The sequence below is a fragment of the Blautia coccoides genome (assembly GCF_034355335.1).
In the GTDB taxonomy this organism is placed as follows: Bacteria; Bacillota; Clostridia; order Lachnospirales; family Lachnospiraceae; genus Blautia; species Blautia producta.
This window is the reverse complement of the sequence record NZ_CP136422.1, coordinates 3,258,420-3,373,762: the sequence shown is the minus strand read 5'-3', so window position 1 is coordinate 3,373,762 and position 115,343 is coordinate 3,258,420. Positions and strand designations below refer to the sequence as shown.

General features: G+C 44.0%; 106 protein-coding genes, 1 tRNA gene and 5 pseudogenes (2 of these 112 cut by a window edge). 95 read left to right on the top strand and 17 right to left on the bottom strand.

The window, feature by feature from the left end:
- On the bottom strand, positions 1 to 1,354 hold the 5' end (the start) of the coding sequence (locus BLCOC_RS15070) for an SrtB-anchored collagen-binding adhesin (protein ID WP_115622639.1). Its footprint begins 1,691 nt before the window's first position; only the first 1,354 of its 3,045 coding nucleotides appear in the window; its start codon is at positions 1,352 to 1,354; the stop codon falls past the left edge of the window.
- A gap of 553 nt (positions 1,355 to 1,907) precedes the next feature.
- Here BLCOC_RS15070 and BLCOC_RS15065 point away from each other — a divergent pair.
- The 15 genes from BLCOC_RS15065 (at position 1,908) to BLCOC_RS14995 (ending at position 13,677) form a co-directional block, all read left to right on the top strand.
- Positions 1,908 to 2,330: a pyridoxamine 5'-phosphate oxidase family protein gene (locus BLCOC_RS15065; RefSeq protein WP_161626214.1), complete on the top strand. Its 423-nt coding sequence runs from the start codon at positions 1,908 to 1,910 to the stop codon at positions 2,328 to 2,330.
- A 17-nt stretch (positions 2,331 to 2,347) separates the two neighbouring features.
- On the top strand, positions 2,348 to 2,590 hold the full coding sequence (locus BLCOC_RS15060) for a glycine zipper domain-containing protein (RefSeq protein ID WP_115622637.1): 243 nt from the start codon (positions 2,348 to 2,350) through the stop codon (positions 2,588 to 2,590).
- A 261-nt stretch (positions 2,591 to 2,851) separates the two neighbouring features.
- Positions 2,852 to 3,607: a class I SAM-dependent methyltransferase gene (locus BLCOC_RS15055; RefSeq protein ID WP_115622636.1), complete on the top strand. Its 756-nt coding sequence runs from the start codon at positions 2,852 to 2,854 to the stop codon at positions 3,605 to 3,607.
- A gap of 137 nt (positions 3,608 to 3,744) precedes the next feature.
- On the top strand, positions 3,745 to 4,317 hold the full coding sequence (locus BLCOC_RS15050; RefSeq protein ID WP_018598129.1) for a DUF6434 domain-containing protein: 573 nt from the start codon (positions 3,745 to 3,747) through the stop codon (positions 4,315 to 4,317).
- A 97-nt stretch (positions 4,318 to 4,414) separates the two neighbouring features.
- A complete protein-coding gene (locus BLCOC_RS15045; RefSeq protein ID WP_115622635.1) occupies positions 4,415 to 5,233 on the top strand; it encodes a class I SAM-dependent methyltransferase in 819 nt (272 codons plus the stop codon).
- 196 nt (positions 5,234 to 5,429) lie between these two features.
- Positions 5,430 to 5,639: a hypothetical protein gene (locus tag BLCOC_RS15040; RefSeq protein WP_115622634.1), complete on the top strand. Its 210-nt coding sequence runs from the start codon at positions 5,430 to 5,432 to the stop codon at positions 5,637 to 5,639.
- Positions 5,640 to 5,667: 28 nt separating this feature from the next.
- Complete coding sequence (locus BLCOC_RS15035; protein ID WP_330412245.1) at positions 5,668 to 6,159, top strand: GNAT family N-acetyltransferase; 492 nt, start codon at positions 5,668 to 5,670, stop codon at positions 6,157 to 6,159.
- Between the two features lie 99 nt (positions 6,160 to 6,258).
- On the top strand, positions 6,259 to 6,888 hold the full coding sequence (locus tag BLCOC_RS15030; protein ID WP_115622632.1) for a CatA-like O-acetyltransferase: 630 nt from the start codon (positions 6,259 to 6,261) through the stop codon (positions 6,886 to 6,888).
- Between the two features lie 77 nt (positions 6,889 to 6,965).
- Positions 6,966 to 7,505 carry a DUF1697 domain-containing protein gene (locus tag BLCOC_RS15025; RefSeq protein WP_115622631.1) on the top strand — a complete coding sequence of 180 codons (540 nt, stop codon included), beginning with the start codon at positions 6,966 to 6,968 and terminating at the stop codon, positions 7,503 to 7,505.
- A 120-nt stretch (positions 7,506 to 7,625) separates the two neighbouring features.
- Positions 7,626 to 8,450: a pentapeptide repeat-containing protein gene (locus BLCOC_RS15020; RefSeq protein WP_242998958.1), complete on the top strand. Its 825-nt coding sequence runs from the start codon at positions 7,626 to 7,628 to the stop codon at positions 8,448 to 8,450.
- Between the two features lie 60 nt (positions 8,451 to 8,510).
- Complete coding sequence (locus BLCOC_RS15015) at positions 8,511 to 8,810, top strand: DUF1330 domain-containing protein (protein WP_029468903.1); 300 nt, start codon at positions 8,511 to 8,513, stop codon at positions 8,808 to 8,810.
- A gap of 51 nt (positions 8,811 to 8,861) precedes the next feature.
- Positions 8,862 to 9,515, top strand: a complete 654-nt coding sequence (locus BLCOC_RS15010) for a hypothetical protein (protein ID WP_115622629.1) — start codon at positions 8,862 to 8,864, stop codon at positions 9,513 to 9,515.
- Positions 9,516 to 9,998: 483 nt separating this feature from the next.
- Positions 9,999 to 11,375, top strand: coding sequence for an MATE family efflux transporter (locus tag BLCOC_RS15005; protein ID WP_115622628.1), 1,377 nt, complete (start codon positions 9,999 to 10,001; stop codon positions 11,373 to 11,375).
- Positions 11,376 to 11,420: 45 nt separating this feature from the next.
- A complete protein-coding gene (gene abc-f, locus BLCOC_RS15000) occupies positions 11,421 to 13,049 on the top strand; it encodes a ribosomal protection-like ABC-F family protein (RefSeq protein WP_115625409.1) in 1,629 nt (542 codons plus the stop codon).
- Between the two features lies 1 nt (position 13,050).
- Entirely contained in the window at positions 13,051 to 13,677 is a 627-nt protein-coding gene (locus tag BLCOC_RS14995; RefSeq protein WP_115622627.1) for a CatB-related O-acetyltransferase, read from the top strand.
- Between the two features lie 324 nt (positions 13,678 to 14,001).
- Here BLCOC_RS14995 and BLCOC_RS14990 read toward each other — a convergent pair whose 3' ends face one another.
- Together BLCOC_RS14990 and BLCOC_RS14985 are read right to left on the bottom strand one after the other, a co-directional pair.
- On the bottom strand, positions 14,002 to 15,450 hold the full coding sequence (locus BLCOC_RS14990) for a GntR family transcriptional regulator (RefSeq protein ID WP_115622626.1): 1,449 nt from the start codon (positions 15,448 to 15,450) through the stop codon (positions 14,002 to 14,004).
- Between the two features lie 147 nt (positions 15,451 to 15,597).
- The gene (locus BLCOC_RS14985; RefSeq protein ID WP_026255744.1) at positions 15,598 to 16,425 is read right to left on the bottom strand and encodes a sialate O-acetylesterase; all 828 of its coding nucleotides are present in this window, start codon (positions 16,423 to 16,425) and stop codon (positions 15,598 to 15,600) included.
- A 419-nt stretch (positions 16,426 to 16,844) separates the two neighbouring features.
- Here BLCOC_RS14985 and BLCOC_RS14980 point away from each other — a divergent pair, with 419 nt between their 5' ends.
- The 4 genes from BLCOC_RS14980 to BLCOC_RS14965 all read left to right on the top strand — a co-directional run bounded on the left by BLCOC_RS14980 (position 16,845) and on the right by BLCOC_RS14965 (position 26,449).
- On the top strand, positions 16,845 to 20,042 hold the full coding sequence (locus BLCOC_RS14980) for a PAS domain-containing hybrid sensor histidine kinase/response regulator (RefSeq protein ID WP_115625408.1): 3,198 nt from the start codon (positions 16,845 to 16,847) through the stop codon (positions 20,040 to 20,042).
- Between the two features lie 30 nt (positions 20,043 to 20,072).
- The gene (locus BLCOC_RS14975) at positions 20,073 to 22,223 is read left to right on the top strand and encodes a sensor domain-containing phosphodiesterase (RefSeq protein ID WP_115622625.1); all 2,151 of its coding nucleotides are present in this window, start codon (positions 20,073 to 20,075) and stop codon (positions 22,221 to 22,223) included.
- Positions 22,224 to 22,615: 392 nt separating this feature from the next.
- On the top strand, positions 22,616 to 23,524 hold the full coding sequence (locus tag BLCOC_RS14970; protein WP_207660193.1) for a PAS domain-containing protein: 909 nt from the start codon (positions 22,616 to 22,618) through the stop codon (positions 23,522 to 23,524).
- 60 nt (positions 23,525 to 23,584) lie between these two features.
- Positions 23,585 to 26,449 carry a bifunctional diguanylate cyclase/phosphodiesterase gene (locus BLCOC_RS14965; protein WP_207660192.1) on the top strand — a complete coding sequence of 955 codons (2,865 nt, stop codon included), beginning with the start codon at positions 23,585 to 23,587 and terminating at the stop codon, positions 26,447 to 26,449.
- Between the two features lie 154 nt (positions 26,450 to 26,603).
- Here BLCOC_RS14965 and BLCOC_RS14960 read toward each other — a convergent pair whose 3' ends face one another.
- Positions 26,604 to 27,710 carry a DNA alkylation repair protein gene (locus tag BLCOC_RS14960; RefSeq protein ID WP_115622624.1) on the bottom strand — a complete coding sequence of 369 codons (1,107 nt, stop codon included), beginning with the start codon at positions 27,708 to 27,710 and terminating at the stop codon, positions 26,604 to 26,606.
- Positions 27,711 to 27,957: 247 nt separating this feature from the next.
- Here BLCOC_RS14960 and BLCOC_RS14955 point away from each other — a divergent pair, with 247 nt between their 5' ends.
- The 3 genes from BLCOC_RS14955 (at position 27,958) to BLCOC_RS14945 (ending at position 30,223) form a co-directional block, all read left to right on the top strand.
- Positions 27,958 to 28,575 carry a DJ-1/PfpI family protein gene (locus BLCOC_RS14955; protein ID WP_115622623.1) on the top strand — a complete coding sequence of 206 codons (618 nt, stop codon included), beginning with the start codon at positions 27,958 to 27,960 and terminating at the stop codon, positions 28,573 to 28,575.
- A gap of 27 nt (positions 28,576 to 28,602) precedes the next feature.
- Positions 28,603 to 29,424: a nitroreductase family protein gene (locus tag BLCOC_RS14950; RefSeq protein ID WP_115622622.1), complete on the top strand. Its 822-nt coding sequence runs from the start codon at positions 28,603 to 28,605 to the stop codon at positions 29,422 to 29,424.
- A 340-nt stretch (positions 29,425 to 29,764) separates the two neighbouring features.
- Positions 29,765 to 30,223 (top strand): hypothetical protein, encoded by a 459-nt coding sequence (locus tag BLCOC_RS14945; protein ID WP_029468914.1) that lies wholly within the window; start codon positions 29,765 to 29,767, stop codon positions 30,221 to 30,223.
- Positions 30,224 to 30,482: 259 nt separating this feature from the next.
- Here BLCOC_RS14945 and BLCOC_RS14940 read toward each other — a convergent pair whose 3' ends face one another.
- Positions 30,483 to 31,142 (bottom strand): HXXEE domain-containing protein, encoded by a 660-nt coding sequence (locus tag BLCOC_RS14940; RefSeq protein WP_029468915.1) that lies wholly within the window; start codon positions 31,140 to 31,142, stop codon positions 30,483 to 30,485.
- 112 nt (positions 31,143 to 31,254) lie between these two features.
- Here BLCOC_RS14940 and BLCOC_RS14935 point away from each other — a divergent pair, with 112 nt between their 5' ends.
- The gene (locus tag BLCOC_RS14935) at positions 31,255 to 31,827 is read left to right on the top strand and encodes a TetR/AcrR family transcriptional regulator (protein WP_115622621.1); all 573 of its coding nucleotides are present in this window, start codon (positions 31,255 to 31,257) and stop codon (positions 31,825 to 31,827) included.
- Positions 31,828 to 32,105: 278 nt separating this feature from the next.
- Here BLCOC_RS14935 and BLCOC_RS14930 read toward each other — a convergent pair whose 3' ends face one another.
- Positions 32,106 to 34,634, bottom strand: coding sequence for a winged helix-turn-helix domain-containing protein (locus tag BLCOC_RS14930; RefSeq protein WP_115622620.1), 2,529 nt, complete (start codon positions 34,632 to 34,634; stop codon positions 32,106 to 32,108).
- Positions 34,635 to 34,914: 280 nt separating this feature from the next.
- Here BLCOC_RS14930 and BLCOC_RS14925 point away from each other — a divergent pair, with 280 nt between their 5' ends.
- From BLCOC_RS14925 to BLCOC_RS27780, 14 genes and pseudogenes are all read left to right on the top strand, one after another.
- Positions 34,915 to 38,496, top strand: coding sequence for an MBG domain-containing protein (locus BLCOC_RS14925; RefSeq protein WP_115622619.1), 3,582 nt, complete (start codon positions 34,915 to 34,917; stop codon positions 38,494 to 38,496).
- A gap of 109 nt (positions 38,497 to 38,605) precedes the next feature.
- Positions 38,606 to 38,704: pseudogene (locus BLCOC_RS27790) on the top strand (amidohydrolase family protein); the annotation flags it as partial.
- Positions 38,705 to 39,233: 529 nt separating this feature from the next.
- Complete coding sequence (locus BLCOC_RS14915) at positions 39,234 to 40,433, top strand: PucR family transcriptional regulator (protein WP_029468920.1); 1,200 nt, start codon at positions 39,234 to 39,236, stop codon at positions 40,431 to 40,433.
- A 166-nt stretch (positions 40,434 to 40,599) separates the two neighbouring features.
- Positions 40,600 to 41,955, top strand: a complete 1,356-nt coding sequence (locus tag BLCOC_RS14910; protein ID WP_115622618.1) for an aspartate aminotransferase family protein — start codon at positions 40,600 to 40,602, stop codon at positions 41,953 to 41,955.
- Between the two features lie 94 nt (positions 41,956 to 42,049).
- The gene (locus BLCOC_RS14905; protein ID WP_115622617.1) at positions 42,050 to 43,264 is read left to right on the top strand and encodes an aspartate aminotransferase family protein; all 1,215 of its coding nucleotides are present in this window, start codon (positions 42,050 to 42,052) and stop codon (positions 43,262 to 43,264) included.
- A 20-nt stretch (positions 43,265 to 43,284) separates the two neighbouring features.
- Positions 43,285 to 43,881 (top strand): cytidylate kinase-like family protein, encoded by a 597-nt coding sequence (locus tag BLCOC_RS14900; RefSeq protein WP_029468922.1) that lies wholly within the window; start codon positions 43,285 to 43,287, stop codon positions 43,879 to 43,881.
- 33 nt (positions 43,882 to 43,914) lie between these two features.
- A pseudogene (locus BLCOC_RS27785) lies at positions 43,915 to 46,557 on the top strand (bifunctional amino acid transporter/iron-containing alcohol dehydrogenase).
- A 197-nt stretch (positions 46,558 to 46,754) separates the two neighbouring features.
- Positions 46,755 to 46,874: pseudogene (locus BLCOC_RS27610) on the top strand (guanosine polyphosphate pyrophosphohydrolase); the annotation flags it as partial.
- Between the two features lie 404 nt (positions 46,875 to 47,278).
- Positions 47,279 to 47,348: transfer RNA gene (locus tag BLCOC_RS14880), tRNA-Cys, on the top strand.
- A 35-nt stretch (positions 47,349 to 47,383) separates the two neighbouring features.
- Positions 47,384 to 49,399: an anaerobic carbon-monoxide dehydrogenase catalytic subunit gene (gene cooS / locus BLCOC_RS14875; protein WP_115622616.1), complete on the top strand. Its 2,016-nt coding sequence runs from the start codon at positions 47,384 to 47,386 to the stop codon at positions 49,397 to 49,399.
- A gap of 11 nt (positions 49,400 to 49,410) precedes the next feature.
- Positions 49,411 to 50,370, top strand: coding sequence for an ABC transporter substrate-binding protein (locus BLCOC_RS14870; protein WP_115622615.1), 960 nt, complete (start codon positions 49,411 to 49,413; stop codon positions 50,368 to 50,370).
- A 17-nt stretch (positions 50,371 to 50,387) separates the two neighbouring features.
- A complete protein-coding gene (locus tag BLCOC_RS14865) occupies positions 50,388 to 51,158 on the top strand; it encodes an ABC transporter permease (RefSeq protein ID WP_115622614.1) in 771 nt (256 codons plus the stop codon).
- A 1-nt stretch (position 51,159) separates the two neighbouring features.
- Positions 51,160 to 51,933, top strand: coding sequence for an ABC transporter ATP-binding protein (locus BLCOC_RS14860; protein WP_115622613.1), 774 nt, complete (start codon positions 51,160 to 51,162; stop codon positions 51,931 to 51,933).
- Positions 51,934 to 52,041: 108 nt separating this feature from the next.
- A pseudogene (locus tag BLCOC_RS27780) lies at positions 52,042 to 52,224 on the top strand (methyl-accepting chemotaxis protein); the annotation flags it as partial.
- Here BLCOC_RS27780 and BLCOC_RS14850 read toward each other — a convergent pair.
- Positions 52,214 to 53,554 (bottom strand): diguanylate cyclase domain-containing protein, encoded by a 1,341-nt coding sequence (locus BLCOC_RS14850; protein WP_029468929.1) that lies wholly within the window; start codon positions 53,552 to 53,554, stop codon positions 52,214 to 52,216. The pseudogene BLCOC_RS27780 and the gene BLCOC_RS14850 overlap by 11 nt on opposite strands.
- Positions 53,555 to 53,979: 425 nt before the next feature.
- Here BLCOC_RS14850 and BLCOC_RS14845 point away from each other — a divergent pair, with 425 nt between their 5' ends.
- From BLCOC_RS14845 to BLCOC_RS14805, 9 genes are all read left to right on the top strand, one after another.
- The gene (locus BLCOC_RS14845; protein WP_256162599.1) at positions 53,980 to 54,114 is read left to right on the top strand and encodes a hypothetical protein; all 135 of its coding nucleotides are present in this window, start codon (positions 53,980 to 53,982) and stop codon (positions 54,112 to 54,114) included.
- Between the two features lie 29 nt (positions 54,115 to 54,143).
- Positions 54,144 to 54,845 (top strand): 4Fe-4S binding protein, encoded by a 702-nt coding sequence (locus tag BLCOC_RS14840; protein ID WP_226827863.1) that lies wholly within the window; start codon positions 54,144 to 54,146, stop codon positions 54,843 to 54,845.
- A gap of 74 nt (positions 54,846 to 54,919) precedes the next feature.
- Positions 54,920 to 55,639, top strand: a complete 720-nt coding sequence (locus BLCOC_RS14835; protein ID WP_115622612.1) for an aspartate/glutamate racemase family protein — start codon at positions 54,920 to 54,922, stop codon at positions 55,637 to 55,639.
- 279 nt (positions 55,640 to 55,918) lie between these two features.
- On the top strand, positions 55,919 to 56,155 hold the full coding sequence (locus BLCOC_RS14830) for a hypothetical protein (protein ID WP_131918386.1): 237 nt from the start codon (positions 55,919 to 55,921) through the stop codon (positions 56,153 to 56,155).
- A 41-nt stretch (positions 56,156 to 56,196) separates the two neighbouring features.
- The gene (locus BLCOC_RS14825; protein WP_115622610.1) at positions 56,197 to 58,233 is read left to right on the top strand and encodes a methyl-accepting chemotaxis protein; all 2,037 of its coding nucleotides are present in this window, start codon (positions 56,197 to 56,199) and stop codon (positions 58,231 to 58,233) included.
- A gap of 1 nt (position 58,234) precedes the next feature.
- Positions 58,235 to 58,579, top strand: coding sequence for a hypothetical protein (locus tag BLCOC_RS14820; RefSeq protein ID WP_115622609.1), 345 nt, complete (start codon positions 58,235 to 58,237; stop codon positions 58,577 to 58,579).
- A 138-nt stretch (positions 58,580 to 58,717) separates the two neighbouring features.
- Entirely contained in the window at positions 58,718 to 58,990 is a 273-nt protein-coding gene (locus BLCOC_RS14815) for a hypothetical protein (protein WP_242998957.1), read from the top strand.
- On the top strand, positions 58,969 to 60,309 hold the full coding sequence (locus tag BLCOC_RS14810; protein ID WP_242998956.1) for a cache domain-containing sensor histidine kinase: 1,341 nt from the start codon (positions 58,969 to 58,971) through the stop codon (positions 60,307 to 60,309). The genes BLCOC_RS14815 and BLCOC_RS14810 overlap by 22 nt, the downstream gene beginning before the upstream one ends.
- A gap of 238 nt (positions 60,310 to 60,547) precedes the next feature.
- Complete coding sequence (locus BLCOC_RS14805) at positions 60,548 to 60,958, top strand: VOC family protein (RefSeq protein ID WP_115625406.1); 411 nt, start codon at positions 60,548 to 60,550, stop codon at positions 60,956 to 60,958.
- A 24-nt stretch (positions 60,959 to 60,982) separates the two neighbouring features.
- Here the strand turns inward: BLCOC_RS14805 and BLCOC_RS14800 are convergent.
- Positions 60,983 to 61,299: pseudogene (locus tag BLCOC_RS14800) on the bottom strand (aldo/keto reductase); the annotation flags it as partial.
- A gap of 84 nt (positions 61,300 to 61,383) precedes the next feature.
- On the opposite strand from BLCOC_RS14800, the gene BLCOC_RS14795 reads away from it, so the two are divergent.
- The 19 genes from BLCOC_RS14795 to yqeK all read left to right on the top strand — a co-directional run bounded on the left by BLCOC_RS14795 (position 61,384) and on the right by yqeK (position 75,229).
- Positions 61,384 to 61,920: an RIP metalloprotease gene (locus BLCOC_RS14795; RefSeq protein ID WP_115622608.1), complete on the top strand. Its 537-nt coding sequence runs from the start codon at positions 61,384 to 61,386 to the stop codon at positions 61,918 to 61,920.
- Between the two features lie 329 nt (positions 61,921 to 62,249).
- Positions 62,250 to 62,720 carry a helix-turn-helix domain-containing protein gene (locus tag BLCOC_RS14790; RefSeq protein WP_115622607.1) on the top strand — a complete coding sequence of 157 codons (471 nt, stop codon included), beginning with the start codon at positions 62,250 to 62,252 and terminating at the stop codon, positions 62,718 to 62,720.
- A 28-nt stretch (positions 62,721 to 62,748) separates the two neighbouring features.
- Positions 62,749 to 62,958: a hypothetical protein gene (locus tag BLCOC_RS14785; protein ID WP_029468947.1), complete on the top strand. Its 210-nt coding sequence runs from the start codon at positions 62,749 to 62,751 to the stop codon at positions 62,956 to 62,958.
- 49 nt (positions 62,959 to 63,007) lie between these two features.
- Positions 63,008 to 63,469 carry a YbhB/YbcL family Raf kinase inhibitor-like protein gene (locus BLCOC_RS14780; RefSeq protein WP_115622606.1) on the top strand — a complete coding sequence of 154 codons (462 nt, stop codon included), beginning with the start codon at positions 63,008 to 63,010 and terminating at the stop codon, positions 63,467 to 63,469.
- Positions 63,470 to 63,562: 93 nt separating this feature from the next.
- Positions 63,563 to 64,285: an MBL fold metallo-hydrolase gene (locus BLCOC_RS14775; protein ID WP_115622605.1), complete on the top strand. Its 723-nt coding sequence runs from the start codon at positions 63,563 to 63,565 to the stop codon at positions 64,283 to 64,285.
- Positions 64,286 to 64,377: 92 nt separating this feature from the next.
- Positions 64,378 to 64,752, top strand: coding sequence for a hypothetical protein (locus BLCOC_RS14770; protein WP_115622604.1), 375 nt, complete (start codon positions 64,378 to 64,380; stop codon positions 64,750 to 64,752).
- Positions 64,753 to 64,833: 81 nt separating this feature from the next.
- Positions 64,834 to 65,172: a DUF3795 domain-containing protein gene (locus tag BLCOC_RS14765; RefSeq protein ID WP_115622603.1), complete on the top strand. Its 339-nt coding sequence runs from the start codon at positions 64,834 to 64,836 to the stop codon at positions 65,170 to 65,172.
- A 723-nt stretch (positions 65,173 to 65,895) separates the two neighbouring features.
- A complete protein-coding gene (locus tag BLCOC_RS14760; RefSeq protein ID WP_115622602.1) occupies positions 65,896 to 67,755 on the top strand; it encodes a TIGR03960 family B12-binding radical SAM protein in 1,860 nt (619 codons plus the stop codon).
- Positions 67,745 to 68,452, top strand: a complete 708-nt coding sequence (locus BLCOC_RS14755) for a TIGR03936 family radical SAM-associated protein (RefSeq protein ID WP_115622601.1) — start codon at positions 67,745 to 67,747, stop codon at positions 68,450 to 68,452. The genes BLCOC_RS14760 and BLCOC_RS14755 overlap by 11 nt, the downstream gene beginning before the upstream one ends.
- Positions 68,436 to 69,653, top strand: a complete 1,218-nt coding sequence (locus BLCOC_RS14750) for a ribonuclease E/G (protein ID WP_115622600.1) — start codon at positions 68,436 to 68,438, stop codon at positions 69,651 to 69,653. Before BLCOC_RS14755 ends, BLCOC_RS14750 begins: the two co-directional genes overlap by 17 nt.
- An 8-nt stretch (positions 69,654 to 69,661) precedes the next feature.
- Positions 69,662 to 70,153, top strand: coding sequence for an NUDIX hydrolase (locus tag BLCOC_RS14745; protein ID WP_029468965.1), 492 nt, complete (start codon positions 69,662 to 69,664; stop codon positions 70,151 to 70,153).
- Positions 70,134 to 71,138, top strand: a complete 1,005-nt coding sequence (locus tag BLCOC_RS14740; RefSeq protein WP_115622599.1) for a CPBP family intramembrane glutamic endopeptidase — start codon at positions 70,134 to 70,136, stop codon at positions 71,136 to 71,138. The genes BLCOC_RS14745 and BLCOC_RS14740 overlap by 20 nt, the downstream gene beginning before the upstream one ends.
- A 183-nt stretch (positions 71,139 to 71,321) precedes the next feature.
- Positions 71,322 to 71,627: a 50S ribosomal protein L21 gene (gene rplU, locus BLCOC_RS14735; RefSeq protein ID WP_018598160.1), complete on the top strand. Its 306-nt coding sequence runs from the start codon at positions 71,322 to 71,324 to the stop codon at positions 71,625 to 71,627.
- Between the two features lie 2 nt (positions 71,628 to 71,629).
- Positions 71,630 to 71,962 (top strand): ribosomal-processing cysteine protease Prp, encoded by a 333-nt coding sequence (locus BLCOC_RS14730; RefSeq protein WP_018598161.1) that lies wholly within the window; start codon positions 71,630 to 71,632, stop codon positions 71,960 to 71,962.
- Between the two features lie 4 nt (positions 71,963 to 71,966).
- Positions 71,967 to 72,254: a 50S ribosomal protein L27 gene (rpmA, locus tag BLCOC_RS14725; RefSeq protein ID WP_018598162.1), complete on the top strand. Its 288-nt coding sequence runs from the start codon at positions 71,967 to 71,969 to the stop codon at positions 72,252 to 72,254.
- Between the two features lie 128 nt (positions 72,255 to 72,382).
- Positions 72,383 to 73,675 carry a GTPase ObgE gene (gene obgE / locus BLCOC_RS14720; protein WP_115622598.1) on the top strand — a complete coding sequence of 431 codons (1,293 nt, stop codon included), beginning with the start codon at positions 72,383 to 72,385 and terminating at the stop codon, positions 73,673 to 73,675.
- Positions 73,676 to 73,683: 8 nt separating this feature from the next.
- Positions 73,684 to 73,974: a ribosome assembly RNA-binding protein YhbY gene (gene yhbY, locus BLCOC_RS14715; RefSeq protein WP_018598164.1), complete on the top strand. Its 291-nt coding sequence runs from the start codon at positions 73,684 to 73,686 to the stop codon at positions 73,972 to 73,974.
- A gap of 27 nt (positions 73,975 to 74,001) precedes the next feature.
- Positions 74,002 to 74,640, top strand: coding sequence for a nicotinate-nucleotide adenylyltransferase (gene nadD, locus BLCOC_RS14710; protein WP_029468969.1), 639 nt, complete (start codon positions 74,002 to 74,004; stop codon positions 74,638 to 74,640).
- A complete protein-coding gene (gene yqeK / locus BLCOC_RS14705) occupies positions 74,630 to 75,229 on the top strand; it encodes a bis(5'-nucleosyl)-tetraphosphatase (symmetrical) YqeK (RefSeq protein ID WP_115625405.1) in 600 nt (199 codons plus the stop codon). The genes nadD and yqeK overlap by 11 nt, the downstream gene beginning before the upstream one ends.
- A gap of 145 nt (positions 75,230 to 75,374) precedes the next feature.
- On the opposite strand, the gene BLCOC_RS14700 is transcribed toward yqeK, so the two are convergent.
- Positions 75,375 to 76,550, bottom strand: a complete 1,176-nt coding sequence (locus BLCOC_RS14700) for an IS110 family RNA-guided transposase (protein WP_115622538.1) — start codon at positions 76,548 to 76,550, stop codon at positions 75,375 to 75,377.
- A 260-nt stretch (positions 76,551 to 76,810) separates the two neighbouring features.
- Between BLCOC_RS14700 and rsfS the strand changes: the two genes are divergently transcribed.
- The 4 genes from rsfS (at position 76,811) to tnpC (ending at position 79,802) form a co-directional block, all read left to right on the top strand.
- A complete protein-coding gene (rsfS, locus tag BLCOC_RS14695) occupies positions 76,811 to 77,164 on the top strand; it encodes a ribosome silencing factor (RefSeq protein ID WP_018598167.1) in 354 nt (117 codons plus the stop codon).
- A 133-nt stretch (positions 77,165 to 77,297) separates the two neighbouring features.
- Positions 77,298 to 77,708 carry an IS66 family insertion sequence element accessory protein TnpA gene (gene tnpA, locus BLCOC_RS14690; protein ID WP_227225493.1) on the top strand — a complete coding sequence of 137 codons (411 nt, stop codon included), beginning with the start codon at positions 77,298 to 77,300 and terminating at the stop codon, positions 77,706 to 77,708.
- Positions 77,702 to 78,043, top strand: a complete 342-nt coding sequence (gene tnpB, locus BLCOC_RS14685) for an IS66 family insertion sequence element accessory protein TnpB (RefSeq protein WP_115622597.1) — start codon at positions 77,702 to 77,704, stop codon at positions 78,041 to 78,043. Before tnpA ends, tnpB begins: the two co-directional genes overlap by 7 nt.
- Before the next feature lie 142 nt (positions 78,044 to 78,185).
- Complete coding sequence (tnpC, locus tag BLCOC_RS14680) at positions 78,186 to 79,802, top strand: IS66 family transposase (protein ID WP_115622596.1); 1,617 nt, start codon at positions 78,186 to 78,188, stop codon at positions 79,800 to 79,802.
- Between the two features lie 231 nt (positions 79,803 to 80,033).
- Here the strand turns inward: tnpC and lexA are convergent, their stop codons facing one another.
- Complete coding sequence (lexA, locus tag BLCOC_RS14675; RefSeq protein WP_029468971.1) at positions 80,034 to 80,660, bottom strand: transcriptional repressor LexA; 627 nt, start codon at positions 80,658 to 80,660, stop codon at positions 80,034 to 80,036.
- A gap of 230 nt (positions 80,661 to 80,890) precedes the next feature.
- Between lexA and yneA the strand changes: the two genes are divergently transcribed.
- From yneA to BLCOC_RS14615, 12 genes are all read left to right on the top strand, one after another.
- On the top strand, positions 80,891 to 81,229 hold the full coding sequence (yneA, locus tag BLCOC_RS14670; RefSeq protein WP_115622595.1) for a cell division suppressor protein YneA: 339 nt from the start codon (positions 80,891 to 80,893) through the stop codon (positions 81,227 to 81,229).
- A gap of 40 nt (positions 81,230 to 81,269) precedes the next feature.
- Positions 81,270 to 81,650, top strand: a complete 381-nt coding sequence (locus BLCOC_RS14665) for a DUF3795 domain-containing protein (RefSeq protein ID WP_029468973.1) — start codon at positions 81,270 to 81,272, stop codon at positions 81,648 to 81,650.
- 739 nt (positions 81,651 to 82,389) lie between these two features.
- On the top strand, positions 82,390 to 83,472 hold the full coding sequence (locus BLCOC_RS14660) for a LacI family DNA-binding transcriptional regulator (RefSeq protein WP_115622593.1): 1,083 nt from the start codon (positions 82,390 to 82,392) through the stop codon (positions 83,470 to 83,472).
- 1,084 nt (positions 83,473 to 84,556) lie between these two features.
- Positions 84,557 to 85,324, top strand: a complete 768-nt coding sequence (locus tag BLCOC_RS14655; protein WP_242998955.1) for a DeoR/GlpR family DNA-binding transcription regulator — start codon at positions 84,557 to 84,559, stop codon at positions 85,322 to 85,324.
- Between the two features lie 12 nt (positions 85,325 to 85,336).
- A complete protein-coding gene (locus BLCOC_RS14650; RefSeq protein ID WP_115622591.1) occupies positions 85,337 to 85,942 on the top strand; it encodes a P-loop nucleotide/nucleoside kinase family protein in 606 nt (201 codons plus the stop codon).
- Positions 85,943 to 86,435: 493 nt separating this feature from the next.
- Positions 86,436 to 87,779: a sn-glycerol-1-phosphate dehydrogenase gene (locus BLCOC_RS14645; RefSeq protein ID WP_115622590.1), complete on the top strand. Its 1,344-nt coding sequence runs from the start codon at positions 86,436 to 86,438 to the stop codon at positions 87,777 to 87,779.
- A 68-nt stretch (positions 87,780 to 87,847) separates the two neighbouring features.
- The gene (locus BLCOC_RS14640; RefSeq protein ID WP_115622589.1) at positions 87,848 to 88,741 is read left to right on the top strand and encodes an aldose 1-epimerase family protein; all 894 of its coding nucleotides are present in this window, start codon (positions 87,848 to 87,850) and stop codon (positions 88,739 to 88,741) included.
- A 229-nt stretch (positions 88,742 to 88,970) separates the two neighbouring features.
- Positions 88,971 to 89,645 (top strand): response regulator transcription factor, encoded by a 675-nt coding sequence (locus BLCOC_RS14635; protein WP_115622587.1) that lies wholly within the window; start codon positions 88,971 to 88,973, stop codon positions 89,643 to 89,645.
- Positions 89,633 to 90,850 (top strand): HAMP domain-containing sensor histidine kinase, encoded by a 1,218-nt coding sequence (locus tag BLCOC_RS14630; protein ID WP_115622586.1) that lies wholly within the window; start codon positions 89,633 to 89,635, stop codon positions 90,848 to 90,850. Before BLCOC_RS14635 ends, BLCOC_RS14630 begins: the two co-directional genes overlap by 13 nt.
- 67 nt (positions 90,851 to 90,917) lie before the next feature.
- Positions 90,918 to 91,796, top strand: coding sequence for an ABC transporter ATP-binding protein (locus BLCOC_RS14625; RefSeq protein ID WP_029468980.1), 879 nt, complete (start codon positions 90,918 to 90,920; stop codon positions 91,794 to 91,796).
- Entirely contained in the window at positions 91,796 to 93,049 is a 1,254-nt protein-coding gene (locus tag BLCOC_RS14620) for an ABC transporter permease (protein ID WP_115622585.1), read from the top strand. Before BLCOC_RS14625 ends, BLCOC_RS14620 begins: the two co-directional genes overlap by 1 nt.
- Positions 93,012 to 93,632 carry a hypothetical protein gene (locus BLCOC_RS14615; RefSeq protein WP_029468982.1) on the top strand — a complete coding sequence of 207 codons (621 nt, stop codon included), beginning with the start codon at positions 93,012 to 93,014 and terminating at the stop codon, positions 93,630 to 93,632. Before BLCOC_RS14620 ends, BLCOC_RS14615 begins: the two co-directional genes overlap by 38 nt.
- 23 nt (positions 93,633 to 93,655) lie before the next feature.
- Here BLCOC_RS14615 and BLCOC_RS14610 read toward each other — a convergent pair whose 3' ends face one another.
- On the bottom strand, positions 93,656 to 94,402 hold the full coding sequence (locus BLCOC_RS14610) for a helix-turn-helix domain-containing protein (RefSeq protein WP_115622584.1): 747 nt from the start codon (positions 94,400 to 94,402) through the stop codon (positions 93,656 to 93,658).
- 132 nt (positions 94,403 to 94,534) lie between these two features.
- Between BLCOC_RS14610 and BLCOC_RS14605 the strand changes: the two genes are divergently transcribed.
- The 5 genes from BLCOC_RS14605 (at position 94,535) to abc-f (BLCOC_RS14585) (ending at position 99,889) form a co-directional block, all read left to right on the top strand.
- Positions 94,535 to 95,029: a sporulation initiation factor Spo0A C-terminal domain-containing protein gene (locus BLCOC_RS14605; RefSeq protein WP_018598183.1), complete on the top strand. Its 495-nt coding sequence runs from the start codon at positions 94,535 to 94,537 to the stop codon at positions 95,027 to 95,029.
- 80 nt (positions 95,030 to 95,109) lie between these two features.
- Positions 95,110 to 95,805: a VanR-ABDEGLN family response regulator transcription factor gene (gene vanR / locus BLCOC_RS14600; protein WP_115622583.1), complete on the top strand. Its 696-nt coding sequence runs from the start codon at positions 95,110 to 95,112 to the stop codon at positions 95,803 to 95,805.
- Complete coding sequence (locus BLCOC_RS14595) at positions 95,783 to 96,937, top strand: sensor histidine kinase (RefSeq protein WP_115622582.1); 1,155 nt, start codon at positions 95,783 to 95,785, stop codon at positions 96,935 to 96,937. The genes vanR and BLCOC_RS14595 overlap by 23 nt, the downstream gene beginning before the upstream one ends.
- A gap of 138 nt (positions 96,938 to 97,075) precedes the next feature.
- The gene (locus tag BLCOC_RS14590) at positions 97,076 to 98,032 is read left to right on the top strand and encodes a D-alanyl-D-alanine carboxypeptidase family protein (protein WP_242998954.1); all 957 of its coding nucleotides are present in this window, start codon (positions 97,076 to 97,078) and stop codon (positions 98,030 to 98,032) included.
- A 327-nt stretch (positions 98,033 to 98,359) separates the two neighbouring features.
- Entirely contained in the window at positions 98,360 to 99,889 is a 1,530-nt protein-coding gene (gene abc-f, locus BLCOC_RS14585; RefSeq protein ID WP_115622580.1) for a ribosomal protection-like ABC-F family protein, read from the top strand.
- Here the strand turns inward: abc-f (BLCOC_RS14585) and BLCOC_RS14580 are convergent.
- Entirely contained in the window at positions 99,879 to 100,859 is a 981-nt protein-coding gene (locus tag BLCOC_RS14580) for an aminoglycoside phosphotransferase family protein (protein ID WP_115622579.1), read from the bottom strand. The two genes, abc-f (BLCOC_RS14585) and BLCOC_RS14580, sit on opposite strands and share 11 nt — an antisense overlap.
- A gap of 250 nt (positions 100,860 to 101,109) precedes the next feature.
- On the opposite strand from BLCOC_RS14580, the gene BLCOC_RS14575 reads away from it, so the two are divergent.
- The gene (locus BLCOC_RS14575; RefSeq protein ID WP_115622578.1) at positions 101,110 to 103,557 is read left to right on the top strand and encodes an ATP-binding cassette domain-containing protein; all 2,448 of its coding nucleotides are present in this window, start codon (positions 101,110 to 101,112) and stop codon (positions 103,555 to 103,557) included.
- A 53-nt stretch (positions 103,558 to 103,610) separates the two neighbouring features.
- Here BLCOC_RS14575 and BLCOC_RS14570 read toward each other — a convergent pair whose 3' ends face one another.
- From BLCOC_RS14570 to BLCOC_RS14555, 4 genes are all read right to left on the bottom strand, one after another.
- On the bottom strand, positions 103,611 to 104,261 hold the full coding sequence (locus tag BLCOC_RS14570) for an ABC-2 transporter permease (protein ID WP_018598192.1): 651 nt from the start codon (positions 104,259 to 104,261) through the stop codon (positions 103,611 to 103,613).
- Positions 104,258 to 105,121 (bottom strand): ABC transporter ATP-binding protein, encoded by an 864-nt coding sequence (locus BLCOC_RS14565; protein ID WP_115622577.1) that lies wholly within the window; start codon positions 105,119 to 105,121, stop codon positions 104,258 to 104,260. The genes BLCOC_RS14570 and BLCOC_RS14565 overlap by 4 nt, the downstream gene beginning before the upstream one ends.
- A 2-nt stretch (positions 105,122 to 105,123) precedes the next feature.
- Positions 105,124 to 105,501, bottom strand: coding sequence for a GntR family transcriptional regulator (locus tag BLCOC_RS14560; protein ID WP_029468991.1), 378 nt, complete (start codon positions 105,499 to 105,501; stop codon positions 105,124 to 105,126).
- 139 nt (positions 105,502 to 105,640) lie between these two features.
- Positions 105,641 to 106,513 (bottom strand): LysR family transcriptional regulator, encoded by an 873-nt coding sequence (locus BLCOC_RS14555; RefSeq protein WP_029468992.1) that lies wholly within the window; start codon positions 106,511 to 106,513, stop codon positions 105,641 to 105,643.
- Between the two features lie 112 nt (positions 106,514 to 106,625).
- On the opposite strand from BLCOC_RS14555, the gene BLCOC_RS14550 reads away from it, so the two are divergent.
- The 5 genes from BLCOC_RS14550 (at position 106,626) to BLCOC_RS14530 (ending at position 110,153) form a co-directional block, all read left to right on the top strand.
- Positions 106,626 to 107,195 carry a chromate transporter gene (locus BLCOC_RS14550; RefSeq protein WP_115622576.1) on the top strand — a complete coding sequence of 190 codons (570 nt, stop codon included), beginning with the start codon at positions 106,626 to 106,628 and terminating at the stop codon, positions 107,193 to 107,195.
- A complete protein-coding gene (locus BLCOC_RS14545) occupies positions 107,188 to 107,751 on the top strand; it encodes a chromate transporter (RefSeq protein ID WP_115622575.1) in 564 nt (187 codons plus the stop codon). The genes BLCOC_RS14550 and BLCOC_RS14545 overlap by 8 nt, the downstream gene beginning before the upstream one ends.
- A 107-nt stretch (positions 107,752 to 107,858) precedes the next feature.
- A complete protein-coding gene (locus BLCOC_RS14540; RefSeq protein WP_029468995.1) occupies positions 107,859 to 109,310 on the top strand; it encodes an NAD(P)/FAD-dependent oxidoreductase in 1,452 nt (483 codons plus the stop codon).
- On the top strand, positions 109,282 to 109,950 hold the full coding sequence (locus BLCOC_RS14535; RefSeq protein WP_115622574.1) for a response regulator transcription factor: 669 nt from the start codon (positions 109,282 to 109,284) through the stop codon (positions 109,948 to 109,950). Before BLCOC_RS14540 ends, BLCOC_RS14535 begins: the two co-directional genes overlap by 29 nt.
- Positions 109,947 to 110,153 carry a hypothetical protein gene (locus BLCOC_RS14530; RefSeq protein ID WP_115622573.1) on the top strand — a complete coding sequence of 69 codons (207 nt, stop codon included), beginning with the start codon at positions 109,947 to 109,949 and terminating at the stop codon, positions 110,151 to 110,153. The genes BLCOC_RS14535 and BLCOC_RS14530 overlap by 4 nt, the downstream gene beginning before the upstream one ends.
- A 132-nt stretch (positions 110,154 to 110,285) precedes the next feature.
- Here BLCOC_RS14530 and BLCOC_RS14525 read toward each other — a convergent pair whose 3' ends face one another.
- A complete protein-coding gene (locus BLCOC_RS14525) occupies positions 110,286 to 111,461 on the bottom strand; it encodes an IS110 family RNA-guided transposase (protein ID WP_115622538.1) in 1,176 nt (391 codons plus the stop codon).
- Positions 111,462 to 111,726: 265 nt separating this feature from the next.
- On the opposite strand from BLCOC_RS14525, the gene BLCOC_RS14520 reads away from it, so the two are divergent.
- The 3 genes from BLCOC_RS14520 to BLCOC_RS14510 form a co-directional block, all read left to right on the top strand.
- Positions 111,727 to 112,539 (top strand): sensor histidine kinase, encoded by an 813-nt coding sequence (locus BLCOC_RS14520; RefSeq protein WP_165907328.1) that lies wholly within the window; start codon positions 111,727 to 111,729, stop codon positions 112,537 to 112,539.
- A 68-nt stretch (positions 112,540 to 112,607) separates the two neighbouring features.
- Positions 112,608 to 113,375, top strand: a complete 768-nt coding sequence (locus BLCOC_RS14515) for an ABC transporter ATP-binding protein (RefSeq protein ID WP_029468998.1) — start codon at positions 112,608 to 112,610, stop codon at positions 113,373 to 113,375.
- Positions 113,365 to 115,343: the 5' portion of an FtsX-like permease family protein gene (locus BLCOC_RS14510; protein ID WP_165907327.1), read on the top strand. It continues 61 nt past the right edge of the window; only the first 1,979 of its 2,040 coding nucleotides appear in the window; its start codon is at positions 113,365 to 113,367; the stop codon falls past the right edge of the window. The genes BLCOC_RS14515 and BLCOC_RS14510 overlap by 11 nt, the downstream gene beginning before the upstream one ends.

Here is a 115,343-nt window from a genome sequence, read left to right as displayed (position 1 = left end):
TAACCTTGTCTGATACGGAAAACTGGTTACTTCCCGTCAATACAGCAAGGTCGCCGTCCTCTGTAATTTGTGTAAGGTATAAGCCTTTTATCTGTTCGGACTTATCGCCAGCCTGCATATATGCACCGTCCAGCAAGTAGCCGTTTGGAGCTTTTGTTTCCTCAACAGATAGTGTTCCTAAAGGAAGAACCGCTTTGCCGTCCTGCATATAGAAGCTGTCGCCAGATACCTTGTAAGCGTCCGCTAATTTTGTGATGTAGTGAGTTGTCCCGTCGCTGTCTGTTTCAGCGATTGTCTTCGTAACCCATGTACGAGTAGCTTCGGCAGGGAGATTGTCTTTGTTATAGAAGCCAGCATAATACTTCCATGTAAATTCTGCACCTGCTAGAGAAGCGTTTCCCTGCGGATTGTCTTTCTGTGTTTCCATATCAATCTTGAAAAGCTTAATCAAAGTGTCTGTTACTTTCGGTGTATCTGATACTTTCAAGGTTGCTGTTTCGCCAGCTTTGATTGTCAATGGATAAACTGTTTTATCCACTTTATATCCTGCTGGTGCGGATAATTCCTTGATATAGACTGTGCCTGCTTTTACCTCTGCAACATCTGTATTTCCGTTTTCATCAGTCGTAAGGGTGGCAAGCTGTTTTGTGCAGTACTTATCAGCAAATACACCGTAAGTTGCACCAGCGATTGAGTAATTCCAGTTACCGTCTGTAATGCTGGCATTACTGGAAGTCTTTTGCAGTTTTGCATTTCCGACATTCAGCTTCTCCCAGAATTGTCCCAATTCCTGCCCCTCGCCAGAGTAGATATAACCGCCACATTCATAGCGTCCTTTATTTTCTTTGACAAAGGCTTTCGCACCAGAGAAAACTTCGTCCTGCGTAGCCTTTGGAATTTCATCATAAGAAGCTCGCACGTTATCACATTGCCAGCCAAGATGTACGCTCAATCTCTGCCAGACAACGCATTGTTCCAACAGATAAACTTGCTTGTAGTTCAGTTCCTTGTGAGCTTCGCCATACTGTTTGATATATTCTAAGGATAACGCCACATCTGAAATCTGGTCGGCACTCATGCGTGAGCTTGCGTCAGCTCTGGTCTTGTAACCATTCTTGAAATCTGTATTGATGTCAATACAATAGGCAGTTTCGCCCTCGACTTTCATCATGCCCTCATTGAATGTAGAACCGATAGAACCGTCATTCATCACTTTTTCAATGATACCGACACGCTCTGCACTTTCCGTCCAGTATTGCTTGCTTTCAGCATGAACGGTTGTAGTTGGTAAAGCAGTAACGACAGTTGCAAGAGCTAAGAAGCCCGTACACAATCGTTTTAACATCTTTTTCATAAATCTAATGCTCCTTTCATTTTGAGTAATAAAATAGCCGTCCAATAAGAACGGCTAGAAATAGAAAAGGAACGTCATGTTATGCGTTCCATAGTCTATGAAATATTCAATTTTTTGTTGTTTTAATACTGATGTGCTGTACTATATCTTTGCATATCTAGGAAAACTTGCGTATCAAGGCTCATTCAATGGTAGTAAATAAGTAGTAAATTGATGTATTTGTTTCCTTGAAAATGCTGATAGATACTGTGTTTTAGTGGATAATCAGATTTTTATTGTGTTTTTATATAAAAAAACCAAACATTTACAAAATATCTCAGACTTTTTGTGTTATAATGAGTCTATGTTTTTCTGAATAATTCAAACCTCCATATCGAATGCTATTTCATTGTTTGTGTCATATTGTTCAAGAAAAATATGTGTAGGAATGATATTATGATCTCATAGCAGCTGCGGGGGAAAATCCTAACCAAGAATGGAGAGGCTGGCTATAGGCGGGCACAAGAAAAAGGAGGACTTCCCTGCAGGAAAATTTTACCGACGGAGGTTGTGTATGGAAGTTAATTTAAAAAAATTAGAACGTGTTTTGAGTACAGCAGAAGTGATCTATCTATCAACAAGTAAAAATGACATAGTTTCATCAAGGCCGGTAAGCCCTTTAAATATAGGGCTTCGTTTATATGTGAGGACATCAGGAACCGCCAGAAAAGCGGAGGAAATGCTTCATAATCCCAATATTGCAGTCTGTGTGGGAAATTTTTATTTTACAGGGAAAGCGAGGTCCTTAGGCTCTGTATCCGATGAGCGGAATGCGGAGATCAAAGCCTCTTATATATTGCGCTATCCGGATTCCTTTGGCAGTGAGGATGAATTTATAAAAAGTGATGAGGTATTCTTTGAATTATCTATCGAGAATGTATCTGAATGGATCTACGAAGATAATAACCCCATTGGTCTGGCAGAGCAGAAGCTCTAAAGAAGGGGAGTAAATGAATGAAAGACTTTTTATTTGCAGCGCTGCCATTTCTGATCATTGGGGTATGCGTGGCTATCATCATGGTTCACTATAAGACAAAAGACAGCGAGAAAAAAGAAAACCATTTAGTTGAGGGCATGTGCATTGGCATGTGCCTGGGCGTTGCGGTTTCAACTGTGCTGCACATAAATATTGGTTTGGGGATCAGTTTGGGCATGCTGATAGGAAAGACGGTAGGTGTTTATGTCAAAAAAGAATAGGGTGTTATTGTGCTCATTAGACTGAATCCTCTGCTTAGAGTGATCGCTGATGCAGATGGATTCCTTAATGCTTTTATGGAATCGGGTTTACAGGTTTCCTGTAATACGTTAGAAGGTCAAATTTCAATATATTGGTACATCGGCACCGTTTTATCTTTTATGATTTATGGTGTCATTTTGGATTGTTTTAAATGGGGAATGAAATATTTGCGCAGCCACAGGAAATGATCATTAGCAAAATGGAAAGGGGAAATCATCAGAATGGATATTGAAAAAAGTATTCTGGCTGCAAAAAAAGGATTTGAGAATAGCTTTTCTTCCGGAGATTTTTATAATAAACAAACACAGGACGAACAACACCTGAATGCAATTCTTGAATTTTTACCTATCAAAACAGGAATGAAAATTTTGGATTTAGGTACCGGCAGTGGATACCTGTCGTTTTCTATTGCGAAAATACATCCTGAAAACATAGTGATTGGGCTGGATATTGTGGAAAGAGCATTAGAGGCAAACCGTATTAAGGCGGAGAAGGAGAGCATCAGAAATATCAGCTTTACCAATTATGACGGCATTTACTTTCCATTTGCCGTCAACGAATTTGACATGGTGGTTTCAAGATATGCGTTACATCATTTTCCGGACATCCAAAAAAGTATATCGGAAGTCAGCCGTGTCATAAAACAAGGTGGGTATTTGTTTCTGTCTGATCCCGCGCCAAATGCCAATGATACCGACAGGTTTGTGGACGAATATATGCAGTTGAAAAAAGATGGGCATATTAAATTTTACACAAAGGATGAGTGGAAGAAAATATGCGAAAAAGCAGGACTGAGATATGTAAAATCCTTTGACAGTTCTATTCGGTTTCCAAAGAAAAAAGATACTGCTTATGGATTTGAAGAAGTGCTGAAGAAATATCCTAAAAGCGTCATTGACAGCTATGATCTTGAAATCCTTGAAGATGAAATATATATAACAGAACAGGTCAATAATATATTGTTTATCAAACAATGATCAATTCCGGTGTATCTGACTGATGTAAAGTTCTGAAAATGGAGTATGGAAGGATATTTCTGTGGATTGTTGAAGATTCTTCCTTGGAAAATATGGCTGCATATGTTTTTGATTGGAATTGAAAGTGAGAAAAAAATATGGCGGAAAGACCTTCTTTAGATAAGCATTTAGACAGTAAAACATTTCGTGAATTCTATTATTTGAAAGAGGAGTTAGTTGATTTTTGCAGAAAATATGGTCTGCCTGTATCAGGCGGGAAAATTGAAATAACAGATAGAATTGCCTGGTTTCTTGATACCGGTGAGATACGAACAGCCTTACCGGTAAAGAAAAGAGTAACAGCAGTCTCTGTTATTACCGAAGATACAAGAATTGAAGGAGATTTTGTTTGTTCTGAAAAACACAGAGCGTTTTTTAAGGAGCATATTGGAAATAGTTTTTCTTTTTATGTTGCATTTCAAAAATGGTTAAAAGATAATACAGGAAAAACATATAGAGAAGCCATTGAAGCATACTATAAAATTCTTGAAGATAAGAAAAAAGGAAAAACAAAAATTGATAAGCAGTTTGAGTATAATACATATATTCGAGATTTCTTTGCTGACAATCAGGGAAAATCTTTAGAAGAAGCCATTAAGTGCTGGAAATACAAAAAACAGTTACCGGGGCATAATCGTTATGAAAAGTCAGACCTTATGGCATTAAAATAATATGTTACGAATATGCTTTGGATTGTAGAGCGCAGTTTGCATGAGTCGGGCTATAATTGTCTGCTTGGTATAAGGCAGTGTGAACGGGGGGATAGAGTTGAACTATTTTCAAAAAAATAAAGAAGCGTGGGAGGAAGCGTTTGAACATCGGCATCCCGGATGGGGAGAGACAAATCATGAGAGATTGATAAATGAGGAGCTTCCGTTTTTTTGTCCCGACGCTGCAAAGGAACTCAGGACCATTGATTTTTGTGGGAAAACCATAGCGCAGTTTTGCTGTAACAACGGACGTGAGCTGCTTTCCCTTATGGGGCTTGGTGCGAAGAAGGGAGTCGGTTTCGACATTGCGGAAAATATCATCAAACAGGCGGCTGAAACAGCGGAAAAAGCGGGGATTGATAACTGTGAATTTATCTCATGCAATATCCTGGATATTCCGAAGGAATACCACCATTCATTTGACTTTGTACTGTTTACTGTAGGAGCTGTTACATGGTTTGAAGATTTGAATAAACTCTTTCAAAAAGTTTCTGAATGCCTGAAGCCCGGTGGTGTTTTGTTCATACATGATTTTCATCCCATGATGAATATGCTGCCCATGCCCGGCGAACCTGAATTTGACGGGAATCACCTTGATCGGATCACGTACTCTTATTTTAGAAAAGAGCCGTGGATTGAGAACCAGGGTATGGAATATATGTCTGAACAATATGCTTCAAAAACGTTTACCAGTTTTTCGCATACAGTCTCTGCAATTATTAATGCTGTCTGTGACGCGCAGATGCGCATTGTAAGACTGAATGAGTATGATTACGATGTGGGGTTATCCGAGGTGTACGATAAAAGGGGATTTCCATTATCGTATCTTTTGATTGCGGTAAAATCAGCAGATTTAACGTTAGGGAATACCCAGTGATACGCCTTTTTGCTTTTATCCGGGTGTGGTGTTTCAAAACAACAATATTTCTTAAGGAGAGAAAGAAGGCGAGGGTTTCACAATGCAGGCTGTCTTTTCCAGGCCGCTTTCTTAAAAAGAAGAATTTGAAAAGTTTGTCAAGTGGTTCAGCGAGTATCGTGCATCCCTGAAATGCCAACTGTTTACAAGAGATTTTATGTGGTACAATGAAAAAGACTGGCTGAGCACGAGAGAAGAAATCATAAGCTGGGTCAATGCCAGTGATGAATTTGATCTATATGTTAATGGAGAAGGTAAGGATGAAAGATATCCTATGTTCCATATCGTATCTCCGGGGTGGATGATGTCGAAAGGAATTTCTATAGAAGACTTATATGTTCCGATCGTGGAGAGGATGATGCAGTGAAGGTACTTTTTAGGAGGAAATAGCTTTGATGATTGAAACGGACAGACTGTATCTGGTACCTTTAACAGCGCAGCAGCTAAGGTTATGGGTAGAAGATATTCCGGTTTTAGAAAAGGAACTGAATTGCCATTATTGTGCGGAGCCGATGGCAGATATATTTCTTGATATTGTAAAGGGGCAGCTTGATATAACAAAAAAGGATGCTGCCAATTATCTGTACCATACATTTTGGTTCCTGATTCGTAAAACAGATCGAGTGGTTGTAGGTTCCGCAGATTTTAAAGATATTCCGGATGAAAATAAAGAAGTTGAAATAGGGTACGGTTTAGGTAAAGAATTTGAACATAACGGATATATGACCGAAGCAGTAAAAGCTATGTGTGATTGGGCAATAACACAGGATAATATCTGTCATATTATTGCGGAAACTGATATTGACAGCCCACAATCGCAAAGTATTTTGAAACGCTGTGGATTTTCTAAATATAAGCAGGATGAAACGGTATGGTGGCGGTTATAAGCAATACCATGGCTAAAGAGAGAAAGCTGCTTATCCGATTTATCGGACTGAAAATCAGGAACTGCTGAGTTGAAGATCAGATGGAGGAGTGATGAGAATATGTCTAATTCGTATCAGGTGATTGACGAAAAAACATGGGAAAGAGCAATGCATTGTTTTATTTTCAGAGACAGTATTGAGCCGGCGTTTTGTGTGACTTTTGAAGCAAATATAACAAATTTTAAGAGAAAAATAAAAGAACAGGGACTCTCTTTTACTATGGCAATGGTCTATGCAGTCTGTAAATGTGCCAATGAAATCGAAGCGTTTCGTTATCGCTTTTTAGACGGACAGGTTGTGTTGTTTGATAAAATTGATACTGCATTTACATATCTAAACGATGAAACAAAACTCTTTAAGGTTGTCAATGTACCTTTTACAGAAGATTTGAAGGAATACTGCGAATCCGCATTAAAGACAGCGAGAGAGCAAAAAGAATACTTTACCGGGCCGCTTGGGAATGATGTGTTCCAATGCTCTCCTATGCCATGGGTCACATATACACATATTTCACATACCAATTCCGGAAAGAAAGAGAATGCAACTCCTCTTTTTGATTGGGGAAAGTATTATGAAAAAAATGGGGAAATGATACTTCCTGTTTCTGTTCAGGCGCATCACTCTTTTGTAGATGGCTTACACATAGGGCAGTTTGTGGATAAACTGCAGAAATTTTTTGATGAGTATTAAGTTTTAAAGTAACAGCTTTCGGTGGGCCAGTGATTCGAGGTTACCAGTGATTCGGAGGTTATGGAGAAGAGGATTATATGAAAAGATACATTGCATTATTGAGAGGGATAAATATAAGTGGAAAAAACAAGATTCCCATGGCTGAATTAAAAGCAGGTTTTACAGAACTTGGATTTGCAGAGGCTGCCACATATCTTAACAGTGGGAATGTGATTTTTTCAAGTGCCATTGATGATATTGATACCCTTTCAAATAAAATCAAGCTGTTGATAAAAGACAGATTTGGATTGGATATACCGGTTTTTGTTCTTTCACAGGAATTGCTTGAGGATATAGTAAATCATGCTCCCGATTGGTGGGGAGATGACAGTAAAGAAATATATGATAATCTTATATTTATCATGCCGCCTTTATCGTATGAGAAGTTTTACGAGGAAATCGGTAATCCGAATGAGGAGTATGAGAAATCCTATCACTACAAAAATGCTGTTTTCTGGTCTTTTTGTCGTAAGGATTATCGAAAGACAAATTGGTGGGCAAAGACTGCCAACTCAAATATAAGCGGCGATATTACAATACGGACAGCAAATACAGTAAGAAAAATAGTGGGTATGTAGGATGAGAGGGTATCCATTCCGGCACATAGAAAGCGATGTATCAACTGGAAGTGATGATCGTAAAATGCTGGATGAACCGGTAAATAGATAGATTAGATGTTGAAGGGATTAAAAAATAAAATGATGATACATGAAAGAAATGATAAAATATGGGAACATATGAAATCGGATTGTTCAAAATGTTCGGGATTGTGTTGTACGGCTCTGTTTTGTTCAAAAGCAGATGGCTTTCCAAAAGATAAAGTATCAGGGCAGCCATGCATTAATTTATTAAAAGATTACCGATGTAAAATACATTCGCAGCTTGAAAAGCAGAAAATGAAGGGCTGCATTGGTTATGACTGCTTTGGCGCCGGACAGCATGTGACACAAGTTATTTATGAAGGTCAGACTTGGAAGGACATACCAAACCGATCATCAGAAATTTTTGATGCTTTTATAATTGTGTTTAAGCTTTATCAGATCAGATATTATTTGATAGAAGCAACGTCGCTTATTTCAGCACAGCCATTAAAAAAATCCCTTCAGTGTTTGATTGAGGAAAATATTAAAATGTGCAATGACAGCCCTGCCGGTATCTTATCTTTAGATTTAGAGCAATACAGGCAGAGGGCGAATCATATTTTAAAGCAAGTGTGTAAGCTGCTTCAGCAAAGTATCCGTAATACAGGCAAAAAACTTCCAACAGATTTTCTTGGAGGCAATTTCAAGGGACAGGACATGAGTGGAGCAGACCTTAGCACTAAGCTTTTAATAGCCGCAAATTTTGAAAAGAGCCTTTTCAATGGAACGAATTTTTTAGGAGCTGACACGAGAGATACTAATTTTAAAAATGCGGATTTAAGTGAAGCTGTTTTTTTGACACAAGGACAAGTTAATTCCGCAAAAGGCAGTCGTAATACAAAATTGCCCTATCATTTGGATTATCCATCTACATGGAAGTAAAGAACAAATTACGGTCTGTCAAACTGAAAATCAGTGATTGGAAAGAAAAGGAGGAATCTTATGTCTTGGTATTTTATTGTAGATACTTATATTGATGAACAAAAGGGGCGTGGGGAATACGACGAGTATATTCATGCTGTAAAACCGATTGTCGAAAGCTATGGCGGGGAATATTTAGCAAGAACGGAGAATGTATGTAGTTTTTGTGGGGGAAGAACTCCCCAACGTGTCATTCTGATAAAATTTGACAGCAAAGAAAATCTGGATGCCTGTTTTTCTTCGCCCGAATATAAAGCTATCATGTCAAAACGTATTAATAGTGTTGACAGCAGAGCTGTTATTGTGGAGGGGATCAAATAGAAAAGTGAAATCAGCCGTAACCCTGTTTTTATGGCAAAAGGAGTATGTGATATGGATAAAACTAGAGGATGGGATTATATGTGTCTTGCATTGTATGCATTTGCGGGACTGGGAATAGAAGCGCTTCTTGCATTTCTTATAGAACCGTTTTTATATGGAGGCGCCTTGAGTGAGTGGTCAGTTTTACAAAATATTGCTCATTGGGTCATAACATGTATTCTTTGGGGAGTTGTTATTTTTCTGCTGATCAAAGAAGCAAAATGTAAATATGGTTTTGATCTGTTTCAGAAAACGGAGAGAATGAAACCGTTTCAGTGGATCGCTGTGGGCGCATGTCTGATATTTACATTGTCCGTGTCATATATTGACTGGGGTGGATTTAAGGTTGTAAAAGAGTTTTATTACAACGGAGTGCTGAAGTTTATATTTCAGTATATATATTATGTTTTTGAAACAGGGCTATTTACACTCATCATCGTTTTCGGACAAAAGGCATTTGAAAAATGGTTTGGGAATCAGAAATTTCCATATGGCGGAATCGTGGCTGCATTGACCTGGGGGGCGGGGCATATTTTGACAAAAGGGTCGCTCTTTGCGGGATTATTAGCTATCCTTAGCGGATTTATATATGGGGTTACCTATCTGTTGGTCAATAGAGATATTAAGAAAACATATCTTCTGTTATTTGTCATGTTTGTGTTTTAAGGAATACATGAATGAAAAGATTAAGAGGCCGATAAATACTATTTTACAGAATGAACAGTGAGGTATTTAATTCTGAAATGAAAGACTTCTTGTAAGACACTTGACAAGTAAGTTTTATTTCTTTTATAATCAAGTTATGAAAAAGAGGAAAAGGGGTGAACACAATGCTGTTGTTTGGGAAGTTCTGCATTGGATCCGGCTCTGCACAATCATATAAGACAGAACATTGTGTGGAGCCCAATCAGATAAACAGATTTATTTGAGAGGTAGGGCTGTATAGATCAGAGGATTCTGATTTAAGAGCCTTATTTGTGTTACCTTTTGAACAACTCAGATGATTGGATATTTGGCCGTGGACAATGTTTTGTCTGCGGCCTTTTGTTATCTAGTTCCGCTATGTCTTTATTGTAGCATGGAAAAAGCAGAGGGCCACGCCGTGGGGTATGGCTGCCTCTGCTTTTATTTTTTGAAAGGACTATTAAAATGGAAAATAAAGAACAAGATTTGACGGTGGGGAGTGTTCCCAAGAAACTGATACGATTTGCAGTACCTCTATTGGGCGCAAACATATTGCAGTCGCTTTATAGTATGGTGGATATGCTGGTAGTGGGGAGAGTTGTGGGAAAAACTGGTCTTGCCGCTGTCAGCAATGCCTCCATGATAAGTTTCATAATCAATTCCGTTTGCATTGGTGTCACAATGGGCGGGACTGTTTTGGCCGCTCAATACAAAGGGGCAAATGATGAGCAGGGACAAAAAGAGACCATTGGAACCTTATTCAGTCTGTCTTTTATTGCCTCCATCATTGTTACGATCGCAGGTTTACTGGCATATTCCCCTCTTTTTTCCATTCTCCAGGTGCCTGCGGAGGCGATGGAAGATGCCTGTGCTTATATGCAGGTTATCTGTGTGGGAACAGTATTTGTTTTTGGTTATAATGCGGTTTGTTCCCTCATGAAGGGTTTTGGAGATTCCAAAAGTCCGCTGTACTTTGTGACCATAGCTGCAGTGATAAATGTTTTTTTGGATTTTTTATTTGTTGGTCCTATGGGTATGGGGACAAAGGGCGCAGCTTACGCAACTGTTTTTTCACAGGGTATATCCTTAGTTGTCTCTGTAATACATTTGAAACGAAAAAAATTTATATTTGATTTTAAACTGAGAAGTTTTGCGGTTCAAAAAGAGAAGCTGACCATCATTTTGAAGGTGGGTTTACCGACAGCTCTTCAAATGGTTATCGTCAATATCTCATATCTGCTGATCACGGGAATGCTGAATACCTTTGGTGTTTCGGTGGCGGCAGCTTCCGGTATTGGACTAAAGGTAAATACCTTTGCAGGTATGCCGTGCTGGGCCATCGGGCAGGCGGTAACTGCTATGGCGGGACAAAATATGGGGGCACAAGATACGGAAAGAGTAAAGAAAACCACGCGGTACGGATTATTGATAAATACTTTTGTAACGTTTCTTACAGTTGTATTGGTCCAAATTTTTGCAGAAGCCGTTATTATGCTTTTTAACCCTGCCGGTACAGAGGTGATCACAGAAGGAGTCATGTATCTTCGTATCTGCTGTAGTATCAACAGCCTGGTTTATGCAGTATTGTACACGCTGGATTCTTTTGCTATCGGCGCAGGCTCTGCGAATATTGCCATGTGTAATGCTTTCTTGGATGCCGTTATCGTGAGACTGCCGGTCTGTTGGTTACTGGCGTTTCCCATGCAGATGGGAGCAATAGGTGTATATATTGGTCAGGCTTTGTCTCCCATATTGCCTGCTCTGGCAGGTATTGTCTACTTTAAGAGTAAATCCTGGGAGACAAAAAAATTGATCGGCAATACAGAATACTATGAAAAATAATAAAAAATATAATAAAAAGTAAAATGGAAAGGTTTGGTTATGACTATGAAAGGCAGTAATATGAATCTCGCCTTTGGTTTGGAAGTAATCTATGAGGACGCAGAATTTCAAGTGAATGATCATGATAAAGTAGGTATTGTTGGTGTCAATGGTTCCGGGAAAACCACATTGTTCCGTGTTCTGCTGCGGGAGCAGGAATTAGACAGCGGAAGTATTAACACGCATAATGCACGCATTGGTTATCTGCCCCAGGAAATTGCGGTGGAGAATGAGTCCTGTACGGTACTTGAATACCTACAGGGGGGACGTCCCATTGGCAGGCTGGAGACAGAGCTGGACCGGATTTATCAGAAGTTGGAACAGGCAGATGTTTCGGAGCAGGGGCCGTTGCTTACACAAATGGAGAAGATCCAGACCCGTTTAGAGTTTTTTGACTATTATAATGCGGAAAGTATTCTGCTTGATATGATAGACCGTATGCAGATTGACATTGATCTGTTGGAAACGCCCCTTAGCCGTCTGTCCGGCGGGCAGAAATCAAAGATAGCTTTCGCGCGTGTTCTGTACTCAAAATCTGAAATCCTGCTTTTAGATGAACCCACAAATCATTTAGATGCAGCTTCAAAAGAGTTTGTGACGGATTTTCTCAAAAATTATAAAGGGCTGGTATTGATCATCAGCCATGATGTGACCTTTCTCGATCAGATCATAAATAAAATACTGTTCATCAATAAAGTGACGCATAAAATATCCATCTATGACGGCGATTATAAAACTTACAAAAAGAAATATGCGGAGGAACGGCGTTTGCGTGAACGAATCATTGCTCAGGAGGAAAAAGAAATCAGGGAACTGGAAGATTTTGTACGGCGGGCAAACCAGGCAAGCCGTACCAATCATGCGATCAAACGCATGGGACAGGAACGGGCGCTGCGTCTGGAGAAAAAACGGAGCAGGCAGCACAGCCGTGAACGGGTTTATAAGCGTGTTAAAATGGATATCCATCCTGTGCGGGAAAGCGGGGATATCCCATTACAGGTAAAAAACCTGTCATTTTGTTATCCGGATCAGCCGTATCTCTACAACGATTTGTCGTTTCAAATAAAAAGAAAAGAGCGTTTTTTGGTGGTTGGCAAAAACGGTGTGGGAAAATCTACACTGCTCAAGCTGCTCATGGGTATTCTTACCCCTGATGCAGGGGAAGTTCGGTTTCATCCGAAAACGGATGTGGCTTATTATGCCCAGGAACTGGAACAACTTGATCTGCAAAAAACTGTTTTTGAGAATGTACAGACAGAGGGATATGCCGTTAAGGAGCTGCGGTCTGTTTTAAGCAATTTTCTTTTTTATGAAGATGATATCAATAAAAAAGCAGAGGTTCTGTCTCCCGGTGAAAAAGCCCGCATTGCACTATGCAGGATTTTGCTGCAAAAGGCAAACTTTCTGCTTCTTGACGAGCCCACGAATCACTTGGACCCTGAAACACAGAGTATCATTGGCAAAAACTTTGATCTTTTTGAAGGTACCATTATGGTTGTCAGTCATAACCCGTGGTTCGTTGAGCAGATTGGCATCAACCGGGTGCTGATCTTACCTGCCGGCAAAGTCGTGGATTATTCCCGTGAAATGCTGGAATACTATTATGGCTTTAATAATATAGAGGAGGATTATTAAAATGGCGGATTCAAAGAAATTATATCCCAGAACAGGGGATAAACAGACGATTTACTTAAAAAATGCAATTACTGACCCGAGTATTCAGGTAGGCGATTATACAATGTACAATGATTTTGTCAATGACCCAACAGGTTTTGAGAAAAATAATGTTCTGTATCATTATCCCATAAACCATGACCGTTTGATCATTGGCAGATTCTGCTCCATCGGATGCGGGGCAAAATTTCTCTTTAACAGTGCCAATCATACCGTATCATCCCTGTCAACCTATCCCTTTCCCCTTTTCTTTGAAGAGTGGGAACTTGAAAAAAAGAATGTGACAGATTCTTGGGATAATAAGGGAGATATCATCATCGGCAATGATGTCTGGATTGGCTATGAGGCTGTCATTATGGCAGGGGTAACCATTGGTGACGGGGCAATTATCGGTGCCTGCGCTGTAGTGACAAAGGACGTATCACCATATACCATTGTAGGCGGTATTCCCGCAAAATCCATCAGAAAGCGTTATTCGGAGGAAACCATTGACCTGCTGACAGAATTAAAGTGGTGGGACTGGCCGGAGGAAAGAATTGCAAAGAACATAAAAGCGATTCAAAATGGCCGTTTGGATCAATTGAAATAAAGTTTTGCGGGAGTGCCGGGGCTGATCTTGAGTTGTTCTGTCAATTTTTGTGATAGGGCAGTTCAAGATGAAAAAATAAATAAATCAATAAGGTTAGTTCGGATATTCTGTAGACATGCGTGCCATTTTACATTTTAAAGTATCGCGGACAAAAGCAGAGCTGCCGGTGCGCAGGTATTTTCTCCCCTGCTTAAGCAAAGAGCAGCGACAGCTCTGTTGGTATACTTTTTTCTTACCAACAGGATAGCAAAAACCGGAAATGGTGTAGCCATTACGGGTTTTGCTATCCTATAAATAGATATTCCTCATCACCAATATAGACCCTTAATGGAGCGGGGGCAATACAATGGCATCGGCCTCCTGAATTCCACCGGCAATGAGCTTTTCTTTTCCGGCTTTAAAGATATCAAGTGCCAAACGCTGCAGTTCTGCCGCAAACAGCTCTCCGTCTTTTTCTTCCAGACTTTTCAACAGGACAGTGGTTGAGCGGGAATCAAACCTGAAAGCATAAGGCTTTACGTCATTGAGTGGATACCCCAGATACTGAAAGTACATCAGGCCGTCCAAGATCTGCCTCAATGCGGGTGACTGCGCGTTCTCTTTTAAAAGGTTGAAGCAGATACTGAAAGTCATGTAGTAATCCTTGGAAATCTGAATATTTTGCAGCCAGGATATGGTTCCCTGAATGGAACGCTCCAAAAGTGTAGGAAAAACAGCCCGGGCTATATCTTTGCAGATGATCAGAATGATCTGTGTGCTCTGCAGATACTGCAGCAAAGCTTTTTTTAAATTCGGAGTGGAGAATTTTGAAATGGGCGCAGGGTTATCCAAACCCACCAGCACACGTGTCCCTTTTCCGGGGATGGTTTCTACAACTCCAATGTCACTGAGTATTTTCACCGCTCGGCGGACGGTTATCAAGGGCATTGAATACTCCTTTGCCAGAGAAGTAAAGGAGGGAAGGAATTCCTGGTTCCCAAAAGAGGAATAAATTTTCCGGAGAAGTTTCATAGCCAGATTAAAACTGATCAGCGGGCGTTCCGAAAAATAGTTCCATTCGTATGGGATCGGTTCAACCGGATCCTCTGGCAGGGGCAGGGATTCGTGATACAGGCGCATGGCCTCAATCTGTTTCTGGTAAAGGCGGACAAGTAAATCTTTTAGCTGTCCGTAGTCAGATGCCTTACATAGAGAAAGTATCTGTTCGGTTTCTCTTTTTAGATAGGTCATATAACCATAGATATATGCCTTATCCCCCAGATGCATGATCGAGGAGTGCCCAAATAAGCTTGTGCTCAGATATAAGTTGAGAAACAAAGGATTTCCCAGGACCTTCAGGATTTGAAAGAAAAATTCAAAGAATGGATATTCACTGTAGGGTGACATCCTCTTAAAAATAGCAGTGAGTTTTTTGAAATCATCCTCACCACACAATTTCAGACCCTGGAGCATGACCTCCGGCCAAATCAGCAGCATGGTATTACACAGATCCAAGAGTGCATCTTTTGCAGCATAGCTGTAAGCCATATATTCTGTCCGGCATTCCTCTTCTTTGATATCATAAGTAACAATTGCGCTTCGTCCCTGGCTCAGAGAAACATAATTGTCTTCCTGCAGAAGCCTTAGGGCATTGTGTATGGTGGTGCTTGAAACATTAAAGGTTTGGCACAGTTCAGGCACGGTAGGAAGACTCGAACCGGTGGGATACAAGCCGAAATGAATACAGTTAAACAGGTGTTTGTAAGCTATATTGTATAATTTTAATTCATCCAAGGTTTTTTCATCCTCCCAAAGATATCAATTTCTTATTTAATAAATTTAATAAACCCTTACCGGTCTCCTAATAATTTAAATATACCACATATTCTCCTAAACGGAAAGAAACGTAATTGCTCAGTGCTACAGACCAAAATTGTCTGTTTATAATACGTTCAAGAGTTCATCATACGGAATCATTCCAAGTGTAAACTTTTCTAAAGCAATGTATTTTTCCTCAGATTCGGAGTTGCTCCTTTTTAATAATTTTTCTGCTAAATCTGTTTCATTTGCAAGCGGCACGTAAACATGACTTTTATTGTTAAACGATTCAAAGTATCTTAAGCCAAATCGTCTCTGTGATTCCGCATTAATGTGGATCCCATCAGGATTAGAAAATAAAGAATTGCCAGTAACAAAATAGCAGTTTTCGTGATTTTCTGCATATTTCTGAAGCTCTTTGTTGATCTCTTTATATTCTATACATCCTGCACCAAACGCAGATTTCCCCAAATAGTCACCCAATCCCCCTATGATAAAAGGCACATTCTCAATTCCTAATTCTGTTCTAAAACCATTTACGATCCGGTCAAGCTTTCCATAATATTCTTTGTATTTTTCACCATAGCTGTCACTTTCACCTTGATGCCATAATATCGCAATAAGCTCACTGTTCTCTAGTGCAAATCTTGTTTCGCTTACCGCATGTCGAAATAGGGTTCCGCTCACCTGCCACTCATCAATAGAACTTCCTCCTTCTGCACAAGGTATTAAACCGATTGTTTTATCCCTGTTCGCATTACACCAGGCCTCTGCAAAAGAAGATGCCGGTCCGATACCTGCCACGGTTCTGTCAAAATGGATTGGTTCCGCCATCATTTGCCATCGCCCATTTCTTAACATAAAAATCCTCTCATTGTAAATTGGTGTGGTTTCATGCAAAAAACCACGTCCAGCCATATTAGACTGTCCTATTAATAACACCGATTTCATTATATCATCCTTTCATAAATCTAAATGTATGAAATTAAACCCACAATTACAGCAAATAGATATTTTCACGATTTTTTAACTTACATGGAAGCCATGTCTGCAAAGACATTTATATTTTATCATTTTCACACCATTAAGGATACTATTTTATTGAATTATGTATGAACATAGCTTATAATAAAAAATATTAAATGAGCACAATAAGTATGAAATAGAACAGTTTGGAAGATTGGATCTATGTCAGGGCACAACAGAAATCTGTCAGTGGTTTGACGTTCCGGCAGAACTGGCGGAGATTGAACTGGCGGGCTGATGACACCCTCTATCAGGCCAAGCGAAACAGCCGTAACAGAAATGTTCTGATATGAGTAAATTTAAGATTTGGTTATTAAAATAAGGATGCGATGGAGGAGAGCCAGGTGGAGATCAATTTAAGCTATGAGCAGCTCAATAACGAATACAGTATGTTGATGGGCGTTTTAGGCGCCAGTGTCAGTAAACACCTTTTAGATGAGCATCTCACATGTATTTGGGCTAATGACTATTATTATGAGCTGATCGGTTATACTAAGGCAGAGTACGAAGCGCGTTTTCAAAATCAATGCGACCGGTATTTTGACAATAATCCGGAAGGATGGAAAATACTCACAGATAAAATAGAAGTGAGTTTGGCGGGTGGTGAAAAAGGGTATTCAGTTTATCTGCCAATGGTCTATCCTAATGGCGCCCTTTTTTGGATCAGACTGCAGGCTGTCTTTACCGATGAATATATGGATGGGCATCAAGTTGCCTACACCACGATGGTGGATGTGACGGAAATGATGCAGGTGCAGAAAGAGCAGATGCGGGCACAGAAAAACTATGAGACGATGACGCGTGAGCAGGAAATGCTCATGAGTGCGCTCAATGTCAGTGTCAGCTCACACCTGGTGGACGAGCACTTTACCTGTATCTGGGCCAATGAATTTTATTATAAACTGATCGGTTATCCAAAGCCAAAATATGAGGCCTTGTTTCACAACCATGCGGATGAGTATTATAGTAATAATCCTGAGGGCTGGGAAGCACTCACGAAAAAAGTGGCATCCGTCCTGGAGAAGGGGGAGGACAAATATGAAATGATTGTCCCTATGAAATATGAGGACGGTACAAGCTATTGGGTAAAACTGGTCAGCTTTTTTACAGATCAATATGTGAACGGCTACCGAACTTCCTATACCGTTATGACAGATGTGACAGAGCTTGTACAGACGAAGAATGAACTGGAAATGATGATGCAGGCAATGAAGGTCAGCGTCAGTAAGCACAAGGTGGATGAACATTTCTCTCTGGTCTGGGCCAATGAATTTTATTATCAGCTCATCGGGTATACAAAATCCGAATATGAGGCCAGATTTCATGATCGCTGTGACGAGTATTTCATGGATAATCTGGAGACCTGGGATATTCTCTGTAACAAAATTGACAGCATGTCCACAGCAGGAGAGGACAGTTTTGAGGCATATCTTCCTTTAAAGCTGCCGGGAGGTTCTTCAAGATGGGTAAAGCTGGTGGATTTCTTTACAAATGAATATCAGGATGGGAAACAGTTGGCTTATACGACCATGATTGATGTCACGGAACTGCTCCAGGCACAGCGGGATAAGAGTGTTGCTTATGAACATGTACCCGGGTTCATTGTAAAATACCGGATTTTACCGGACCGGATCGTGATGATCGATGCAAGCAGCCGGATAAAGGACTTTTTTGATGTGGACCTGGACAATCTGTCAGATGTTGATTTCATGGGAGTTTTGCATCCGGACAGCCGTCGGGCTGTTGAGAACCTTCTTCCGGAACTGCGTAACAGAGAAGCATTGGAGTTGGACGAATCTATCCGTGTTAAAGATAAATATGGCAGGGACTGCTGGCTTCAGCTCCACGGCACCTGTATTGATCCTATCGCTGACGCCCCGGTTTATCTGGTGGTGTATATTGACATTACGGATATCACCGAGCTTAGAAAGCTGCAGCATCAGTTGGAGGAACGCACGGAAATGCTCAATACAGCACTGGAGACCGCGAAACTGGCGAATGCGGCTAAGTCCGATTTCCTCTCCCGAATGAGTCATGATATCCGTACACCTATGAATGCCATAGCCGGAATGACAGAGATAGCGGATGCCCATCTTCAGGAACCGGAACGTGTTAGGGACTGTCTGCATAAGATCCGGCTTTCCAGCCACCATCTTCTGGATCTCATCAATGATGTGCTGGATATGTCACAGATTGAAAGTGGAAAAGTCTCCATTCATGCGGCTTCCTTTTCACTGCCTGAACTGATCAGAGAGATCATCATGATCACACTGCCGAATGTTCGTACAAAGCATCAGATTTTTAAGGTACATCTGCGGAATATCCGGCAGGAACATTTCTATAGTGATGAGCTGCGTCTGCGCCAGATTTTGCTGAATCTCTTGTCTAACGCCTCAAAATTCACACCTGAATATGGGCAGATCGTATTTGAGGTGGAGCATATGCCGGAGGATTCCGCGCTCTTCTTTACGATTGCGGATACCGGTCCCGGCATAAATGAAGCGTTTCAAAAACGTATTTTTGAGACGTTTGCCCGGGAACGTGACAGTCGTACAGACCGGATCGAGGGCAGCGGCCTTGGGCTTGCTATTGTGAAGCGTCTCACTGAGCTGCTGGGCGGTGATATTAAGCTGGAGAGCCAGCCGGGACAGGGTACCGCTTTTTATGTGACACTGCCTATACAGCCCATCGAGCATCCGCCTATTGAGTACACCGGTGAAAAGGGGATGATCCTGCTTGTGGATGCAGACCCGATTGTTCTTATAGAAGCACAGCAGGCTCTGAGCGGCCTCGGCGTTCGGGCAGATTGTGCAGAAAGCGTTAGTGAGGCATTGTCCTATATCCGTGACCGGCATCAGGCCGGCGAAAGATATGAGATGATCATTGTGGATTGGGAAATACTTGGACTGGATGGAGCAGATGTGACAGAACAGATCAGAAGGGAATCCGTGGGTGAGCTGCCGCTACTGATCGTATCCGCCTATGATTGGAGTGAGATTAAAAATGAGATGAGCGCCGGTATTGACGGATATATTGAAAAGCCCTTTTTTCAATCTACATTCAGGAATTGTATGCTGAAGTACCTGAGAGGTGAAGAAATATCAAGCCATGAAACAACAGAATATGATTTCAGGGATAAAACATTTCTGCTTGTAGAAGACAATGAGCTGAACCGGGAAATTGCTTTGGAACTGCTGGGAAGCTTTGGCGCACGGCTGGAGGCTGCAGCAAACGGAGAGGAAGCCGTCAGGCTTTTTCGGGCCAGCACTCCCGGTTACTATTCACTGATATTGATGGATATTCAGATGCCGGTGATGAACGGTTATGAAGCCGCCCGAGCGATCCGGGCACTTAGCCGTCCGGATGCAGGAACGGTACCGATCATTGCAATGACAGCGGATGCTTTTGTTGAGGACATCCGAAACGCAGAGGCTGCGGGAATGAATGGTCATATGGCAAAGCCATTGAGTTTTGATACCCTGGCCATGGAAATTGAAAAGTATTTTACTGATCGATTACATAACAAAGAAGGCGGAGAGTGATCGTAGGTCTGATCTTTGTGGAGGTATACTGTGAGAGAATCTTTTTTTGAAAAATCTATTATCAATCAGCAAAATCTGGTGGCGTATGCAACGGATACCGCTACCAATGAAATATTATATATGACTCAAGCAGCAGCAACCCTATATGGATTCAAGGATGTGCAGGAGACCTACGGGAAAAAATGCTACCAGTTGATCCAGGGCCTGGACACAGTCTGTCCATTCTGTACAAACAGTAAATTAAAACCGGGTCAGCCATATCATTGGGAACATTATAACGAAAAGCTTCAGATGTGGTTTGATATTACAGATATTTTGGTCATGTATGAAGGCAAAAACTGCCGGCTGGAAATCGCACGTGATATCACGGATCAGAAAGAGAAGTTCGACCGTGTTTCAAACCGCCTTACAGTGGAAGAAACTTTGGTGGAATGCATTCAAACGCTTTCCAGCGAACCCGATGTGAGTACGGCGGTGGACCACTTTTTGGAGATCATCGGTCATTTTTACGCGGCAGACCGGGCATATATCTTTGAATACGAAAAGGATCATATCAAAAATACATTTGAGTGGTGCGCGCCGGATATTCTCTATCAAATGGAGGTTCTGCAGGAAATTCCCATTGAATATGTCAGTGAGTGGAACTATAAATTTGAGCTTGACGGAGAGTTTTTTATTACGTCACTGGACAAGGATCTGGCAGTGGATTCACCTGAGTACCATATCTTAAAAGATCAGGGGATTGAAAGCCTTGCCGTCGCGCCGCTTAGAAAAAATGGTCAGATCATCGGCTTTCTTGGTGTCGACAATCCTACGGAAAGCACAGATGATTTAACTCTGCTCCGCAGCGTATGCAGCTTTGTGTTGGAGGAAATGGAGCGGCGAAGGCTGATCCGGGATTTGGAGCGGTCCAGTTATACAGATTTACTCACCGGCCTGCAAAACCGGAACAGCTACATAAAAATGCTGGACAGGCTTTCTGAACAAACCCTGCGGTCATTAGGTGTTATCTATATCGACATCAATGGAATGAAGAAAATAAATGACAATAACGGTCATGAGTACGGGGACAGAGTGATCAAAAAGGTGGCAGATACCCTGAAGTCTCACGTAGGATGTGAGGCATACAGGGTAGGCGGAGATGAGTTTACGGTGCTCTGTGTGGATATAGATGAGAAAGATTTTAATATGCTCACAGAGAGGCTGATACGGGATTTTGACAGGAATAAAAAATATGACGTTTCCATTGGTCATACCTGGAGAGAAGGGAATGTATCTCCCAATGAAGAAATCCTGAAGGCGGATGACTTAATGTATGCAGAAAAGCAGCGGTATTATCACGCTATTTTACAAGGTGACAGAATTGTACGTGCCGGCATCGCCACAGAACTTTTAAGAGATATTTCGGACCACCGCTTTGAGGTTTATTACCAGCCGCAGATCTGTCTGAAAGACGGACGTATCATTGGCGCGGAGGCTCTGGTACGGAAAAGGGATAAGCAGGGAAAGCTGATCCTGCCGGATCAATTCATTCCTAACTATGAGCGGGAACGTGTCATCCGCCATTTGGATCTGTTTGTATTCCAGATGGTTTGTGCCGACCTGCAGAGATGGAAAAGCCAGGGGATTGAAACGCATATCTCCTCAAACTTTTCACGTGTTACGCTGATGGCCTCCGATATTGTGACACAGATCAAGCAGATCTGCTGGGAATATGGAGTCCCTGCGCAGAATATCACCATAGAGGTGACAGAAAATATCAGTAAGCTGGAGCCGCAGCAATTACTCAAGCTGATGGACCAGATCGTAGCGGAGGGATTTTCTGTATCTCTGGATGATTTTGGGTCTAAATACTCCAATCTCTCTATCCTGACCACACTTGAATTCAGCGAGATCAAATTCGATAAATCCCTGGTGGATAGATTGAGCAGCGACGTCAAAAGCCGTATTATTATGAAAAACACGATGCAGATTTGTCAAGAGCTTCCCATGACGCGTTCTTTGGCAGAAGGAATTGAGACGGTAGAGCAGTTGGATCTGCTGCATCAGTATCATTGCGACTATGGACAGGGGTATTATTTTGCCAAACCTATGAGCTCGGATGCGTTTTTTGAACTGGTAAAGCTGGAACAAATGCTGGGAACTTCTGTTTTAATACAGCCCAATCCATGTGATAAATAAAAAATATAATAGGAAAATCAGGCCCTTATCAGTTGAAATACGATAGGGGCCTGTTGGGATGATGATATGCATGGAATACTAGGAATCCCGCTCTCATAACTTCTTACTCTTTAAGAGTGTTTTATTCTTTCAAAAAAAGGGATTTTGTTGTAAAATAATAACAGTATAGAAAATGTTTATAGATATAATGAAAAAGTGAACCAAGACAATGCTGCGTGAGCGGATCTGTTTTCCGTAAAGCTTGCCGGAATGATAAGATCATACCATGTAATTCCAAATATGCTTTGTGATCGATGTATTTTATAAAAGCATTTGAGATGAGATCCATTATGCATAAATAAGGGGTTAAAGCTGCTGATCACAGATGGCGGAGACAAATGAAGGAGATTATTATGAATGATTATGATGCGATTTTATCGGATAGAAATATGGAGCAGCTAAAAGATATAGTGGAATCATTCCCCCTGGCCTGTTATTTTTTAAAAAGGGATAAGGAGCTTACAATCTTATACGGAAATGCCGCTTTTTATTCGATGCTGCAGCAGAGCAGGGATGATGTCAGATATAAATATAAAAACTGTCTTTCATCCTTACTCTCTACAGAAAAGTTTTTCGAGGGATACCAGGAGGATATTCAGAGCAGAGAATTCCTTCATGATGCGGAAGTACATAATAGAAAGCACCGTTTTTATACCCGGATGAAGCTGATCGAAGCGGATGGAATCTATTACTGCATGTCATTGGATGTAAGTGATTTTATACTTGGTAAAACAAAAAACGAGGATATGCTTCAGCTTCTGCACATTTTATTTACACAGATCCGGCAGGAAGCTTTTGTCGTAGACGTTAAAGACCAGATCGTCTATATGGTCAACCAGAAAAAAATCCTTTCAGGCCTTCCTAAAGTGTTTACTTTTTCTGCGTACTTTTCTGAGTATGCGGAAAAAGTCCTGCCATTGAGCAAGACGGATGATGACAAACTGCAGCATGCATTTCACAAAACGCTGAAGCAGCATGTCCGTACCATAAACGAAGTGAGGCTGACCAGTGGGGAATGGGTCCGTTTCCAGTTTAGCTCCTATGAAAAAATAGAGGACAAGGGGCCTGTTATCCTGGGGTTTATTGAAGATATATCCAAGGAAAAGCAGGAGTATTTAACATATCTGAAGGAAACGCAGTTTTATCATATGCTGCTGTCAGAGAAGAAAGCATACGGACATTTTAATATAACACAGGACCAGTTTTATGGAATGGGCGGCATCTGGAATCTTTATAATGAACTGATAGAGGAGATGACCTAGACACAGCTATATACACGTTTCATTTATAAGGTTGTACATCCGGATGACCGCAGAGGTTATATGGAGCTGATGGATTGTGATAACCTTAAGCAGTCTTATCAAAACGGCCTTACCAGATTAAAATATGAATTCCGCAGGATCATAGAACAGAATAAGATGATGTGGATGGAGATAGAAATCCTGCTGTTTAAGGAGCCGCTGCAGAATGAACTGATGGCGCTGATGTATCTGACAGATATTGATGAACGGAAGAAAAGCAGCTTTCAGCTGCGCTATGAGTCAGAATTCGATCAGCTGACGGATGTGTATAATAAAAAGAGTACAGAAACAAAAATTATTCAATGTCTCCGTGAGCCGGCAGAACTGCGGGCCTTTCTGATCCTGGATCTTGATGATTTTAAAGAGATCAATGACAGCTATGGACATAAAGCCGGTGATGATACGCTGATACTGTTTGCGAAACATCTGAAGGCAGTCTTTCACGAGCACTGTGTTGTAGGTCGTTTTGGTGGTGATGAATTCATTGTCCTTATGGAACAAATCTCTTCCGATAAAGAGGTTGATAAGGCATTGACGAATCTGTATCAGAAGATGCAGGAGGATAAGAGGTATGATATTAAATTCAGTGCCGGCATTACCCTGATAAAAGGCAGCAGTGATTATGAAACTGTGTTTGAACAGGCTGATAAGACGCTGTATCAGGTGAAAAATTCACAGAAAGGTTTATATCAGTATTATAACAGGGAAGTAAAACCAAAGCTGGACATAAAAGAAACGCAGTCCTTGAAGACCGCGGAATGTGCAGAGGCAGGTTATGAAAATCTGGAACTTTTGGAAAAAAAGGATTTTGACACTTTTCTTGGAGAGGTTGGTGATATTGCCTATCTTGTTGATCCGGACAGCTATACTCTGCTTTTGGGAAACCAGGCATTTTATGACCGTGTCGGGTTTACAAAAAGCCAGTGCCGCGATAAAAAGTGCTATGAGATCATGCATAGGAGGAAGACACCTTGTCCGTTTTGTGCAAAGGCAAATTGGTCAAAAGATAAATTCTATTTATGGAAGGATATGAATACCGCACTGGAACAGGAATTTCTTATCAAAAATAAACTGATCACATGGAAGCAGCAGGTTGTGTTGCTGGCCATTGCTGTTGATATTTCTAATGATAAGAGTATTGTGGATTCCATGGAAAGTAATGCAACAGAAAGCCATTTTCTGCTCAGTGGTATCCAGCATATGCAGGAAAGAGTGAGTTTTGATGAGGCGATGCAGAGTATTCTGGAAACGATCTGTCATTTTTTCAAAGCGTATCATGCGGGGATCTGGATGATAGATGAACAGAGCGGCCTTTATGCACTGAACAGCGAATGGTTTGTCGGGGACTCAAAAGACATATGGACATTGAGCGAAGAGGAGGTGGCGGTGCTCAGCGCATGGCTGAGTGCACAGAAGTGGAATAGGCCGGTGAAGCTGGAGAATCCGCAGGCAATGATCGGAGAGTCTTTCGACATGTACCAGCTGATGCAGAGCCATCATGTGGAAAATCAGCACTGGATCCATCTGGAAGAGCATGGGGAGGAGTACGGCTGTCTAGTCATAGATAATACCAATGCCAACTTTCAGAATGTTTCATTTCTGGAATCCCTGTCCGGTTTTATCGTCAATGAGATCAAACGCCACCGTCTGTTCCAGGCGACGCTTCACGCCAATCACTATGACCTTCTGACAGATGTACTGAACAGAAACAGTTATGAAAATAATCTGCCGCGTTATCAGTCAGAAGCGGTACACTCACTTGGTGTGATCGTCGCCAATATAGATAATCTGAAAAAGATCAATGAGGATTATGGTATTGTTACGGGAGATCAATATATCCGCCATCTGGCAAATCTGTTGAAAATGATCTTTGCTCAGACGGATATTTACCGTTTCAATGGTGATGAATTCCTGATCATTGCTGTGAATAGTGAAAAAGCCGCGTTGGAGGACCAGGTTCAAAAGCTGCGGGAGAAAATCGAGAAAAATGAAAATTTCAGTGTATCTCTGGGATTTTCATGGGATAGTGTGGAGCGTGATCTGGCGGCATTGATCCATACCGCAGATGATGTGATGAAGCTGAATAAAAAACGTCATTATGATGAAATACATGGGAGTGAGGATGCACAACATCGCCAACTGCTTAGAAATCTGGTCAGGCAGATCCGAAGAGGTGAGTATGTCATTTATCTGCAGCCCAAATATCATCTGGAAAACCACAAGGGGATCGGTGCGGAAGCTCTGATCCGTCAGCAGCACCCGGAATTCGGCATCCTGCCTCCATCTGAGTTTATACCAGTTTTGGAATCAAACGGGATCATCCGCTATATTGACCTTTTTGTCTTGGAAGAGGTATGTAAACTGCTGCAGAAGTGGGATCGGAATGATCTGGTCATATCTCTGAACTTTTCAAGGGTTACGCTGATGGAAGATGATATTATCAACAGCATGAAAAAGATTCTGGATAAGTATGATTTTCCAAGGCAATGTCTTGAAATCGAGATGACGGAGAGTACCGTAGAACACTGTCCGGCCATGCTCTATAAGACGGTACAGGAAATCAGTGACCTTGGTCTGCGCATATCTCTGGATGATTTCGGTATCCGCTATAGTAATCTATCTGTACTGAATGATATCCATTTTGATACACTGAAGCTGGACAAGAGCCTGATCCAGACGCTGGTCAGCCAACAGCGGAGCCGTATTATCCTGCGAAATATCATACAAATGTGCAGGGATCTGGATATAGAAATGATCGCAGAAGGTGTGGAAACAAGCCGACAGGAGGATATTCTGAAATCCCTTGACTGCCCCAACGGACAAGGGTATCTATTTGCACGTCCAGTTCCTGTAAAGGATTTTGAAGCGGATTATATTCTGGACTGAACATAGTATCCACTAAGAGAAAAAGGGGAAACTCAAAATCACTTTGGCCGTTTGCTGATAGAATAATCATCCTCAATAGCTAGACGCTTGAAAATTGCAATAAATACAGATGACGGGGCTGCATCTGTAGGATGGATGTCTGCTGCAGAGTAGGTTATTCGGCGGCCAATACTTCAAAATCCAGTCTCCCTTGTTCAGTACCATTTGCAATAAGTGTAAGGGAATGGGTTCCGGGGTAATGTTTTCTTGAACTTAAATCTGCAAAAGAATGTGTTTTTACATATGTTTTTTCTTGATTTGCCGTAAATGAGGATTCCGTTATTTGAAAGATTTTTCGGCTTTGCCCACCGTTTGCTTTCACATAATGAACTCCATATTCCAATCGTACCTTAGCTGCCTTTTTTGCCCTGACTTTAAAGGAAAAGGTCATATCCTCCCCGATGGAAACGGACGCGGCTCCCAGCGCGAAGTCGTAAACATCTACACAACTGGCATCTGCAACCCCAAAGATAGCCAGCACATCCTTGTTACCCTTTTTCAGAAGTGTTCTGCATCCATGTTTTATGATCCAATCGGTATACTCATTTTTCCCATACCAATCCATTGCAGTTTGTACCACAAGGTCAGGATGGGTTTTGGAGATATCGTTCAGATTATTGGCCACGCTTTTGCGGACATAAAGAGAGGGGTCTTCTTTCAGTTGTTCTAAAATACCAAGCACTAATGTGGGGTCTTTTTTAAAGCTGGTCAGTGCTTGTCCCCACGGCAGCGCAGGACGGCAGCCCTCACTGGCAAGCCGTCTGACATGCTCATTGTCATGCTCCGCCCATATGGACATCTGCGCCATCATACGCTTTTCATGGTTTATAATAAATGGTCTTACGGCAAACTCAGCGGTTGAGTATTGAGTGTATCTCTCCAATGCAGCAATCGACACATCCCAATGGCACTCATCCTGCCCATAGACTTCAACAAAATCCGGGAAATAAATAAGTGCATTGTCATGAAATCCCGCAGGATACCCTGCAGCAACCTGATCAAGGATAGCAAGTGCCTGTTCATAATCAGAAGGCAAATATTTTCCTAAATTTGTAGTGATTTGCCGCATACGGCCTTTCAGCGCTAATGCATCCCAGGTTTTATCTATAATGTCACTTACAAAATCACTGGCCTGAAACGAAGGATATACAGCCTTAATTCGTAAAGACAACTCATGAATTGAATTGGCATTATAATATTTGTCTTTCATTAATTCGGGCATATGCTTTCTCCTTTTATCTGATACATCTTTTTCGATGAAACCGGACGATATAATATCTTTTATTTTAATATCCGCGTGCAGAAATGTCAAATTACTCATTTTGTGTCATGCCTTGTCTGTGTCATATCGTTCAAGAAATGTTTGTATGGATATGATAAGATGAAATTTATAGCAGGAATAGGAAAGAACTGTTTTGCAGTTGTATTGATGGAGATGAATAAACTGAAAATGATGAGGAGAAAACAACATGAAAAAATGTATTTTGTTTGTGATTTTGGAGCAGTATGCGGACTGGGAAGCCGCATATCTATCCTCCGCTCTCTATATGTTAGGAGGCGGAAAGTATGAAGTTAAAACGGTATCTTTGACCAGGGAACCTATTTCTTCTATTGGAGGTTTTTGCGTATTACCTGATTTTGATATTGCTTCCATTCCTGCCGATTATGAAGCACTGATTTTAATTGGCGGAATGTCCTGGAGAAATGACGAAGCACGGAAAGTCAAACCACTTGTAGATCAATGTCTGGAGGCCGGGAGGGTTTTGGGCGGTATCTGTGATGCCTCGGCATTTCTGGGAACCGTGGGTGCTTTGAACGAAGTCTTCCACACAAGCAACGATTTGAATGATCTGAGGCAATGGGCTGGTAATGCATATACAGGAGAAAAGAAATATATTATGAGGCAGGCCGTAAGTGACCAGAATATCATTACGGCAAACGGCACGGCTCCTTTGGAATTTGCTAAAGAAGTGATGCTCGCATTAAGGGCGGCATCGGAAAAAGCCATTACAGAATGGTTTGAGCTTCATAAACTTGGGTATTATAATGTGACGCTGCCACAAGCTGCAACCAGTTGGAATGATTGACTGCATGATTATACATGGAGGAGTGAAATGGAACGATTTGATACGCTGATCAAAAAGGACGGTTCAGGCAGACTGACTATCGTTGAAATCCCGTTCAATGCAAAAGAAGTATTTCGTAAATCCAGGGGAACCGTTTATGTAAGCGGTACGATCAATGGCATCGAGTACCGAAGTAAATTGCTCTCCCGCGGCAACGGGAAATTTGTTATGGTTTTAGACAAAGCCATGCAAAAGTCCATAGGGTTTGACGGGCAGGAAATGACTGCGAATATTACGATGTTCTCAGAAGATTTGGAAGCTGTTGCGGAGGATGCTGAGATTGCCGATGTCAAGTGTGATCTGGATGTGCTCACCGCCATAAAAACACGGCAAAGCATACGAAAATTTACTGCCAAACCGGTCAGCGAGGATATGGTATCCGCCATTCTTTATGCGGGCATGTGTGCTCCTACGGCAAAGAATAAGCGCCCATACCATTTTATTGTGATAAGAGACAGATGTGTGCTATCCGTGCTGGCCCAGCATAATTCAAATGCGGCTATGTTGGAGTCCTGCGCAGGAGCAATTATAGTTTGCGGTGATAAAAACAGGGAGGGGATCAAAGAATTCCTGTATGCAGATTGTGCCGCTGCTGCACAGAACATACTACTTTGTATTCACGGTTTGGGTCTTGGAGGAGTTTGGTGTGGGGTAGTGCCGAGTTCTGATTGGCGAAAGCTGCTCGTTGAGAGATTAGCACTCCCTGGCAAGCTGGAACCCATTTCCGCGATTGCATTTGGTTGGCCGGATGAGGAAAAGGAATTGTATCCCCGATGGGAAACGGCAAAGGTTCATTATGATAAGTGGTAGAATGTCAACACACTCTAGAGGGAAATGTTTAGGGAAGAGGCGGATATGGCCTACAACCAAGGTCGCTTATCCCTGTATGGTTGGTGCGCTCGATCTGTTTTGTCTGCCGCATTTGGTAAAGTTATATCATAAGAAACATATTCCATCCGGAACTATCTAAACCGAATCCCGTATGGGTTATCCAAATGCATTTAAACAAAGAAAATGCGAGACAGCAAAGAAGTATATCTGGAACCGCCTGTCGGATTAGAGCTTTTATTTATCGGGAGATACATAAATTGCAGTCTATCCGAGAGAAAAATCTGAATTTATACTTTGTATTTAAAGGGGGAATCGGTATATGCGAGATTTTTTTGAGGCTCTAAAGAGCGAAAGAAAAAATACGGCTCTGCCTGAAGAGTTTAATTATTTTGGAAAACTGATCGGCAGTTGGCAAATCAAATATGTTGAGAGTGACAATTCCCGCCTGATCAAAGGCGAATGGCATTTTTCATGGGTTCTTGAAGGGATGGCAATACAAGACGTTATTATCCTGCCTGATTATGAATACGGAACATCACTTCGTATCTTCAATCCTGCTACTCACGCTTGGGATATCGCTTATGGTTATACAGGAAAAATAATACGGCTTGAAGCAAGAAAACAAAATGAAATGATAGTCCTTACATATACCGGTGATGAGAATAGAAAGTGGGTTTTTACCAGTATTGATGATGAAAAATTTCATTGGCAGAATGTTACTGTTACAGATACCGGTGAATGGCATATCAATGCGGAAATATATGCGGAACGTATCTGATAAGCATAGCTCTAAGAGTGTAAACTCCCAGCTTATGGGAAAGCTTGATTATGACTGATCCTGACGCGAAAGTAATTGGAATGTTTGGACATGCTGATGGGGCAAAAATTGTATACTGTGACAGATAATCCCCATGTTCTGGAGAAGCCGAAAGGGTAGACTATATATTTGGCAACTCTGAATTTGTGAAAGAAATCAAAAACACAACCTTCTAAATTACGGATTGTGTTTTTGATAAAAGTTTCTGTGAAGCATCTTTTTATAAGAATTTACGGAAGTATTCTGCGTGTTCAAACTCGAACTTTGGACTCTTTATTTTTTTGGAGATCACCTGTGGAATACGAATTAAACCCACAATGATGAAAATCAGGATTCCAAGTCCAGTTATGTAATCTGATGTAGTAAGCGGAATGTCTTTCATCCATAAAATTGCGTATATACTAAGAGGTAAAAGAGTGAAATAAGCAGTGATGCTTCCAGGGCCATAGATTGTCTTTTTGCCTTTGCACTTAAACTTTTTGTACATCACGATTCCCATAACAGTATGGATCAGCGCTTCACCGAAGCCGAAGAAACAGACGATAAGAACCATACCATTAGTAGTATCTATGAATGTTAATACAATCGTAAGCAAAACCGCCATTGTATTTGTAAACATATCTTGAACTGTACTCATTGGATAGCGAAGCGGCATAGGTGAACGTAAAATAGTATTCATCTGGTAAAAAAAGCCTCCGGGGTATGTGTTTTCTTCAAAAACATGTACAGGAATCAGTATTGCTAAGCTACACATGAGTCGTTGCTGTATTGAAAAAGTGTCCCAGAATACAAATAAAGCGATAACCATAACAATCCCAAGGGCATAAACAAAATATAACCACCACCTAGAGCACCATTTTTGAAATAAACTTTTATCCATATAAGTATCCTCCCGTTGATAAAATGCGACATCTGTTGTATTATTATAAAATATTAAAAAGGTATTCATCAAGACACAGAATTTCAGAAATGTCGCATGATAGGAGATAGTTATGAATAAACAACCAGAGATAACTGATGCTACGAGAGAGGCTTTTGTACAGGCCTATTGCAAACTTTCGTATGGCAGCGGCGGCAAAAAATTTACAATTAAGAATATAACAGATTTAGCAGGATATAACAGAACCACTTTTTATAGATATTTCATTGATGTTATAGATGTAAATGATTACTTGGAAAGACAAATGATTTCTGAGATTCTTAAAAATATTAGACTTCATGTTATTGATGGTGCATTTGATAATACATTTTATAAAGTGTTCCTTGATGTCTACCACAAACATAAGATGGAACTGACAGTTTTAATTTCAGAAGAGCATCGAACTCATTTTATAGAAAGTATAAAGAATGAAATTTTTCCGATGTTCACAAAGCTTTATAAACTAGATGAAAGCGATATGAGAATGAATTATGTTATGACAATTTACCTTTCAGGAGTTTTTTCTGCTCTGGGAAAATGGATTGAAAATCCTGAAAATATGTCAGAAGAACAAATGTTAGATATAATCAGACACTTGTTTGAAAAGTGGTTTATATCAGAAATACAGATAAATTCCAGGTCGTAATACTAATGGCTCACTTTCAGCAGAATTATCTATAGAAATAGAATGTGCAATAGATTAACTTTAATCCAAACATATATTATTGCACCTAAAGTAATATAGCGGATAAAAATACTGCCAGCAACTCTGTATGAGAAAGAGTGCTGGCAGCTATTTATAAAGTTGTTTGGCTTTCGGTAAGTAGAGGAAAAGTAGGTGGATCAAAAAGACACATATTGCTCTATGAACTAAGCATATTAATGCCGGCAGTGTCTCTAAAGGTCGATTTCGATGTTTTTACATCATATAAGACCCATCTCACGTGCCTTTGACACCGCCTCCGGCGCGCTGGATACGCCCAGCTTCTCATAGGCTAGAAACAGGTGCGTCTTGACGGTCCGCACCGACAATCCTGTCTCGCTGGCAATATCCCCATTTGTATATCCCCTGGACAGATATTCGATCATCCGTTTCTGCTGCTTTGACAGCTTCTTCAAGGGCAGCTCCGGCGCAGGAAGCCCTGCCTTGTGCCCCGCCTGTTCCCTGGCTGCAATATAGATCTCATTCACATAGCGCCTGTCATAGCTGCAGACATCCTGACGGCATTCCACTTTCGTCAGGCATTTTTTTAATATTGGCACGACTGCCGATCCCAAAATGGAGAATGGCCGGATAAACCTGTAGGGATACAGCAGTTCTATGGCGCGCAGCATGGTCTCTACCGCCTCTTCCATACAGGCATTTCTGTATAAGCAGACAGACAACAGGACGTCCGCCTCTGCCATGTCGGTCTCCCGGCTGAAATCCTCCGCCATCTTCCTGAGCCTCCGGCACAGTTTTTCTGCCTCCTCCAATCGGTCCAGGGCTATCAATGCCTGTATGGTCGTCAGATACTGATAAGTGCGGTACAGCATCAGATGTTCTTCCGGATGGACAAAATATTCTTCCAGCCATTCCTCTGCCGCCTGCCGGCTCCCCTCCCTCAAAGCAGTCTCCGTCTTCAGGGCCTTATAATTGGGCATCAGATAAAGGGCATCCTTTTCTGCCAGCATCTGCTCGATCCTCTGTCCCGCTTCCCGGCTCTCTGCATCCCTGCCCATGGCGGTATGGACTGCCCATCTGTGTACCATGGCAGTGAACAACACCTCATCTGAGGTCTCTTCATCCACCTCCAGATCTGCCTGATCACAGTAAGCCGCCGCCTCCTTCCACTGATTTCGCTCATAGGCAAATCCCGCCTTGATCAAAAGCATGGCGATCTTAAAATATTTCTTGAGGAGCAGCCCGGCTGTGGCCTCCAGCTTCACGTCAAAATCTTCATACAGAGAGAACTCCGAATAATCCCGCAGGCACCTGTGGGCAAAGGGCATATTGACCGTGATGGAAGCGCCCTGCTGTTCCCCGTGGCGTATCCTGACAGGCGGGAGCCTGTCAAACTGCTGCATCATCTCCATGAATTTCTTTCTTGGGTCCAGCGTACACACAAGGATGGTAAGCTCCAGAAATTCCGGATGCAGAATGGCAATGCGTTTCAGGCTGGCATAAAGCCTGTCCAGCGCCTCTGTCATCTTCAGCACGTTCCCTGTCAGATAGTGGTACCATACAGCTGAAATGTTAAGATAAGGATATTTCCCATAGGCTTCTGTGGAGAGCATATCAATATAGGAACCAACTCCGCTTACATAGGCGCTGATGGAACGGTTATTGGAAAAACCTGTATACTGGGATTCCCCATAGATCTGCCAGGCGAGGAATTTAAGATTGTCCCCCAATATGGCATAGTGCCGCGCTATGTACAGTTCCCCCTTTTCACTGTAATGCTGGGCAGCAATCTTGTATAATTTCTTCGGGTCCATCCGGGCTTCCTTCTGCCGGTCCCGCAGAAATTCCAGGAACAGGGCGTGGAACCTGTACAGGTCCTCCCCGATCCTGCTCAGGAATACATTCTTCTGCAAAAGCCCTCTGACCACTGCCTCCGGATTTTTTACAGAAGTCAGCTTTCCGAACAGTTCTGCGCTAAAGTCATTGACAACACTGACTTTCCGCAGCATGTTCTTATCTTTTGGGGAAAGTCCGCTCCAGATCTGTCTTTCCATATATTGGTGCAGGGCGTTTCCGTTCTCTCTTGTAAGATCCGGGAGGTCCTCACTTGCAGCAAGGGTGCTCACCGCAATGGCCCATCCGCCTGTCTTTTCCATGATGGAACCGGCTTTTGTCGGAGACAGGGCGTGCCCTGCAAGACGGAACAGCTCCTGGATCTCCTTCTCAGAAAAAGCCAGATCCGTCTCACTAAGAGGCTGGCAGCGGCCTTCAAAAAGCTCCTGGAGCTTCCGGGGCATGGCAGTGCGGCTGAGCATGATAAAATGGTAATCCGCAGGAAGCCTGCGGATAAAGCTGGGGAGGGACTGGAGGATATCCTCCTGCATGATGCAGTGGAGATCATCCAGCACAAGATAGACCGGCTGCCCCGGGGATGTGACCTGGGCTGTCAAAAGCATGGCGTGTTCCACCGGAGAGCTGGCGAACATCCCGGTCCTGTCGAAACCAGCAGGATTATGCTTCCCCTCCTGCGTATATATGACAGCAGAACAGAGCAGCCGATAAAACAGCTCCGGATCATTGTCATACTCATCCAGCGTGATCCAAAGATGGCGGAGGCCGCTCCTTTGCAGCCATAGATTCGTCACCACTGTTTTGCCGTATCCGGCCGGCGCCTGTATATAGAGCAGCCGTTCCCTGCTCCTGTGATCCAGCTTCCTGAGCAGTTCATTCCGTGGGGCACATATCTCCGGCAATGACCCGGGGCTGTATTTTTCTCCGCTAAAATCCATGAAGAAGTTTCCTCCTGTCGTTTATAATCCAAATAGTGTCTGTTTCGTAACTATTCAGCAGGTCTGCGCATTTGCTGCACAGACCGTAAGAAAATGATTCAAGGGTGCAAAAATCCCATCGCCGAAGGCGATTTTAAATGGATTTTTGCATGTAACTGTGAAGGTACTGAACAGCTGCGGTGAAATAATAATATGGTGCGGGTAAGGTGACAGAACGTTCATCTCTGTTCATGGTTTAACAAATGCCGGAGCAGTCCCATCCGGCCAGAAGGAGGCAATTATGAGTAAAAGAAAAAAAGTAAGGGTGCTGGCCAGTCTCTTGGTAATACTGGCGCTTGTCTTTTCCTGTGCACCTGTTGGGGTGTATGAGGTGCGTGCGGAAGGACCGGCGGACGTATTGGTGGACGACTTCACGTGGTCGCCACTGGAACCGGTGGTTGGAGAGGAGGTACAGTTTCGGGGGCCGGATATGATAAAAGGTAGTACGGTGGTTTCTTTGAGTTGGAAATTGAATAGCAGTGGCTCTGAAATACCTTTCAGTCCAAAGGGCTATAGATTTCAGACTACTGGAACTCATAGCATAACAATTTTAACTAAAACGTCTGCTGGTGAGTATTCTGAATTTTCCAAGAGCATCTTCGTCCGTAAAGCCCAGCCTGTCCTTACCATGTCTCCCCCCACGGACCTTACATATATTCTGGGTAGCAGTAAGGATATTTATTTTAATTTTTATCCATACGGTTGGGATGTAAATTTAGATAGCTTATTCTTTAAGATTGGAATCTACGACGGAAACGATGAAAAATTCAGTATATGTACCTGTGGGTATATGTCGGGATTAATTAATCAGTCCATTCCTTATACTGATATGGACACTCTGCCGCCAGGCACGTACAGTATCAAATGGACTACAGATGGAGATGTAAACAATGAAGCCGTACCATTAACTGAACTAGGTACACTGACTATTGCAGAACCGGAACCGCCATCCATCAAGCGTCTGACCATTGACCTGCCTAAAGCTTCTGTGGAAGCAGGCAAGCAACAGCGGTTCACTGCCAATGTGTCAGCAACAGGCGGTGCCGATACCTCCGTGAACTGGTCTGTGGTGGATCAGAGCTCCCCTGATACTTTCATCGATCCTGATGGTCTGCTGACGGTAGGTTCTAATGAGACGGCTGCCGCCCTAAAGGTCATAGCAGTATCCGCATTTGATAATGATATAAAAAGCGAAGCCATCGTCACAGTGATCCCTGAAGGGATAGAAATTGATGGTACAAACTTTCCTGATCCAAATTTCCGGGAATATGTCAGGTCATTCGACCTGGATCTTAACGGCTATATATCCAAAAACGAGGCAGAGAAGGTGAAAGAGATCGATATCACCCAGAGGAGTGATATCACAGATGTGACAGGCATCCGGCACTTTCCAAACCTGGAATTTTTACTGTGCGATGAATCTGGGGTCTCCGATCTGGATGTCAGCAGGAACCAAGCCTTGACGCGCCTGTTCTGCGGCGATACCGGCATCAACAGTTTAAATGTCCGTAATAACCCGGAATTAGAACGTCTCCACTGCCAGAATACGGGAATTGACGATCTGGACCTGAGCGGCAATCAAAAGCTGGCGCAGCTATACTGCTATGGCACAAATTTACAGGAAGTAAATACCCAGAACAACCCTGCGTTGCAATACATAGACTGTAAGAATTCCCCTATCCGGCAGTTGGATTTCACCAATAATCCAAACCTGGGATATATCTATTGTTCCGAAACAGCCATCCAGGAACTGGATCTGAACGGGACCACAAAGTTGGTAGAATTATGGTGTTACAGTACCAGCATTTCCACCCTTGATCTCAGCGGTCAGACAAAGCTGATGTATCTAGATTGCTATGACACGGATATTACATCGCTGGATCTTAAGGATAATATAGGACTCAAATATCTGCTCTGCCGGGCAACAGATATCCAGGAACTGGATGTGCGGAAAAATACCGAGCTGCTGGAGCTGAAATGCGGCGAAACAAAGATCACCTCTCTGGATGTCAGCCAGAACAAGAATCTCAAGGTGTTATATTGTTTCAGAACGGGTCTAAGCGGATTGGATGTCACACAGAATCCGAACTTGAAAGAACTGGACTGTCCGGGTACGCCTTTTGCGTATTTAAACCTTGGAAATGCAGCAATAGATCCCTTATACAGGCCCATGTCTTCCACGGTATCATTTGCACCGGCCGGGAAAACCTTCGACATCACGGACGCCTTCCCGGGGATCCAGGCGGACAGGATACACATACTCAGCGGCGGTACCCTTACTGGGAATATCCTCAGCGGATATAAACGCGGCATACCGGTCATCTACGAATACAGCTGCGGCACAAATAACATGAACGAAGAGATATTGACAGTGACTCTGAATCTTGACCTGCCACCGAAAAAAGATACCTCTGTTTCCATAGAAAAAGACCTTAACAAGCCTTACGACGGCATGCCGGTCTCGTTATCAGACAGTGACCTGATCATTTCAGGAAGTGCCGGGGCAGTCACTTACCAGTGGGAGAAAGCAAACGGCTCTGCATGGGAACCGCTTGACTCTGTTCTTCCGACAGAAGCCGGCTCCTACCGGGTGACTGTCCATGTGGAGGCAGATGAGGATTATAAAGAGGCATACTCAGAACCAAAATGCTTTGTGATCTCACAGGCGGATAACAGATGGACGAAGGATCTTTCAATTACAGACTGGACCTACGGAGAGCCGGCCGGTTCCCCATCCTGTGAAGCCCTGTTTGGTATGCCTGGATTTACCTATAGTGATTCTAAAAACAGCACTTTTACGGATACAAGACCGGAAACAGCAGGCACCTGGTACGTAAAAGCATCTGTGCCGGGGACAGCAAATTATAAATCACTGGAAGCAGTGGAAGAATTCACAATTCATAAAGCACCCGCTCCCGCAGTCACAGAACCGGATAGTCTGAAGGCCGTACAGGATGCCATACTCTCTTCTGTAACACTGCCAGGCGGCTGGGCCTGGGTGGACGGCAGCCAGACGGTCAGCGCCGATAACTCAGGATATCCGGCCAGGCTGTCCGTAGATGACAGGAACTATGATTATACAACGATAGAAGGTTATCAGGCACAGGGGTCCTTTGTCGAACGGTTACTGAAGATTGCTGTCTCCAGAGGGCAGAACCGCTGGACAGAAAAACCGTCGATCAAAGACTGGACCTACGGAGAGGAAGTGAACAAGCCGTCCGGCAGGCCTGAACACGGAACAGCAGAGTTTAGTTACAGTGATTCAGAGACAGGCACATTTACTGCCGGCACACCTTCTGATGCAGGTACATGGTACATGAAGGCAAGTGTGGCAGAAAGTGACGAGTACACAGGGTTGGATGAGGTGGTTCCGTTCAAGATCCGCAAAGCAGATACTACGGTGTCAATAAACAAAGACCTCAATAAAACGTATGATGGCAAACCGGTATCCCTGTCAGACAGGGACATCACTGTCACCGGAAGTACAGGGATGGTAAGCTTCACCTGGGAGAAGAAAAACGGTTCTTTATGGGAAGTGCTCGCCTCAGCGCCATCAGAGGCAGGAACTTACAGAGTTTCTGTACAGGTGGAAGCGGATAAAAACCATGAAGCTGCAGATTCAGATAAAAAAGAATTCAGAATCCAAAAATCACAGACAGGTAAGAAGGATACTTCCGGCAAAAGCACAACCCCAAAGACCAACAAGGATGCTGTAAAGACGGGTGACTCTTCCGGCACATGGCTCTGGGCACCCCTTACCGCCATATCCCTTGGCCTGATATTATTTTTGGAGCGAAAGAGACGCAGACTGAACCGAAGATAAACAAAAAGAGGGCATAGCTCTGGAATATATCCGGGGAGAATCTTAAAAAGCATAAAACCTCCAAACTGATGTAAGAGATCATTCAGTTTGGAGGTTTTAGTGTGAAAACTTGGATTTATCGGCTGCTTTTGCCTCAATAGCCACAAAAATGGCGTTGGCTGAGCTGCCCAAGAGATGTCTGTTCAGTTCAGATGCACCATACGGGGATGGGGCTTGCTGCATAAGTCTAATGTGGAAAATTGATAGAGTGAAATGATAAATCTAAAATAGAAGGTACTGATGATCGATTTTCCCAGTGAATATCTTAAAGAACGTTGTAAATTTGATTTTGGTAATAAGATTGAACGTATGATTGATACAGAAGCCTCAATTATTACTTTTAAAAAGGACATGTGTCAATTCAAATGGATGAAGAAATCATAAATTTTTATTTTATTATCAATGGAGGAAAATTATAAACAGGAAGATACTGATGGGCAATAACCAATGTACTGATAAAATCGATTGCTATCTTCCATTACTGGTGTTATACTTTTTTAGAGCAATGGGGCGGAAATCCTGTTGCTCTTTTACTTTTGGATAGGGTGTAGGATACTGGAAAACATATACTTTACTGATGTAAACTGGGAATGAATGCACCTGAAAATGTGGAAAAGGGTATTTTTGAAAAATGAGCAAGGGGTATTCGAGCTTTTTTCTCCTGTTAGTATTACGTTATTATAGAAAGGGAGTAAAACATGGCAGCAGTAATGGAAAAAATATATGAAACAGCAATGCAGAGCTATCACATGGCGCTGCTGGCAGGGGAGCGTGGCCTGTACAGGCTGGTTGACTGGGTGCATGTCGTAGAGGAGATTGATTACATAGAATTTTTAAAAGGCCGGGAACTAGTTGTCACCACAGGGATTAAGGAGCCGGACGAGGCACAGTTGCTGGAGTTTACAAAGAGGGTTTGGAAGGCGGATGCCAGCGGTCTGGTCATCAATGTGGGAAAGTATATTCCGGCAGTGCCTGAAAGTGTATTAAAATTTAGCACAAAGCATGACTTTCCCGTATTTATACTCCCCTGGGAGGTGCATCTGGTAGACTTCAACAGAGAGTTGTGTAATCTGATCTATAAGTCGGAAAAAGAATATGCCAATCTGTATAGTGCCGTGCAAAGAGCTATCTTTTACCCGGACGAGGCCAGACAGTGTCATGAAATCCTACGGCAGGAGGGGATTACGGAAGAAATGCCTGTGCGACTGATACAGTGTTATAGTTTCTTGGAAGAGGACTGGACTGTTCCGGAAGATGGGATGGGAAGTGACGGCGGAAGCCTCCGGTTTTATTCCGGGTTCTATCAGAACTGCCAGAAAGTTTTACATGGTAGTGCATACAGGTTTACTGCCTTTCAAAATCCTCCATATGCAACGGTCGTCATATTTGGGCTGAATGATCCGGAGATGCAGCATGTGGTTGAAATGCTGTGGAAACTTTGCTGTATGGATGGAGAACCGTTGCAGGTCTATGTTTCTGTCAGTGGTTCCGATACACAGATCACAAACCTGTCAGAAAAATACCGCATCACCTCTCTACTATGCCGTCTGGGGCTTAAGGAAAACAGGAGATTCACCTTTGAAGAGGAAAGCGGTATCTGGAGGATACTTTTGGGAATCCAGGACAGGGGAAAATTAAAATATTATAAAGAACAGGTATTGGGGGAGTTGGAGCGCATAGATGCAGAGACGGAAACTGTGTATATGAAACTGCTGGAGAATTATCTGGAGGCCAATGGAAATGTACAGGAGGCTGCATCCGGATGTTATTTACACCGTAATACAGCAGCCTATCATTTGAAAAGGATTGCGGAGATCACGGGCAGAGATCTTAACCGTGCGGCAGACCGCAGTGAACTGTATCTTGCATTTCAGATCAAGAAAATTTTGGAATTGTAACTGCGCACAATATATTTGTGCATGATTACTATAGTCAGAAAAATTTAAAAATGCTATAGTAAGAGACAGCAAAGGTGCTGAACATTTATTGTTCAGCGCTTTTTCGTTATACAGGTCATCCGTTCATAAGATTTTGAAAGGGACTCAAGGTAAAGGAGGCGCAGATATGTTAGGAAAGGCAACACCGCAGATTGTTACAGGTTCTGTACCTGGCCCGAAGGCAAAGGAACTCTTAAAAAGAAGGAATGAAGCCGTTCCAAAAGCTTTGTGTGGAACGGCCTACCCTATCTGCATGGCAAAAGGTGAGGGCGCTATGCTGGAAGATGCGGACGGCAACCGTTTTCTGGACTGGATTGGAGGTGTAGGGGTTCTGAATATTGGATACTCCCAGCCGGAGGTGGTAGAATCCGTGAAACAGCAGGCTGAGAAATACTTCCATGGGATCTTCAATGTGTATGTGCATGAGGGGTATGTGAAACTGGCGGAGATGTTCAATGAGACTGCTCCCTGTAAGGGAGACAGGATGAAGACATACTTTGCAAATTCGGGAGCTGAGGCAAATGAAAATGCAGTGAAGATTGCCAAGGCTTATACCGGCAGAAAGGACATCATTAGTTTTTCAGGGGCCTTTCATGGAAGGACAAATCTGACTATGGCTTTGACCGCGAAAAAGTCCTATGCGTTTGGCATGGGTCCATTTCCTTCCGGGATATACCGGGCTGAATTCCCATATCTCTACCGTGCCCCAAAGGGTTTTGGGAAGGAGGAGGCTGTCCAATACTATACAGAGAAGCTACTGGCATTATTTGATGAAGCAGCTCCTGCCAGCGATATGGCGGCAGTCATCATTGAGCCAATCCAAGGAGAAGGTGGTTTTGTGCCGGCACCCTTGGAATTTGTTAAGCAGCTACGTAATATCTGTGATAAGAATGGGATTCTGCTGATCGCGGATGAAGTACAGTGCGGGAACTGCAGGACTGGGAGATATTTTGCCTCCGATTACTGGAAGGAGGCAGGCGCACCGCCGGATATCATAGCAACGGCAAAGTCAATGGGTGCAGGTATCCCCATCAGTGCAGTCACTGCAAGGGAAGAGGTCATGGATGCCGCGCTGCCGGGAACGATTGGGGGTACATATTGCGGAAATCCACTTGCATGTGCCGCTGCGATCACGACTATGGAGGTTATGAAGCGGGATGATTACTGTGAGAAAGCAGTTCGTATTGGGAAGCGTGTCGTGGATGCATTTGAAAAGATGAAAGACAAGTATCCGGTGATTGGGGATGTCCGCGGACTGGGAGCCATGATCGGCGTAGAATTTGTCAAAGACAGAAAGAGTAAGGAACCTGCTCCCGCATTCGTAAACAGACTTGTACAGTCCGCTCTGCAAAAAGGGCTTCTTTTGGAAAATGCGGGTTCCGCTGGAAATGTGGTACGTTTCCTTGCTCCGCTGTGTATGACAGACGAGCAGATGGAAGCCGGACTGGGGATTTTTGAAGACAGTATAAAGGAAAATTTGTAATAACAGGAAAAGAGAATGAATATGCGGCAAGGGTGCCATTCCATGCATCCAGCCGCTTTTTTATTTTCCACGAAAAATTATGGAGGATGAGAAAATGAAATTAAAAGATACGGGATTAACGGTACAGGATATCAAAGACAAGGTTGAAACGTATATGATTGATACCTATGAGCGGTTCGATTTTCTGGCAGAGACGGCAAAAAACCAGTATATCTATGACGAAGAGGGAACGCCGTATCTGGATTTTTATGCAGGCATCGCAGTAAACTCGGCCGGAAACTGTAATGAAAAAGTAGTGGATGCAGTCAGGGAGCAGGCAGGTGATATCATGCATACCTTCAATTACCCTTATACGATCCCACAGGCGCTTTTAGCAGAAAAAGTCTGCACCACGATTGGAATGGATAAGATTTTTTTCCAGAATTCCGGTACAGAGGCAAATGAGGCGATGATCAAAATGGCTAGGAAATATGGAGTGGAGACATATGGACCCAATCGGTATCACATCGTATCGGCATCTATGGGATTCCATGGAAGGACTTTTGGTTCCATGTCTGCCACCGGCCAGCCGGACAACGGATGCCAGCTCGGGTTTGGCCCCATGACGGAGGGATTCACCTATGTACCGTATAATGACCTCCAGGCATTCAAAGAAGCCTGTACGGAAAATACAATCGCTATTATGATAGAACCCGTTCAGGGGGAGGGCGGCGTACACCCTGCAACAATGGAATTTATGAAGGGGCTGCGTGAATTCTGTGATGAGAAAGGGCTGCTGCTGCTTCTGGATGAGGTACAGACGGGATGGTGCAGGACCGGAAAAATCATGTCATATATGCATTATGGCATCAAGCCGGATATTGTGTCCATGGCGAAAGCTCTGGGAGGCGGCATGCCTATCGGTGCGATCTGTGCATCTGCTCAGGTGGCAAAGGCATTTGATGCAGGTTCTCATGGAACGACTTTTGGTGGGAATCCGGTATGCTGTGCAGCAGCGCTTTCTGAAGTCAACGAGCTTTTAGAACGTAACCTGGCGGAAAACGCAGAAAAAATAGGGGCCTATTTTATGGATAGGCTGAAAGAGCTTCCCCATGTGAAAGAAGTTCGGGGACAGGGATTACTGGTAGGCGCGGAATTTGATGATAGTGTTTCGGGAGTAGATGTAAAACATGAATGCCTCCACAGGCATCTGCTGATTACAGCTATTGGGGCACATATTATCCGCATGGTGCCGCCGCTGATCATCACAGAGGCGGACTGCGACAAGGCATGTGAGATCATCAGACAGTCGGTAGAAGCACTGGCATAAGAGAAAAGAGGGGAAAGCTTATGAGACATATGGTGATTACAATAGGCTGCGAATACGGAGCGGGCGGTCCGGAGATAGGAAAGCGGATCGCAGAGGCGCTGGACATTAAATATTATGACCGGGATCTGGTGGACCAGGTAGTGGAACAGATCGGCGTTGACAGGGAATTAGTCCAAAAGGCAGATACGGGGAACAATGTGTTATACAGCTTTGAAACCCAGTATGGTCCCCGTTATGCAAATCTTACGAACCGGGTGATCTATAACCAGTTTGAGGTGATCAAAAAACTTGCAGAGAAGACATCCTGTGTCCTGATAGGAAGGTGCAGTAATTATATTTTAAGGGAGCGTAAGGACTGCCTGAACTTTTTTGTCTATGCGCCGGAGGAGGTAAGGGTACAGTCTGTGATGGAACGGGAAGCGGTCAGCAGAAAACAGGCTGCCGAGCTGGTAAGGTACCATGACGAGATGCTCCATGCCAGATATAAATACATGACAGGCTCCTACCGGGGAGACCGGAAAGGCCGGCACATGATGATCGACAGCAGCGTGCTTGGATGGGAGATCACAGCCCGGTATATGCTCCAGATGGTAGATTTAAGGTTTCAGGACGAATAGCCCAAGGGATGCACAAGAGAGAGGAGTGGTAGTATGAACAAGAAGAAATCAGAGTTTGAGAAAGTATTCAGTGCCTGGGATATTCTGGTGATAGCCTTTGGCGCCATGATCGGATGGGGATGGGTGGTCTCCTCCGGAGACTGGATCCAGCGCGGCGGTGTGCTGGGAGCAGTCATCGGCTTTGCGCTGGGCGGCATGATGGTCTTTTTCGTCGGTCTTACTTATGCTGAACTGACCTCTGCCATGCCACAGTGCGGCGGGGAACATGTCTTTAGTTATAAAGCAATGGGACCCATTGGCTCTTTCATCTGTACCTGGGCGATCATATTAGGCTATGTGAGCGTGGTATGTTTTGAGGCTTGTGCACTGCCAACGATTATCCAGTATATTTTCCCGGGATTTCTAAAAGGATATATGTACACAGTAGCCGGATTTGACATTTACGCCTCTTGGGTGACGCTCGCCATTGCGGTTGCAGTTTTTATCACCTTCATCAATGTCATGGGGGCAAAAACGGCGGCAGTCTTACAGACTATCCTTACGGTCATCATCGGCGGCGTTGGCATCCTGCTGATCGTTTCTTCTGTTTTTAGCGGTGATGTGGCAAACCTGGAGAACCAGATGTTCATAGGAGATTCAGCAGGGACTATGCTAAAATCCATCCTGAGTGTGGCAGTGGTGACTCCGTTCTTCTTTATTGGGTTTGACGTGATCCCACAGGCGGCGGAGGAAATCAATGTGCCGCTGAAGAAAGTTGGTAAGATCCTCATTCTGTCAATTATCCTGGCAGTGATTTTTTATGCACTGATCATTCTGGGGGTCGGTTATGTGATGAATACAGCGGATATATCGGAATCCATGGCAGGATCCGGGTTGGTAACGGCAGATGCCATGGCAAAAGCATTCAACAGCAGCGTAATGTCCAAGGTACTGATCGTAGGCGGTATGTGTGGAATCATTACAAGCTGGAACTCGTTCCTCATTGGCGGGAGCCGTGCCATGTATTCCATGGCGGAATCCTATATGATCCCACGGGTGTTTACCAAACTGCATAAAAAGCATAAAACACCAGTTACAGCTCTGCTTCTCATCGGATTGTTGTCCGTTGCCGCGCCATTTTTAGGTCGGAAAATGCTTGTCTGGATCGTGGATGCGGGTAACTTCGGATGCTGTCTGGCCTATTGTATGGTAGCTGTCTCTTTTCTGATCCTCCGCTCAAAAGAACCAGATATGAAACGTCCTTATAAAGTGAAGCATTATAAGGTTGTGGGGATAGTTGCTGTCCTTATGTCAGGATTTATGGTTGCGATGTATCTCCTTCCTAATTCCGGGAGTGCACTGGTTTGGCAGGAATGGTGAATGGTAGGCGGATGGAGCATCCTGGGTCTTTGCTTTTGCGTAGGATGTAAGCTCAAATATAAAGAAAAGTTTGCTTCACATATTGACGTTTCCATTGAAGAACTGGAGAAACAGGAGGATATTTCTTTGGAGCAGGCCTTGGAGGTGGTGCGTTCAGCAGAGGTTGTTAAAGAAGAACCCCAGGTCCTGGAATTTACATACTGTCTGCCAGTAAATATGGTCTTTGGCTTGGGAAAAGTGGAAAAAGCAGGAGAACTGACCAAACCGTATGGGGAAAAAGCCCTGATCGTCACTGGCAAAAGCAGTGCAAAGAAATCCGGTATCTATGATAAAGTAAAGCAAAGCCTTGAACGGTCGGGAATCTCTGCCGTGCTCTTTGACAAGGTAACACAAAATCCACTCACGACCACGGTAGAAGAAGGTGCAGAGTTTGCAAAGGCAAATGGCTGTGATGTAGTGGTGGCCATCGGCGGTGGAAGTATTATGGACTGCGCAAAAGGGATTGCCTTCCTGAGCACAAACACTGGGGATATCAATGAATATATCTATAATCGGAAGCAAAGTGATACTGCCCTCCCATTAGTAGCAATTCGTACCACCTGTGGCACCGGCTCGGAAGGGAATGGGTTTGCGGTACTTACAAATCCGTTAAACGGCGATAAAAAGTCCCTGCGCTGCAGCGCTATTGTGCCGAAAGTATCTTTGATAGATCCGGAGTGCATGATGACAATGCCGAAGAAGGTGCTGGCATCCGTTGTGTTTGATGCTTTGTGCCATAACATAGAGGCGTATACCTCCAAAATTGCGCAGCCAATTACAGATGCTTTGAGCATTTATGCCATCCAGTTGATTGCTGATAACCTGGTGGCAGTCTATGAAGGGACTGCCGAAAAAGATGGATGGGAAAAGCTTACCATTGCCAGTACGATAGGTGGAATGGTCATCAATACAGCAGGTGTCACCTTGCCGCATGGTATGGAGCATCCAGCCAGCGGTCTGAAGGATATTGTCCATGGACAGGGTCTTGCTGCCCTTACCCCTGCCATCATGGAAATGTCCTATAAGGGGAATCGGAGCAAATTCAGCAGGATTGCCAGAATTTTAGGAGGTCTTACCGCAGAGGATTGTGCGGACAGGATCAGGGCGTTGTTGAAAAAGATACATTTGGATTGTACCCTTTCCAGCCTGGGTATTACGGAAAAAGATATTCCCTGGATGGCTGAAAATTGTATGAAAGTATCTGCGGCAGGAGTGGCAAATAATCCAGTGGTATTTTCCAAAGAAGAGATTGCAGAGATTTACCGAAGGGCATTATGATCCTTTTTTGGATTACCGCAGAGGTGAAAGGAAATGATTAAACTCAATGATTACTCATATTCCGGCGATACGGTCATTAAGATACTGTATGAATACATGGCGGAACTGAAAAAGTCTGCAAGACAGATGCATAACCCAGTTGACCTGATACATTCTAACTTTCTGCTCCAAATGGCGAACCTTTTGGAACACAACGTGTCAATATGTTTTCCGCTGCAGATAATAGTCTCATAAATGATGGCTGTGGGTTATACCGCGGCAGGCTGATCCTGCCATATGAACATCTGTCCAGATTTCAGAATGATCTGATCGATTAAATAGAATACAATCAATAAGCAAAAAAAAATGTTGACAAATTTATCCAGACAATATATACTACAAAACATATCGAAATAGTAGGAAATAGAAAGGGGCAGGATCATGGGAAGAAATGAGATCACAGTAAGAAAAGAAATGTATATGAATATGTGCATTATGTGTTGTTGTATGTGTAAAAACATAGAACTTTCTTTTTCGCGTATTCATAGGCATGTTCCTGTCAGGGATAAATAATCTCCATCTTACAGAAGGATTCATGTGAAGCGGATACCAGAAGAAGGTGTCCGCTTTTTCTATTGTCAGGAATTAGAAGAAATATGAAAAGCATACAAGGAGGTGATGCTTCCAGATTTTTGTGACAGATATTATTCAACACCGTTTTTCAACAAAAATTAGGCATAAGGATGCTGAAGCTGCTGAAATAGCATAGGCTTGCAAAGCTGAAGTTGATGGTTCGAGTCCATCCAGTATCAGCTCCATAAACTGACAGGAATGAAGGAGGATAAGAATGGAAGATCATACAGTTGGAACAGATGAACATACACATCAGGAACATCACCACCACGGTCATCATCACGGAGGCATGGACGGCTTCCATGATTATACGGAAGCGGTAAATGCGTACCGGAAGACGTTCTCCAATAAAGAGAAGGTACTGGAGCAGACGCCAGACCCGGCAGTAAGGGAGATGCTTTTGCATATGCAGGAGATGGGAGTGGAGACGGTCTTTGACCGGTTTGACAGACAGCAGCCCCAGTGTTCTTTCGGGATTGCCGGAGTGTGCTGCAAAAACTGCTATATGGGGCCGTGTAGGATCACAAAAAAATGCCCACGCGGTGTCTGCGGCGCAGATGCGGATATTATTGTTGCCAGAAATCTGCTTCGGGCACTGGCAGCTGGGGCCGCAGCCCACGGAGCAAGGGGACGTGAAAGTATGCTGGCTTTGAAAAGGGCAGGGGAAGGCACGCTCGATTTGCCTATTGAAGGAGAACAGAAAATAAGGGCAGTCTCAGAAATTTATGGCCTTCAGACGCAGGGTAAAACGATCAGGGAGCTGGCCGTGGAGGTAGCGGACATTTTGCTGGAGGATCTTTCCCGGACCGTTCCCGACCCTCACCGTACACTGGCTGCATTTGCGCCGAAGGAAAGACAGGAGGTATGGGCAGCGTTAGATATCCTGCCGATCAGCGTTTACCATGAAGTGTTCGAGAGCCTGCACAGGACCAGCACAGGGACAGACGGTGACTGGAGGAACCTGATGAAACAGTTTTTAAGGACCGGCGTGGCGTTTGCCTGGACCAGCTGCCTGGGGAGCTCCATTGCGATGGACAGTCTCTATGGGCTGCCCCAGAGGAGCCGTTCCAAAATGAATCTGGGGGCTTTGAAAAAGGGCTTTGTGAACATTGCAGTCCACGGGCATTCCCCTCTGCTGGTCAGCGAGATCGTGCGCACCGGGCAGTCTGAGAAGTACCAGAAGAAGGCGAAAGAAGCAGGGGCAGAGGGGATACAGTTCTATGGGATCTGCTGTTCCGGACTTTCCGCTATGTACCGGTACGGCGGAGTCATACCGCTTTCCAATGCAGTGGGCTCTGAACTGGTGCTGGGCACAGGGGCGCTGGATCTGTGGGTGGCAGATGTACAGGATGTATTCCCTTCGATCATGGACGTGGCAAAGTGCTTTAAGACCACGGTGGTTACCACAAGCGACTCAGCGCGTCTGCCCGGGGCGGAGCACTATGCCTTTGACCACCATCACTCGAATCTCCATGAGATCCATGATCTGGCAGTCAAGATCGTGGAGCGAGGGATAGAGAGCTTTCAGGACCGCAGGGAGGTCCCGGTCTTTATCCCGAAATATGAAGTGGAGGCAGAGACGGGGTTCTCCGCAGAATTTGCAGCAGAGCATTTCGGGGGGCTTGAGGCCATTGCAGATGCCATGAGGGAAGGAAAGATCCTTGGCATCGTGAACCTGGTAGGATGCAGCAACCCAAGGCTTGTATATGAGAAGGCAGTTGCCGAGACGGCAGAGATCCTGCTGAAGAACAACATCTTGATCATGACTAACGGCTGTGCCTCGTTTCCGTTGATGAAACTGGGGTATTGCTCTGTGAAGGCTCTGGAGCAGACAGGAGAGAAACTGAGAGGATTTTTACGGGATGTCCCTCCTGTCTGGCAGATGGGGGAGTGTCTGGATAATGCCCGCGCTTCAGCTTTGTTTGCAGGAGTGGCAGCAAAAAGCGGCCACGCCATTAAAGAACTGCCATACGCATTTATCAGTCCGGAATGGTCCAATGAGAAAGGGCTGTGCGCGGCACTGGCCTTCCGGCTTCTGGGTATGAATTCTTACCACAGTGTCTATGCCCCTACCCAGGGTTCCGAAAAGGTGACAGAGTTTATGGCGCATGGGACAAAAGAGCTTTTGGGTTCGGAAATGGTGGTAGATGTAGATCACATCGCTTTGGCAGAACGGATCGTGAGAGATCTGAAGGAGAAGCGCAGGACATTGGGCTGGGTACAGCCATAAAGGAGGCAGGGATGAAAAGAATAAAAGCATTTGCTGCATGGCTTACGCTGGCACTGCTGGTTTCCAGTGCAGTCTACTATAAGTATGTCGAGATACAGGCATCCGGCATTTCAGGCAGGGCAGATACTCAGGAGAAAGTCATAAAAATCGCATATCTGCCGATCACCCATGCAGTGCCCTTATTTAAGGCAAAGGAACTTCTGGAGGAGGAGAAAGGGACAGCGGTGCAGCTTGTACGGTATGGCGGCTGGGGAGAGCTGATGGATGCACTCAATACTGGCAGGGTGGATGGTGCATCGGTTCTGGTGGAACTGGCAATGAAGGCAAGGGAACAGGGGATTCCCCTGGAACTGTCAGCTCTTGGGCACCGGGACGGAAATGTGATCATCACAGATCCGCAGATCACAGAGGGCAGCCAGCTTCGCGGTAAGACCTTCGCCATACCAAATGAGCAGTCTTCCCATAATATCCTGCTTCAGGAGCTGCTGAAGAAATATAGCATCTCTACAGACGAGGTGACCATTCTGGAAATGGCGCCTGCGGAGATGCCGCCTGCGCTAAGAAGCGGACAGATTGACGGATACTGTGTGGCAGAACCCTTTGGCGCAAAGGCGGTCAGCTCTGGGATCGGGACCGTCTTTGCCGAATCCGGTGAACTGTGGGAAAACTCCATCTGCTGCGGCATCGTATGGAACCAAAACGCGGTACAGGATAAGCAGGAGGCAGTAAACCAGTTTGAAAAATCTTATGGAAAAGCCGGTGATACTCTAAGTGAGGAAGACGCGGAAAGGATTGCTGAAAAGTATCTGGAGCAGGAACCTGATATCAGCCGCCAGTCCTTAGCGTGGATCTCGTTTCAGAACTTATCCGTGAGCAGGGATGCGTATGAGGAACTGTGTGAAAAGGCAGAGGCTTTTGGCTTGAGCCAGGATACCCCTTCCTATGACGAATTTGTAAAAAAGCAGGAATAAAGAGACGGAGGTAAAGCATGAAGAAGATCAAGACATTTGTAGTTCCTTTTGCTGTGCTGCTCCTTTTATGGCAGGTTCTGGCAGCAACAGGAGTATTTCCCAAAAGCCTGTTCCCGGGGCCTGCGGATGTATATGAAGCGTTGGCAGAGAGGGCATTTTCCGGGAAGCTTCTGTTGGATATTGGAGCCAGCATGTATCGGTTTTTAATTGGATATACCTTAGCTTCCATACTGGCAGTTCTGCTGGGACTTATCATGGGATGGATGCCCTGCATTTGGAACTATATGAATCCTGTGATCCAGATATTACGCCCCATATCACCGGTTGCATGGCTCCCCTTTATCGTCCTGTGGGCTGGGACAGGGGATATCCCTGCCATTGTGATCATCTTCCTGGCAGCGTTTTTCCCGGTTTTGCTCACAACAGTCAGTGCGGTAAACAAGCTGGATCCGGTATATAAAAAGATAGCGAGCAATTTTGGACTTGGGAAAGCGAAGACACTTTTTGGAATTATCTTCCCCGCCTCCTTTCCGCAGATTGCATCCGGCCTCCATCTGGCTCTGGGAACCGCCTGGATCTTTTTAGTGGCGGGAGAGATGGCGGGGGCACAGTCAGGCCTTGGCTATCTGGTTACGGATGCCAGGAACAGCCTGGAAACAGATCTGCTGATGGCGGCGATACTGGTGATCGGGCTGTTGGGGTTGGTTCTGGATCTATTGATTCGCTGCGGAGAGGACCAGGCAAAAAGGTTATGGGGATTTGGAACGACGGAAGGGGGAAGGGACTGATATGGGACTGATCGAGGTAAATGAGGTTTCTAAAAAATACATTCAGGAGGAATCGGAATTCCGGGCGCTTGAGCACGTGTCGCTTTCCGTAGAAAAGGGGGAATTTATCTGTCTTTTGGGACCAAGCGGCTGTGGAAAGACCACGCTTTTAAACGCCGCTGCAGGATTTGAACGGATAGATTCTGGAAGTATCCTCATTGATGGAAAGAAAGTAGAAAACCCCTCCCCGGATCATGTGACTGTTTTTCAGCATTATGGACTTTTGCCCTGGAAGAGTGTGGAGAAAAATGTCATGATGGGGCTGCTTGCAAAAAAATATAAAAAGCAGGAAGCAAAAGAGCGGACGGATAGCTATCTGAAACTGGTCGGTTTGGAACGGTTTAAGAAATTTAAGCCATGGCAGCTCTCCGGCGGGATGCAGCAGAGGGTATCCATTGCCAGGGCGCTGGCAGTAAAACCGCGGATCCTGTTCATGGATGAACCATTTGCTGCATTGGATGCCATCACCAGGCTGCAGATGCAGGATGACATTCATAGAATTGCGGAAAAAGAGAAGATCACAGTTATCTTCGTGACACATGATATCGAGGAGGCCGTGGCACTGGCAGACCGGATTGTTGTCATGACACCAAATCCCGGGAAGATCAAAACGATCATACCTGTTCCCCTTGGAAAACATAGAGACAGGACCTCTGATGATTTCCTTGCGGTGCGAGATAAGGTGTTTGATGCTTTTGGAATGAAAGAGGAGGAACGGATTGAGTATTATCTATGATGAATGATGGGAATCATCCACTATTTCTACTGGAAAAATTATTTGGAAAGAATAGTGATGCAATCATTAAAAATTTCCATAAATTACAAAAAGGCCTTACACAGACATGCATCAAAAAAACAGGCTGCCGTGACAGAGATGGTATCCTCATGCATATACCAGATATCCGATGTAGTACAGACAAACTCCGCCACTGCGGAGGAGTCAGCCGCTGTATCTGAGGAACTCTACGGGCAGTCTCAGCTTCTAAAAAACAGAGTGAGTCGTTTTAAGCTGTATGCTAATCATTAGATGCCGCACTTTTCTGTTTATCCATATACATTCGTTCATCTGCAATCTTCATCAAATGCTCATGATCAGTTCCGTCTTCAGGGAAGAATGCGATTCCTACGCTAATGCCTACGGATTCCTCTGTGGCATCTCCACTCAGGTTATAAGGCTCGCTGATAACCTTGTGTATCTTTTTATCAACCTCCTGTCTTGCCTTGTTGTCAGCATCCAGTTTGAGGATCATGACGAATTCATCTCCTCCTATCCTGGACAAGATATCGGAGGGACCCAGAAATTCTTCTAAACGCCGTGCCACTTCCACTAGAAGCTGGTCGCCGTATCCATGCCCCAGAACATCATTTATCTTTTTAAAGCCGTTTAAATCCATATATAAGAGCATGAAAGGCTGGGTCCTCTTCATGCATGATTTTTCCAGATACTGCTTCAGCCATCTTCTGTTGTAGGTGCCCGTCAGTTCGTCTGTGACTGCCATGCGGTGGATCTGGTCCTGTTTCTTCTTGTTCATATAAACCAATTCTCCGCACAGGAGGCTTAGCAGCAGGATGATTACGGCTTTCACCGTCATTTCTCTCCATGGGAGCCATCCCGTTTTGGACTGCAGGGTCAGTGTCCATATATGGTTGGGGACACGGATACTATTATCGATGGTCCACTGTCCTGTGAAATCCGTGGATTGGGTAACTACTACCGGCTGATCATCCACCATACAATGAAGGCTGTATTCATAGCCGGACTGTCTTAATTCCTCCAGATGGATATCTCCGATGGCATCCGGCAAGTCCAGGATAATGACAGAGAATCCCCAAAAAGATTCCTCCCCCTCTTTGTTAGTCAGGAAAATGGGATTTCTGGCCACCAGTCCAAAGCCGCCCTGGTCTAGATCATATGGCCCTGACAAAGCGATCTCCTTGGTGTCAACGGCCAGGCGTGCGTCCCTTTTACGGCTGGGATTCTGAAAGATGTTATCCCCAATCACTTCCTCATTGCCCTCCAAGGGATAGCAGTAGCGCACAACCCCTCCCGGCAGGTATTGGACAGCCCTTATGCCGGGACTGTCTATCATGGACTTTGCCAGGTCACGGAACGTTTCTTCCGGAACCTCTCCATTGCTGGTGATAATAATAGATTCCAGGATGTCTGTTTTGTGGAACAAGGAATTTAAGAGTGCTTCTATCCTCTCTGCATATATTTTTGTCTCACGTACTGCCTCCGCTTTTTTAAGGTTTGCTTCCTGAACACCCGCATATAAAACCAGGCACCCCAGGATAAGAAATAAGCAAACGGCTGTTATCACAAAATAACGGAAACTTCCTTTTATTCTCTCATGCATATATCTATATCCTCACGCTGCTGTCATATTTGTTCTTATTGTACCAAGGAACACAAGGATAATCAACAAAAAGAACCCCGGCCATCAGGCGTTCTATTATTAATAAAAATGATATGCTCAGACAAAAATATGGAATTCTTGTGAAGAGTAGGCATTGCGAAACGGCCCTGTCACAAAGTGGGATTTAGATTGTATTAAGTCATAGGATACGTTATAATTTTAATAAAGAATTTTAGCAGGAGCGGTTAGTAGGAGCAGTATCCGCCGGCATCTTAAACCGCGTTACACTTCAGAACAAAATAGAGATAATTGCCTGTCTCTATTCCAGTCTGGAGCTGGGAGAACGGATCTACAACTGGAGCTGTGGGAATCGGATGGACAGCGACATGAATGCGTCAATCAACATCCGCAGAGAGGGGCTGCGTATGATAGGGATTGATCTTGATATTTTAGGAACAGGCATCCATCTTTTTGATATGTTGGAAAAAGAAATAAAGTTAAAATTGATTCAAACAAAATGTTATAATGGAATTATGGATTTAGTATATGAACGAAGTTAACTTTGAAGTTGTGAAAGAGGTAATAGTATATGATTACACGTGAAAAAGTAAAGGAAATAATGTTTTCACTAGGTGCAGATTTATGTGGCATAGCAAGTATAGACAGATTTGGTGATGCGCCGAAGGGTTATCATCCGTTAGATGTTTTACCCACATGCGAATCGGTAATATCTTTTGGGTGCAGATTTCCAATTGGAACACTAATTTGTAAATCTGCTATTCCATATACAAGGGTGCGAAATTCTATTACGCCCAAAATGGATGCGATAGCGCTTGATTTCTGTATTGAAATGGAAAAGAATCAGATTGTATGTGTTCCTATACCGACAAATGAAGATCAATGGGACAAAAATACTGGCAGATACCGTTCTATTGTTTCTCAAAAACATGCCGCTCAGGCGGCAGGATTAGGGACGATAGGAAGACATTCTCTATTGATAACACCGGAATTTGGCAGCATGGTTTGGTTAGGGACCGTTTTATGTGAGCAGGGGTTTGAGCCTGATGAAATGAAAGAACCTCTTTGCAATAATTGTAATTTGTGTGTGGAAATTTGCCCTGTAAACGCTTTGGAAAAATGGGAAATAAAGCAACAATCCTGTTGGGAGTTTGCTTTTGGAGATAATGAAGAAGAAAAAGTTTGGGAAATTTCGTGTCATAAATGTAGAGATATTTGCCCATATAATTTGGGATATCAAAATTCATTTTTAAAGCAAAATAATGAAGGTTAAATTCCAGTTTTTTCAAACTGAAAAATCTGAAGTTCTAATTAGATTTCAAAATAAAAATTGGGAGAAATTAAAATATGAAAACGATTGGATTGATTGGCGGAATGAGTTGGGAAAGCACTGTTCCATATTACCGGATTATCAACGAAGAAGTTAAAAAGAGACTTGGCGGTCTTCATTCGGCCAAGATTATTCTTTACAGCGTAGAATTCGATGAAATAGAAAAATGTCAGTCAAGCGGGGACTGGGAAAAAAGCGGTGATATTCTTGGAAGGGCCGCACAGAGTTTAGAAATTGCTGGAGTGGACTTCATTCTGATTTGTACCAATACGATGCATAAGGTAGTGCCACAAATTGCCTCAATGATCCATGTCCCTATTATTCATATCGCAGATGCCACAGCGGATGAACTTCAAAAAAATCAAATTGAGAAGGTTGGATTACTTGGTACAAAGTACACGATGACGCAGGATTTTTATAAGAAGAGGCTGATTGATAGGGGGATAGATGTTGTTATCCCAGATGATACTGATATTGATGTTATTAATGATATTATCTTCCAAGAACTCTGTTTAGGGAAAATAAAGGAAGAGTCGCGTATAAAATTTGAGAAAGTAATTGAATGCCTAAAGAAAAAAGGCGCAAATGGTGTGATTCTTGGCTGTACTGAGATTGGGCTTCTTATTCATCAATCGGATTCTTCACTTCCTGTTTACGACACCACCCTTATCCATGCCAAAAAGGCAGCTAAGATAGCGCTGGACACTGGAGAACTTGGATTTTCTGGATCAAAATGAATTTTGCACGTACATAAAAAATAATCGTCAACTGTGCAGAGAAAGACGGAAATATATTTTTGAAAATTCTCAAATTGAGATGGGGACTGCTGCTAGAAATGTTATGTGATTTGACGGCTTTCTTTGTGAGTATTAGAGCGTATTTAATAAATCCTGTCCGACTTTTCTTATATAAATTTCCAGCCAGTAAAGTATAATACTCATATTACAAAAGTGCAGGTTTAAAATGCAAAAGAAAACTGCTGTAAGGTCTTTGCCTGTTGGATATAAAATGTTATAATGAATCGATTGACCTTATGTTTTTCAGCAGAGCTGGTGAGTATCACGACCGAAAGATGGCCGTCCGGACTTATGGATACCTATCAGGACGGCGACGAGGTTCCCGGAAGTGGAAGAGTAACTATTACAAAAAACAGTGAAGGATTCGTGATGAAAGAGGCCCGTGCCGGACATGTATACTGTATCACTGACATATGGGAGAACGGAACCGTGGAATATGGTTCCCTGGTAAAATAAGTACGCACACTATACAAAAAAAGAAGAAGAGGTTCATAAATATGTCCAGTTACAAAGAGCCAACAAAAATACCTGCGAAGAAAACAGCCGGGAAACATAGCAGCATCAGCCGGAAGATTAGCTGGAGTCTGCTTGCTGTTCTTGTGCCGGCACTGATTGGTATGATCACCATTGCCGGCTTTATGGCTTCAGGCTCCATATCGGGCTTAAATACTCAGCTGATAGATGCACAGACTGATTATGCCGTTTCTGTTGTCGATGATTTTTTCAGCGGAAAGATTGCCATAGTCAGCCTTTATGAAAATGACAGTATCTTTGGCAAATATTTTCATGCCGTTGCAACCCCCGATGATATCGGAAACTATGAATATCTAAGTGATGTCACACAGGAATTGAACAATATTATGGCGGCAACTGAGGACGAGCAGGTGCTCCAGGCATGGATTGCCGATGAAAGAACAGACTGTTACGTTATCCCTTCCGGCGAATACGGAAAGGCCGGTTTAGATGACCTGGAATGGTATCATCTGGCCCTGGCGGAAAGGAAAACGGCAATCTCCAACCCTTATGTTGACGGAATAACAGGGAAAAACGTTGTTACGATCGTAACACCTGTATATTACGATTCTGAAATAGCTGGCTTCATGGGTCTGGATGTAACACTTGACAGCCTGAGCGAATTGATATCCGGTATCCATGTGGGGGAACATGGATATATGGAACTGATTTCCAATAATAATGTATATGTATACAGCAATGACCCATTAGCTGTAAATAAAAATGTAGACGAGCTTGATATCACGGATGAATATAAACAAAAGGTAAAAGATAACTATAATGGTAACTATCATTTCACTTACCAGGGTAACCAGTACACCTCTGTATTCAGAGACAGTGAGACAACTGACTGGCTGGCTATTGCCACGCTGCCGGTTTCCGAGATGAATGCCACACGCAACCACCTCATATCTATTCTTGCTGTTCTGGCCATTGTAGTGCTTGCACTGCTGGTGTTTATCATCATTACCATTATCCGGAGGGTTACAAAACCTTTATCAGAGATCAGTGGAGGAATGCAGGAGTTTGCCAGGGGCAATCTGAATGTAGAGCTTAAGACCATGCGAAATGATGAGATCGGACTCCTGGCGGACAGTACAAGGTCTGCAATCCGTTCATTAAAAGAGATGATTCAGGATATTTCATACATACTCGGGGAGATTTCACGCGGAAATCTGGAGGTTGCTGTGAAGGGGAATTATGTCGGAGATTTTCAGGATATCAGAAATGCCCTCGAGCAGATTATTGAATCTTTGAATACGACTCTGAAACAGATCAAGGGAGCGGCCGAACAGGTTTCGGTTGGTTCCGAACAGGTATCCGAGGGTGCTCAGTCACTTGCCCAGGGTGCTTCTGAACAGGCTGGGACGGTGGAAGAACTCGCAGCAAGTATACATGAGATATCCCGTAAGGTCAACTCAAATGCCGATCATTCGGATACCGCCAACGAAAAGGCCGCCGCTGTTGGAATGGAAGCTGTGGAGAGTGACCGCCGGATGCATGAGATGCTCAAAGCAATGAAGGAGATACAGGAGAGTTCACACAAGATAGGAAGCATCCTGAAAGTCATTGAAGATATCGCTTTCCAGACGAATATTCTTTCCCTAAATGCCGCTGTTGAAGCTGCCAGGGCGGGCGATGCAGGAAAAGGATTCTCCGTAGTGGCCGGAGAGGTCAGAAATCTGGCTGCCAAAAGTTCTGAGGCGGCAAAAACTACAGGCGCGCTGATTGACAGTTCTCTGGATATCGTGGAAAACGGTGTACAGATAGCGGACGAAACAGCCATGTCTCTTCAGAATGTCAAAGAAGGGGCTGGGGAAGTCGCAGATGCACTTGCGGAAATTACCAAAGCTTCCAGTGAGCAGGCAGATTCTGTTGCACATATCACACGGGCAATTTCTCAGATTTCTAATGTTACACAGGGGAATTCCGCGACCGCAGAGGAAAGTGCAGCTGCCAGCGAAGAACTTTCCGCCCAGGCGGTCCTTCTGGAGGAGTTAATCGCAAAATTCAAAATGTAGGATGATTGATGTAGTAAAGATAAAAAAAGACAAGTTGATCGTATTGACGTTTTTAGCGGTGGCTGTATTCACCTGCGTGGGCTGTGCAGATACTCCCGGCGCTGGTGGGCAGGGTACCGACGGGCAGAGTGATACCCCGGTGATGAGCAGATCGGAGGAGCCAGACGGCAGGGCCGAAAAAATGAATGTGGCCATTACCATCGACAGTGAGGACTATGCGTTCCCCATGCCATATGAGAAATTGCAGCTAGAGGCTGGTCGCGTTCTTATGATCCGGAGCTTTGGAAGGATGGTTTATAACCCGGCTATCATGGCGGCAGCCTCTTCTTCAGTAAGGGCGACATAAAAGTATAGCTTACGGAGATGGTTCCGACGGTTCGGCGTGCAGCTTCCTCTGTTCTTCCTGGGTACGGGGCTGGCGGTAATCCTAGTTCTCAGTGGAGCGATCTATTTTTTTGCAGCCAATCTGCTGATGGATGAGACCGTGTCCAAAACGCACGAGTTGATGGAACTGAGCGGAACCAACCTCTCCACATACATCGCCCATGTGAAAGGGGAGTCCAATGTTTTCGCAAGTGACCCCACCCTCAGGCAATACCTTTCCGGGAATGATGAGAGCCTGCGGGATGGGCTTCTGTCCCGTATTAATGTGCTGCTTGAAAACGACAGTGCCATAAAATCCGTCGTCGTGGTTTCCAAAGACGGACGAATCCTTTCAAATGAAGAGGCCTCGATATGTCAGTTTCAGAGGATATGATGAAGGAGGACTGGTATATGGAATCCATCCACAATACCATGCCCGTTCTTACTGGTGCCCGGATGCAGAGTTTTTCCTCTGATAAGGATAACTGGGTAATTTCCATCAGTACAGAGATCATCGATGCTGCCGGTGAAAATCTGGGCGTCCTGCTGATGGATATGCCATACAGCGTTGTCGAGGACCATCTAAGCAGCCTGGATCTGGGAACGGGAGGCTATGTATTCCTCTTGAACGACAAAGGCGAGCCGGTTTACCACAAGGACACCAGTTATTTTTCCGAACCAAACAAGCAGAAGTTACTGCGGACAATTTTGGCAGAAGGGGATGGCTACGACAAAAAGCAGAACCTGCTCACTTATCAGACAAAAATCGAGAACGCTGGCTGGACAATGGTGGGCGTAGTGTCTTTGGATACCCTGTACATGCTGAAGCAGCAGCTTTTTGAAGCGGTGCTGCTGACCGGTGGCATACTCTTCGGGATGGTACTGCTGTTTGGCTTTCTCTTCACCCGTCGGCTGGCAGCACCTATGGCCGATCTGGAACAGGGTATGAACGAGATTGAAAGACTGGCGGAGATCAGTGTGCAAAAGTATGGCTTTACCGAAGTGGAGCTGCTGGCCGGAAATTACAACCGGATGATCCGCCGCGTGCTGGAGCTGATGGAAGAGGTCTCTGACAAGGAAAAGACGCTGCGCCAGGCGGAGCTTAGTGTACTGGTGAGCCAGATCAATCCTCATTTTCTCTACAACACCCTGGACACTATCGTTTGGATGGCTGAATTTGGCGACAGCAAAAAAGTGATCGCTCTCACCAAATCCCTGGCCGCTTTCTTTCGGTTGTCCCTTGGCGGGGGGCGGGAACTGGTCACCGTGGCTGATGAGCTGGAGCATGTGCGGCAGTACTTGTATATTCAAAAAGAACGGTATGAGGGGAAACTCAGTTATAAAATTTCTGCCCCGGAGGAGCTGCTGGATTACACGGTGCCCAAGATCATCCTCCAGCCCCTTGTGGAGAACAGCATTTACCACGGCATCAAGCCGATGAACGTCCCTGGACGGATCACCGTGACAGTGGAAGAGGATGGGGAACAGCTGCTCTTTACTGTGGCGGATAACGGTGTGGGCTTCGACCCCGCGGCGCTGCCTGCGAAAGAGTCGCCCAAGAAAAGCGGCGTGGGTCTGCAAAACGTGGACAGCCGCTTAAAGCTCATATATGGGCCGGGCTGTGGCGTGACCGTTGATTCTGCTCCTGGTGCAGGCTGCACCGTGCGGCTGACAGTAGGCAGACATGTTAAGAGTGCTCCTCGCATAAAGTAATCCGATCTTATGAATCCTTCTGATACGCGAACAGGTAGTCCAACACTGATTTTCAAGCTTTTATATTTTACCGCCAAAATGCCAACATATTTACTAAAGCGTTATAAAGGTTTGTAGAAACAAGTGACAATTTTTAACTATGCCGCTCTAAATTTGACTTTTATGAGACGTAGCTTTAGAATGGAAACAAATACACCTTAGGTGGAAAAGGCGACCAAAAACAAAGGAGATGATGATATTGAACGGACGTAATGTAAGGATAGGTGCGAGTCTATTAGTCGGAGATATGGATAGTATGGTTCGATTTTACAGAGATATATTGGGTTTTTCTACACAATGGGATGGCGGGGATTTCGCGGAGTTTGAAACAGCAAGCGGTTCGCTGTCTTTATTCATGTACAGCAGAGAGCAATTCGTAAAGGCTATTGGAGAGAGTTATGTTCCGCCAAAGGGAATTAACCAATCATTTGAAATTGCCTTGTGGCTACCGAGTTTTGCTGATGTGGATGAGGAATATGAGCGGCTATCAAAGTTAGGACTGCGCTTTCCCACTGGAGAACCCATCACCTATCCTTTTGGCATCCGTAACTTTTATGTTGCCGACCCGGAAGGCAATCTACTTGAAATTGGAAGTACGAACGAAACGTAGTTTGCAGTTTCGCCTTCTTAGACGAAAAGGGCCATCCCACATATCGTAGCCAGCTTTGGTGCTGATAACCAGCTCATCCCGGTAAGCGTGAGATGCTCTTTATGAATGAGACCCAAGTTCTTTTCTGCACTACCCGGAGTGGGTCCGTAATTATTTGCTAAATCAAAGTGGGTGATTTCGCGGTCGAAGGCTGTGAGACAGAGCTGTTTCATTTTTTCGTAAGGAGCCGTATCTCCAAAATTATGCCAAAATCCTAAAGAGACTGCCGGCAGCCGAAGGCCGCTGTCGTCGCAGCGGAAGTAGCGCATAGATTGGTAACGGGTCGATGATGCTGTATACATAGTTATCACTCATGATTTTTCGTTGATTTACAAAGTGAATTACATTTAGTATACTTGAAGAAAAGAGATTATGGAAGGGCTTTTATGAACGAGAAGGATCAGAAAGTAGCAAATGTAGCAATTTCCATTGCCGTTGCGATTGTGGTAGTTCCCATTTACATTTTTTTGCATGAAGCAGGCCATGCTTTGGTCAGCATTTTTTGCGGGGCTAAGGTAACTGGGTTTAGCATTGTAGGGGCTTTTTCCACGTCGGTGGGCGGAAACTATACGATATTGACCCATTCCCTTTTGTATTTGGCAGGTGTGTTGCTGCCACTGTTAGTTTCCATTTGTTTTCTGTTCTTTTACAAAAAAGACAGCGGCAGGAAACTTTATCATATATTTGTATTTTATATTACCATTATCTCAGCGGGAAGTCTGCTGGCATGGATTTTCGTCCCGATTCTTTACATTTTGGGAAATGCGTCACCCTCGGATGATATCAGTCAATTACTAGAGATTTCAAAGATCCAGCCGCTTCTTGTAACTGTGTGTGCATTGGCTGTGGAAATTTTGTATATAATGTGGATGTGGAAGAAAAAAGTTATTCAGAATTGGTGGAAGATTTTACAAGGGAAATAAATTGTGGGATTTTAAATGTAACGGGACAGTCGGGAAATAGATAGTCTCAGACAGGGCCAGGTACGACTCGTAAGAGTTACACCTGGCCCATATTTTTCCAAAAAAGAAAAAAAGATGGCTAACGACAACCATCATTCTCTCCGTTACATGTTATAATGTAACTATGCTTATCCGCGCACCCACGAAGAAGCGGCAAGCTCCTTTTCAATGAAATTAAAATATATGAAAAACTGGAAAATTAGTGTTTATCACCGACTCTCACTTTCTGTCCTGTTCTTTTATGATGAAAATGGATAGGATTAGACATAAAAGAAAGGGGCATGTAGAATATGAATCAACAGAAAATAGGAGAATTTATATTTACTTGTAGAAAGGAGAAGGGGCTCACTCAGTCACAACTTGCAGAAATATTAGGAGTTAGTGATAAATCTATTTCCAGATGGGAGAATGGCAAAACAATGCCAGATCTATCGTTATATGAACCTTTATGTAAGGCTCTTGATATTCAGATATCAGAGTTACTATATGCAAAGAAGATGAAAGATTATGAAAAAACCATTAAAGGTGAAAAATCTGCATTGAATATTTTAAAAACTAAATCTCAACTTGAAACATTTGGAGTTTTAACTGAAATTCTAATTTTTATTGGAATCATTATTACAATATCACTAACAAAAATATTAGCAGTTACTACAATCCAAATGATTATAACAATGATATGTGGATGTTTTGTATGGGGGTTTGGTTTAATACTAAGGATCAAAATCAGAAGAGCAATCATGAAATTGGAAGACTGTTAAATTTGAATTTGAAAAGGAGAACAAAACAATGAGTAAATACAATTCTTTGTGGGAATATGTACAGAAAAATGGAAACCAATCTATTAAATTGACTTTTGATGAAATTTCTAACATTGCAGGGATAGCCATAGACCATTCATTTTTAAAATATAAAAAAGAATTAATAGAGTATGGTTATCAAGTTGGTAAAATATCTATGAAAGAGGAAACAGTCATTTTTAATAAAATCGAAGAGTAATGAAAATTTGAAGTTTTAGGGCTGAATAAATTGAAAGGTAATTTTTGTTATGGAAAAGACGGAATTAGATTTTGTGTGTACCGGAATGAAAACGGGTAAAAAAATCCCGATTGAATATACTGGGCGTGGACAAAACATATCGCCAGAGTTTATTATTAAAAATTTGTTGCCCAATGCTAAAACGTTAGCTATTACGTTGGAGGACTTGACACACCCAATAAAAAAATTCACCCATTGGATTATTTGGAATATTCCCGCAACTGATAAAATCGAGAAAGGAATTCCAGTGGGTAAGAAAGTGTTGGGAAATGCAGTTCAAGGGGTTGGATATGGTTTCCATCAATATGCTGGACCTAAACCTCCGAAAGGGAAAAAGCATATCTACCTCTTTACTATCTATGCTTTGGATTGTGAATTAAATTTAAGTGCCAATTCTATGAAAGGAACTTTTTTAAGAAGGGCAAAAGGTCATATTATTCAAAGCGGAAATGTAATAGGTGAATTTGAGTAGTACACCGACAGATGATTTTTTGGATGATAATATAGGAGGGAAAGAATTGCGGGAAGTCCGATATATCTACAAATAATTTGTTGGAGGAGATGTATGAAAATATATAATGCAGGAAACAGAGTCATGAATACATATCTTTACCAGACTAAAGATGGGTTTGTAATGATTGATACAGGCTATGAAAATAATTATTCAAAATGTACTTCATCTATGAAACGAAAAGGAATTTCTTGGGCTAATATTAAATATATTTTTCTAACACACGCCCATGATGACCATGCCGGTTTTCTAAAAGAGGCATTGGATAAACATCCAAATATTACTTGTATCATTAGTGAAAAGGCATTTTCAGTTTTGGCAAGAGGACAAAATTCATTTGAGGGTGGTTGCAGTAGTAGGCTTGCATTATTCTTTTGTTGCATTATGAAGTTATTGGGCAATGGAAAACATCTTTTTCCTGCAATAGATGAAACCTATAAAAAAAGATTTATAGAGATAACAAAAGATAATGTTTCTGGAATTGAAACGTTATTATCTGGTAAAATATTATTCACACCAGGACATACAGCAGATTCTATTTCTTTAAAAGTGAAAAATCAGATATTTTGTGGAGATGCCGCAATGAATGGTTTGCCGAGTTTACATAGGATAACGATATGGGTAGAGAATAAAAAAGAATTTGAAAATTCATGGAAAGTATTGTTGGATGAAAATGTAGATTATATTTACCCAGCACATGGACAACGATTTAAAAATAATGATTTGTATAAGTTCAAAACTAAAATTAGTAAGCTTAAGTTATATCCTTTGAAGTGATAACAATATCTTCAAATTCCAGTTTATCCGAGAGAGAAATTTGAATTTGTAATTGAAATTTTTTGTATTTTGCGAAGGGAGAATATTGATTTATGATTTCAATATTAGGTGCAGTATTATTTGGAGTTATAGCAACTATGACAGTTCTTGTTGCTTGCGGTTTGCCTTTGGGCGAATTTACAATGGGTGGACAACATAAAATCTTACCTAAGAAATTTAGAGTTATGGCAGTCATTTCGTTTGCTGTCCAAATTTTTGCAATGATAATTGTTTTGCAAGCCGGAGGGTTTATTTCCTTATGGTTGTCTTTTAAGGTTACTAAATATATTTGTTTCTTCTTTGCCGCTTACCTATCTTTGAATACTATTATGAACATTATTTCAAAAAGTAGGAAAGAAAAATATGTGATGACTCCGCTTTCACTTATAGCCGGAATATGTTTTTGGATAACGGCATTTCAGATGTAGTATGTAAAATGAGGATAATCTACAGTGCGTCAAATTCCAGTTTGCCAAACTGAAAAAATCGCAGTTTTGAAAGGAGAAAGTATGGAAAAGAGTATTGCATTTTGTGGTTTGGTGTGTTCGCAATGTCCTGTATACATTGCAACCAAGACGAATAATGAAGAACTAAAAGAGAAATTAGCAATCGAATATTCTACAGACACATTTGAGTTTGTAAAAGAAGATATGAATTGTACGGGGTGTCACTCAGTAGTTGGAGTAAATGAGAAGATGTGTAAAGAATGTCTTATGAGAAAGTGCGGTATGCACAAAAGCATTTCTCATTGTGCAGAATGTAATGAGTACCCATGCCAGTACATAAACAGTTATGTGCCAACTGGAAGTGATAATCGCAAAATGTTAGACGAACTGGAAAAGAAATAAAATCCAGTTTGATGAGGTGAGAAAATGATAACAGGATACTATTGTACTAATATTTTTTTTGATGAAGAACTGCGCAGTAATTTCTCGGATTTTCTTGATTTGGGATATCTATTCTGCCGGGAAAACGGGGTCGTACCATAGGAGCTTCGCAGGACCTGCTTTTAAACGGCTTCTTAAGTCATGCGGATTTGAAGATATGCAGTGGCGTTTCTTAAGGAACACATATGCAACAGTCTTAGCAGAATACGAGATTAGTATAAAAGCCATAGATGTCTGGGGCATTATTCTCCGGTATTTGCGAATGACACTTATGTAGATACAACAAAAATCGTGTATGATGTTGCTGTAGAGATTACAGATTTTGCAATGTATGTCCTGCCGGGGCGGAAAACGGACTGGATATTGACATTGATCGTACATATCTACTTGAAGTTATTCCTCAAAATGTATATAATATCTAAGATTGCATTAATAAAGGATTTACAGAAAATCATCTTTCTGTATCAGACTATGTTGCATAATGCTGTATGATTATGCATAGTAGCGCAGATTTGAAAAAAGTGCTATTTGTGACCTGACCTCTATTTTTAACCCATTATGCATTGAAGTGTATAAAAATACAGTGCAGATAAGGACTTAAAATGCATATAAAAAGAGAGGAATTTCATCTTCACAAGGCAACTTCAAATTTGTGATTTAGTAACAAAAAATGAGAGGAAAAATATGAGAAAACTAGCTTTAAGTGATGAAATATTACTGAAAATCGAGAAGCCAGCACGCTACATTGGCAATGAGGTAAATTCGGTAAATAAGGACGCAAGTAAGGTGGACGTGCGGTTTGCCATGTGCTTCCCGGACGTCTACGAAATCGGAATGTCACATCTGGGAATTCAGATATTATATGATATGTTTAATAAAAGGGAGGATGTATGGTGTGAACGTGTCTATTCCCCTTGGCCGGATTTGGACGCTGTCATGCGGGAAAAGGAAATCCCTCTCTTTGCTCTGGAATCCCAGGATCCCATAAAAGATTTTGATTTTCTTGGTATAACCATCCAATACGAGATGTGTTATACGAATATCCTGCAAATCCTGGATTTAAGCCGGATACCCCTACGTTCCAAAGACAGAGGAGAAGAATATCCGATCGTTATGGGCGGAGGCCCATGTACCTATAATCCCGAGCCGCTGGCAGAATTCTTTGATGTTTTTTATATTGGTGAAGGGGAAACGGTTTTCGATGAATTCCTTAATATATATAAGGAATTCAAAAATGCGGGAAAAAGCAAAAAAGAATTTTTAGAGCGCGCGGCAGAGATACCGGGCATCTATGTTCCTGCATTTTATGACGCAGCGTACAACGAGGATGGAACACTGGCATCCTTTACTCCGAATAATCCCCATTCAAAAGAGAAAATAGAAAAACAGGTGGTTATGGATCTCTCAGATGTCTGTTATCCGGAAAAACCTGTTGTACCATTTATCAAGGCAACACAGGACCGCGTTACCCTGGAAATCCAGCGGGGATGTATCCGTGGCTGCCGTTTCTGCCAGGCTGGTATGATTTACAGGCCTACCAGGGAACGGGATGTGGAGTTCCTGAAAAAAACGGCTCAGGCTATGCTTGAAAGTACCGGACATGAGGAGATTTCACTGAGTTCCTTAAGCTCCAGCGATTATTCCAAACTGCCGGAGCTGATCGATCATCTGATCAGCGAGTGCTCTGCAAGAAATGTAAATATCTCTCTGCCCTCCCTGCGTATTGATGCCTTTTCTCTGGATGTCATGAGTAAAGTCCAGGATATCAAGAAGAGCAGTCTGACCTTTGCTCCCGAAGCGGGAACGCAGCGTATGCGTGATGTCATTAATAAAGGACTGACAGAGGAAGTGATCCTTAACGGCGCGGCCGAAGCTTTTGCCGGAGGCTGGACCAGAGTAAAGCTGTATTTTATGCTGGGACTTCCCACAGAGACGGAGGAGGATATGAAAGGTATCGCCCATCTCGCCGAAGAGGTTGCAAAGAAATACTATGAAATTCCGAAAGAACAGCGCCGGGGCAGATGTCAGATCGTAGCAAGTACCTCCTTTTTCGTGCCGAAACCTTTTACTCCTTTCCAGTGGGCTTCCATGTGCCGCAAAGAGGAGTATCTGGCAAAGGCGAAAGTGGTAAAAGATGAAATCCGTGCGCAGTTAAATCAAAAGAGTATTAAATACAACTATCACGAGGCAGACGTCACGGTGCTGGAGGGGATTTTGGCGCGGGGTGACAGACGGATCTGTGATGTTTTGGAGCTGGCCTACAAAAACGGAGCTATTTTTGACGCGTGGTCTGAATATTTCCGATATGATATCTGGATGAAGGCTTTTGAAGAACTGGGCATTGATCCGGAATTCTATACGCTCCGTGAGCGTCCGGCTGATGAATTGTTCCCTTGGGATTTCATCCATGCAGGAGTGACGAAAAAATTCCTTTTGAAGGAATGGGAGAGAGCGAAAGAGGGAGTTGTGACGCCGAACTGTCGGGAAAAATGTTCCGGTTGCGGCGCAGCTTCTTACAAAGGAGGTGTCTGCATTGAAGGTTAGAGTGAAATTTGCGAAAGAGGGAGCAATGAAATTTATCGGCCATCTTGATATTATGCGGTACTTCCAGAAAGCTGTAAAGCGCGCAGGGCTGAACGCTTCATTTTCTGAGGGATACAGCCCTCATATGATCATGTCTTTCGCGTCTCCTTTAGGAGTTGGAATAACCAGCACAGGCGAATACTTTGATCTGGAGCTGAAAAGCGTATTTTCCTCTAAAGAAATGGTCAAAAAGCTGAATGATGCCATGGTGGATGGAATGCGTATATTAAGTATCCACCAGGTGGAAGACGGAAAAGCGGGAAAGGCCATGTCTCTTGTGGCTGCCGCTGATTATGTGCTGACATTTCGTGAGGGAAAAGAACCATCAGAGGATTGGAAAAATAAGATTTTGGAGTTCACAGAACAGCCGTCTATTCTGATCATGAAAAAAACAAAGAAAAGTGAAAAAGAAGTGGATATCCGTCCGTTTATTTATCATATGGAAGAAAAAGAAGGGCATATTTATCTGACTTTGGCTGCCGGAAGCTCTAATAATACAAAGCCGGAGCTTGTCATGGAAGCTTTTTGCCAGTTTTTAGGCGTGCCTTACGATGAATGGGCTTTTATGGTGCATAGAAGTGAACTTTATGCCGATACCGGCACGGAGGAGGAGCGGCATCTCGTGCCGCTGGAAGCTTTGGGTGAGGAAATTGAGTAAGCTGATCCTGACACCTATGGATATTTCCGGCAGGAAACGGCTGACAGCGGCTCTGATACAGGACAGGAAGGTCTGTCAGCTTGACATATGCCAGTTTGAGCATAAGAGTATTCTGGGCAACATTTATGTGGGAAAAGTAAAAAATATCGCTGAAAATATTCGTGCGGCCTTTATAGAGATTGCTGACGGTATCATGTGTTATTATTCAATGGATGAAAAGTCAGTTCCTCTTTATACAAACAGGAAAAAAAGCGGAAAGCTGAAGCCGGGCGATGAGCTTTTGGTGCAGGTGTGCAGGGAACCTATCAGGGGAAAACTCCCCTGTGTAACCTGCGATCTGAATTTTCCGGGAAGATATCTGGTAGTTACCGCTGTCTGGGCAATGCCTGGTTTTTCAGGAAAATTAAACGCGGAGGAGAAAAAAAGACTGAAAGAAACATTGCAGCCTGTTCTTCCGAAGGATGCCGGAGTGATCGTTCGTACCAACAGCAGAAATGCGGCAGAGGAAGAGCTTCTCTCTGAGCTTGATCGGCTTTTGGAATGTTTGCGCCAAGTGAAAGAAAAAGCTTTGACCAGAACCTGTTTTTCCCTGATCTATGAAAACCAGCCGGAATATTTGCAGGTTTTGCAGAATGTATATGAGCAGGACCTGGAAGAGATCGTCACAGACAACAGGGAACTTTACGAGCAGGTTGCCCGTTATCTGGAGTATTACGGAATGCCGGCAGAGAAGCTGCGTCTGTATGAGGACAAGCTTTTGCCCCTGCCACGATTATATTCACTGGAAACGGTTCTGAAGGAAGCTCTGTCTGAGAAAGTATGGCTGAAATCAGGGGCTTTTCTGGTCATCCAGCAGACGGAGGCATTTGTCTCCATAGACGTGAATACCGGAAAATATACCGGTAAAAAAGATATGCAGGAGACTTTCCGAAAAATCAATCTGGAGGCGGCAAAGGAGATTGCCAGACAACTGCGTCTCCGCAATCTGTCCGGTATGATTTTAATAGATTTTATCAATCTGAAAGAGCAGAAAGACAAAGATGAGCTGCTGCAGACTCTGCAGAGATACCTGAACCAGGATCCTGTAAAGGGGAATGTGGTGGACATTACAAAACTGAATATTGTGGAAGTGACCCGCAAAAAAATAAGAAAATCCCTGGCAGAAGAGCTTCGGGAAGAATATCAGGAAAGTGTAAGGTAATCATAGTTATGAAAGTAAAATCCATGCTTACAACGCTGTGTTATATTGAGAAAGGCGACAGCTATCTGATGCTGCACCGGATCAAAAAGGAGTCTGATGTAAATAAGGACAAATGGATCGGTGTCGGCGGACATTTTGAGGAAGATGAAAGTCCGGAAGATTGTCTTTTACGGGAAGTGAAAGAGGAGACCGGACTGACCCTGACCTCTTATAAATTTAGAGGCATTGTCACATTTATTTTCAAACCCCTGGCAGGGGAGCCGGACACGGAATATATGTGTCTGTACACAGCAGATGGATATGAAGGTACTTTATGTGCCTGCAATGAGGGCATTCTGGAATGGGTGCAGAAAAAAGAAGTGCTGAATCTGAACCTTTGGGAGGGGGATAAGATATTCTTCAAGCTTTTGGAGGAGGACCATCCGTTCTTCTCCCTGAAGTTAATGTATCAGGGTGATACCTTGCGGGAGGCGGTGCTAGATGGAGAGAAAATACGATGATTTTATGAACCATCAAAAGAAGCGGCTGAGACCGGTGCATGGAATTCTTCTTTTTGTGCTGGTTATGGTGTCTTATTATACAATTATTGCATGGATGCAGATGAAATTTGGAATGTACGGGCTGGCTATGACAGAGCTGTATCTCCTTTTACTGTCAGTGGGGATCACAGCACTTTGCGGCGCAGATTTCGCAGAGGTTTTTCCAGTGAGAAAACCGTCATGGAGTAAAATTTTCGGCACACTGCTGCTCTGGGCAGGAGTATACGCATTGGTGCTGCCGGTGACTATGGTGATCGCATGGCTGTTTCCTGAGCAGATGTTTGGGACAAGCAGCGCACTGAACGATATAATTGCGAGTGTGCCGCTGCTGATCTCCATTTTTATCACTGCCGTAATGCCTGCTGTCTGTGAAGAGGCCATGCACAGAGGCGTCATTCTTCACGGCCTGAAAAGCCTGAAACGAGAATGGCTGATCGTGCTGATCATGGGACTTTTGTTTGGTTTGTTTCATGGGAGCGTATGGCGTTTTATGCCCACTGCGCTTTTGGGCGGGGCGTTGTCCTGGCTGATGCTCAGAACTGAGAATATGGTTTATCCGGCCCTGTTCCATTTTGCCAACAATTTTCTGCCCACGCTTCTCTCCTTTGGCCAGACTGAGAGTGATACAGCGGCCAGTGCAGAATATCTGATGGAGTTTGGTATTCCTGTAGCGGCTCTTGGTATCTATGTGGCAATTGGCTGCGTGGCACCATTTGCCATCTATACCGCAGGTTATCTCCTGCGGAGAGAAAAGGGCAGAAAGGTACCTTATTTTCCGAAAGAGCATCAGACATTTTGGATCGTATTTCTCACAGTCTCTTCAGTCATACCGGCTATGATAGGCGGAGTATTGTTTTTATACGGAATTTTCTTCGACGATTCCCTGTGGCAAATGATAAGACAAAGTCCGGTGGAGAATTTTACCGTTTTCTTACGGCTGCTGTAGTTAAGAAGCAGATTTACTGAAGGTAAACAGATTAAACAAATTTTTTGTAAAATTTTCAAGATTATATTGACGAACAAACATTCCTGTGCTATTATAAGCGAGTATGCCGCACAAAGAGGTTTGAAGCGCTGTGAAATAGTCAGCCACCATATTTTGGCGAGTAATGATAATAGGAGGTGCCATATGTACGCAATTATTGCAACAGGTGGTAAACAGTACAAAGTAGCCGAAGGCGATGTTATCAGAGTAGAAAAACTTGGAGCAGAAGCTGGAGAAACTGTTACATTTGACCAGGTCCTTGCCGTAAACAATGATGGGTTAAAAGTTGGTGACGACGTAGCAAGCGCTACTGTAACCGCGTCTGTAGTTGGAAACGGTAAAGCAAAAAAGGTTATCGTTTACAAATATAAACCGAAAACCGGATACCACAAGAAAAACGGTCACAGACAGCAGTACACCAAAGTTAAGATTGAAAAAATCAACGCTTAATTATGACGTACATTACGTTTTATCAGAACAGTGACGGCGTTGTGACAGGCTTTGATACCAGTGGACATGCCGGGTATGCCAGACAGGGCGAGGATATCGTCTGTGCGGCTATTTCCGCTCTTGTCATCAATGCGGTAAATTCTATTGAACAGTTCACAGATGATGCTTTTAAAGTGGATGTGGACAGGGAAAATGGCGGTATCGTATTCAGGCTGGAGGCAAAACCTTCCAAAGAGGCTGCATTGTTGCTGAATTCCCTCATTCTCGGATTGCAGAGAATGGAAGACGAAGAAGAAAACAGACAATATATTGATGTCATATTCGAGGAGGTGTAAGGACATGTTAAGAATGGACCTTCAGTTTTTCGCTCATAAAAAAGGTGTGGGTTCTACCAAGAACGGTAGAGATTCCGAATCTAAAAGACTGGGCGCAAAGAGAGCAGACGGACAGTTTGTAAAAGCCGGAAACATCCTTTACAGACAGCGCGGAACAAAAATTCATCCGGGTGTGAATGTAGGACGCGGCGGCGACGATACTTTATTTGCATTAGTAGATGGTGTTGTTCGTTTTGAGAGAAAAGGCAGAGACAAAAAACAGGTTTCTGTAGTACCGGTAACAGCAGAGTAACAATAGAATCTGCGCTTGGCGGATTTTCTATTGTCATGAATTAAGGGGGGCTTCAAATCGTTCTGGTTTGAAGCCGCTTTTTTTAGCAATATATCTGCCAAGGCAGATTTAGAAAGTCAGAGGTTTTTATGTTTGCAGACAGAGCAAAAATCGCGATCCGTTCCGGAAAAGGCGGTGACGGCCATGTGAGCTTCCGAAGAGAATTATACGTTCCCAACGGCGGTCCTGACGGCGGCAATGGCGGCAGAGGCGGAGATGTTATCTTTGAAGTGGATAAAGGTCTGAATGCCTTAACCGATTATCGGCATAAACGAAAATATGCGGCAGAGAACGGACAGGACGGCGGCAAGAAAAGATGTCATGGCGCCGACGGCAATGATATTATCCTCAAAGTTCCGGAGGGGACTGTGATCAAGGAAGCCGCTTCCGGAAAGGTCATTGCTGATATGTCCGGAGAAAACAAAAGACAAATCGTGTTAAGGGGTGGAAAAGGCGGCAAAGGAAACATGAACTATGCCACAGCTACCATGCAGGTGCCAAAATACGCGCAGCCGGGACAGCCGGCACAGGAGCTTGAGGTTATGCTGGAGCTGAAGGTGATAGCAGATGTAGGTCTGATCGGATTCCCAAATGTAGGAAAGTCAACTTTGCTTACAAGAGTGAGCAATGCCAGACCGCAGATCGCCAATTATCACTTTACAACCATCAATCCTCATCTTGGAGTTGTGGATCTGGAAGGCTGTGATGGATTTGTCATTGCGGATATTCCGGGTCTGATCGAAGGGGCATCGGAAGGTATCGGCCTTGGCCACCAATTCCTGCGCCATATAGAGAGAACCCGTGTACTGATTCATCTGGTGGACGCTGCGTCTACAGAGGGAAGAGATCCCATAGATGATATCTATAAAATCAACAAAGAACTGGAAGCTTATGATCCGAAGCTCATGGAGCGTCCCCAGGTCATCGCGGCCAATAAGACAGATATGATTTACAGTGAGGACGAAGATCCTGTTGAGTGTATCCGGCAGGAGTTTGAGCCTCAGGGAATCAAAGTGTTCTCAATTTCTGCGGCTACAGGAAAAGGCCTGAAAGAGCTGCTTTATTATGTAAAGAGTCTTCTGGATAAGATTGATAAGGAGCCAGTTATTTTTGAACAGGAATTTTTCCCGGAAGATGTACTGATCACAGAAAATCTGCCTTATACCGTAAAACAGGATGAAGAGGATGAGCACCTGTTCTATATTGAGGGACCGAAAATTGAAAAGATGCTGGGTTATACCAATCTGGATTCAGAGAAAGGATTTTCTTTCTTCCAGAGATTCCTGAAAGAAAGTGGTATTCTGGCAGATTTGGAAGAAGCCGGTATTGAAGAGGGCGACACAGTACGGATGTACGGCTTTGATTTTGATTATTACAAATAGGAGATAACATGACAAGTAAACAGAGGGCTTATTTGAAAAGTCTTGCTATGACTATGGATCCTGTCCTGCAGATTGGAAAATCCAGTCTGACACCGGAGAATACAGCGTCGGTAGCTGAAGCATTGGAAGCCAGAGAGCTGATCAAGATAAATGTACTTCAGAATTGTATGGATGATCCCAAGCAGATCGCGGAGGTGCTTGCCGAGAGGACAAAATCCCAGGTGGTGCAGGTGATTGGCAAGAAAATAGTTTTATATAAAGAAGGCAAAAAGGAAAAGAAGAAAATATTTCTTCCATAATAGGATATCCTGATAAGAGGTACAGTCATGTGCGAGAAAAGAAAACGAGTGGGCATCATGGGCGGGACGTTTGACCCCATCCATATTGGACATCTGATTTTGGGCGAGACAGCCTATGAGCAGTTTGACTTAGACCAGGTACTTTTTATGCCTGCAGGAAATCCTCCCCATAAGAGAAGGCGCCTTCACAGAGCAACAGATGAACAGCGCAGTGAAATGGTGAAAAGAGCCATCGCCTCAAATCCACATTTCTCTCTTTCTTTGGAGGAGATGAACGAGGACGGATTTACCTACACCTACAGAACTCTGGAGCGTCTAAAGGCAGAGCACCCGGATACAGACTATTTCTTTATTCTGGGGGCTGATTCTCTCTTTGACTTTGATAAGTGGAGGGAGCCGGGCAGAATATGCAGAGCATGTACGGTGGTGGCAGCTACGCGGAACCATACCAGTCAGGAACGTCTGGATGAAGCAATCCGTTTCCTGGAGGAAAAATACAGCGGAACTTTCCGCAAACTGAATTCCCTGAATATTGATATTTCATCTGCAATGCTCCGCTCCTGGATAGCAGGGCAGAGGACCATAAAATATTATGTGCCTGATAATGTCATTGCTTATATCAGGGAGAACCATATTTATGAGGAATGTGATACAGATGAATTATGATTTGAGAGCCTTTTCAAAAAAATTGAAAAAACATCTCGATGAAGAGCGTTATGTACACACTCTTGGAGTGATGTATACAGCGGCAGCTTTGGCTATGGCCCATGGCGGTGATTTGGAAAAGGCACAGACAGCAGGAATGCTTCATGACTGTGCGAAATGTATACCAAATGATAAGAAACTGAAGCTGTGTGAAAAAAAGAATATTCCAGTTTCTGAGATAGAAGAAAAAGCACCGTTTCTTCTTCACTCAAAATTAGGGGTTTATATAGCCAGAAAAAAGTATGATGTTGAGGATAAGGAGATTCTGTCTGCTGTCCGTTGGCATACCACAGGCAAACCGGAGATGACTCAGCTTGAAAAGATCATCTACCTGGCAGACTATATTGAACCAGGCAGGGACAAGGCGCCCAATCTAGCGAGAGTGCGCAGACTGGCCTTTGAGGACCTAGATGAATGCATGTATGAGGTGCTGAGGGATACTCTTGATTATCTCGGAAGCAATCCGAAAACTCTGGATCCTGCTACAAAAGAAGCATTTGTTTATTACGAAGAGATTCATAACAATAAAATAAAGAAGACTAACTATTAAAGAAAGTCAATAAATAGTTTCAAAAACAGAGATGTTTTGAGTATAGTGGCGATGACTTATTCATCGCAATCAGTACCTTGAAAATTGCATGACAAATAGAGCATCGAGTATGATGCTCTGACAAGAAGATATGATGTTGGAAGAATTAGATTGCTTTTTGGTATTGCTGTCCAGTGCGTTCGAGATGATAAATTAGCCGAACTAGTTTCTTGGTCGCGTGAGACATTGCAACATAGTAATGCTTGCCTTCAGCTCGTTTCTTGGCAAGATAAGCCTTGTAGGTTGGATCCCATAGACAAACATATGCGGTTGCATTAAACAGAGCATATCTAAGGTATCTAGAACCACGTTTTTCCATTCTGGCATAACAGTTATCTAACTGGCCGGATTGATAGGTAGAAGGCGACATTCCTGCATAAGCAAGGATCTTATCTGGAGAGTCGAATTGGCTAAAGTCACCTATTTCAGCAATAATCATGGCACCCATTCGATAGCTGATTCCAGGAATGCTAAGGATTGGAGAATTGATTTCATCCATGATGACTTTAATCTCGTTTTCAATCTCTTCGATTTCAGAATCTAGCTCTCTAATGAGCTTAATGGTGTGCTTTAATTCAAGCGATTTAGCTGGCATATTTGAACCGATAGAGGTTCTTGCAGCCTCTCTAAAAGCGATAGAGGTTTCTTTTGTGTAGTGGCCTTTAGATGCGGTTTCAAGAAGATTTGAAAGTCTTGTGAGATGTGCATTAGCTACCTGTTTTGCACCAGGAAATTCGTAGAGTAACTCATAAACAGAATTCTGATGAAGTGTTGGAACAAGCTTTTCTAACTCAGGGAAAAGGATACATACAAGACGGGATATAGATGTTTTAAGCTTCGCGCGTTCTTTAACTTTATCAAAACGATAGCGAGTAAGTGACTTAAGCTCTTCGTTGTGATACGATGTGTCTGAGTAGGACTTTAAGTTCACGTCAGACATTAGCATAGAAGCAATTGTATGGGCATCAACTTTATCCGTTTTCGTCTGTCTAAGGCTTAGACTTTTTCTGTACAGATTAGTATGTAACGGGTTGATAACAAAGGTGGCCAGACCTTTATCAAGCAGATATCCGAGAAGATTGTAACTATAGTGTCCAGTGGCTTCTAGGCCTACTTTTACTTTAGAAGCATCTTCCATAACGGATTCTATTTTCTGATAAAGCTCGTCGAACCCATCGAGATTGTTTTTGATGGTAAAAGCCTTGAAAAGGACTTCGCCATCAGAGTTTGTGATAAAGCAATCATGCTTATCTTTTGCGACATCAATTCCTACGTAAATCATATAGGACCTCCTGATATAAAGTATTGATACTGTCTTAAGATCCACAGGGCTCCTTGCAATCGTAACCTACTTCTTGATAAACCGTCATGCGGTAACTAACTGATTAACAAATAAACAAAGAGACTGTGGTTGGAGCCTTTTTTAAACCATCAAGTGGTAGGAGGTGATAACCAATCCACAGTATCTTAAAATAGCATAGTCAAACCTGTAGAAAAGGTAAAGAAAGACTATGACTTTATATAATAGTAGGAGGTGAATATATGAACAGTAAGGAAATCGCACGGATGGCGTGTGAAGCATTGGAAGACAAAAAGGCGCTGGAAGTAAAAATCATCAATATTGAAAAGGTATCCACTTTGGCAGACTATTTCATTATTGCCAGCGGCAGCAACCGGAATCAGGTACAGGCCATGGCAGATAACGTAGAAGAAATCCTTGGGAAAGCACAGATAGAGCCAAAGCAGATCGAAGGCTACCAGAATGCAAATTGGATCCTGATGGATTACAGGGACGTGGTAATTCATATTTTTGATGAGGAGAACCGCCTTTTCTATGATTTGGAGAGAATCTGGAGAGATGGCTCCCTGATTGAAAAAGAAGAGCTGGATAAATAGAGTTTATTTGACAATATTTTAGATTTACAGTAAGCGCCAAATATTCCTGCGGATTTTCTATTTTCCTGGTTTCCTCTATAATTGTAGATGAAAGATATTTAGACTATTTCACTACAATTACGGAGGATAGGTTATGACAACTACTCGCAAAGCCCGTGTTCCGATGGCGGAACAGATCCGGCTTATCAATGAATGCCGCCAAAGCGGCATGACAGATGCTGACTGGTGTCGTGAAAACGATATCGCAGTAAGCACTTTTTATAACTGGGTCAGCCGCTGCAGAAAAGCAGCAGCGGATCAGATCCCGGCACCGAATTATGGTCATTGTGGGATCGCGCATTCAAAACAGGATGTGGTTCCCATTGACATTGTTTCGGATCACCTTCCAGAACAGCATATAGCATCGCAGATGCACCAAACGAACCTTGACAATTCACATACGATTGAAGTGTCCATGAATAATGTAACAATCCGCATCAGCAATGATGCCGATCCTGCCCTGCTCACCAGGACACTCCGCCTGATCCGGGAGACCTCATGTTAGGTGATATCTCCGGCCTCGAAAAAATCTACATTGTCTGCGGCTATACCGATATGCGCAAATCGATCGATGGTCTCTGTGCCATTATCGAAGACCAGCTTAAGATGGATCCGACATCCAGTGCGCTCTTCCTGTTCTGTGGAAGAAGACGGGACAGGATCAAAGCTCTGTTCCATGAACCGGATGGTTTTGTCCTGGTCTATAAACGGTTGTCTATCCGGGGCGGGTATCAATGGCCAAGGAAGCAGTCGGAAGTCCGGAATCTTTCCTGGAGGGAGTTCGACTGGCTAATGTCAGGAATTGATATCGACCAGCCAAAAGCACTCAAAGCAGAGTAAAAAAGCATCTGGATCCTGGTAAAAATCCTGCACAGAAAAATGTCAGGTTTCCTTATAAATTCAGCGTTTTTCAGTACTTGTTTTCCTTTAGGAATGGCTGTGTTTCTGGTATAATAAAGGTGTTAAATTCAAGGAGAAAACGATGGCTTCCAGTGCAAAAGACATCCAGCTGCGAGAGCTGAAGGATACCATAACACAACTGAAAACAATGATCTCTGAGCAGACGGAATTGATCAGATCTCTCCGTCTTGTTATTGATGAAAAAACCAGCCATGAAAAAGCCCTTCAGGAACAGGTGGACTATCTTACCAAAAAGCTTTTCGGTTCTTCCAGCGAAAGAAGGACCGATGACATTCCGGGACAACAGCACCTTTTTGATGAAGCGGAAGTGGAACAAGATCTTTCCCTGTTGGAAGAAGAGACTGTGATCCGGGAGCATACCCGCAAGAAGAAATCAACCCATGAGGATCTTTTTAAAGGCCTGAAGGTTGAAAAAGTAGTCATTCCTCTTCCGGAAGAAGATCAGGTCTGCCCGGTCTGTGGTACGCAGATGGTTCTGATCGGTGAAGAGTATGTCCGCCGTGAGCTGGAATTCATTCCGGCAACATGTAAAGTGATCGAATACTACAGCCAGAGTTATGGATGTCCGTGCTGTAAGGAAGGATTGGGAGACACAGAAAAACCTGTGATCGTAAAGTCTCAGGTTCCGCAGGCCCTGGTAGGAAAAGGCCCAGCGACCGCATCCACCGTTGCATGGACGATGTATCAGAAATACGCCAATGGACTTCCCCTTTACCGTCAGGAGAAAGACTGGAGACAGTATGGTGCCCAGTTCAGCAGGACGACACTGGCCAACTGGATTATCTATTGCTCCAGGAATTACTTTCAGCCAATGTATGATTACTTCCACAGGGAACTGCTGAAGCGCAGTTTTGCAATGGCAGATGAGACTAGAGTCCAGGTATTGAAGGAAGAAGATCGCCGGGCACAGACGCAATCCTTCATGTGGCTGTTCCGCAGCGGCGAAGATGGTCTTTCCGCCATTATCTTATATGGCTATTCTCCAACCAGGAGTGGCAGCTATGCAAAGGAGTTTCTGGAAGGCTATCACGGATATCTGGAAACGGATGGTTACCAGGGCTACAACAGCCTGCCGGATATCAAACGATGTTCCTGTTGGGCACACATCCGCCGGTACTTTATCGACGCCGTTCCCAAAGGGAAACAGTATGATTACAGCCAGCCAGCAGTACAGGGAGTCCAGTACTGTAACCGCCTGTTTGCCATAGAAGATTCCATTAACAAAAAATATCCCGGTGATTATGAAAAACGTAAGCAGCTGCGTCTCGAGAAGGAAAAACCTGTTCTGGAGGCTTTCTGGTCGTGGATTGAGCAGCAAAAGCCAGTCCGAAATACCCGCATGGATAAAGCGGTGAATTATGTCCTTAACCGGCGGGAAACAGCGGAGACCTATCTGGAGGATGGTCGCTGTAGTTTCACAAACAATCTCAGCGAGAACGCGATCCGTCCGTTTGCAGTTGGCCGTAAAAACTGGCTGTTCAGTGATTCTGTAGAAGGAGCCAATGCCAGTGCTGTAGTCTATACAATGGTTGAAATGGCAAAGGCACACGCCCTGAACATTTACGAATATCTGAAATTTCTACTGGATCATCGTCCAACGAAGGAGATGACTGATGCTCAGCTCGCAGAGCTTGCACCCTGGAGTGAAAAACTCCAATCTATCAAAAATCGCATGTGAATTATAGTGAATTACTCCAACTCGCAAAGGGCTGGGGTAATTTTATATCTGACCGCATTATTATTTGGCGGTTACGATTTACAAAGCTGCCGTACAGAAAATATTTTCTGTACGGCGTTTTTTTTCTGATGCAGGAATTTTCCGACAAGGTGTGATGAACAGCTTGTGAAAATAATATTTGATCAAACTCCGGGCTGATCCCATTCAGACGGATAGTATTGATTTGTTCTGCTATTTCATAAAGCGGAAAACTCCAATTACTTTGCCGAGTACTTGGAACTGCTGTTCCGGATGTATCACAATGGGATCCATATAATCATTCTCCGGCTGCAGGCGGATATGATCTTTTTCTTTGTAGAAAGTTTTGATCGTTGCGGAATCTTCTACCAGAGCGACGATTTTGTCTCCGTTTTCGGCATTCTCCTGCTTTTCAACCACTACATAATCACCGCTGAAGATACCGGCATTGACCATACTGTCGCCCTGTACCACCAACATAAAAGTCTGCTTGTTGGGCATGTATTCGGAAGGAATGGGAAAATATCCTTCCACATTCTGCACTGCAAGGAGGGGCTCTCCGGCGGCAACTTTTCCGATAATCGGTACATTTACAGTCTCTCTTCTGACAAGATTAAAATTGTCATCCACAATTTCGATCGCGCGCGGTTTGGTTGGGTCTCTTCTTATGTATCCGTTTTTTTCCAGTGTCTCAAGATGCGAATGGACAGATGAGGTGGATTTCAAGCTGACTGCCTCACAGATTTCACGTACAGATGGCGGAAAGCCGCGATTCAGGATTTCGTTTTTCATATATTCTAAAATTTCAGATTGTTTTTTGCTGATTTTTCCATATGACATAAGTAATACCTCCGGTTCTGTTCTGAGTGGGGTTCATTTTGGAGTGTTATTGCTTGTTACTCTCACAGTTATTTAAAAATATAATAACATATTTTGACATGAAATGCAAACAGATATTCGGAATATTTGTTCGATTTCTATTGACAAACATGTGTTCTTGTATTATGATGAGTTATATAAAAAGAACGCATGTTCGCGAACATATATTTGCATGTACGGAGGAGAAAACTATGAGGGAAATCAGGAGAAGGGCAAGAAGACAGAGAGCAAACAGAGTAAAGCTTTTAGGGATTGGTTTTTTAGCTTTGGTGATAACATTGATTTTTTCGGTACGGGCAGCAGCCACAGCCAATGCAGGGACTTCTGACAGCAGCAGGACTAAATATTATACAAGTATTCAGATTGAGAAAGGCGCCAGTTTATGGAAAATCGCCGAAGACTATATGACAGAGGAGTATGCCTCCGAGCAGGAATACATAGAAGAAGTTATGCGGATGAACCATCTGAATAACGACGTAATATACGAAGGAGCTTATCTCTGTGTTCCGTATTATTCCTCCGAACAATAGCGAAGAATACACTTGGGGAAGAGGGGAGTGAAATGATCTTATGAAAAGAGCGCTAGGCATTGCAAGATGTGGACTGGCATGTTGTCTATGTTCGGAAAATGTAAATTGTGCAGGCTGTCATTCGGAAGAGAGCGGATGTAAAGATAAAGATTGGTGTGAAAATAGAAAATGTTCCATTGATAAAAATATCAGTTACTGCTTTAACTGCAACGAGGAATGTAGAAAAGGCTTACTGGCAAAGACGAAGCCGTATGCATTCACTCTGTTTCTGAAAAGATATGGAGAAAAGTATTTACTGGACTGCCTTGAACAGAATGAAATAAATGGTATTGTCTATCATCGCGAAGGTATATATGGTGACTATGATGATTTTGATGATGCAGAAGAATTAATAAAATTTATAAAGACAGGAAAAAGATAGGTTCTAGTGCTCCATCCAGTCAGAAACCATAGTAACAGTGCTGAATATTTTGTCAGCCTGCAAGGCGGAGGAGGGAAGCGGAGTGGTTCCTCCACTGATTGACGACAACGCGGCAGATGTCAAAATAGGCAGTGCTGATACTATGGTTTCTGGTCGGATGGAGCATTAGATTGTTTTAGAATACTCATATCAAGCAGATGATCGGACAAGGGTATGAGATGATCTGTATTTTATGAATTTTATGTATTGTATGGTAGATTATGAAAAGAGATGGGGTCTTTATAATGCGTATAGCTGATCCTTATTGTTTACAGTTTACAGCTACAGTTCCGCGAGGTGTTTCTTTGCGTTTGTGCATGTAACTCACGGTATATCCGATCAAATATAAAGCGGAATGCTCTGTATGCGTGATTGTGAAGTATATTACCATTCGCAGAACTGTTTTTTAGGGTTGTGAATAGTAATTGTTTCTGAATAAATAACAGCCGGTTTTCATATGCTTCTGGTCACGTATGCTTTTTTGTGATAAGATAAAAATCAAAGTATAAAGAAACAACTGCTGCAAAATTTACCGGCAGTTCTTCTGCAATTGTTAGCAGAAACAATGCAGAATACAGAAGATACAGAATGCGGAAAATATAGAATGTAGAAATTATAGAACGCAGAAAAAGCACAATGAAAAACAGCGATACAGAACGATCACAATACAAACAGAGCTGATGAGTACAGAGGAAAGTTTATGAATCGAAAGAAAGTGACATCAACAGATGTGGCAAAGAGAGCAGGGGTTTCCCAGGCCACAGTATCAATGGTACTAAATCAAAAATATAATGTTTCTTTTTCCAGAGATACGATAAAAAAAGTTGAACAAGCAGCAAAAGAACTGGGATATACTAACGAGAAAAAACCACGTGTGTCCAGAATACGTATGCGTGGTACGATATTTGTGGTCTGTCCGAATTTCACGAATCCATACTATTTTTCCCTGATACAGGGAATAGAAAAGACGGCACAGAAGAATAAATTTGATGTTTTTCTATGTAATACTAGAAGGGACTATCAGACTGAAGAAAAATATTTAAAGAAGATAGAAAAACTAAATCCATCAGGGGTTATATACACCTTTGCCCCCACCTTCCCGGAATCTTTGCAAAATGTGGCAAAGAAGATACCGGTTGTTCTGATCGGTGAAAAGGATGTGGTTTCAGGGATAGATACAGTAGAGCTGAACAGCGAAAAAATGGGATGTATGCTTGCTGAGTATTTGTTGGAGTTGGGCCACCGAAAGGTCGGATTTATCTCTACACCTCTGACAGAGCGGCAGTCTGCCAGGAGGGCAAGGATTAAGGGGTTCTGTGATACATTTGCAGCTGCGGGCTGTTCGGACGGAGTATATGTCAGAAGTCTTCCAAAAGAGATGGATATTATGTTTCAGGAAATTGACATGGAATACAGAACAGGATATGAACTGACCTTAGAGTTGATCCAGCAAGTTCCTCAGATTACAGCCATTGCGGGGACCAACGACATGGTTGCGCTGGGAATCAGGGATGCGCTGCTGAGAGAAAAATACAGGATCCCGGAAGATATTTCAGTTATTGGGTGTGACAATCTTCTTTTTTCCGGCCTTAGAGGCATTGATTTGACTACAGTGGAGCATTATGTTTCAAAGAAAGGGGAAGATGCCTGCGAGATTCTTATTCAGGAAATGGGGGAGCAGAAAACAAAAAACAGCAGCAGCGGGGAAAATATGATCCATCACATTGAATACGAACCACGTCTTGTGGTCAGAGGCAGCAGTTCCTATCCAAAAATAAAATAGATGATAAGACAAGAAGTTATTCTTTAATATATTTTGTGGTAACTATTTTACAGATCTGTACATTTACTGTGCTGAGCGCAAGAAGTTATTTATCAACCGGGCAGACATCCTTATAACTGACGGTGATTTTGCGCGGATTTAGTCTGTAGCTGTTCAATATCCTTACAGTTACAAGTCTTAAATTAATAAAATTAACTTGTATATAAGAGCATTTTTCAAACCGGTTATTTTACACTGTACTGTGTGAGTGTGATATGTCCGATTTGGAAGATGCTTTTTATTTGTTTTTGTGTTTAGACAATGCGTTTTAATGACGATTGTTCCGTATGGAAGTAACAGTTCAGCCTTCCACTGTCCCGCGAGGTGTTGCCTTGCATTAGCAAGACAATCTCGAGGCAGCCACGCGCCAGATTGCGTTTTTGCAGTCTGTGTGCATGCTTTTGTTGCTATGAAGCCGAAAGGCTGAATAGTAACGTTTGGAATTGTGCAAGGGTGATGAGAACCGACGGGTTTACGGTGAGAGAAGTTCATTTAATGATTGATACAAGAAAAGAACATAAGTAGGAGATAGCTTGAGACAGATTATAAGAATGCATAAAAGTAAATAAATTCTTGTTTGAACTTGAAAAAAAATAATGGAAAGCGTAATATATAATTATCTATAAGTGATAGTACGCATTGAATGATGAGAATAAAGACGAATGAGAATAAATAAGAACAAAACAGGTGAATACATGCACAAAAAATACGCAAAATAAGTATAAACAAATAAGAATAAACATAAATAAGAATAAGAATGAGGACAAAAATTAGAAAACAAGTAAAATGAGAATTGATCAAATTTTTAAGGTGTAGAGTAATGTAAGGTACTATTCGCTTTATGTCAAAGTATATAAAGAATTTAAAGAACAAAAGTTTAAAGAATTAAAAAATCATAAAACTTAAAAAGCCAAAGACCCATTAAAATAAAAAGAGTTATTCACAGCTAATAAACTAATATTCTATAAAAAATTTCAGGTACCTGCTTATAAAAAATATGAAAATTTTATTATAGTGATACGGAAGGGAGAAGGAAGTCATGTTTATGGAAGAACGGCAAAAGATGATCGTGGATATGGTAAATGCATCGGGTCATATAACAGTGAATGAAATACAAGAGCATTTTAAAGTTTCTTCTGATTGTGTCAGAAGAGATCTGCGTTCTCTGGAGAGCAGAGGGCTTTTAAAGAGGACACACGGGGGTGCGATCAGTACAGGCCCCATAGGTAAGGTGCCGGAGAAGCTGTATAATCCCAAAGAAAATACAAATATTGACCAGCGATGCCTTGCGGCGGCAAAAAAGGCAGTGGAATATATTTCGGAAAATGATGTGATATATTTGACTACTTCCGCGGCCGGTTATTATATGGCGAAACACCTGCCTGCTGATTTTCCTTTTACAGTAGTGACCAATTCCGTGACAGTGGCTGACGAGCTGAGAAAACACCTGAATGTCTCGGCTATATTACTTGGGGGAGAGATGTCACACCGGGGCCACTGCCACGATTTCTATACGATACAGATGATGAAAAATATAAGTCTGGACAAAGCATTTCTGTCACACACAGCTCTGTCCGTTGAAAATGGTGCATCCCTCCACAGCAGTGCAGGAGTGGAGCTGGGAAGGCTGATCATGAAAAACAGTTCTATGAATATAGGTGTATATCCCTCTGAGAAACTGGGAAGAAAGTCGATCCATTCGGTCTGTCCGATCACCGCCTATGACCTTCTGATCACCGATGACCAGGTTTCTGAAGATTTTGTTCTCCAGGCGGAAAAGCGAAAGGTGAAGGTGGATATTGCGGTTGTGTAGAGGGGGAGAGCTATGTACGGTATCTTAGTGACAGGCATTCCGGCATCCGGCAAAAGCACTATGGCAGAGTATCTGTCTGAGGCGCTGCATATTCCGGTCATATCAAAAGACAAAATTAAAGAAATTTTATTTGATACAGTTGGATTTCATTCGAGGACAGAAAAAGTCAGTCTTGGAACAGGTGCTATGGAAATTATGTATTATTTTGCCGAACAGATGATGAAGATGGGACAGCCTTTTATATTGGAAAATAATTTCGAGAATGTTTCAAAACCAGGTATCCGGTCACTGCTTGGAATATATGGTTATCAGGCAGTGACAGTGCGGCTTACCGGTGATCCCCATGTGCTTTTTCAAAGAATGACAGAGAGAAACAGTTCTTCTGACAGACATAGAGGCCATGTTGTCAATGATCATTATCCGGAAATAAAAGAGAAAGCAGAGATGAATGCACAGCCGGTTCTTGGGCAGGAAGATTTTATCCGAGGGATTACGGAGAGGGGGATGGCAGATTTTCAGATTCCGGGACCGGTTTTGGAGATTGATACCACGGATTTTTCAAAAGTGGATTTACAGCGTATAACAGAGGAATTGCAGGGAATTCTCTCGAATATTTAGACGGTGATTGACTAAATGATTAATTTGGCAAAAGCCCTGATGGATGATTTAGCAAAAGCCCTGTGAATAATTTAGCAAATGTCCTAATGAATGATTTAGCAAAAGTCCTGTGAATGATCTGACAATAGATCTAATGATTAAACTGCCAATTGATCCGTGTATATTGATTGGACAATTGATTCTGCGAAGAACACCGGCAAAAAAGCATTCAAACTTGTTAATAATTTAAAATATTAATAATACTATAAATTAATATTTTGAATACAAATTTGACATTCAAAAAGAATCTGCTATAGTTAAGAACAGATATCAAGAGGCTTATGTCTTGGCTTGTCTCGGCTTATGTCTTAAAATCAAGAGATAAAGCCTCATGGCCTGTGGCTGATTTTTTGTTTGTACCAGAGTGTGCTTATAAGAAATTGCGATCAAGATTCCGGCCGCACACAGCAGGCTGCAAAGAACAGATACTGACGGAAAGGATTAGAACAAAATTATGGAAAAGACAAACTGGAAAGAATACCTGGAAAAACCCTATCACTGTTCCTGTGGAAGAACCCATGTATGCAGCATTGAGGATATTATCATTGAGGAGAACGCAATTGAGCGTCTGCCTGAAATTCTTAAAAAACACGACTATAAAAAGCTCTGTGTTGTCAGTGATATCAATACGCAGAAAGTCGCAGGTGAAAAGGTATGCGCAGTGCTTGAAAAAGCGGAGTATACATACCAGACGATCATATTCCAGGACAAGGAACTGGTACCGGATGAGGATGCCGTTACCTATTTCCTTACAGAGATTGACAGAGACTGTGATCTGATTATTGGAGTGGGTTCCGGTACGATCAATGATCTGTGCCGTTTCATCAGTTTTAAGATGAATCTGGATTATTATATTGTGGGAACAGCACCGTCTATGGATGGCTATGCCTCCAATGTATCCCCCCTTATTATAAAACACCTGAAAACCACATATGAAGCGCATACGGCCAAAGTCATAATCGGAGATTTGGATATTCTGGCTCAGGCGCCTTTGTCTATGATCGCAGCAGGTGCAGGTGATATTCTGGGAAAATATGTCTGCCTGACAGACTGGCAGCTTGCCCATATTATTAATGGGGAATATTACTGCCCGGAAATGGCGGATATGGTGAGAGAATCCATCCAGAAGGTAGTGGACAATGCTAAAAGAGCTGCACAAAGGGATAAAGAGGCAGTGGCAGCTATTATGGAAGGCCTTGTACTGAGCGGTATTGTCATGAGCTATATCGGTAATTCCAGACCGGCCTCAGGAAGTGAGCATCACATGTCCCACTATTGGGAGATGATGTTTTTACTTGATCAGCAGCCGGATCCTCTTCACGGCACAAAAGTAGGGATTGGAACCGTGGCAGCCATTAAGATGTACGAAAAATTGAGAACTCTTGGGAAAGAGGCAGTGCCCGGCAGTCTGCCGCATTTTGACTATAGTGCCTGGAGCGGTGAAATTGAGGCAGCCTATGGACCGGCGGCGCCGGGTGTGCTGAAGCTGGAGCAGTCTATCGGCAAAAATAAGGATAAGGAAGTAACAAGAAGAAGAGAGGCTTATCTGCAGAACCTGGATAAGATCCAAGCGCTCATTGATGAACTGCCGAAGGCAGAGACTATTATTGATATCCTGAAATCCATGGAGGCACCGTATGCTCCGGATCAGATTCAGGTGACAGAGGATGTTTTCAAACGGAGCATTTACTATGCAAAGGATCTGAGAAACCGTTTTGGACTTCTGCAGCTTTTGTTTGACCTGGATCTTCAGGAAGAATTCAGCAGTGAGCTGATCGAGGAAATATATAAAGCATAATTGACATTGCGTCGGCCGGCTTGTCTGTGATAAACTGTAAGCAACGAACAAAAAAGGAGCTTAGAGTCATGAGACAGGTTTTGGAGAATGAATATTTAAAAGTATCCGTGGAGGATCATGGAGCTGAACTAGTCAGTGTATATGATAAGGAAAATGAGAGAGAAGAGCTGTGGCAGGCAAAGCCCCCCTATTGGAACCGTCATGCGCCTGTTCTCTTTCCGAATGTAGGAAAGCATCATAACGATACATACCGCCTTGACGGAAAAGAATACCATACCAGCCAGCATGGATTTGCCAGGGACAGAGTATTTGACTGTATCAGCAAAACGGAATCGGTGCTTATTCACAGGCTGGTTTCAGATAAGGATACGAAAAGTTATTTTCCTTTTGACTTTGAACTGTATATTACCCACCGTCTGGAAGCAAGACAGCTTACAGTGGAATGGAACGTGGTGAATAAAAGCGGAGAGACCATGTATTTTACCATTGGAGGCCATCCGGGCTTCAATGTCCCTATACTGCAGGACAGCAAACAGACGGATTATTATCTTTTGTTTAAAAAGGGACCGGCACTTAGTTATAAATTAGTGTACGGGGACAGTGGTACAGCAGAGGCAAAGAAAGAGTATGCCCTGGACCTGGAAGAGGCGGATGGATATTACAGATGCCGCATCACGGAGCACATGTTCGACAGAGACGCCTTGATCTTTGATGATACCCAGATTGAATGGGTGGGGATCGGGTATCCTAACGGAACACCCTATGTGGCTATGGAGTGTGAAGGCTTTACAAATTTTGGAATTTGGACAATGCCCGGAGGACCTTATATCTGTCTGGAGCCATGGATGGGGCGCTGTGATGACTACGGGTTTGAGGGGGATATTACTGAAAAAGAGGATATCATTGCTCTGGAAAAAGGGAAAACTTTTGAAAAAAGCTACCGCCTGACTTTTTACAAATAGGTGGAAATCTGGCTGAAACCTATAAAATTTAATTTAAGTATACTGCAGAAAGAGCTGCCGGGCAGAAATGTCCGGCGGCTTTTTTGGATGACACAAATTCTTTTTTTGATTTGTAGGGATTTTATAGAGAAGTTTTTGCTATCCTGGTTTATAATATGGATGATACTGCTCCCGGATAACGATCCGTGTATCCTCAAAAGTGTATCCGCAGAGCAGAACAGGAGGAAAAATGGCTGAAAAAATATTGATCGTAGATGATGAAAAGGATATCCGTAATATGCTGAGAGACTATTTTGAGCTGCAGGGATATGAAATCTATACAGCGGCAGGTGGGGAAGAAGCCCTGGAAAAAATGAAGATACAGCCGGATATGATCCTTCTTGATATCAATATGCCGGATATGGACGGCTATGAGGTGTGCAGAAGGATCAGGGATCATGTGAGCTGTCCCATTTTGTTTCTCACCGCAAGGGTGGAGGAACAGGACAGAATCAATGGACTGATGATCGGCGGAGATGATTACATTATGAAGCCATTCAGCATGGATGAACTGGATGCCAGGATACTGGCTCATCTGAGGCGTGAGAAACGGCTGGCATCCAGAGAACAACTGCAATTTCAGGGAAAACTGGTTATCAATTATTCACAGAGAAAAGTATTTTATGACAGTGTACAGATTCCTTTTACCAGGATGGAATTTGATCTCATAGAATTTCTGTCCATGCACAAGAAGCAGGTCTTCAGCAAAGAACGCATATATGAAGCGGTCCGCGGCTATGACGGGGATGGGGACAGCAGTATTATCATGGAGCATATCAGAAGGATCAGGCAGAAACTGAAAAAATATACAAAGCATGACTATATAGAAACTGTTTGGGGAGTGGGATATCAATGGATTGGATAGAGGGATATCTGGAGAATCTGGGAAAGAAGATCAGGAATCTGAACCTGAAAAAATCTCTGCGCCTTTACATTTTTGTGGCGGTATTGGCAATCTGTCTGGCCTCTGCCATGACCATACAGACCTGCAATGGCTGGAAACGAATCATTGAGACGCCATACATGCATAAGGAGTCTAAGAATGTATTGGATAAGGATAAGAATAGTGTTTTCACTCTTGAATATTATGTGCCGGAAAAAGAGCTGACAAAGACAGACATCATTCTTCTGGAAGTCATCAATATTCTGCAGTATGGTTGTGTTCTGCTGTACTCTGTTCTGGCGATCGCGTTTGTATCCATACTGTATTACAGAAATAAGTTGAAGATTCCCATTAATATTATGACAGACGCAGCCCGGCACATTTCCGGAAACGATATGGGATATTCCTGCAGGTACGAGAGTGCGGACGAAATGGGACAACTCTGCAGGTGCCTGGATGATATGCGGCTGAAGCTCATCGCCTATCAGGAGAACCTCTGGAAGCAGACAGAGGACCAGAGGACTCTGAATGCGGCATTTGCCCACGATCTGCGCACTCCGCTTACGGTTATGCAGGGGTATGTGGATCTGTTGCTGCGTTTTTACCCGGATGGCCGTCTGCAGGAGGAGAAGGTTATGGAAATTCTTCATACCATGCAGGAACAACTGGGCCGGCTGGAGAACTTTGGCGGTACTATGAAAGAAATCCACAGTATGGAAGAACGAATACCCAAAAAGAAAAGTATTACTCTGGCACTCCTTTGCGATAAGATCCGGGAGACAGCAGTACCTTTACAGGAGACAGAGGGTATGGAGATCCAAGTGAAGCTAATGGGAAATCCGGAGACAAAGCTGCTGGCAGATGATTCTTTTGTGATGGAAGTGGCGGAGAATCTTCTTTCAAATGCGCTTCGCTATGCGCAGAAGAAGGTGGAAGTGCTCCTGGAAGCCCAGCGTGAGGAAGGCCCCTTGCGCCTGTATGTAAAAGATGATGGAAGAGGATTTTCAAAAGAAGAGCTGACAAAAGCGGTATCCCCTTATTACAGGGATAAGGAAGGGGACAGCAGTCATTTCGGAATCGGGTTGTCCATCAGTGCCCTGCTCTGCAAAAAGCATGGGGGAGAGCTGGAGCTTGCCAACAGCATTTGCGGAGGTGCCATTGTCTGTGCAGTTTTTTCCTGTACGTAGGGAAAGTATAGAGATTTTTCTTTTATGATAGGACTCAGACAAGAAGAAAGGAAATAGGGGATATAATATGGATACGAAGATAGTGATTAAAAATCTGAGTAAAACTTATGGAAAAAAGCAGGCTCTGAAACATGTGGATCTGACCATCCACAAGGGTATGTTCGGCCTTTTGGGACCAAATGGCGCCGGCAAGACAACACTTATGAAGATCATTGCCACTCTGCTGCAGAAAACAGAAGGGGACATTCATGTGTGTGGGATCAATATTGATAATGACAGGGAGATTCGGAAGATCATCGGTTATCTGCCCCAGGATTTTTCCATGTATGGGAATATGTCTGTATATGAGGCCATGGATTATCTCGGAGTATTGTCTGGGCTGTCCAAGCCGGCAAGAAAGGAACGGATCCCGTCACTGCTGGAGCAGGTAAACCTGACGGATGATGTAAAAACAAAAGTGCGCGCCATGTCAGGAGGAATGCGCAGGAGGTTGGGAATTGCTCAGGCTCTGCTCCATGACCCTAAAGTGCTGATTGTGGATGAACCCACTGCAGGGCTTGATCCGGAAGAGAGGGTACGTTTTCGCAACCTGCTCAGTGAGACGGCAAAGGACAGGATCGTCATACTCTCCACACATATTGTGGGGGATGTGGAGGCTACCTGTGAGGATATAGCGGTTCTGAACCGTGGCTGTGTGCTCTTTCAGGGGACTGTCACAGAACTTCTGGAGGAAGCTGCCGGCAGGATATACAGTGCCCAGGTGTCCAGGATGGAACTGGAGAGTATCAGGGATCATTACACGGTTACCAGTATGATGATGCAGGGGAATCATGCCTCTGTCCGTCTGATCTCGGATGAAAAACCTTTCAGCGATGCGCAGATATGTGAGGCCAATGTGGAGGATGCCTATATGTATCTGATGCAGGAGGAGAGGAGGGGGAAATAATGTTTTTTAAACTGTTTGCCAAAGAATGCGGGCAGATGCTCAAAAGTCTGATCTATTACCTGTTTCTGGCTGCACTGATTTTTTTCTACGTAAGCCAGGTGGGAAGCTTTACCCCGTATTCAGAACCCTTAAAAGGACAGGAAGAGAGCTACGGAGTCAAAGCAAGCTCTGATAAGCAGCAGATCATGGGGGCAACCCTTGCCATACTTGCAGGAGAATATGAGGAAAACAGTTATACCGCTTACCCTATGGGCTTTTATAAAAATGTGGTCCTGAACAAGGAAAAGCAGGAGAAGATCCATCAGATCCTGATTGACTGTACCGGAATGGAGGAGGGATACACAGAGGCCATTTATGTGCCGGATTTTAAAAATCAGACAGATGACAGTGCAGTCATACAGATAACAGGAGTCAATCCGCCGGTTCTTTCACCGGCAGAGAGCCTGCCGTATGACAAGTTTTTGAGACATATGAAAAAGGCAGATGAAATCATTGGCGGAGGCACCAGCTATGATGTGGAGAATGTAAAAAACAATGCGATGACCTATGCCACATACGAGGACGCTAAAAAAACCTATGATGCCAGTCTGTATACGGACCGGATTTCCAGAGGAAAAGCCAGACTGTTCTGTGATTATATGGGGATCATTCTGGGACTTCTTCCGGTATTCCTGGCAGTTACCAGAACACTTAGGGACAGACGTTCCATGGCACAGGAAGTGATCTATGCCAGAAGAGCGTCCTCTGTTACCATCATTGCGGCCCGTTATTTTTCCATGGTATTTTTGATCTTAGTGCCGCTGTTTTTGTTGTCTGTCATGCCTACGCTGCAGTGTGTTTATTATGGGCATCAGATGGGCGTGTCAGTGGATGTGCTGGCCTACGGAAAATATATACTGGGATGGATCCTTCCGGAAACAGCCTTTGTACTGGCATTAGGGTTCTTCCTGGCGGAACTATTTGGGGGGCCGGCCGCCATTTTGGTGCAGGTAGTGGTCTGGATCGTAAGTATCAGCGCAGGGGGAACAAAGCTGACAGGTACGGTGGGATGGAACCTGATCCCCAGGTTTAACAATGACCAGGCCACAGAGGTATGGCTGTCCGTGTTCGGGCAGATGGTTAAGAACAGACTTCTGTACACCGGGCTGGCCGTGCTCCTCATGGCAGGTACTGTGCTCATATATCACATGAAACGGAAAGGGGTGCTGGGAGGCCGTGGAAAGAATTTTATCCATAGAAAAGGAACACTTTAAAAACCATTATGTCGGACATTTGGCTGCTGCTCTGCTGTTTTGTCTTCTCGCTCCGGTGATCGTGGGGATGGAAGCGCTGAACCGGTATCAGGCAGGACAGGTTTTAGACATGTATTTTTCACTGCTGGGAATTGTGCTTCTGACACCGCTTTTTATGCCGGAGCAGAATAAGGATATTCGGGATCTGCTGGCAAGCAAGGAGTATCCGGTGAGAAATGTCCAGCTATTGCGGCTGCTGCAGGCGGGTTTGGGTTTGGCATTGATGAATTTGTTTATTTTATTTCGGATGAAACTGGGGGAGTGTACATTCCCCTTTGGAACCTATTTTTTATGTGCGATGGCAAGCTGTATTTTTCTTGGGGGGCTTGGGATTTTTGCTTATGGGATCACAGATAATCTGGCCATCGCCTATATGATACCGGTGTTTTATTATATCTGCTGCTATGGGGCAGGAGAGAAGTATCTTGGAAAATTTTTTCTGTTCTCCCTCATGCAGGGAAAAACGGAAAATAAAATATGGCTGGGGGCAGCAGGCATTTTGCTGACTGCAGCGGGGATTGTGATAAGAAACAGAAAGAAATAGGGAAGAGGGCCGCTTTTGGCAGGTTAATCCTGCCGGAGAGCGGTCCTCTCCTTAGTCAGCTCAGGGACATCCATGCATCCCACATAGCGACCCACCCGCCGGTATTGGTGATAATCTGTAATGGGAATGTCATCAATGGTTCCGTTCAGTGATTTCAGGACGATCCTCTCATGGTTTTTATAAAATCTTCCGATAAACAGCAGTCCGTAATGAAGTACCATCCATATTTCGCCGTTTTTGGGACGCAGGCCGTCATTGCGGTGAAAACCCAGAACAGAATTTTTGAAAAATTTTGGCTCCAGTAAATCGGTGCGTACCCATACCAGAAAGGTACAGCTTTCCGTCAGAGGATTTTTATCTATGGTTACATTGTGGGTTTTTACACTGTCAAATTCGACCCAGCCGTCAACAATGCTGGTAAACTCATAACATCTCAGGGACATGGTTTCATCGGTCTTCATATGTACCATGCGGTCGTATTCCAGATCGATCACATATTTGATGTATTCCTTCTGGCAGGAGGGCAGCAGTTTGAAACGGCGGAGATATTCTTCATAGTCATAAGGAATAGCGACAGAACGCCCTGAAAATTCATCCAGAGAGCAGTTGAGTGCTTTTGCTATGGCTGACATAGTTTCGTATCTGGGGTTGGCAGTGATCCCGCTTATGATCTTGGAAAGTGTTCCCACGGGAATATTGCTGATCAGGGACAGCATCTCTATGGTATAGCCCTGTGCCTTCATGATTTCTTTGATTTTTTTATGGTTCATTGTATGTTCCTTCCAAATATGGAATAATATGGCAGCGTGCTGCGTTGACAAGTATATAGGGGTTTTTTATAATAGACACATTCGTGTCTTACAAAATTACTGAGAAATAGTCTGTTTGGGAGGAAATATACCATGAATAATGAAAATTTTCAAGAAATGCTGTCGGATGGAAGGATATTGGAAATAGCTCTTCAATATGTGCTGCAGGCAGGGATAACCAAAAAAAAGGACGGGAACACAGAAAATATGACCGGTTATTTACAGGAGCTATTGGTGGATATGGACACGGGGGCGCGTACAGGGATCCTGCTGAACAGGCTGGGGATCACGCCGAATTTAAAGGGGCATATGTATCTGAGAAAAGCCATTGAACTGGAGGTGGACGGGAACAGCAGTATGAATGGAATGATGAAGTGCCTGTATCCCCAGGTGGCATCTCTCTGTGATGCGTCTCCTTCCAGTGTGGAGCGGAATATCCGTCATGCGATCGAGGTGATGTGGGAGCGCGGCAACCGGGAGCTGTATCAGGAGATCACTAACCATTATGTCCAGAAACGTCCAAGCAATGGACAGTTTATCACTTCGATCGCTGCGTATTTCAGGGATAGAAATATTCTTATGCACTGAAATACAAAAACTTATGATAAAATTAATAAATTCTTAGTGATTTCCTGGTATGATAGATGCGTGAAGGAGGAAGCGAAACAATGGCAGAAGAGATACTGGTAGTAGATGATGAGAAGGAGATCGCGGATCTGGTAGCCCTGTACCTGGAAAATGAGAATTATCAGGTTTATAAATATTATAAGGCAGAGGAAGCCCTTGCCTGCATCCAAAGGGAAAAGATCGATCTGGCTTTACTGGATATTATGCTTCCCGGTATGAGCGGCCTGGAGATATGCAGGAAGATAAGGGAAAAATATACATTTCCTGTGATCATGCTGACAGCAAAAGGGGAAGAGCTGGATAAGATAACGGGGCTGAGTCTTGGGGCAGATGATTATATCACAAAACCGTTTCGACCTCTGGAGCTGGTGGCGAGAGTAAAAGCCCAGCTTCGCAGATATAAGAGATATAATTCCGGTTATGAAGCGGATAAGGACATTCTGGAACATTCAGGACTTGTGCTGAATATCAGGACCCATGAGTGTACACTGGATGAGAAAATACTCTCCCTGACCCCTACAGAGTTTTCCATTCTCCAGATCCTCTGCCGGGAGAAGGGAAAGGTGGTGAGCGCGGAGGAACTCTTCCATGAGATTTGGGGAGACGAGTACTTCAGCAAGAGCAATAATACCATAACGGTGCACATCCGCCATCTGAGGGAAAAAATGAATGATTCTTTTGAAAATCCAAGATATATTAAGACGGTCTGGGGGTATGGATACAAAATTGAAGGGTAGAATACTGTTTCTGTTAAAAATTATTATGGGTATTTATGGAATCCTTATTGTCTGTTACGGTATTTTTTATTTGGTGGATACATTTGGAAACGGTCTGTTTTTGGACTGGTTTGCCAACAAATTTGTAATCATTACGTCTCATGGCAATACAGAGACGGGGGATTTGTTTTACAGCCAGGAGATATCCTGGTCAGTGCTCAAAGATTTTCTGCTCAAATGTTTTTGCGCCATAGTTCTGTTTATGGCAGCAGTCATCAGCCTTGTGATCCATTTCTATACAAAGCACAAGGTGGCGGACGCCAGGAAAGAAGCGGGAAAGCTGATCCGTATATATATGGATACGGAAAATGCCGATGCGGAGGCGTTATTTACCAGCCGGTATGAAGAGATTGGAACAGAGATGGAGCGTGTAAAAAACACCATGCAGCGCCATGAACAGATATTAAAGGAGGAATCCAGGCGCAAGAGTGATCTGCTGACATATCTGGCTCATGACCTGAAGACACCCCTTACCTCTGTGATGGGATACCTGAGTCTCTTAAGGGAGGCACCGGATATGCCGGAGGAACAGAAGGAAAGATATGTAGGGATCGCTTTTGATAAGGCATGCCGTCTGGAAAGTCTGCTGAATGAGTTTTTTGAGATCACCCGCTATAATCTTCAGGAGATCCCCCTGGAAAAAGAGACCATTGACCTGTATTATATGCTGGTTCAGATGATGGATGAGTTTTATCCGATCCTCTCAGCCCATGGAAACACAGCAATTCTGCATGCGGATGAAAACTTAAGGCTGTATGGAGACCCGGAAAAGCTGGCAAGGGTGTTCAATAATATTTTGAAAAACGCAGTGGCATACAGTTATCCGGACACTGCTATTGAGATCACTGCCAGGGAGACAGACGAGGCGGTAGAGATTTCTTTTGCAAATAAGGGAAAAACCATACCTAAACAGAAGCTGGAATCCATATTTGAAAAGTTTTTCCGGTTGGATGAAGCACGCGGCAGCAATACAGGCGGCGCAGGACTGGGGCTGGCGATCGCAAAAGAGATCATAGAGCAGCACGGGGGATGTCTCCGGGCTGAGAGTAAGGAGGAACTGACTGTATTCTGCGTGTCACTTCCACTGCACTGATTCTGAGAAATAACCACATCTTAGGATTTTCTTAGGAAAATATCAACTGAATATTAAAGGAAAGAACTCCCCGAAAAGATATAATGTCTTTGAGAACAGGGGAGTTCTTTATATATACAGAGAGGATGTGCAGGCAGAATGGAAAAAAGAGAAAGAACAGGAAAAACAGGCAGGAGGATGACAATAAGGCAGCGAAGAAGACAGCGAAGGAGGAGACGCGTGTTGGCGGCAGTTATGCTGTCTGTGGTCCTGCTGAGTTTTACCGCGTATTTTGTTTTAGGACAGGATAAAGGGGGGAGGGAAAGCTTGAGCGGACTGAACAGTCCGAATGCCATTCTGGTAGAGCTGGAAACAGGGAAAGTCCTGGGGGAGAAAAAAGCAGATGAAAAAATATATCCGGCTTCCCTTACAAAAATCATGACAGCAGTTCTCGCTGTTGAGAATATCGGGGATCTACAGGAAAGAATTATCGTTCCAGAAGAAATTTTCCCAAAGCTTTATGAGGAGGGGGCATCCATGGCTGGGTTTTGCCCCGGTGAAGAGGCTGTGGGGCTGGATCTGCTCTATGGGGTGCTGCTTCCATCCGGTGCGGAGTGTTGTCTGACCTTTGCTGATAGGATCGCCGGCTCAGAAGAGGTTTTTGTGGACATGATGAATGAAAAAGCAAAGGAGCTTGGAATGGAACATACCCATTTTACGAATTCTACAGGTCTTCAGGATGAGGATCATTACTCCACAGTCAGGGATATCTCCGTACTTCTTCGGTATGCATTGGCCGGCGACACCTTCCGCCAGGTGTTTACCAGCAGCAGCTACAGCACAAATCCATCTGCATGTCATCCTGAGGGATTCACATTTGCCAGCACCATGTTCCAGGAGATGAACAGCGCGGCTGTGACAGACGGGGAGATCCTGGGAGGAAAAACAGGGTATACGAAAGAGGCAGGACTCTGTCTTGCCAGTCTGGCGGTGATCGGCCAAAAAGAGTACATCCTCATTACCGCCCATGCCAGGGGAGACCATGAGACAAGGCAGTATCATGTGGAGGATGCAGTGAAGGTATATACGCAGTTGGGAAAACAGCTTCCGGGATAGTAACCAGATACGGGAAGTGGGAGAAAAAATACTTGAAATGCATTTCCGGTTGTGGTATGCTGTCTTCAGAATATTTGAGAGAGGTGCTACGATGAGAAAATAATCTATTTTTTGAAAACATGCGGAACTGTAAGAACGATACCAGGAGGTATCGGATGTTTGTCATGTTATCAGAAGATAGGTTATATTCATGGGAGGCCTCTTTTTTTGTGTCAAGTGGCTTTATTTTTGCGTGGATATAAAAATCGTCTGGTAACAGGCGATTTTTTTCATGGCGCCAGAAAGGTAACCGTTACGTTTTTGCGCCTGTTGGGAGAGTGATTTACTATGGCAAAAATAAGCGTTTCAGGATTGACTTTTTGTTATGACGGAAGTTATGATGATGTATTTTGTGATGCCTCTTTTATGATCGACACAAATTGGAAATTGGGACTTATCGGAAGGAACGGCAAGGGAAAGACTACACTACTCAAGCTGCTTTTGGGGCAGTATTCCTACAGGGGAAGTATCAGCAGCTCTGTTTTATTTGACTATTTTCCTTTCCGGATCAGGGAGGAGGAGATGGAACGTGATACCATTGAGGTGATTGAAGGTGTACAGCCTGAATATGGGCTGTGGAGAATCTGCCGGGAATTGGATCTGCTGCAAATGGAGGCGGACATTCTCTATCGTCCCTATCAGACTCTGAGCCACGGGGAACGCACAAAGGTCATGCTGGCTGTACTCTTCTCTAGGGAGAATTATTTTTTGCTCATTGATGAGCCAACCAATCACCTTGATATGGAGACAAGAAAACTGCTGTGTGATTATCTGAAGAGTAAAAAGGGATTTATCCTGGTGTCTCACGACAAATGGCTGCTGGACTCCTGCATTGACCACGTACTGGCTCTGGAGCGGAACCAGATTGAGGTGGAGAAGGGAAACTTCAGTTCATGGTGGGAAAATAAAAAAAGGAGAGACCAGTTTGAAATATCTGAGAATGAAAAGCTGAAGCAGGAGATAAAGAAAATGGAGGAATCTGCTAGAAAAGCCTCGGCCTGGGCAGATAAAGCGGAGCAGACGAAAATCGGCTTCGATCCTGTAAAAGAGCACGATCGGTCTATGGGCACAAGGGCATATATTGGGGAAAAGGCCAGGCGGATGCAGCAGAGAAGAAAAAACCTGGAACGCAGGCAGCAGACAGCAGTCAGGGAAAAAGAACATCTGTTGAAAAATCTGGAACAGCCGGCTCAACTTCGGCTTACACCTCTCACCCATCATAAGGAGACTTACATCAGAGTAAAGGATGCCGCTGTCTCTTATGACGGTTATCAGGTGATCGATAATTTCAGTATGGAACTAAAACAGGGAGACCGCATTTTACTGCAGGGAAAAAACGGCTGCGGAAAGTCCAGCATACTGAAAATGATCCTGCAGGACGCCGGCATGGGCATGGCCCTTTCCGGTTCAGAGGGTCTGGAGGTTTCTGGGCTGCACGAGCTGGCAGCAGGGCTTAAAATCTCATATATCAATCAGGATACTTCCTTTTTACAGGGGAGTCTGGATGCGTATATTGAGCGGGAATCCATAGACAGCAGCCTTTTTCGGGCTGTACTGCGCAAGCTGGATTTTGAGAGAATCCAATTTGAAAAGCGTATGGAGGAATATTCAGAAGGCCAGAAAAAGAAGGTTCTCATAGCATCCAGCCTCCTGAAACCTGCGCATCTCTACATTTGGGATGAGCCAATGAACTATATTGACATTTTTTCCAGGATGCAGATTGAGAATCTGATCCTGGAGTATGAACCCACCATGCTTTTGGTAGAGCACGATAAGGATTTCGCAGACCGCTGTGCCACTCAGGTGATCACAGTTTAGAGTCCGGATCGTAATGGCGGCTTAATTGGGAGAATTTTTCCGTGAGCATTCCTGTGGCCCAGTCATACATCTGGGTGGTATCATACTGTCTGTAAGCGCATTCCTGGGCTGCCAGCATTGTCACATAGATATCATACCAGAGGGCACGAAGCTGCTCCTCAAAAGATAATGCTTCTATGCCGTAACCAAGGAGGAAATCAGGCTCCTGTCTGTAGGTACGGAAACCCACCTCCATAAGAGGATCAGCCCACATACTGCGCTCCCAGTCAATGAGTCCGGTGATCCTGCCGTTTTTGATGAATATGTTGCCATCCCATAAGTCCCAGTGTACCAGGCGGGGGATGGTAACCTGCTCAAACAGAGCTTTGCTTTTCTCAAGATATCCTTTGAGCTTTGGAACAGAAATTTTTAAATCCACGGACATGACTTCTGCGTCTGTCAAGGCCATGTCTATCATACAGCAAAAAACCATGTACCAGTTTTTGTTCTGCATTTGAGGCAGGCCCATATAGCCGAACTGTTCTCCGGTAATGCTGTTGATCTTCCGGTTCAGTATCCCGGTATCCTTTCGGATCTCTTTTATGTCAGATTCCGGCAGGGAATCCGCCAGGGAGGAGAGGCTTTCTCCTTCCAGCTTTTCCATGAAAAAGTAGGGGGAGCTGCACAGCGTGATGCTGTCATCAAAGAAGAGGATTTCCGCCACAGGCACATCTGTCTTCTGAGCGGCTAATCTCATGGCGGTTATTTCACTGTACATGATATTTTTTTCGTAGGACATGATCCGCGCGTCTTTGGGCGGGGCGATTTTCAAGACACTTTCCCGTCCGCTGTCAAAACGCAGAAGATAGGCCACATTGAAATATCCCTCGGTCAGTTCCAGGATCTCCGTGCAGGCTTCACGGGGAAAGGCTTTTTGTGCCATTTGTTTCAGGGTTTCTGTGGACTGTGTGTTTTTTGTCATGCTTATCATATGGATACCTCACATCGCTTTTTCTGTATATCCGGATCGTCCGGATCACTATTATTTTAAATGCATTTCAAAAAGAGCTGCGTATGGAATCAGTATACAGAAAAACATTTGAAATTACTATAGTTTAAAGCAAAAATCCCATTGCCAAAGGCAATTTGCTTGGATTTTTGCTCATAACTGTAAGGGCACGGAACAATTACAAAATAAGGTGACTGTGGGGGACAGCGCCGTTACAAAACAGGAGGAATTTATGGTTACGATTAAAATTACAGGTGCTCATGAGGGCTGCCTGAAAAATATCTCTCTGGAAATACCCAAAAATAAACTTGTTGTATTTACCGGATTATCAGGTTCCGGAAAGTCCACACTGCTGATCGATGTCTTGTTCAATGAGTGTCAAAGACAATATCTGGAAGCCATGGCCTTACAGGGGATCAGCAAGCCAAAGGTGGAGCGCATACAGGGGGCATCACCTGCCATTGCAATCCTTCAGACTGCCGCAAACCGCAGTCCCCGGTCTACTGTGGGGACTATGACAGATGTCTATACAGATCTAAGGATGATATATGAAAAACTGGGAGTCAGGACCTGTCCTCACTGCGGCGGGATAATCTCTTCTGCTGAGTGCAGGGAGGAGACAGAGAAAAAGGGAAATGATTTTTATGTCTATATGTACTGCAGCAGGTGCGGCAGGAGAATGGATAAAATTACACGCACCTTTTTTTCTTTCAATACTAAAGAAGGCGCATGCCCGGTATGTGAGGGGCTTGGAAGGATACATACCATAAAAAAAGAGCGGGTTACAGACGAGACGCTGTCTTTGGAGGAGGGAGCCGTGCGCTTTTTTGAAAAGCAATACGGAAAGTACCAGTGCTCTATACTGCAAAAAGCCTTTGTTCATTTTAGCCTGGATCCGGATCTTAGTATCCCTTTACAACAGTTTAGCAGGGAGCAAAAGGCGATTCTCTATGAAGGGGCAGACAGCAGTGCCGTAAAAGCGTTGTTTCCGGATCGGGAACCGCCCAAAAGTGTTTCCGGGGGCAGATTTGAAGGGATATATCCCATCCTGTGGAGACGCCTGGCGGAAAAAAATGGGGATACAAAGCAGCTTGGGGAGTATTTTGATGTAGTGGAGTGTCCAAAGTGCGGCGGAGAGAGACTTGGAGAGATCAGCCGAGGGGTGACGGTAAGGGGCGTCCGCCTTCCCGAGCTTTCCCTTTTTTCCCTTGAAAAGCTATATGGGTGGATACAGGAACTGAGGGCGGATCTGACAGATCGGGAAAGAGAATTTACGGAAGTCTATCTATTGGATATAGAGACAAAGCTTAACCGATTTATGAAGGTGGGGCTTGGATATCTCTCCCTGGACAGGCAGATCATAACTCTGTCCGGAGGGGAGATGCAGCGCCTTTGTCTGGCTGCCGCACTGGATTCTGAGCTTTCCGGTATTATATACATTCTGGATGAGCCAACGGCAGGGCTGCATCCCAAGGACACAAAAGGGCTGATGGCAATCCTCAGAAAGCTCCGCGATCTGGGAAATACGGTGCTTGTCATTGAACACGATGTGGATGTTATGGCAGATGCTGACTATGTAGTTGATATGGGACCCGGTTCCGGAAAGTACGGAGGAGAGGTGATCGCAGCAGGCACCCTGGACGAGATCATGAAGCAGAGCGCCTCGGTGACCGGAAGATACCTGCAGGAACCGCAGACAGGGAAGAGAAATTTTAGGGTCCCCGATGGTGTGGTGCACATTGAAAATGCGGATATTTATAACTTAAAGCATGTGTCCTTGGATATTCCCACAGGGTGCCTTGTCTCCGTCACCGGTCCCTCCGGTTCGGGAAAATCCACACTTATCTTCGAGGTACTTGCAAAGGGAAGGAAAGACACGGAACAGAACCGTGTCACAGGGCTTGAGAGATTTCACAAGATTGTAGAGATTGACCAGTCTGCAGCGGCCAGAATGAAGAGATCCAATGTGGCCACATTTTCCGAAGCTTATACGGAGATCAGGGCCGTCTTTGCCCGTACGGAGGCCGCAAAAAAGGCAGGTCTTTCGGCAGGACACTTTTCCTTTAACAGTCCGGGAGGCAGGTGTGAAAATTGTGAGGGACTTGGATATGTGGACAATAACATGCTGTTTTTTGCCAACACAGAGGTGGTGTGCCCTGTGTGTAAGGGAAACCGGTTTGACAGAGAAGTGCTGGCTGTAACATACAGAGGCTGTTCGATCAGGGATATTCTGGATATGTCTGTGGATGAGGCGGCTGAAGTCTTTAAAGACCATAAAAAGCTCATAAGGATTTTAAATCTTTTGCAGGACGTGGGACTCGGTTACCTGCAGCTTGGGCAGTCTCTGACCACCTTATCCGGCGGTGAGGGACAGCGGCTGAAGCTGGCAAAGGAGCTGATCGGGAACCGGAGCAAAAAACAATGTCTGTATTTAATGGATGAGCCGACTACGGGCCTTCATCCAAGAGACATCCAACATTTTCTTGCACTTCTGGAGCGGCTGACAGATGCGAAAAATACGGTGGTTGTTGTGGAGCATAACCAACAGATCATCAGAGATAGTGACTGGGTGATCGACCTTGGCCCCGAGGGCGGGGAAGAGGGCGGAACTGTTATATTCGAGGGAACACCGGAAGAGATGAAAGCCTGCGCTGCCAGCATTACAGCAAAATATCTGTAATAAAATCCCCCAAAAGCCGGAAACTACAGCCGGCTTTTGGGGGATACAATATATCAGAATTCAGCTTTTTTAAAGATACCAAAGCTTATCCTGTACATTGCCGCAGTCCATAGAAGGAGTACAACAGGAGAAATGCAGGTAAGCGTTAGGATAACAGTATCTGTGAGTGCGACACCGAGATTCTTCATCAGATAGTACACACCCAGACAGAGCAATACGGGGATCAAAAAAGCGGCCAGCATTAACGCGCGGGCTTTTTCTGCTCCGAATTTAAAGAGCAGAGGAATGACAATACTGCCAAGAAAAAAGGAGATGGCCATTCCTGCCAAACAGACGGCCAGAAGCTCCTGCCATTCGGACAGAGAAAGAATATGGAACCTGCCCATAACACTGCCGCCTGCCACACCAAGGACTCCGCCGAATACCATGCCAAAGAGACAGAAAAGAAGAAGGACCGCAAATTTGCTCAATACTAAATCCTTTCTGGAGATTGGCATGATCATGGCATATTTTTCCCATTTTGCATTTTCATCAAAATTAAAAGTAGTGACAACCATCATGGCACACAGGATACAGCATGTGATGACATAAGCCTCTGCACCGCCCTGGGGAACCGTGATAAACAGAAACACAAAGAGCATCAGGAGCAGAGATTTCATATTGTGTATCATATTATACATATCTTTTAAGATCAGACTTTTCATGATAGGACATCCCCCTTAACATATAAAAGAAGTATATCGTCTATTGCAGCATTGTCGATGACAAGATCCTTATATCTGCGGGCCATTTTTTCCCTGTCAGATACCAATACATCCCACTGGTAATCCTTCTTTCTGCAGGCCAGGATATCTTTCTTATCCAGCATTTCAAACTGGGAAGAGCTGCAGCGGATAATACCATAGTTATAGATCAGTTCGTCTTTTTCCTTTCGGAAGATCAACTTTCCCTGGTGTATGAACGCAATATAATCGGCAACCTTTTCCAAATCCGTAGTGATATGGGATGACATGAGAATGGAATGGTTCTCATCCTGGACAAAATCCATGAATACATCCAGAAGGTCATCCCGCATAACCGGGTCAAGGCCGCTTGTAGCCTCATCCAGAATGAGAAGCTTCGGATCATGGGAGAGAGCAGCGGCAATGCCGAGCTTCATTTTCATGCCCTTTGAAAAGGTTTTGATCTCCTTATCTGCGGGGAGGGAAAACTGTTCCAGGTAGCCGCGGTATGTCTGAGAATTCCACTGTCTATAGGCCGCTGCGGAGATTTTTTCAATCTTAGCCGGTGTGAGGGTTTCATGGAAATGTATTCCGTCAAATACCACTCCGATATTCTCTTTCATGTCTTTTCTGTCTTCTGTCAGCTCTTCCCCGAAGAAGCGTACCGTTCCGTCATCTTTGCGGATCAAATCCAGAATGGCTTTCAGTGTTGTGCTCTTGCCTGCGCCGTTTTCTCCGATGAGACCAACGATCGTACCCCTGGGAACTGAGAATGATACGTGGTCCAGCATAAAATCAGGATACTGCTTTGTCAGATCCTTTACTTGTAAGATTGGCTCCATAGTTATTCCTCCTCCTGATAAAAGATAGATAAAAGCTCGATCAGCTTATCCAGGGATATGCCGCTTGTGCGTCCGATATCAGCGGCAGCCTGTAAGTGTTCCTCTGCCTGGCGCTGCTGTTCTTCCTGATAAAAATCTTTGTTTTGGGCTGCTACAAAGCTTCCTCTGCCTACGGTTGTCTCAATGAATCCGTCTCTCTGCAGATCTTCGTATGCTTTCTGAACGGTAATGACGCTGACATGCAGAGATTTTGCCAAAGCCCGCATGGAGGGGATCGGCTCCCCGGTCTCCAATTCCCCGCTCATGATCAGAGCCTTTATCTGGGATGTGATCTGTTCGTAGATGGGCTTGCTTGTATTGCTGCTGATAATGATCTCCATGTATCAGGTCCTTTCTGTTTTATAGTATGCTTATTGTATAAGTACATTATAGGCATATGGTGACATATTGTCAAGTGGTTATTGTTCACAGGCTGCTATTTAGGCAACAATTCAGACTTCCACTTTAGGCAGGCTTTTTCTATACCGGGGCAATACAGGATAGAAGCGCATGCAGCGGCGCGGACAGGAATTTATCTCTGTGCCATACCGCAAACAGTTCATTTTCCAGGGAAAGTCCTTTTATATCAAGGGGGATCAGAGCACCCTTTTCAAGTTCATCCTTCAGCAGAAGGTCTGGAAGAACCGTAATACCAAGCCCGGCCTTTGCCGCTTCCATAAGGGCGGGGGAATTGACGCTTACCCACAGAGGGCAGACCGAGTGGCCTGACAAGAGAAGTGTGCTGTCCAGCACGTCGCGGATGGCGCTGCCTTTTTCCCGCAGAAGCAGCTTCTCGGAACAGAAGGTATCCAGGTCCATAGAAGTGTGGGAACATGGATATTGGGGAGAACAGGCTGCCAGAAGAGGATATTTGTCAAAGGAGGCGTGGAAAAAAGGACCCTGGGGAACAGAGCCTTCCAGGAGTGCCAGATCCGCTTTTTTGCTTTTTAGGGTTTCCAGGGCATTGGCAGCGCTCACAACCTCCACCTGAACCGTCACACCGGGCCACTGTTTCCGGAAACCTACAAGGATATTCGGGAGCCAGTGGATCGCTATGGTGATGCTGGATACTACATGGATAGGGGCCTGTTTTTCCAGACCCTTTATGCGTTTGTCCAGGCTTTCACAGGCAGCCAGGACAGGCAGGATCTCTTCCAGGAGAAGTTCTCCGCTTCTGGTGAGCTGCACCCGCTTGGAAAGCCGGTCAAACAGCGCGGTCTGGGCGTATTCCTCCAATTCCCGGATAGCATGGGAGACCGCTGACTGGGTGATGTATAATTTCTCTGCCGCTTTTGTAAAGTTGTTCGTCTCGGTGACCGTTTTAAAGATATAGAGATGGCGCAGTGTCATCATAGTGTATTCCTCCCTATTTTACCATGAATAAAATTTATGATTATCACAATATTATATCGTTTTACAGATGGATACACAAGGGATATACTGTCTCTTTAGGGAGGATTTCAGTATGAAAGAAAAAATAAAATTATGCCTGTGGCTGGCGTATATCAATCTGTTTATCAGTGCCTTTACCTTTGGGGGCGGCTATGTGGTCGTGCCCATGATACGGAAATATTTCGTGGAGAAAAAGCATTTGTTTGATGAGGAGGAGCTGATCCGTATAGCGGCCATTGCCCAGTCCACACCGGGAGCCATTGCCGTAAACATGGCGTCTCTTGCGGGCTGGCAGGCGGCTGGTATGGCAGGCCTTGTCATCAGCGGCGTCTGTTCCGTCATTCCGCCGCTGGTCATTCTGGCAGTTATCTCAAAATGGTATGCAGCGGTGGCTGCCAATACCGTCATAGCTGCTGTGCTGAAAGGGATGCAGGCAGGGGCGGCCGCTCTGATCGTGGATTTTGTTGTGGATATGACACGGGCTGTTCTGAGAGAACGCTCACCTCTTCTGACCACCATGACCGTTTCGGTGTTCGCCATAAGTTTTCTGACAGATGCCAACATCGCGGCAATACTTCTGGTGTGCTGCGGTCTCTGCGCAGGGCGGGTATGGTTCAGGAAGAGAGGTGAGATATATGGGTAAGCTTCTTCGGCTTGCAGTGACATTTTTCCAGATCGGGCTTTTCAGTATCGGAGGCGGGTATGCCATTATACCACTGATACAGGAACAGGTGGTGGAGCGCTTTGCGTGGGTATCACAGAAGACATTTACGGATATTATTACGATATCCCAGATGACACCGGGGCCTCTGGCGGTAAACACCTCTACCTTTATTGGTATACAGATAGCGGGAATACCGGGAGCGGTTCTGGCCACCTTTGGGTGTGTGATCTCCGGTATCAGCATCTCGGCTTTTTTATACAGGCTGTTTCAGCATTACCAGAAGTCAGAGTATATCATAGAGCTGCTGAACGGTCTGAAGGCGGCTTCCCTTGGGCTTATCATCTCTGCGGCTTTTACGATCCTTTTGCTGTCCTTTACAGGGACATCGGTGGTATCTGAGATAAAGACAGCGGACTGGACAGCCGTTCTGGTCTTTTTGGCTTCGCTTTTTATGCTGCGCAGATGGAGGGTAAACCCAGTGGCGGTTATGATAGGTACGGGGATCGTGGGAGGCTTGGTCTATACGTTTTTCTGATACTGCCCGTATGTTGGAAGAATTTTCAGGCACATGGCGGCGCAAGTATGTTATAATGACAGCAGCGGACCAGATGACAGCTTGTACGATATAAGGGAGGCAGTAAAATGGATAATAAATACGATGTGATCATTATCGGTGCAGGTCCTTCGGGAATTTTCTGTGCCTATGAATTAAAACGCCAAAATCCCCGGTTAAAGGTTCTGATGATCGAAAAGGGAAGATGCATAGAGAAACGCCGTTGTCCAAAGCGGACAACCAATGTCTGCGCCGGCTGTAAGCCTTGCTCCATCACAACAGGGTTTGCGGGGGCGGGAGCTTTTTCAGACGGAAAGCTTTCCCTGTCACCGGATGTGGGAGGCACGCTCCCCGAAATCCTTGGCTATGAAAAGGCGGAAAAGCTGATCCATGAAGCGGATGAGATCTACCTGAAATTCGGGGCTGACAAAAAGGTATACGGAATTGACGACCAGGCGGCCATATGGGATATCCGTACAAAGGCCATCCGCGCCAATTTAAAGCTCATTGAGTGTCCTATCCGTCATCTGGGTACAGAGGAGGGCTATAAGATCTATACACGGCTGCAGGAGCATCTTCTGGCGGAAGGTGTGGAGATTCTGTTTATGACCATGGTGGAGGATATCCTCATTGAGGACGGAAAAGTAAAAGGTGTGGTGACGGACAAACAGGAAACTTTTTACGCGCCGCAGATCGCGGCCGGTGTGGGCCGGGAAGGCTCGGAGTGGTTTGCAGGAGTTTGCAACGGACATCACATAGAGACAAAGAACGGTACTGTGGACGTGGGTGTCCGTGTGGAAGTCCGTGACGAGATCATGAAGGAATTAAATGAAAAGCTGTATGAGGCGAAGCTGGTGTACTATACCCCTACCTTTGATGATAAAGTGAGGGTTTTCTGTACAAATCCTTCCGGTGAAGTCTCCGCGGAATATTATGAGAACGGCCTTGCCGTGGTGAACGGCCATGCGTACAAATCCAAAGACAAAAAAACGAACAACACAAACTTTGCCCTGCTGGTATCCAAAAACTTTACAGAGCCTTTCCGTTCTCCCATTGAGTATGGCAAGCATATTGCCCAGCTTGGCAACATGCTAAGTGACGGAAAGATCCTGCTGCAGAGGTACGGGGATTTTAAGAGAGGCAGAAGAACTACTGCTGAACGGCTTACAAGGAATAATATCATACCTACGCTTAAGGACGCGGTTCCCGGGGATCTGTCCCTGGTATTTCCCCACCGGATCATGGTGGCTGTGGTGGAGATGATCGAAGCCCTTGACAAGGTTACACCGGGGATCGCAAGTGATGAGACTCTGCTCTATGGGGTGGAGGTTAAATTCTATTCCAATAAGGTATTGGTCAATACAGAATTCGAGACAAATATAAAAGGGCTGCGCTCCATGGGAGACGGCGCATCGATCACCAGAGGACTCATGCAGGCTTCGGCAAACGGCCTGTGTACAGCGCGCGCTATATTGAAGACATTTGGGGAGCAGCAGGGAGGAGATACCGCAGATGATGAGGCTACTGGCAGCAGAAGATGACCAGGTTCTGAAAAGAGAGCTTTCCAGGGATCTGGAAAACCATGGATATGAGGTGGTGGTGCCTGAGAACTTTGAGGATGCGGAGGACATTGTGGGAAGAGGGGAAGTGCATCTTGTGCTTCTGGATGTCACGCTTCCGGGAAGAGACGGATATGAGATATGCAGGAGTATCCGGCGCTTTTCAAAAATTCCCATTATCTTTTTGACTAGCAGAGACACCGATATGGATGAGCTGTATGGCATGACTATGGGCGGGGATGACTTTGTGCGTAAGCCTTATAAAATGCCCATACTGCTTGCCAGGATTGAGGCTCTGCTCCGGCGCAGCTACCCGGATGCGGAGGCAGAGAGGGAAATCATATGGCAGGATTTCTGCCTTCTGCCCGCCAAGGGAAAGCTGCGCAGGGGAGACAGGGAGATTTTTTTGACCAGGCAGGAGACCCTTCTCTTAGCCTGCCTTTTCTCCCGCCCGAAAGAGGTGATCCGAAGAGTGGATCTTATTGAGGAGCTGTGGGATGATCAGGTCTATATTGATGACAATACCCTCAGTGTCCATATAACCCGTCTCAGAGGCAAATTAAAGGAACTGGATGCGGGGGATCTGATCCGGACCCGGTATGGGCAGGGGTATTCCATATGAGTGGGAGAATGTATTGGCGGCAGCAGGCGGTACCTATACTTTTGCAGGTGCTCTGTCTGTGTGCTGCCTCTTTGTATCTGCGGGCCTTGGGTCTTACATGGTTTCAGATCCTGCCCCTTGGGATGGTTTATATGGGCGTTCTTGTGCTGTGGAATCTGATTTGTTTTCTCAAAAAAAGACTAACTATTAAAGAAAGTCAATAAATAGTTTCAAAAACAGAGATGTTTTGAGTATAGTGGCGATGACTTATTCATCGCAATCAGTACCTTGAAAATTGCATGACAAATAGAGCATCGAGTATGATGCTCTGACAAGAAGATATGATGTTGGAAGAATTAGATTGCTTTTTGGTATTGCTGTCCAGTGCGTTCGAGATGATAAATTAGCCGAACTAGTTTCTTGGTCGCGTGAGACATTGCAACATAGTAATGCTTGCCTTCAGCTCGTTTCTTGGCAAGATAAGCCTTGTAGGTTGGATCCCATAGACAAACATATGCGGTTGCATTAAACAGAGCATATCTAAGGTATCTAGAACCACGTTTTTCCATTCTGGCATAACAGTTATCTAACTGGCCGGATTGATAGGTAGAAGGCGACATTCCTGCATAAGCAAGGATCTTATCTGGAGAGTCGAATTGGCTAAAGTCACCTATTTCAGCAATAATCATGGCACCCATTCGATAGCTGATTCCAGGAATGCTAAGGATTGGAGAATTGATTTCATCCATGATGACTTTAATCTCGTTTTCAATCTCTTCGATTTCAGAATCTAGCTCTCTAATGAGCTTAATGGTGTGCTTTAATTCAAGCGATTTAGCTGGCATATTTGAACCGATAGAGGTTCTTGCAGCCTCTCTAAAAGCGATAGAGGTTTCTTTTGTGTAGTGGCCTTTAGATGCGGTTTCAAGAAGATTTGAAAGTCTTGTGAGATGTGCATTAGCTACCTGTTTTGCACCAGGAAATTCGTAGAGTAACTCATAAACAGAATTCTGATGAAGTGTTGGAACAAGCTTTTCTAACTCAGGGAAAAGGATACATACAAGACGGGATATAGATGTTTTAAGCTTCGCGCGTTCTTTAACTTTATCAAAACGATAGCGAGTAAGTGACTTAAGCTCTTCGTTGTGATACGATGTGTCTGAGTAGGACTTTAAGTTCACGTCAGACATTAGCATAGAAGCAATTGTATGGGCATCAACTTTATCCGTTTTCGTCTGTCTAAGGCTTAGACTTTTTCTGTACAGATTAGTATGTAACGGGTTGATAACAAAGGTGGCCAGACCTTTATCAAGCAGATATCCGAGAAGATTGTAACTATAGTGTCCAGTGGCTTCTAGGCCTACTTTTACTTTAGAAGCATCTTCCATAACGGATTCTATTTTCTGATAAAGCTCGTCGAACCCATCGAGATTGTTTTTGATGGTAAAAGCCTTGAAAAGGACTTCGCCATCAGAGTTTGTGATAAAGCAATCATGCTTATCTTTTGCGACATCAATTCCTACGTAAATCATATAGGACCTCCTGATATAAAGTATTGATACTGTCTTAAGATCCACAGGGCTCCTTGCAATCGTAACCTACTTCTTGATAAACCGTCATGCGGTAACTAACTGATTAACAAATAAACAAAGAGACTGTGGTTGGAGCCTTTTTTAAACCATCAAGTGGTAGGAGGTGATAACCAATCCACAGTATCTTAAAATAGCATAGTCAAACCTGTAGAAAAGGTAAAGAAAGACTATGACTTTATATAATAGTAGGAAGTATTTTCATAAAATGGCTGTTCTTATGGAGAGTCTGGATAAAAAGTATCTCTTTCCACAGGTGTGGAAAGGCGCAGATACCTGGGAAGAGGCAGGATATTACTGTCTGATGAAGGAGTGCACCAGATCCATGCTGGAGGAGACCGAGGAAGCGGGAAGACTGCAGCGGGAATACCGGGAGCTTCTGGAAAGCTATGTACATGATATGAAGCAGCCTATTTCCGTCATCTCTCTCATTGCGGGAAGAGAAAAGACGCAGGATAACAGAGCCGTTCTTCTGGAACTTGAAAAAATGAACCATCTCTCAGAACAGATCCTGTATTTTGGACGAAGCGAAAGCCCCCACTCGGACTTTCTGATACAGAAGGTAAATACAGGGAATGTTATCAGGGAATGTCTTTCTATGAATAAGCAGCTCCTGATACAAAATCAGGTTGCCCTGGATATTCCGGAGACTATACCCGGAGTTTATGCGGATGAGAAAGCACTTTTGTTCGTTTTGAACCAGATCATTTACAATGCGGTCACCTACAAAAGAGTGGGAGTGACTCCCAAAATAACCTTTTTCTGGCAGACTCCGGGGGAAGATAAGCTGCTGCTTCACATTCAGGATAATGGTCGCGGCATCTCTTCGGAGGATCTGCCAAGGGTTTTCGAGAAGGGTTTTACAGGAAAAAACGGCAGGGAAAACCACCGTTCTACCGGCATGGGTCTGTACCTGTGCAAGAAAATATGTGACAGGCTCGGGACCGATCTGGGGGTCTGCTCTGAGGAGGGCGTTTATACCCGGTTCACCATCTGCCTGCAGATTCTTACGGAAAAGTAAGATTTTTGCAAGAATGTGAGATACATTGAAAAGGGCAGATATGATACCCTGTACCCGAGGTGATAAGTATGGAACCATTACTGAGTATTGAACATGTCTCCAAATATTATGGAGAGAACGCAAATGTGACAAAGGCATTGGACGATGTCTGTTTTACTGTGGAGTCCGGCGAGTTCGTGGGTATCATGGGTGCCAGCGGTTCCGGCAAAACCACAATGCTCCAGTGTATCTCTACACTGGATGAGCCAACCGGCGGACGGATCCTGTTGGACAAAAAAGATATCACAAAGCTGTCAGAGCGGGAGATCGCGCATTTCAGAAGTGAAAACCTGGGATTTGTATTCCAGGAATATAATCTTTTGGATACCCTGACTTTGGGGGAGAATATAGAACTGGCTCTGACCATACGCCGGGCACCGAAGGAGGAGATCCGAAAGAAAGTAAAGGCCGTTGCAGGCAGACTGGGAATCCTGGATCAATTGAATAAATTTCCGTTAGAGGTTTCCGGGGGACAGAAGCAGCGCTGTGCCTGTGCCAGAGCTTTGGTCAATGAACCTCGCCTGCTGCTGGCGGATGAACCCACCGGAGCTTTGGATTCCGCGTCCAGCGCCAGGCTTTTGGAAACCATGGATGACCTGAACCGGGAAATGGGGATCACCATCCTGATGGTTACCCACGATGCCTTTACAGCCAGTCACTGCAGCAGGATCCTTTTCCTTCGGGACGGGCGTATTTTTACGGAGATGCGGAAAGGGAAAAAAGAAAGAAAAACATTCTTCCAGGAGATTCTGGATGTGATGTCCATGTTAGGCGGTGATGTTGCCCATGTACGCTAAGCTGGCTTTACGAAATGTAAAACGGAGTATGGGGGATTACGCCGTCTATGTGCTGACCCTTGTCCTGAGTATTACCATGATCTTCGCCTACAACTCCCTGCTGTTTTCCGATGCCATCAATTCCTTCAGCAAGCTGATGCGGCCTATGATGTCCATCCTCATATGTGTGACAGTTATGGTGGTATTGATCCTGGGATGGCTGATCTCTTATATCACACATTTTATCTTTGAACAGAGGAGTCGGGAATTTGCCTGCTATATGACCATGGGAATGGAGCGGCCGGCCATGAGCCGTCTGTTTCTTATTGAACAGCTCATCATCGGAAGTGCGGCACTGGCAGCAGGGATTTTGCTGGGAAACGTCTTTTATCTGGCGCTCAGCCAGGTGATCTTTAAAATGTTTGACAAGGCCTATTATATGGATCTGTCCTTTCAGGTCCCAGCCATTTTTCTGACGGTTCTGTGCTTTTTCTTTATGTTTGCATTCAGCCTGTTCAGGCAGAACCGGATCCTTAAAAAAGTGAAGATCAGGGAACTGATGGATTACAGCAGGCAAAATGAAACCGGGGCTTCAAAAAGCCAGAAAAATATCACATTAAAAATGGCAGGAGCCGTTCTTTTGGGCATACTGGGACTTCTCTGCCTGTATGTGGCGCTGACGGTGAGGATTGACGCATTCGCAGGATTTGCCAACATGCTTCTCATGGCAGCAGGTGTTATTCTACAGGGAGTAAGCCTTATGCTTTTTTACAGGCAGCTTGCCCAAGGGATACTGAAGCATTATAAAAAGAGCAGAAGGAGACTGCATCATCTCAACATCTTCTTTTACCGCCAGCTCACCGCCCGTCTGAATACCAACGGCAGACAGATGGGGGTCATATCCATTCTGCTTCTGCTTACCTTCATGGGACTCGGAGGCGCGTCTTTTATGGCAAATGCCTATGAGGATGCACTGCAGAAAAAAGTCCCCTTTGATGTGGAAGTCTCACAGCATTACGGCAGACTGGACGCAGAGGCATGCCGGAGTTTTGTGGAGAAACACAGCAAGATCAAAGAAGATCTGGCCTATGATATTTATCAGCTTGAGGACAGCACCATCCTGGTGGAAATGCTTGACCGCAAGCAGGAGGAAGTGGAGGGATTTGAGGACTGGGCAGCAGAGAGCAATATGGACCTCTGTATGAAAGTATCAGATTACAATAAACTGAGAGGTTTTCTGGGAAAAGCGCCGATTTCCCTATCGGATGACGAGTACGCTGTTCAGACCCAGGAGGCCTATTACAGAAAGAAGCTGGAGAAAGGGAAGCGTGCCCTTGTCACAGGGGGCAGAACATACCGCCTGAGTAAAGTGCTGGAAGGGCCTTTTGCGCAGGATAGTATGAACGAGAGCGGATTCGGCACGAAAACCATCCTTGTTCTGCCGGATGCCGCATGTGCTTTGCTGACACAGGGACGGGGATGTTATGCAGCTATGGTAAAAGACCGGGAGAATACGGATTATCAGGAAGCGCTTCAGAAAACCATAGAGAAGACGGCAGGTCCCGACGGTCCCAGTTTTGTTCTGGCGTATACCTATAAGGGACAGAAGCAGGAGCTGCAGTCTATCTATATGATGACAGCTTTTATCTGCTGCTACGCTGCATTTATCTGTATCTTCATCTGTGCTGCGATCCTGGCAGTGCAGCTTTTGAGCAGCAGTAAAAAATACCACTCCCAGTATGACCAGCTCAGAAGGATGGGAACTACAGACAGTGAGATCAGAAGGCTTACCGCAAGACAGAGCGCGGTATACTTCTTTCTGCCCATGGTACTTCCCCTGTTTTTTCTGTTTCTTTATATGGCCGGTATCGGCATCGCCTTTCCGATACAGCGCCGTATGTTGTTTGGTTCATTCGGCGCAGCAGCAGTGGCCTTTTTGGCAGTGTACGGGTGCTACCTGCTCATCACCTGCCTGCAGTACCAGAAGAA

What these genes read in the sequence shown, in the direction of transcription:
- BLCOC_RS14740 (WP_115622599.1), top strand. Translation starts at nt 70,134, where the DNA reads ATGGAGAGAAAATACGATGATTTTATGAACCATCAAAAGAAGCGGCTG.
- BLCOC_RS14730 (WP_018598161.1), top strand. Translation starts at nt 71,630, where the DNA reads ATGACGTACATTACGTTTTATCAGAACAGTGACGGCGTTGTGACAGGC.
- BLCOC_RS14630 (WP_115622586.1), top strand. Translation starts at nt 89,633, where the DNA reads ATGGATTGGATAGAGGGATATCTGGAGAATCTGGGAAAGAAGATCAGG.
- BLCOC_RS14780 (WP_115622606.1), top strand. Translation starts at nt 63,008, where the DNA reads ATGGAAAAGACGGAATTAGATTTTGTGTGTACCGGAATGAAAACGGGT.
- BLCOC_RS14845 (WP_256162599.1), top strand. Translation starts at nt 53,980, where the DNA reads ATGATAGGGATTGATCTTGATATTTTAGGAACAGGCATCCATCTTTTT.
- abc-f (WP_115625409.1), top strand. Translation starts at nt 11,421, where the DNA reads ATGAAAGGCAGTAATATGAATCTCGCCTTTGGTTTGGAAGTAATCTAT.
- BLCOC_RS14860 (WP_115622613.1), top strand. Translation starts at nt 51,160, where the DNA reads ATGGGACTGATCGAGGTAAATGAGGTTTCTAAAAAATACATTCAGGAG.
- BLCOC_RS14595 (WP_115622582.1), top strand. Translation starts at nt 95,783, where the DNA reads ATGGATACAAAATTGAAGGGTAGAATACTGTTTCTGTTAAAAATTATT.
- BLCOC_RS14515 (WP_029468998.1), top strand. Translation starts at nt 112,608, where the DNA reads ATGGAACCATTACTGAGTATTGAACATGTCTCCAAATATTATGGAGAG.
- BLCOC_RS15030 (WP_115622632.1), top strand. Translation starts at nt 6,259, where the DNA reads ATGTCTAATTCGTATCAGGTGATTGACGAAAAAACATGGGAAAGAGCA.
- BLCOC_RS14900 (WP_029468922.1), top strand. Translation starts at nt 43,285, where the DNA reads ATGAGACATATGGTGATTACAATAGGCTGCGAATACGGAGCGGGCGGT.
- BLCOC_RS14610 (WP_115622584.1), bottom strand. Translation starts at nt 94,402, where the DNA reads ATGAACCATAAAAAAATCAAAGAAATCATGAAGGCACAGGGCTATACC.
- BLCOC_RS14910 (WP_115622618.1), top strand. Translation starts at nt 40,600, where the DNA reads ATGTTAGGAAAGGCAACACCGCAGATTGTTACAGGTTCTGTACCTGGC.
- tnpA (WP_227225493.1), top strand. Translation starts at nt 77,298, where the DNA reads ATGACAACTACTCGCAAAGCCCGTGTTCCGATGGCGGAACAGATCCGG.
- BLCOC_RS15015 (WP_029468903.1), top strand. Translation starts at nt 8,511, where the DNA reads ATGTCTTGGTATTTTATTGTAGATACTTATATTGATGAACAAAAGGGG.
- abc-f (WP_115622580.1), top strand. Translation starts at nt 98,360, where the DNA reads ATGGCAAAAATAAGCGTTTCAGGATTGACTTTTTGTTATGACGGAAGT.
- BLCOC_RS14760 (WP_115622602.1), top strand. Translation starts at nt 65,896, where the DNA reads ATGAGAAAACTAGCTTTAAGTGATGAAATATTACTGAAAATCGAGAAG.
- cooS (WP_115622616.1), top strand. Translation starts at nt 47,384, where the DNA reads ATGGAAGATCATACAGTTGGAACAGATGAACATACACATCAGGAACAT.
- BLCOC_RS14555 (WP_029468992.1), bottom strand. Translation starts at nt 106,513, where the DNA reads ATGATGACACTGCGCCATCTCTATATCTTTAAAACGGTCACCGAGACG.
- nadD (WP_029468969.1), top strand. Translation starts at nt 74,002, where the DNA reads ATGTGCGAGAAAAGAAAACGAGTGGGCATCATGGGCGGGACGTTTGAC.
- BLCOC_RS14775 (WP_115622605.1), top strand. Translation starts at nt 63,563, where the DNA reads ATGAAAATATATAATGCAGGAAACAGAGTCATGAATACATATCTTTAC.
- BLCOC_RS14745 (WP_029468965.1), top strand. Translation starts at nt 69,662, where the DNA reads ATGAAAGTAAAATCCATGCTTACAACGCTGTGTTATATTGAGAAAGGC.
- BLCOC_RS14965 (WP_207660192.1), top strand. Translation starts at nt 23,585, where the DNA reads ATGGAGCTGATGGATTGTGATAACCTTAAGCAGTCTTATCAAAACGGC.
- BLCOC_RS14930 (WP_115622620.1), bottom strand. Translation starts at nt 34,634, where the DNA reads ATGGATTTTAGCGGAGAAAAATACAGCCCCGGGTCATTGCCGGAGATA.
- BLCOC_RS14535 (WP_115622574.1), top strand. Translation starts at nt 109,282, where the DNA reads ATGATGAGGCTACTGGCAGCAGAAGATGACCAGGTTCTGAAAAGAGAG.
- yneA (WP_115622595.1), top strand. Translation starts at nt 80,891, where the DNA reads ATGAGGGAAATCAGGAGAAGGGCAAGAAGACAGAGAGCAAACAGAGTA.
- BLCOC_RS14765 (WP_115622603.1), top strand. Translation starts at nt 64,834, where the DNA reads ATGGAAAAGAGTATTGCATTTTGTGGTTTGGTGTGTTCGCAATGTCCT.
- BLCOC_RS14525 (WP_115622538.1), bottom strand. Translation starts at nt 111,461, where the DNA reads ATGATTTACGTAGGAATTGATGTCGCAAAAGATAAGCATGATTGCTTT.
- BLCOC_RS14940 (WP_029468915.1), bottom strand. Translation starts at nt 31,142, where the DNA reads ATGGATAAAAGTTTATTTCAAAAATGGTGCTCTAGGTGGTGGTTATAT.
- BLCOC_RS14660 (WP_115622593.1), top strand. Translation starts at nt 82,390, where the DNA reads ATGAATCGAAAGAAAGTGACATCAACAGATGTGGCAAAGAGAGCAGGG.
- BLCOC_RS14825 (WP_115622610.1), top strand. Translation starts at nt 56,197, where the DNA reads ATGTCCAGTTACAAAGAGCCAACAAAAATACCTGCGAAGAAAACAGCC.
- obgE (WP_115622598.1), top strand. Translation starts at nt 72,383, where the DNA reads ATGTTTGCAGACAGAGCAAAAATCGCGATCCGTTCCGGAAAAGGCGGT.
- BLCOC_RS14960 (WP_115622624.1), bottom strand. Translation starts at nt 27,710, where the DNA reads ATGCCCGAATTAATGAAAGACAAATATTATAATGCCAATTCAATTCAT.
- BLCOC_RS15035 (WP_330412245.1), top strand. Translation starts at nt 5,668, where the DNA reads ATGATTGAAACGGACAGACTGTATCTGGTACCTTTAACAGCGCAGCAG.
- BLCOC_RS15010 (WP_115622629.1), top strand. Translation starts at nt 8,862, where the DNA reads ATGGATAAAACTAGAGGATGGGATTATATGTGTCTTGCATTGTATGCA.
- BLCOC_RS14950 (WP_115622622.1), top strand. Translation starts at nt 28,603, where the DNA reads ATGGAACGATTTGATACGCTGATCAAAAAGGACGGTTCAGGCAGACTG.
- BLCOC_RS14795 (WP_115622608.1), top strand. Translation starts at nt 61,384, where the DNA reads ATGAACGAGAAGGATCAGAAAGTAGCAAATGTAGCAATTTCCATTGCC.
- BLCOC_RS14650 (WP_115622591.1), top strand. Translation starts at nt 85,337, where the DNA reads ATGTACGGTATCTTAGTGACAGGCATTCCGGCATCCGGCAAAAGCACT.
- BLCOC_RS14620 (WP_115622585.1), top strand. Translation starts at nt 91,796, where the DNA reads ATGTTTTTTAAACTGTTTGCCAAAGAATGCGGGCAGATGCTCAAAAGT.
- yqeK (WP_115625405.1), top strand. Translation starts at nt 74,630, where the DNA reads ATGAATTATGATTTGAGAGCCTTTTCAAAAAAATTGAAAAAACATCTC.
- BLCOC_RS14570 (WP_018598192.1), bottom strand. Translation starts at nt 104,261, where the DNA reads ATGAAAAGTCTGATCTTAAAAGATATGTATAATATGATACACAATATG.
- BLCOC_RS15055 (WP_115622636.1), top strand. Translation starts at nt 2,852, where the DNA reads ATGGATATTGAAAAAAGTATTCTGGCTGCAAAAAAAGGATTTGAGAAT.
- BLCOC_RS14985 (WP_026255744.1), bottom strand. Translation starts at nt 16,425, where the DNA reads ATGAAATCGGTGTTATTAATAGGACAGTCTAATATGGCTGGACGTGGT.
- BLCOC_RS14640 (WP_115622589.1), top strand. Translation starts at nt 87,848, where the DNA reads ATGAGACAGGTTTTGGAGAATGAATATTTAAAAGTATCCGTGGAGGAT.
- rpmA (WP_018598162.1), top strand. Translation starts at nt 71,967, where the DNA reads ATGTTAAGAATGGACCTTCAGTTTTTCGCTCATAAAAAAGGTGTGGGT.
- BLCOC_RS14945 (WP_029468914.1), top strand. Translation starts at nt 29,765, where the DNA reads ATGCGAGATTTTTTTGAGGCTCTAAAGAGCGAAAGAAAAAATACGGCT.
- BLCOC_RS14925 (WP_115622619.1), top strand. Translation starts at nt 34,915, where the DNA reads ATGAGTAAAAGAAAAAAAGTAAGGGTGCTGGCCAGTCTCTTGGTAATA.
- BLCOC_RS14550 (WP_115622576.1), top strand. Translation starts at nt 106,626, where the DNA reads ATGAAAGAAAAAATAAAATTATGCCTGTGGCTGGCGTATATCAATCTG.
- BLCOC_RS14870 (WP_115622615.1), top strand. Translation starts at nt 49,411, where the DNA reads ATGAAAAGAATAAAAGCATTTGCTGCATGGCTTACGCTGGCACTGCTG.
- rsfS (WP_018598167.1), top strand. Translation starts at nt 76,811, where the DNA reads ATGAACAGTAAGGAAATCGCACGGATGGCGTGTGAAGCATTGGAAGAC.
- BLCOC_RS14655 (WP_242998955.1), top strand. Translation starts at nt 84,557, where the DNA reads ATGGAAGAACGGCAAAAGATGATCGTGGATATGGTAAATGCATCGGGT.
- BLCOC_RS15065 (WP_161626214.1), top strand. Translation starts at nt 1,908, where the DNA reads ATGGAAGTTAATTTAAAAAAATTAGAACGTGTTTTGAGTACAGCAGAA.
- BLCOC_RS14770 (WP_115622604.1), top strand. Translation starts at nt 64,378, where the DNA reads ATGATTTCAATATTAGGTGCAGTATTATTTGGAGTTATAGCAACTATG.
- BLCOC_RS14810 (WP_242998956.1), top strand. Translation starts at nt 58,969, where the DNA reads ATGTCAGTTTCAGAGGATATGATGAAGGAGGACTGGTATATGGAATCC.
- BLCOC_RS14575 (WP_115622578.1), top strand. Translation starts at nt 101,110, where the DNA reads ATGGTTACGATTAAAATTACAGGTGCTCATGAGGGCTGCCTGAAAAAT.
- BLCOC_RS14840 (WP_226827863.1), top strand. Translation starts at nt 54,144, where the DNA reads ATGATTACACGTGAAAAAGTAAAGGAAATAATGTTTTCACTAGGTGCA.
- BLCOC_RS15005 (WP_115622628.1), top strand. Translation starts at nt 9,999, where the DNA reads ATGGAAAATAAAGAACAAGATTTGACGGTGGGGAGTGTTCCCAAGAAA.
- BLCOC_RS14785 (WP_029468947.1), top strand. Translation starts at nt 62,749, where the DNA reads ATGAGTAAATACAATTCTTTGTGGGAATATGTACAGAAAAATGGAAAC.
- BLCOC_RS14955 (WP_115622623.1), top strand. Translation starts at nt 27,958, where the DNA reads ATGAAAAAATGTATTTTGTTTGTGATTTTGGAGCAGTATGCGGACTGG.
- BLCOC_RS14530 (WP_115622573.1), top strand. Translation starts at nt 109,947, where the DNA reads ATGAGTGGGAGAATGTATTGGCGGCAGCAGGCGGTACCTATACTTTTG.
- BLCOC_RS14540 (WP_029468995.1), top strand. Translation starts at nt 107,859, where the DNA reads ATGGATAATAAATACGATGTGATCATTATCGGTGCAGGTCCTTCGGGA.
- BLCOC_RS14700 (WP_115622538.1), bottom strand. Translation starts at nt 76,550, where the DNA reads ATGATTTACGTAGGAATTGATGTCGCAAAAGATAAGCATGATTGCTTT.
- rplU (WP_018598160.1), top strand. Translation starts at nt 71,322, where the DNA reads ATGTACGCAATTATTGCAACAGGTGGTAAACAGTACAAAGTAGCCGAA.
- BLCOC_RS14850 (WP_029468929.1), bottom strand. Translation starts at nt 53,554, where the DNA reads ATGCATGAGAGAATAAAAGGAAGTTTCCGTTATTTTGTGATAACAGCC.
- BLCOC_RS14590 (WP_242998954.1), top strand. Translation starts at nt 97,076, where the DNA reads ATGGAAAAAAGAGAAAGAACAGGAAAAACAGGCAGGAGGATGACAATA.
- tnpB (WP_115622597.1), top strand. Translation starts at nt 77,702, where the DNA reads ATGTTAGGTGATATCTCCGGCCTCGAAAAAATCTACATTGTCTGCGGC.
- BLCOC_RS14835 (WP_115622612.1), top strand. Translation starts at nt 54,920, where the DNA reads ATGAAAACGATTGGATTGATTGGCGGAATGAGTTGGGAAAGCACTGTT.
- lexA (WP_029468971.1), bottom strand. Translation starts at nt 80,660, where the DNA reads ATGTCATATGGAAAAATCAGCAAAAAACAATCTGAAATTTTAGAATAT.
- BLCOC_RS14580 (WP_115622579.1), bottom strand. Translation starts at nt 100,859, where the DNA reads ATGATAAGCATGACAAAAAACACACAGTCCACAGAAACCCTGAAACAA.
- BLCOC_RS15040 (WP_115622634.1), top strand. Translation starts at nt 5,430, where the DNA reads ATGTGGTACAATGAAAAAGACTGGCTGAGCACGAGAGAAGAAATCATA.
- BLCOC_RS15025 (WP_115622631.1), top strand. Translation starts at nt 6,966, where the DNA reads ATGAAAAGATACATTGCATTATTGAGAGGGATAAATATAAGTGGAAAA.
- BLCOC_RS14935 (WP_115622621.1), top strand. Translation starts at nt 31,255, where the DNA reads ATGAATAAACAACCAGAGATAACTGATGCTACGAGAGAGGCTTTTGTA.
- tnpC (WP_115622596.1), top strand. Translation starts at nt 78,186, where the DNA reads ATGGCTTCCAGTGCAAAAGACATCCAGCTGCGAGAGCTGAAGGATACC.
- BLCOC_RS15050 (WP_018598129.1), top strand. Translation starts at nt 3,745, where the DNA reads ATGGCGGAAAGACCTTCTTTAGATAAGCATTTAGACAGTAAAACATTT.
- BLCOC_RS14970 (WP_207660193.1), top strand. Translation starts at nt 22,616, where the DNA reads ATGAATGATTATGATGCGATTTTATCGGATAGAAATATGGAGCAGCTA.
- BLCOC_RS15060 (WP_115622637.1), top strand. Translation starts at nt 2,348, where the DNA reads ATGAAAGACTTTTTATTTGCAGCGCTGCCATTTCTGATCATTGGGGTA.
- BLCOC_RS15020 (WP_242998958.1), top strand. Translation starts at nt 7,626, where the DNA reads ATGATGATACATGAAAGAAATGATAAAATATGGGAACATATGAAATCG.
- BLCOC_RS14625 (WP_029468980.1), top strand. Translation starts at nt 90,918, where the DNA reads ATGGATACGAAGATAGTGATTAAAAATCTGAGTAAAACTTATGGAAAA.
- BLCOC_RS14995 (WP_115622627.1), top strand. Translation starts at nt 13,051, where the DNA reads ATGGCGGATTCAAAGAAATTATATCCCAGAACAGGGGATAAACAGACG.
- BLCOC_RS14865 (WP_115622614.1), top strand. Translation starts at nt 50,388, where the DNA reads ATGAAGAAGATCAAGACATTTGTAGTTCCTTTTGCTGTGCTGCTCCTT.
- BLCOC_RS14565 (WP_115622577.1), bottom strand. Translation starts at nt 105,121, where the DNA reads ATGGAGCCAATCTTACAAGTAAAGGATCTGACAAAGCAGTATCCTGAT.
- BLCOC_RS14665 (WP_029468973.1), top strand. Translation starts at nt 81,270, where the DNA reads ATGAAAAGAGCGCTAGGCATTGCAAGATGTGGACTGGCATGTTGTCTA.
- BLCOC_RS14520 (WP_165907328.1), top strand. Translation starts at nt 111,727, where the DNA reads ATGGCTGTTCTTATGGAGAGTCTGGATAAAAAGTATCTCTTTCCACAG.
- BLCOC_RS14820 (WP_115622609.1), top strand. Translation starts at nt 58,235, where the DNA reads ATGATTGATGTAGTAAAGATAAAAAAAGACAAGTTGATCGTATTGACG.
- BLCOC_RS14830 (WP_131918386.1), top strand. Translation starts at nt 55,919, where the DNA reads ATGAATCGATTGACCTTATGTTTTTCAGCAGAGCTGGTGAGTATCACG.
- vanR (WP_115622583.1), top strand. Translation starts at nt 95,110, where the DNA reads ATGGCAGAAGAGATACTGGTAGTAGATGATGAGAAGGAGATCGCGGAT.
- BLCOC_RS14605 (WP_018598183.1), top strand. Translation starts at nt 94,535, where the DNA reads ATGAATAATGAAAATTTTCAAGAAATGCTGTCGGATGGAAGGATATTG.
- BLCOC_RS14645 (WP_115622590.1), top strand. Translation starts at nt 86,436, where the DNA reads ATGGAAAAGACAAACTGGAAAGAATACCTGGAAAAACCCTATCACTGT.
- BLCOC_RS14545 (WP_115622575.1), top strand. Translation starts at nt 107,188, where the DNA reads ATGGGTAAGCTTCTTCGGCTTGCAGTGACATTTTTCCAGATCGGGCTT.
- BLCOC_RS14905 (WP_115622617.1), top strand. Translation starts at nt 42,050, where the DNA reads ATGAAATTAAAAGATACGGGATTAACGGTACAGGATATCAAAGACAAG.
- BLCOC_RS14915 (WP_029468920.1), top strand. Translation starts at nt 39,234, where the DNA reads ATGGCAGCAGTAATGGAAAAAATATATGAAACAGCAATGCAGAGCTAT.
- BLCOC_RS14560 (WP_029468991.1), bottom strand. Translation starts at nt 105,501, where the DNA reads ATGGAGATCATTATCAGCAGCAATACAAGCAAGCCCATCTACGAACAG.
- BLCOC_RS14790 (WP_115622607.1), top strand. Translation starts at nt 62,250, where the DNA reads ATGAATCAACAGAAAATAGGAGAATTTATATTTACTTGTAGAAAGGAG.
- yhbY (WP_018598164.1), top strand. Translation starts at nt 73,684, where the DNA reads ATGACAAGTAAACAGAGGGCTTATTTGAAAAGTCTTGCTATGACTATG.
- BLCOC_RS14635 (WP_115622587.1), top strand. Translation starts at nt 88,971, where the DNA reads ATGGCTGAAAAAATATTGATCGTAGATGATGAAAAGGATATCCGTAAT.